This is a genomic window from Chengkuizengella marina, assembly GCF_009910845.1.
GTDB lineage: Bacteria > Bacillota > Bacilli > Paenibacillales > KCTC-33759 > Chengkuizengella > Chengkuizengella marina.
Map to the genome: position 1 here is coordinate 1 of NZ_SIJB01000028.1, position 115,343 is coordinate 115,343.

The following is a 115,343-nucleotide window of genomic DNA, read 5'->3' on the forward strand; positions in this document are numbered from 1 at the left end:
TTTCAGTTTTGAGAGTGCAAGTCGCTCTTTATATTCGTTTGGTGATGATGGCGGAGGGGTACCACGCGTACCCATACCGAACACGACCGTTAAGCCCTCCAGCGCCGATGGTACTTGGACCGCAAGGTCCTGGGAGAGTAGGACGTTGCCAAGCAAATATGAAGTTTAGAGAAAAAGACTTTGGTATTCATTACCAGAGTCTTTTTTTAATTCTTATTAATTATAACAACCTCCTCTGTAATATATAATTTCATAATTTTCATAAGTCCGCGTGTACATTTCACTACTAATTTAGTGTTCTTATATATTCTTTTTAACTCCCCAATCTATTGAATATTCCGATATCCCTGGATCTTTTGTTTTTTTAAATGATGGATTTTTTTTAGATATGATGGAAAAACTTTATCTCCTTTAGAAGATGAATTGACTTTAACTTGGGATAAAAATATTGTAAGGATAAGTAGAGTAAAATCATGACTTACCAGTAAATAAATTGATTACGTTTACATTAGGGAAGTGGAAAAATGGAAAAAAAGTTGACAGCACATATTATATCGCATTCACATTGGGATAGAGAATGGTACATGCCATTTGAAAAACATCGTTATGATTTAGTCAAGCTGATTGATCTTTTGTTGGATTTATTTCAAATTGATTCTCAGTTTAAAAGCTTCCATTTGGATGGACAAACCGTTCTTTTAGAAGATTATTTGGAGGTTCGTCCAGATCGCAAACAGGAGTTAATGCAAGCAATACAAGATAAAAAAATATACATTGGTCCGTGGTATGTGTTACAGGATGCTTTTTTGACAAGTAGTGAAGCGAATGTACGCAATTTATTGTACGGATTACAGGACAGCAAACAATACGGCGTAATGACAAAACTCGGTTACTTCCCAGATACATTTGGAATTTACGGACAGGCCCCTCAACTGTTGAAACAAGCAGGAATTGAGACCGCAGCTTTTGGCAGGGGAGTAAAACCAACGGGATTTAATAATACCGTTGGAGAGATGCAAAGTTATGAATCTCCTTTTTCTGAAATGAACTGGTTATCACCAGATGGATCTTCTGTGCTAGGTATTCTCTTTGCAAATTGGTACTCCAACGGAAATGAAATACCGGCAGATGAAGATGTGAAGTTATTCTGGGACAAAAAATTAAATGCTGCACAAAAATATGCATCAACCCCACATTTGTTGTTTATGAATGGATGTGACCATCAACCCGTTCAAAAAGACATTGGGGAAGCGATAGAAAAAGCAAAAGAACTATATCCGAATATCGAATTTGTACATTCTAACTTTGATGATTACATCAGAGCTATCCATGAGCATCTACCTGAAAATTTGCAATCCATTCATGGAGAATTACGCAACCAGCGAACGGATGGCTGGTCTACACTCGTTAATACAGCTTCATCAAGGATTTACCTAAAACAGATGAATCAAGAGTGTCAATCTTTATTGGAAAAAGCTGCTGAGCCATTATCCGTAATGGCCTATTCACTTGGTTTTGAATATCCACACCATTATTTGCGGTATGCATGGAAAACACTAATGCAAAATCATCCACACGATAGTATTTGTGGTTGTAGCGTAGATGAGGTTCACCGTGAAATGGTAACTCGTTTTGAGAAGGCAAAACAAACGACAGAAATGATTATTGATGATAAAACAGCGGAAATTGTTGCAAATATCCATACAAACCACCTTAATTATGCAGAAAACAGCGTTCCACTTGTCGTTTTTAACGCTTCAGGTAAGAAAAGAAACAAAGTGATTACTAAAGTGATTGAATTTGAAAAAATATATTTTGAAGACATGCCTTATGAGCAAATTCCAGATTATTTGCAAACAAAACCACTGCCAAAATTAAACATAACTGATAGTAATGGCATCGTACAGTTATCTGAAATAAAAGATAAAGGTGTGAAATTTGGCTACGATTTACCTGATGATGGATTTAGAAAAGCGTATTTTGCAAAGATCATTGAAGTACAGTTTATGGCTAAAGAACTTCCTGGATTGGGGTACAGCACTTATTATGTAACAGACGTCAAAATGGACGATCATCATACAACAGAACAAAATATTTTAACCTCGGATCGTGAACTAGAGAACGAATTTGTTCACATCGATATTCATAATAACGGCTCTTATACGTTAACGCACAAAGAAACGGGTAAAGTATTTCATCAACTCGGAATTTACGAAAACACGGGTGATATCGGAAATGAATACATGTTCAAAAAAGCGCAAGATGATTCGCTGACAACTGAACAATTAGTCGCAGACATTACAGTAATAGAAAATAATCCACTTCGTGCTGCTGTAGAAATTGTTCATAACTGGGAAATCCCTAAATGTGCTGCTGAAAGTTTTGAACAAGAAAAATTGAAACTGACATGGCACAAAAATCGGACATCTGGTCGTTCGGATGAAACAACAGTGATTCAAATACGAACTAGACTTACACTCGATAAAAAAGCAAAGGGTCCACATATTAAAGCCTTGATTCATAATTCGGCAAAAGATCATCGTATCCGTGTCTTGTATCCTACGAATCTAGACAGCTCTCAACATTATGCGGATAGTATTTTTGAAGTTGTGAAAAGAAACAACCAACCTGAAATAGATTGGGAAAACCCAAACTTTGATCATCATCAGCAAGCGTTTATCAGTGTGTCAGATGAAAATCAAGGATTAACGATTGGAAATAAGGGTTTAAATGAGTACGAAGTGTTGCCTCAAAAAAATACAATAGCAGTCACAATCCTTCGATCAGTTTCTGAATTAGGTGACTGGGGAGTCTTTCCGACTCCTGAAGCGCAGTGTTTAGGTGAAAATACAGCAGAATGGACCATCATCCCACACATAGGGGATGTGGTTACTTCACAAATCGCACAACAAATGTATGAATACCAATCACCATTGATCGTTGTTCAAACAGATATGCATAATGGAGATTTACCAAAAGAAAAATCTTTCTTGCAATGGCAAGGACAGTCACTCGCCCTGACTTCTGTAAAACTGGCAGAAGAAAGCAATGATATCATGACCCGTTGGTTTAATACGTCTGATAAAAACGTAAACTTAACTGCAACATTTGAAGATACATCATCCCATTTTCATAGCAACATTGTCGAGGAAAAATACAGTGTTCATGAAGGAAATGAAATAAAGAAATCAGTTAAACCGTATGAAATCATTACTTTAGGATGGGGAATGGAAAAAAGACGTGAAAGGTAGAACAAGACCTATTAATCTATCAAAAGGAGATCAGACAGCATGAAAAAAGAAAATATCATTATACCACAATCAATGCGAAATCTAATAGATAAAGTTAAACAGAACTTTCCTGATGATGTAAAACTGCAAAACATGTTTGAGATGTGTTTCGTAAATACTTACCTGACAACATTAAAGCCACAAAATGACGGTACAACCTTCGTCATTACTGGAGATATTCCAGCAATGTGGCTTCGTGATTCAGCTGCACAGGTAAGACCCTATCTAATCCTTGCTGAGGAAGATGAAGAAATGGCTGAACTCATTGAGGGTGTTGTACGCAGACAGTTTCAATACATTAACCATGACCCATATGCCAATGCATTCAATGAAAACTTCAATAGAAATGGGCATCAATCGGATGGAACTGATATGACTCCATGGATATGGGAGCGCAAATATGAGATTGACTCTCTGTGTTATCCGATCCAACTCGCTTATTTGCTATGGAAATCCAGCGACAGGACCACTCATTTCGATGACAACTTTGTGCAAGGTTTAAATAACATTTTAAAAGTATGGAAGACAGAGCAAGATCATGAACAAGATTCTCCATATCGTTTTGAGCGTCATGATGTTCGTCAATCAGATACATTAACTCGTGATGGAAAAGGTGGAGAAGTGAAAAAAACTGGAATGACCTGGAGTGCATTTCGTCCGAGCGATGATGCTTGCCACTATGGATATTTAATTCCTTCTAACATGTTTGCCGTCGTCGTGTTGCAGTATGCTGTTGAGATCTGTGAACAAGTATTGCAAGATTATGATCTTGCTAAACAATGTCTAGTGTTAGCTGCAGAAATTAAAAATGGTATTGAAAACTACAGTACATTTGACCATCCGATTTATGACAAAATCTACAGCTATGAAACGGATGGATTTGGAAATTACAATTTCATGGATGATGCGAATGTACCGAGTCTACTTGCCATGCCTTATTTTGGGTACTGTGAGTTTAATGATTTAACATATATCAATACACGCAACTTTATATTGAGCCGTAACAACCCTTATTATTACGAAGGAAAAAAAGCAAAAGGAATCGGCAGTCCACATACACCTGATCATTATATATGGCATATTGCATTAGCCATTCAGGGGATGACTGCCAATGATGAAAAAGAAAAAAATCATATTCTAGAATTGTTTAAACAAACCGATGGAGGAACTGGATTTATGCATGAAGGATTTGATGCTGATCATCCTGAGAACTTCACAAGAGATTGGTTTTCTTGGGCCAATTCGATGTTTAGTGAGTTTGTTTTAAGTTTACTCAACATTACTGTCAAAGGAAGTCCGCTTTATCAAAGGCTTCAAAATAAATATTAATCCAAAAGGAGTTGTCCAATGATGTCAAAGTCAAAGTTGTTGTTAGGTACATTGTTATGCATGGGACTATTATTTATTATTCCTACCATAAGTTCAGCATTAGAACAACCGCACTCCTCGTATTGGTTCCCAGAGGATCTGATGCAATGGAGTCCGGAAACTGATCCAGATGCAGTATACAACCGGAGCCAGGTCCCCTTAGCAGAGAGGGATACATTGTACGCTGTGAATGACTCAGCACAATCTGATGCAAAACTTGTAGCATTATCGGCTTTAAATCAACAAACAAGCGGTGTACCATCACAAGGTAATAAAGACTTTTACTCAAACACATTTGGTTACTGGCAGTATGTAGATATTATGGTGTATTGGGCTGGTTCAGCAGGTGAGGGGATCATTGTTCCACCAAGTGCAGATGTAATTGATGTCTCCCACAAAAATGGTGTTCCTATCTTAGGTAGCGTTTTCTTTCCACCAGGAGTTTTTGGGGGGCAGTTTGCTTGGATAGAGCAAATGCTTGAGCAGGAAGCAGATGGTTCTTTCCCAGTTGCGGACAAATTAATTGAAGTCGCACAATACTATGGTTTTGATGGGTGGTTTTTTAACCAAGAAACAAATGGTGGGACCAAAGAAACAGCTCAAAAAATGCAGGACTTCCTCGTTTATATCCAAGAGAAGAAACCCGAAGGCATGCATATTATGTGGTATGATTCCATGACTAGAGATGGAAATATATCATGGCAAAATTATTTAACAGATGCAAACAGCTTTTTTGTGCAAGATGGAGAAAAGCGTGTCTCTGACAGCATGTTTTTGAACTTTTGGTGGAGCAATCAACAACAGAGCTATAACAAAGCAAATGACATTGGCAGAAGTCCATATGATTTATTCGCTGGAATTGATACTGAAGCGGCTGGAACTTCAACAAATGTACCATGGAACGGGCTTTTCCCATCTGGCAAAGCATCTTATGCATCTTTAGGTATTTACCGTCCAGATTGGACATATAAAACTTCGGATACAATGCAGCAATTTTACCAAAAAGAGCAAGACTTTTGGGTAGGATTAGATGGTGATCCTGCTAATACAGAAGATCCTGGAAGATGGAAAGGCATGGCGAATTATTTTATAGGCAAAACAGTGATTAATAAATACCCTTTTGTTACTCATTTTAATACGGGCAGCGGTAATCTTTTCACAGTTGATGGAAAGGTGATGATGGAGCAGTCTTGGAACAATCGCAGTCTACAGGACATTTTACCGACTTGGCGCTGGACAGTAGAAGGAGGACAATTGCTTACCCCTGAATTTGATTGGGAAACGGCATATTATGGTGGAAGTTCTTTGAAGATATCAGGGACAGTTGATGCAGATGAACCAACAAATATTAAGTTGTATAAAACGAATTTAACGGTAGATAAGGATACAGAACTATCCATCACTTATCAGACGAATACGAATGAAGCAAATATGAAGGTAGGAATCAGCTTTTTAGATGATCCAGACCAATTTATTTACTTATATAAAGAAGATGATGAAGATCAAGATAACAGTATAAAAGATGAATGGGTAACCCAAGTATTAAAGTTGGAAAAATATGAAGGAAAACAAATTGCAGCTATTTCCTTATATTTTGATAGTGAAGAAGATGTTCAAGATTACACGATGAATATTGGCGAGATAAAGTTGTACAACAAAAAAGAGATATTGAATTTAGATCAACCACAATTATTCCAAGTAAAAGATAGTTCATTCGAAAATGCTGTTTTTGCAAATGTATCACTTACATGGAATGCAGTAACTGACGCAGATCATTACGAGATCTACAGAATAATGGCAGATGGAAGTAAGGAATTTATCGGAGCTACACCTAATCAAATATTCTTTATATCTGAAATGAGACGTGACGGAAAAGAAACGAAAACATCGTTTGAAATCGTAGCTGTAGGTTCGAATTTTGAAAAAAGTGAAGATGCTGAAGTGGAGATGGAGTGGCCCTCATATCCAGTTCCTGTAGCGAATTTTATAGTGGATAAAACAGTGATTGGTCCAGGTGAGGAAATTGAGTTTTTCAATACTTCTTCATCAGTGACAGAATCATTGTACTGGGAGTTTGAAGGTGGAATGCCAGCAACAAGTACAGAAGAAAATCCAATTGTGACGTTTGCAAACGAAGGTCTTTATACGGTAACCCTAACTGCTATTAATAGTGAAGGTGAAAACGTAATAACAAAAGAAGATTTGATCTTTGTTACAAAAGGCGCTGAAAACATGACGAATGTTGCATTGAACAAGTCTGTAGAGGCCGACCATGCATGTGCTCCTTCTGAAGCAGCGGTTTTTGCTGTGGACGGGACAGTAACGAATAAATGGTGTGCATTAGGTGATGCACCTCACTGGTTGAAAATTGACCTGGGAGCGGAGTATTCCATCGCTAAATTTGTGACAAAACATGCTGAAGCTGGTGGTGAAGGTGCAGCTTATAATACAAAAGCCTATTCGATTGAAGTCAGTACAGATGGTGAGAGTTGGACAATTGTTACTGAAGTGACGGAGAACACAAAAGCTATTTCAGAGGATTCAATTGCACTAACTTCAGCAAGATATGTACGTTTATGGGTTAATCAACCGACACAGGGCGGTGATCAAGCAGCTAGAATTTACGAATTTGAAGTTTATGGATTTACTGCTCAGTGATTAGCTTAGTTACGCTTAATGAATTCATTTACTAATTTGATTTTAGTTATTTTATTTCGGGGGAAATGATATTTTTTTCTCCCGAAATGTATTTTTTAAGGAAGAATCCGTTTGGTCCAAATTTAAACATTAAACTAAATGCTCAGAAAGGAAGAAGTGGATTTGTTTTATACAGAAAACAAACTAGAGGCGAGAATTCAAGAGCTGTTAACATTTAGATACCAGGAGAAAAGGGAGATTTACAGTTTCCGTTGTCAGGAGGATGAGGGGGAGATTGGTCAGTATCCACTTGAGTTGACTTCTGATCAAACCATAGACGTTGACGATAACTGGAAAGGAAGGGATAAATATATCTGGCTTCAGGCGGATGTGGACATCCCACAAGAATGGAAAGGGAGAAAAACTGTCGGTTTATTTGATTTTGGAAATACTGGTGGGGGGAATAATTCAGGCTTTGAATCGTTATTGTTCTTTAACGGACGTCCTTATCAAGGTGTTGATTCCAACCATCAGGAAGTCTTTTTTCCAGAAGATGCAGTAGGGAAAACAAATCGTTTGGATTTTCGGTTGTGGTCTGGTCTCGAAGGAGGAGGTCTTCTTAAAGAGCAGGAGCATAAGATCAAAACGGCACAAATTGCTTGGTTGGATGAAAAAGTGGATGATTTGTATTATACTTCGCTTGCTACTTTGCAAACTGTGAAAGAATTGAGCGAAGATCAACCAGAAAAACAACTTCTACTAAATGCCTTGAACCAAACTTACTTAATGATTGATTGGTCTTTACCTGGCAGTGAAAGTTTTTATCAATCTTGTTACGAAGCGCAAGCAAACTTAAATGAGAAGATCACCCAAATTGAAAAACAGCACCCAGTGACAATCCATTGTATAGGTCATACACACATTGATGTTGCTTGGCTGTGGCGTTTAAAACACACGCGTGAAAAAGCGGCTCGTTCGTTTTCGACCGTGCTTCGTTTGATGGAACAGTATCCAGAATATGTTTTTTTACAAACACAGCCGCAACTGTACGAATATATAAAAGAGGACTATCCAGAAATATATGATCAAATGAAAATACGTATTAAAGAAGGTAAGTGGGAGCCCGAAGGAGCAATGTGGCTTGAAGCTGATTGTAATGTCACAAGTGGCGAATCATTAGTACGTCAAATTTTATATGGAAAACGATTTTTCGAAAGAGAATTTGGTGTGACCTGTAAATATTTATGGCTGCCTGATGTATTCGGTTACAGTTGGGCTTTACCGCAAATTTTAAGCAAATCAGGAATTGAAACGTTCATGACTACTAAGATTAGTTGGAATCAATATAATCGCATGCCGCATGATACTTTTCATTGGAAAGGAATCGATGGTAGTGAAATCTTAACTCATTTTATTACTACACCTGAGCCTTGGAATTCAGATGACTCTTGGTTTTATACGTACAATGGACTTGTATCAGCGAAAACGATTAAAGGTCTATGGAAATCGTATCAAAATAAAGATGTAAATCAGGATTTGTTGTTATCCTATGGTTATGGTGACGGCGGAGGTGGTGTTAATCGTCATATGTTAGAGTTAAGAAGAAGATTAGATCGTATGCCGGGTCTTCCTCAAGTGAAACCAACAAAAGCGGGAGAATTTTTTGACAAACTCCATCAAAATGTTGAGAATACGGAAGGTTACGTGCATACATGGGACGGTGAGCTGTATCTTGAGTACCATCGTGGTACATATACAAGCCAAGCACACAATAAAAAAATGAACCGCAAATTGGAATTGGCCTATCGTGAATCAGAATGGTTAAATGTGATGAATGCTCTGACCAGGGGTTGGAATGAGTATCCTCAAGCGGAATTGGCTGAAGGGTGGAAGATCATCCTGCGTAACCAGTTTCATGACATCATTCCAGGTTCTTCAATCAAGGAAGTTTATGAGGATTCCAGAGTGGAGTATGAGCAGTGTTGGGATCTGCATCGAAGTGTATCTAATCAAGCATTGGCTGGGTTAATAGATTCTAGTGTACAGCAGTATACGGTTTTGAACGCTTCACACTGGCAACAAGGAGAGCTGGTGTACGTAACATATGATGAAGTAAATCAACAAGATGGATATTGGCGTGATCAGGAAGGAAACCACTTAGTTTCTCAAAGATCCGAACACGGATGGTATGTGCATGTCTTAGGTCTAAAAGGATTTGCTGGTACAGAATTATTATTTGAACCTCATTCCAACAAGCATCAAACAGAATCAGTGAGTTTATTTGATTATACAGATTTTTCGATTAATACACCTTTTTATAAGATTAAATGGAATAATTCAGGACAGATTGTACAGATGTATGATAAGGTTGCCGAGAGACAAGTGTTTGTAAATGGGGAAAAAGGAAACATACTTCAAGTGTTTGAGGATAAACCGTTGGCGCATGATGCATGGGACATTGATATTTTCTATAAAGAAAAAATGGAGGAAGTAACAGACCTCACCTCTGTGGAGTTGGTTGAATGTGGCCTATTGCGAGCGGTAATTCGTTTTAACTGGACTTACCTGCAATCAACCATAAGTCAAGATATGATTGTCTATGCAAGTTCGAAACGGATTGATTTCAGTACAAACGTAGATTGGCATCAACAAAGGAAATTGTTAAAAGTGGCCTTTCCTGTAGATGTGCGTACAACTGAAGCTACCTATGATATTCAATACGGCAATGTGAAGCGGCCAAACCACCAAAATACGAGCTGGGATATGGCACGTTTTGAAAGTGTCGGTCACATGTGGGCTGATTTATCAGAAACAGGTTATGGAGTCAGCTTGCTTAATGATTGCAAATATGGTTACGACATTATGGACAACACCATGCGACTGACATTGATTAAATCAGCCACTTATCCTGATCCTACAGCAGATCAGGGGGAGCATCAATTCACATATTCACTGTTTCCACATCAAGATGATTGGAGACAAGCCGAAACGGTACGTGAAGCATGGTTTTTAAACCAGCCATTACAGGCAATAAAAGGTAGGTTAACTGCTCCGTTTTCATCATTCTTGAATTTATCTTGCCATCACGTTCATATCGATGCCATTAAAAAAGCAGAGGATGATCATGCGGTTATTGTACGTCTTCACGAATTTGAAGGAAGAAGAACTGAAGCAACAATTTCTTCGGACTGGGGTATTGAAGAATGGCAAGAGGTTGATCTAATGGAACAACCGATATCCGACATTTTTAAGGGGAATTCGATCAATTGTTCCATTAAACCCTATGAAATCAAAACATTCGTCATAAAAATTCCTAAGAAGTAAATACATCTTTTTAGTATATAATAAACTTAGCATCTTTCAGAGATGCTAAGTTTATATGCTTATCCGGACACATTTATTTACAACAGGATCAGGAGGTGTATATTCAACAATGTTCAACAAAATTAAACAATATCGACATAAAGTGTTTTTTCAAATATTGCTAGCCAATTCTTTAATTATTATCATTTTTATGTTTCTACTCTTTGCTGTTCTATGGTCCTACTATACGGAAATAGAGGTACAGAGAAAAATTGACGCTAATACTGCCATTTTAGAACGAATGGAAACTTATTTTAATCATAAACAAGATTTGCTGAAAACAGCGGTTCATGATCTTAGTAATACAAACAAAGAAATAATGGATGAAATTGTCTTTTCATTGGATCATAGTGAACAAGAATTAATTGAATATCGTCTAGATAAATATATGCAAAGCAGCTCCTTTCAAATCGTTAGTAGTTGGTCATTTTTTGAAGACTATTTTGGACAAGAAGAAGATGTGATAGCAGTTACCTTAACAAGTGAAAAATCACTCAGTGAAAAAAAACTATATTCTAGACGGCGCATGGATCAAAAATCTAAAAATACATTTCAAATATCCCATCCTTTGTACTACGGAAATGCTATGGAGCTGTTAGGTATCCTAAATGTACATTATGATTATGCTGGAATCAATAATTTACTAGATTCACAAAAGGAACAGTTAAAAGGAACGGTGTATGTATATACCGAAGAGGGAAAACTTCTATATCCCACAGCAGAGGGGACTCAGTTAAAAAATATCAATGCCCCTAGTTATGAAACGTCTATAAATACGATTCAGATCGATGGAGAAAAGTTTTATGTTAACAAGTTAGTAGATGAACGATCCCAGTTAATGTTTGTTGGTATGATACCAAAAAAAGAAGTTGAACAAGTAACAACAGTTCATGTTGTGATGCTGTTATTGACTGTAGCTTTAGCTTCGACAGCCATCACAATGACATACTGGGCTATGCGAAAATATTCAAAGCGTATTCAGTCTATTGAACAATCAATAAAAAAAGTACAAACCGGGGATTTAAATGTAAGAATTCCGGAAAATAATAAACAAAGGGATGAATTAAGCACGATATCGAATAGTTTTAACAAAATGTTAGAAGAATTAAACCGATATATTGATTTTGTATTTGTGTCTGAAATTAAGCAAAAAGAAGCGGAGATGAGAGCATTGCAATCACAAATTGACCCTCATTTCTTGTACAACACTTTAGAAGCGATTCGGATGAAAGCCGTTGCGGATGGCAACAAGACAACAAGTGAAATGATTGTTCATTTAACGAAAATGTTCCGTTACTCGATGAAAAATCATGATGAAGTGACCGTAGAGGATGAAATTTTACATGTAAAAAGTTATTTGAATTTATTCCAAATTCGTTATCCAAATCGATTAAATGTAGTCTATGAAATTCCAGAGCATATATTAGCTTATCCTATTCCAAAATTTATTCTTCAACCGATTATTGAGAATTATATACTACATGGATTAAGGAAGAATGAATACTCGAATTTACTTACAATTCATATCGAAGAGCAGAAGAAGACACTATGTATTCGAATTCAAGATAATGGAATAGGTATTAAAAAAGAACGCTTAGATAAAATTAGAGCGATGTTGAATGATGAAAGTGAAGTGCTTGATTCTTTAGGTTTGTCGAATGTTCATCAAAGAATTCGTTTGAAATTTGGAGATGGATATGGACTTGAGATTAATAGTGTAGAGCATAAAGGGACCGAGGTTACAATTAACATTCTGGTTCCATTTTGGAACAGAGGCAGGGAAACGCATGTATAGAGTGTTTTTAGTTGATGATGAACCATTTATTGTAGAGGGTATGAAGTCCATTATTCATTGGGAAGATTATGGTCTTCAGGTTATTGGAGTAGCGTATGACGGCAAACAGGCATTACAAGCATTAGAAAATCTGGAATGTGATCTTTTGATCACTGACATTATGATGCCAAATATGAACGGTCTTGATCTAATTAAGGTAATTAAACAGAGAAATCAAGATATGAAGTTTATTGTCGCAACTGGTTATCAAGAATTTCAATACGTGAAAAAAGGGATCTCTTTAGGCATTGAAAATTATTTGCTAAAACCAATAGATGAAGGAGAACTTATATCTACGTTAAGAAATGCTATTGAAAAATTAGATAAAGCCAAACATGATGATGAAGATAGTTATATACTTAGAGATAACAGTATATGGAGATGGCTGAACCAAGACATTAGCAATCAAGAATTTATAGATCGCTTAGAATTGTATGGGATGGCACCATTTATTAATCCATTGGTTGTAGCTATTTTGCAAGTGGAATTTGATCAAACCACCCAAAAAGGATCTTTCTCTGAATTAAGAAGGTGGATTGAATCTTGTTTTTCTTGTATTTGTGTTTTAAGTCCAGAGCAGGAATTTATTTTAATTTGGTCTGGTATAGAAGTGAGTCATGTCCAGCAGCACGTTAAACATTTGCAAGCCGAACTGCGTAAACATAAAAAACTTGTTCAATTTTTTATCGCTCTTGGGTCAGAAGCGAATTCAATAGAAGAAATATTTTCAAGCTTTTATCGGGTTAAAGAATTAAGGACTTATCGCTTTGTTCTACCTGAAAACACGCACGTGATTACGGAAACATTAACTCAAAATTATCTGCAAACATCAAATCTGATGATAGATTACAATTTTCAAGACCTAGTCAATCATGTATTGAACGGTGATTTAGATGGTGCCATGCAGTGGGTTGATCAGGCATTTCAGCGATTTGTCGAAGTGATATCAGTTGATATACCAAAATTATCTAAAGGATTTGCCGTTAAACTATTATCCATTGTTTTAAACGCAATAGAATCTCAAATAGATCTAAACGTCTTTTCAGAAATGGTCACAAGAATTATGCATACAAATACGATTGAAGAGCTCAAACAAGTGATGAACCAGTTTATTATTGAAACCTTTGATAATATTGAGCGGCATAATCAACAAATGAGTCCTATTATTAAAAGTGTCTTGCAATATGTACATGAACATTTGCATAAGGAGCTTTCCCTAAAGACGTTAAGCCAACGTTTCCATGTGAATACCAATTATTTGGGACAGCTTTTCCAAAAGGAAGTGGGTACCGTATTTTCAGATCATATTAACCACCTGCGAATTGAAAAGGCAAAGAAACTGCTGAAACTCCCCCAGTATAAAGTGGGTGAAATTGGAAAGATGGTCGGTTATTCAGATCCTACTTATTTTTACAAACAGTTTAAAAAGAGCATCGGTTTAACCCCAACGGAGTGGCGAAGTAAACAAGTTTAAAAAAATTGATCTATTTTCTCATCTTTACGTAACATAAAGGTGAGTTTTTTTAATGTTAGGAAAGTGTGATTTTACATCATGTAATGACTAAGGAGCTTGATATTGTATTAGCTTTTCAGGTTATGAACATAGTAGATTCTAGGGAAATAAGATTAGTCCAGCAAATCTAATAATTGTTAACTACCGAGTGGGATTGAACGGTTATACAATATAGAAGAGGGAGAGAAATCTAATTGAAAGGATCGGAGGGCTACATGAAATGGTTTAAAAATACTCTAAGAGATTTATATGCTAATCGCATATGGCTAATGTTTGTTTTACCAGCAACCATTTGGTTTATCATTTTTTCGTATTTACCTATGATTGGACATGTTATTGCATTTAAAGATTTTAGAATTCATAGAGATGGCTTTTTCGCCAGCCTATGGCATAGCGAATGGGTTGGATTTAAAAATTTCGAATTTTTATTTAAAACAAATGTGGCTTGGGAGATAACAAGAAACACGATTTTATACAATTTAGTATTTATTTTTTTAGGACTGTTTTTAGCGGTGGCTTTTGCAATTGGCTTAAGTTTACTAGCAAATAAAAAGCTAACAAAAATTTATCAAACGGGCATGCTGTTTCCTCACTTTTTATCTTGGGTTGTTGTAAGTTATTTTGTTATGACCTTTTTAAGCACTGATCGGGGGGCAATTAACAGTCTACTATCTTTCTTTGGAGTGGAAGCGATTTCTTGGTATTACGAGCCAATCTATTGGCCTTTCATTCTCGTTTTTATGGCGATGTGGAAAGGTGTAGGATATCAGATGATTGTGTACTTAGCAGCTATCGTCGGTATTGATCGTTCTTACTATGAAGCGGCAATGATTGATGGAGCATCGAAATGGCAGCAGATCCGCCATATAACGATTCCGATGATTACTCCTTTAATGATGATATTGACCATTATGAATATTGGAAGAATTTTTTACTCTGATTTTGGATTGTTTTATCAAGTTACACAAAATTCAGGTGCATTATATGACGTTACAAATACCATCGATATGTATGTGTATAATGGGCTGACAACATTAGGGGACATGAGTATGACGGCCGCTGCAGGATTTTATCAATCAGTTGTAGGTTTTGCCCTAGTGATTATAACAAATTATGTAGTGAAGAAAGTTGATGAAGATTATGCTTTATTCTAGAAAGGGGAACATGAACATGCCAAAAAAAGCAAATAATTCATCATTAACATTGACAAATGGATATACTCCATATGGCTTAAAAGGGATTTCTAATGTTATCTTGAGCATCATGATGGCAGTTTTTTCGTTCATTTGCCTCTTTCCATTTATTTATGTCATTATTATTTCTTTCACTGCTGAAGAAAGTTTAATACGAAATGGGTTCCAGATTATTCCAGATTCCTGGAGTTTAGAAGGGTATAAATATTTGTGGAAGTCACAGGGACAAATCTTACGTTCGATTGGGGTTACCCTGTTTATTACTGTATTTGGGACGTTGTTAAGTGTAGTAATGATTTCTTTATTTGGATATGCAATATCACGAAAAGAGTTCAAATACCGTAGATTATTTACATTTTTAGCTTTTTTCACGATGTTGTTCGGTGGTGGTTTAGTACCAACTTACATCGTTGTGACACAATTTCTTGGTTTACGAGATAACATTTTGGCATTGATTTTACCTCTTGTTGTCCAAGCATTTTGGATCATCATTATGAGAACCTTTTTTATAAGATCTGTACCGGAAGCGGTGATTGAATCGGCACGTATTGATGGTGCAAGTGAAATTAGAATATTTATGCAAATTGTGCTACCTTTATCTTTACCCGCTATAGCAACAATTGCCTTATTCAGTACACTGACTTATTGGAATGACTGGTTTCAGGCACTTCTTTACATCACTGATCCAGATTTATATCCGCTGCAAGCGTTACTTTCCAAGATTGAAAGCAACATTGAATTTCTAAAGGAAATGAAATTGATATCTGGATTACAGGCGGGTATTACTATACCAGAAGATTCAGCTAAAATGGCTATGGTAGTTATTTCAACATTACCTATCGCACTATCTTATCCGTTTTTCCAAAAATATTTTGTAGAAGGGTTAACGGTAGGAAGTGTTAAGGAATAGATACATTGATATTATAAGGGAGGTTTTATAATGAAGAAGTTTTTATTATTAATATCAGTAGTGTTAAGTTTTAGTTTTGTACTTGTAGGATGTAGTGATAATGATACAACAGAACCTGGCTCAGATACAACGAATACAGAAACAAATTCGGATCCCACGCTTGAGCTGTATGAGATTAAGTGGTACGCAATAGGTGGACCTCCACAAGATCTTGATTTGGTATTGGATGAGCTTAATCCATATTTGAAGGAAAAAATTAATGCTACTCTAGATTTGGAGTTTATCGACTGGGGTGAGTATGACAAAAAAATGACAACAATGATTACTGCTGGTGATAAATTTGATATCGCTTTTACTAGTTCTTGGGCAGCAAATTATATAATAAACGCTCAAAAAGGTGCTTTTCTAGGATTGAATGATCTTATGGATCAGTATGGACAAGATATGAAGGCAGTAATTGATCCAGCATTCTTAGAGGGTGCAAAAATTGATGGGGAATTGTATGCTGTTCCTGTGAACAAAGAAGTTGGGCAACAAAGCGTGTATGTATTCAACAAACGACTCGTTGATAAACACAATATGGATATTTCAACGATTCAATCTTTAGAAGATCTAGAACCGTTTTTAAAAATGATTAAAAATAATGAAGCAGATATAGAAGCACCAATCGCACCATTTTCACCATATTTGCCGTTTGACTATATTTTACAAGAAAAATTACCGTTTGCAGTGAATATGGATGGGGATCAAGCGAAAATAGTGAATTGGTATGAAGAACCAGAAACGATGGAAACGTTAAAAACAATGCATAAGTATTATAATGCAGGTTACATACCTGCTGATGCCGGTACAAATGAAAATGCGACTTATGATTATCAAGTAGAAAATTGGTTCGTTAGAAAAGAAATGTACCAGCCTTATGCAGAACTTTTGTGGCAGCGTTCTGGTAATTATGAGTTAGTCGTTCAACCGATGCATGATCCTATTACGTTTAATAACTCAGTTTTGGGCTCTATGCATGCCATCTCAATTACATCAGACAACCCAGAGCGTGTAATGATGTTTATGAATTTACTGAATACCGATCCTTTTGTCCGTACTACCATTGATAAAGGAGTTGAAGGTGTCCATTATGAAACACTTGATAGTGGAAAAATTAGAGATATTGGTACAGTGCGCTCAGAGCGTTATGCAGTACCTACCTTCGCCTTAGGGAATCATTTCATTCTTCCTCTATATGAGGATGATCCAGAAGATAAGTGGGAATCTTTCCAAACTTTTAATGATTCATCAATTAATGCACCTACGTTAGGATTTGTATTTGACACAGATTCTGTTCGTACTGAAATAGCAGCTATCTCTAACGTAGCGGAGCAGTACAACAAATCGTTAATGAACGGAGCTGTAGATCCAGAAAAATACTTGGCTGAAGCAAATAAAAAGTTTAAGGATGCTGGTATAGATACTGTTATTGAAGAAATGCAAAAGCAATATGATGAGTGGAGAAAAGCACAAGGCAAATAACTCGCTTAGGCATATCTAGAACGATAAACAATTGATTTTAAACAAACTGGTGCGGATGATGAATGGATCATCCGCACTATGTTTATTGAAAGGTGAAATGTATGATACAAACCTATGATGATCATTGTGGAGATTTACAATTTGAGTTTCCTGAACATTTTTGGTGGGGCTCCTCATCATCTGCTACGCAGATGGAAGGAGGAGCATATAAAGATGGGAAAGGAGCAAACATTTGGGATTATTGGTATGAGACAGAACCTGATCGTTTTCATCATGGGATAGGGCCAACTCAAGCTTCGCAATTTTACGAAAAATATCGTGAAGATATTCAACTGATGAAGGCAACAGGGCATAACAGTTTCCGATTCTCGATCTCGTGGTCAAGAATGTTTGCAAAAGGAGTAGGGGAGGTCAACCCAAAGGCTGTTTCGTTTTATAACAATGTGATCAACGAGCTAATTGAACATGGAATAGAACCATTCGTCAATTTATACCATTTTGATATGCCACTAGACATGCAAAAAATAGGGGGATGGGAAAATCGAGATGTTGTCAAGTTTTATGTTAACTATGCAAAAACTTGCTTTGAGCTTTTTGGTGATCGAGTAAAAAAATGGTTTACTCACAATGAACCGATCGTACCGGTAGAATGTGGTTATTTATATGGTCATCACTATCCTGCTCTATGTGATTTTCAAAAAGCGGTTCAAGTAGCTTATCACTCTATGTTGGCCAGTGCAGAAGCGATTAGGGTATACAAACAGCTGTGGCAGGATGGGAAAATCGGTATTATTATCAATTTAACTCCTTCATATGCTCGCTGTGCTCATCCTGAAGATATAAAGGCAGCGAATATTGCCGACTTACTGTTCAATCGTTCTTTTTTAGATCCATCTGTTAAGGGTAGATACCCTGTAGAACTTGTGGAGTTTTTACGAAATCACAACTTTTTACCTTCTTTTGAGCAAGAAGATTTAAAAACGATAAAAGAGAATACCATTGACTTGTTAGGGATCAATTATTATCAACCGAGAAGGATTAAAGCGAAGGAGCATATTCCTAATCCTAACGCCCCTTTCATGCCTGAGCAATTTTTTGATTATTATGAAATGCCAGGACGCAAAATGAATCCTCATCGTGGATGGGAAATATACGAAAAAGGGATTTACGATATTTTGATCAACGTAAAAAACAATTATGGCAATATTGAATGCTTTATTTCTGAAAACGGAATGGGTGTGGAGAATGAGCAGAGATTCATAGATGATGATGGCTGCATACATGATGATTATCGAATTGACTTTATCAAAGGTCACCTTAGGTGGGTCCATAAGGCTATCGAAGAAGGAGTCAACGTGAAAGGTTACCATCTTTGGACGTTCATGGATAATTGGTCTTGGTTAAACGCATATAAAAATCGCTACGGTCTTGTATCTGTTGATTTAAATAGAGATGGTGCTAGAAAGGTTAAAAAAAGCGGACATTGGTTTAGTAAGTTAGCTGAGAATAACGGATTTTAATCTTATTTGTAGGTGAACACAATGGAACGATATGTCATATTTGATATTGGTGGAACAACAGTGAAACATGCAATTATGAATGCGGAAGGTGAAGCGATTGAATCTTTTTCATATCCTACACCAGCGCAAGGAAACGATGAAATTTATGAACTGCTAATACAACTAATCAATGAGAGTAAGAGAAAATACCCTATCAAAGGGGTCGCTTTAAGTATTCCGGGTGCTGTGGATATAAACTCAGGTGAGGTGTATTATGCAGGTTCTGTCATAGATCTTATGCATTCAAATGTCAAAGAAAAGTTAAAAGAAACGGGACTTCCGATTGAGTTAGAAAATGATGCGAATTGTGTGGCTTTAGCCGAAAAATGGAAAGGCAATGCTGTCAATACTGATAACTTTGTCTGCCTTACATTAGGTACAGGTATTGGGGGTTCGATATATTTAAATGGAAACTTATATCGAGGAAAACAAGGCATGGCTGGAGAGATTGGTTTAATGTTACTTCATGCTGATTCAAAAACACCTAAACATCTTCTATTTGAGAAATATTCATTTAGCCGATTAGGATCAACTTGGAACTTGGAAGATAGAATTTCAAAGAAATTAGAGAGACCTTTGACAGGAAGAGAGATATTTACTTTATACGAGCAGAAAGATGAAGGAGTTACAAAAGAGGTAGAATCTTTTTACCATACAATAGCGATAGGAACTTTAAACATCATTCATGTCATGGCACCTGAGAAAATATTGTTCGGTGGTGGAATCAGCTCACAGCATAATTTCATCTCTAAAATTAAACAAAAAATTAGTACCATACTCCCAGAAGCTTTAGAGTTAACAGAACTTGACCATTGTCATTTCTACAATCAGTCTGGACAACTAGGGGCATTGTATCATTTTTTAAAACAAACAAATAAATAATGACAGGGTGTGAAGATATAAATGATTATTGGAGGAATTGAAGCGGGTGGAACAAAATTTGTTTGTGGCATTGGGAATGAAAAAGGAGAAATTACAAATCGTATATCCATTCCTACTACGAATCCGACAGAAACGATGGATCAAGTAAAACATTTTTTTAGAGGGACTCCATTGGATGCAATAGGTGTCGGTTCTTTTGGTCCCATTGATTTAAATCGAAACAGTGGAACATATGGATATATTAAAAACAGTCCGAAGGTGGAATGGAAGGATTTTGATTTTGCTGGAGCGATAAGCTCAATTTGGAACGTGCCTATTGGTTTTGACACAGATGTTAATGCTGCTGCCCTTGCGGAAAGTATATGGGGAGCCGCAGAAGGACTGTCTAGCTGTTTATATATTACAATCGGCACAGGTATTGGAGCAGGTATGATTGTTCAAGGTTCGATGTTAAGTGGAATTTCACATCCAGAAATGGGACATATTCGTGTGAGAAGACATCCTAAAGACCATTATGAAGGCTGTTGTCCGTATCATCATGATTGTTTAGAAGGCCTTGCTGCTGGACCTGCTTTAGAAGAGAGATGGGGGAAAAAAGGCGTTGCCTTGAAAGGTGTAGATCAAGTGTGGGAGTTGGAAGCCTATTATTTATCAGAAGCGCTTGTTAATTTTATTTTAACCCTTTCACCGATGAAAATTGTCCTAGGTGGTGGAGTCATGAAGCAACATCAGTTATTTCCACTTATTCAAAAAATGGTTCAATATAAACTAAATGGTTACCTATCTTTTAATGAGTTGTCACAAGAAAATATTGCTCAATATATTGTTCCACCAGGGTTGGGGGATGATGCCGGACTGAAGGGGGCACTTGCACTAGCGATGAGAGCTTACCAGAGCAAGTTATGATCTATAACAATGATTAATAAATTCAATCTTGAGAGATTTTAGCAAATTAGATTTACAACGTATTCCCAATGTTTATACAACAGGTGTTTATTCTGCATATTCGTATAATCTTTCATTGCTGAGAACTGACTTTTTGAATAAACATTATTAATGAAGGTTTTAAATCTGTTATAGTGTAAACATATGTATTTATTGGGATGTGAGAGATTGGAATGAAAGAAAAAATATCCAGAAGAAGTTTTTTGAATAAAATATGGAAAAGTGGCTTAACTTTAATGGGATTAACAGTATCCATCCCTTCCTATTCTTATTTTGGTGAGAGAAAGTGGCTTCAAACAAATCAGATCAAGTTGAGTTCAAAAAGAATACCTTCACCATTTTCAGGATTAAAGATCGTTCATTTTAGTGATTTGCACCTTGGTTTTCACATGGATGATCAATATTTTGATGATTTAATAAAACAAGTAAATGCTCAACAGCCAGATGTCATTTGTTTTACAGGTGATTTAATAGATGAGGATGCTTCTAATTTAGTAGATTATATTCCTAAATTACAACAGTTTAAAGCTCCTCTTGGTAAATTTGCTGTATTAGGTAATCATGATAAAATAAGATCCGATGCTGTAGCTGGCGTTGCAGAAGCCTTAATGCGTTCTAATTTCAACCTTCTTATTAACAAAAATGTACAAATCAAACGACAGAATGCAGTGATGAATATTAGTGGTGTAGATGATATATTGATTGGCAATCCCAACTTGGATCAAGCATTATTAGAAGCTAATCAAGATACTTACACCATTTTACTTGCACATGAGCCAGATTTTGCTGATATTGTACAAGACTATCCAGTTGATCTTCAGCTCTCTGGCCATAGTCATGGAGGACAGGTTAGATTACCTTTAATTGGACATATCATTACACCTCCTTTGAGTAAAAAATACGTAAATGGTTTATATGAAGTAGGAGATTCGTTAAAGGTATATACAAATAGAGGGATTGGCACAACAATTTATCCTTTTCGATTTTTTTGCAGACCTGAAATTACTGTCATTACGCTAGAAACTGCAATATTATAAATACACGATAATATAGTAGATCATAGACTGAATAAATTTTATTGCAATAAAGAAAAAAAAGTATATAAAAACACCCCCTCTATCACAGTAGAGCGGGTATTTTTCGTTTTTCTAATATCTAAAGATGTATTGCTAAAAATGGAAAATAATTACTTTTATGGATTTGTTTTAAGTTCAGTGTTTTATATATATATATTATTCTTATTGTACTCCATATTATATCTAAAAAAGAGAAATATGTTCATGTTATTTTCTTTTTGAGATGAAACCTGACATTTGACCATTCATTTTATATCCTTCTATTTTACAATTTATCCTTAATTTAAAGCAATTTGTGCTGAGTCATGTGATCTCTCCTTAAGAGATAATAATTCTATTGTGAAAGATAGATTCTCAGTAAAATTAAAATTTATCAAAATATGATTTTGAAAGGTTGAGAAAATATGGGGAGATTGGATGGCAAAGTTGCAATTATTACAGGTTCTGCGAGTGGAATGGGGAAAACAGAAATTCTTCTTTTTGCAAAAGAAGGTGCCAAAGTGGTAGTGACAGATATTTTAGAAGACAAAGTAAATGATCTCGTTTCAGAAGTTAACTCAAATGGGGGAGAGGCTATCGGATTTTATCACGATGTCACATCAGAAAAAGACTGGATTCGAGTTGTAAAGGATACGTTTGGACAATTTGGGAAAATAGATATTTTAGTAAATAATGCAGGAATAGTAAATGCTGCTTCATTACTGGATGATAGTGTAGAACAATGGCAGAAAACTGTTGATGTTAATCTTACAGGTACTTTCTTAGGTATGAAACATGTAATTCCAAAGATGATAGAAAATAATGGAGGTTCTATTATTAATATTTCTTCTATTACTGGATTATCTGGAGGTTTAGGAGGAAATTCTTATTCAGCTTCAAAAGGTGCAATACGCATATTATCAAAGGGTGCAGCCATAGATTATGCCAAACAAAACATTAGAGTGAATTCTGTACACCCTGGTTTCATTCAAACACAGATGTTAGAAAATCTAATAAGCAATAAAGCAATAAAAAAAATGTTTAAGGATCTAACCCCTTTACCTCGATTTGGAAAACCTGATGACGTCGCAAGCAGTGTATTATTTTTAGCTTCTGATGAATCTGCCTATATAACAGGAATTGAATTACCAATAGACGGAGGATATTCTGCCAAATAAATAAACCAGCATAATGACTGGATAGTTAAAATTTTGTTCTTTTAAGAAGCCAGTAGATTCTCATCAAATAAAGGATGATCTACTTGCTTTTTTTTCATCATTATTTCTTCCAAAAATATCTTTTATTTTCATTTAATTGACAATTTCTGCATGATTTCAGGCAATTCTTGCTGAGTCGTGTTGGATATCTCTAAGGGATAATAATGGTAATCATTTGAAAGGAGGTGAATGAGCATGTATTTTTCTAGAGTTAATTTTAGCTGTTCTTTGTATTTACCCTATTTACAACATGAATATTTTTATTTAAATACGAATGAATTTTACAATTTTTATGAATTATGATGAAGGGAATTTTATAACAAAAAAGGTATCGAGGAGGGAGACGTTTTGAATGAAATTCTAGTTTTAATTTATCAGAATGATAATAATAATTTGCTCGAAAAAATTTCAAAAGATTTTAAAGTAGAAGTTATAAATTGTTTAATCAATATTAAAGAAAAACTATTATCTGAAAAATATAAACTACTGGTGTTCATGTCTCCATTCAAAAAAATTCCAAGTCATTTTAAATTAGAAGAACTAGCAGTCCCGGTCATTAGTATGTTGGGAGTGGGAAGGCTTCAAATGGTTTCTTTTCTAAAGACATTAAAATATATCAATTTAGTAAATGATTTAGGCATGAGTTTAAAAGAACAGCCCAACTCTCCATTATTTTATGAGTCTTTAGTTTACATTGAAGAAAATTTGTGCAGAAATGACTTATCCCTTAAAGAAGTAGCAAATACAATGTTTGTTAGCCATGCACATTATTCAAGATTTTTTAGAAGATATATGGGAAAAGGATTTAAACAATACATTACTGAGAAGAGAATTGAGAAGGCAAAATTCTTATTGGAAAGCAAATTACAAGTGACAGATGTTTGTTATGAAATAGGTTATACTGATTTGACACATTTTGCTAGAACTTTCAAAAAGTTAGTAGGTGTTAATCCATCACAATACAAAAAAATAATAAATGAGGACTGATAAAATTTGCATAAAAAAATTGTAATGATATTAGTGGCATTTGTAATTTTAACCATTAGTTATGCTGTTTATGATTTTTTAAAGCCATATGAACTTCCAAATGTGGATGCAGATCTTTCTAAAAATGATTTGAGTTTAAATTTTGAAAATGAACGAACTTCTTATCAAAAATATGCTAATGAAACAAGTGAAAGCCAAAACCTACATAATGAAAAACAATATCAGATGGTAGTAGAAAAGTTAAAACAGCATATAAAAGAAGATCAGGAAAACCTTTTTTATCTCAATGAGTTAAGGATTGTTATGAATAACAATGGTGAGATACAAAAGTACATTGACTATATAAACGAAATGAAATACACCTCCAAAGAAGCCCTCTTACAACTCGCCCTAGCCTACATTGACAAACTACAAGAACTAAACTTAGGAACTGGTTCTCTTGGAAAACTCTCAACTCTTTCAATTCGCGAATTAAATAAAATCATTGAAAATGATGAATACCACTGGTTGGCTCATTATGCTAGAGGATTAAATAATTTGTACTGGCCCCTTGGTTTGAAGAGAATTGATAAAGCAATACAGGATTTATCCTATTGTTTATCTATCGCAAAAAAATATAAAAACTACGAGAATCCACTCTGGCAGGAAATTTATATCGCTTATGGAGATGCATTGATTAAAGGTGGTGAAGTTAGTACTGGATTTCAAGTATGGAAGGATGGTTATAACTTATATCCAGACAATATTGGACTAAAAGAAAGAGTAGAGTCAGGTGAAGAGGGTGCTTATTCAATCGTAAAAAAAGAAAGGGGAATCGATATTTTCCAAAGACCTGACAAAAGGTTAACAGATATCAGTAGACTTTGGGATCAAAAATAGGGTAGTGGAGATGAGAGTATGAATGTTTATATTACTGGAATTGGTGTATGTACATCTGTTGGAACTACGGTAGAGGAAACATGGGAAAATATACTGCTTGGTAAACATGGAACTAAAAAAATAAGCAAGTTTCCAAGTTTAGAACTGAATGCTTGTGAAATACCCAATATTCATGAGCTTCATTGTAATTCTTCCCACATGAATGACATCGGAAATGCAACAAAGTTGTTCTTGAAAACTGCAGAAGAAGCAATACAAGATGCGGATTTAGAGATGAGTGACAACGCCAAAATTGGACTAGCCATCGGTACAACGATGGGGGAAATTGATTGTTTAGAGAATAGATTGTTAAACAAGTCGTTCCATGCAAAATTTCAAGGCGGTCCCGATGCGATAGCTAATCAAAACTATAAGTTATTAAATTTAAATGGACCTTCATGGACGATTACAAATGCTTGTGCAGCAGGGAATATTGCGATTAGTCGAGCTATGGATGAAATTATTTATGGACATGCAGACGTGATGATCGCTGGAGGAGTGGATGTCCTTTCTTGGATCGCTATTCATGGTTTCAGGAGTTTAAAAGCTATGAGTCCGGATTTATGCACACCATTTGATAAGGAACGAAAAGGATTAATTTTAGGCGAAGGAGCTGGCGTTTTAATTCTTGAGAGTGAACGTCATTTAATGAAAAGAAACAAATTGCCACGTGCTAAATTGTTAAGTTGCGGTTTAAGCAGTGATGCTCATCACATTACACAACCGGATCCAAATGGTCATGGAGCGATCAAAGCAATGAATTCAGCGATAAAGATGGCAGAGATCAATGTGAAGGATATTCAATATGTGAGTGCGCATGGCACTGGAACTACGGCAAATGATTTGATGGAAGCAAAGGCAATTAAGGCTGTTTTTAGCCATACGAATCCATATGTAAGTTCCATAAAAAGTCAAATTGGACATACGTTAGGTGGTGCAAGTGCCATTGAGGCTGCATTATGTGTGCAGGCCATTAACACGAATACTTTACCTCCTAATATTCATCTGAGAAATCAGGACCCTGAAATAGAATTAAATGTGATCAAAGAGACTCCAGTCAAAACTCATGTTCATTATTTGATGTCAAATGCTTATGCGTTTGGTGGAGTAAATACTTCAATTATTATAGGGAGGCCATAATGGTGGAAAAAAAGTTAGATCTTATTACATCATGGACAGATTATAAATTTGATCCAAGGAATTTAATTTTGATTTTTTTACTTTCCTTTGTTGTAGCTGGACAAACATACTTAAATTTTAATCAAGGAGTAGATGCGATTCTTGTATCGATTCTTACTACAGTCACTACGGAACTGACTTTAGCAAGGATCATATTAAAAAAATGGATTATTCCTAAAAGTGCTTTTATTACTGCATTAGGTGTCAGTCTTTTAATTAATTCCTACTTACTTTGGCCATATGTGCTGACTGCATTTTTATCCATATGTATTAAGTATATTTTACGGTTTAAGGGAGGACATTTATTTAACCCAAACAATATTGGTGTAGTTATCGTCATATTCACTTTGCCTCAGTTTGCAGTGACAACTCCAAAACAATGGTCAAATGGCTTTGAAGTGATGGCGATCATTTTGCTTCTAGGTTTTGTAGTAGCCTACTTTGCTAAGAGGTTAGATACTGTTATTGCCTTTTTGTCCACATTTACTATGATTGCACTCGTAAGATCTTTTGTTTTTGGTGCCCCGTTATTAGCTGCCTTAGGACCATTGTTAGGAGCATCGATGCAACTATTTACCTTTTTTATGATCACTGATCCCAAAACGACACCAAATACAAGAAAAGGAAGGATTTTATTCGCCATATTCATAGCAGTTGTAGATGGAATTTTAAGAATACAGCGGATTCCAAATGCTCCGTTTTATGCCTTGTTTATTAGCACGATTTTATTTATGATTCCATATCGATTGTATTTAAGTAGAAGGAGTGTTAGTAATGTTTGAAACTTTTATTAAAGGAAGCAGCGTGCTAACCCCTAACAGTATAGGTTTAGAAAAACTACCAGGCAATAGACTTGAGGATTATTTTAAAGAAGAAAAGCAAGAATTGGATTTAAATGTTGATTTGGTTGGAAAACGTTTAGGATTTAGAGGTTTTAAAAGATTACCTAGAGAAACAAAATTAGCTTGTTATGCAATTGAACAAGTTCTAGAAAACAGTGGGAAGCCTATTCCAAAACAAAAATGTAATCAAACTGCTGTTATCATTGCTAGTACTTTCTCAAATTTAAACCCGATCGTAGAGTTATATAAAGATGTTGAAAAATTTGGTGCAGACAAGCTTAATCCAGCTATTTTTCCCAATACAGTTATTAATTCCATAAGTGGTTATGCTTCTATCATGTTTAATATCGCTGGACCAAACATTACCATTTCACAAGGTAAGTATTCTGGTTTAAAAGCACTCGAGTTTAGTTTGGATTTGCTAAAAAAACAAATAGTAGAAAATGTCGTAATATGTGAACTCAATCTACAACCTCCTCAGTTATTTCATGGATTAATTTCTGGTCATATCCAAAAAGAATCCATTGCTTCTTTATTGCTTTCTACACAACCATCTACAAATACAATCGTTATGGACAAAAAACCTAAACTGATGCATATCAAGGCAGAAAATAAAATAAACACATCTTATGCAATTTTGGAACTCCTGTATTTGTTAAAACAAAAAAATCACATTTACTTAAAAAAAAGTTCTGATGCAAATTGTTTTGTTTGTGAGGATGGTGATGATTTTGCAAGCTAATCTTGTAACTGGGACAAGCATATTAAGTGCTGGAGGAATAGGTATTGAGGAAGTGTGGCAGTCCATATTGGAAAAAAGACAAAAGATCACTCAAAGGATAAAAACATTAAAAGATAATGAATGCATTCAATATCCAGTATATGAAATAGAAAACTTTGATTTAAGCAACTGGCTCTCTAAAAAACAGATCGATGTTATGATTGAAAATCATTTAATGGATGATTTGGATTTTAAACTTCTTGTTTTATCTTCCATCTTGGCACTAAAAAATGCGAAGTTACAAGTCAAACCAGACTCCAAAGTATCACTTATTATTGCCCATGAGAATCCCGGAGTTGTAAGTTTAATCGATCGAATGTTTATGGATGATGATTATATAAATAAAGCTAGAAATGTGAGTGAAAAATTTGCACTCCATCAGCAGCAATTTTACAATTTACAGTCGTTTCCGCATCTCTTTTACTTAGCAAAAATTTTAAATATAAGCGGATCAACATTTATCGTGAATAATGCATGTGCTTCAGGAACCTATGCATTGGAATTAGGAAATTTGCTTATCAACAGCAATCAAAGTGATGTTGTACTCGTTGTTTCTTCCGATTATGCCCATTTTACAGAGTATCTTTGGCTACAACAAAGAGGATTTTGCTCTGAATCAGGGATGATTCGTCCATTTGATAAAAACAGAGATGGCACTGTATTAGGTGACAGTGCTTCAGGTATTGTGTTGGAATCAAGTCATCATGCTGCTGCCAGAAATGCACCGGTTAAATGCTGCTATCAGGGTGCAGTATTGCAACAAGACCATTGGAAAATGACGTTGCCTGATGTATCAAAACATACTTATTCCAAAATCATAGAAAAAATTATGGAAGATATAAACATTCATCAATTGGATTTACTAGTTCCACATGCAACAGGCAGTCCCCTATGGGATAAATATGAAGCAAACCAAATTGCTAGGTGTTTCCAAGATAAAACGATGCCTTTAATTACGGCATTTAAACCTTATATCGGTCATTCATTAGGAGCCAGCTCTTTAAGTGAAACGGTATTACTGATTCAATCGCTTGTGACCAATTTGATACCACCCATTTTAAATTATGAAGAGGTAGATCATAAAATACCACTTCCTACTATTGCAACAGAGTTTGAGAATAAAGATCTTCATCACGTCATGAAAACTGTATCTGCATATGGAGGATTTCATTCTGCTTCACTATTTTCAAAAATTTAAAAAGGTGGGGGGTAATAAACAATGAGTGATGTTCAATTTAATTTCAAACATAAAACTGCATTGGTTACAGGGGGAACAAGAGGAATAGGCAAGCAGATTGTTCAAGATTTAGTAAAGTCAGGAGCAAATGTGATTTTTACATATTCTTCACAAGAAGAAGCTGCTCAATCAATCGTTAGGGATTTATCAAGCCATTCTTCTTCAACAATCCAAGGTATTCAAGTAGATTTTAGAAAAACTAATGATATCACAAAATTAACGGAATGTTTAGGAAAAGTTACTAATTTGGACTTTTTGGTGAACAATGCAGGAATGAAAATTGATAAACCAATCTATTTATTAAGCGAGGAAGATTGGAAAGATGTAATGAATGTGAATCTCATGTCCGCCTTTATACTTTCAAAACAATTCGTTCGAAAATTAGCATTAGCTAAAGGTTGTATTGTGAATGTATCTTCTGTATCCGGCTTAGCGGGTACCATGGGTCAAACCAATTACTCAGCTGCTAAAGCAGGTATCATAGGTTTTACTAAATCATTAAGCAAAGAATTAGCGTCTTTCGGAGTTAGGGTAAATTGTGTTGCCCCAGGTTATATTGAAACGGATATGACCCATGAATTGATTGAAGAGAAAGGCATTAATATGACACATGAAATACCCTTGCAAAGACTAGGTAAACCTTGTGAAGTATCTGCAACTGTGATGTTTTTATTATCTCAAGCTTCTTCATATATTACTGGGAAAGTAATTATACCAGATGGTGGCTTGTTATAGATTGAACACGTACTTATAGAAAAGGAGAATGAATTATGTTTAAAGATGTGGTTATTGAATATATAAGTGACCTAATTGAAAGGGAGGTAACTGAACAAGATTTTGATACACCTTTCCCTGATCTAGGAATAGATTCTCTGATGGCACTTGAAGTAGCCGTCCATATTGAAAGAGAGCTATCCATTGTAATTACTGAACAGGAACTAGCAGAACTTACTTGTATAAATGATCTTCTAGGAAAGTTAAAGGTTTAACGATGGTTGCTTTATATATTGTACTACTTATCCTTGGTCTTGTGTTTATTAAATTTTTGATTTTAAAAATAATAAATTTTAGGACGTTTCATCGGTACATCGATAGAAATAAGAAAGATTTTTACAACATTTTTTTTCAAAAAATTCTGTCTAGTTTTCTTTATGGATTGAAATTAGGTTTACAGTGGATCACCATACCAAATTATGTGAAACAAAAAATGATGAAAAAGGTAAAGCCGTATTATCATGGATTTGCATATGAAGGATATAGTATGGGAATTGCTGCGAAATTGACGATTACAGGTCAAAAGAAATATTTTGAAAGGCATGTTAAAAAAGTGGATCCTACAAATATATACCAATATTATGTTGGTTTAGGGTGGTGGTTATATAAGCTTCATATATTTAACCGAGCAAGATATCAAAAATGGATCATTCACTTAGACCCTCGTTTAGCTCCAGTGATTTATGATGGAATTGGATTTTCAGCTGCCTTAGAGCGCTTCGACCATGACAAACACTTCATTGCTAGTTTTCAAGTTTTGAAAGAAAAAGAACAAAGAGTATTATATCAAGGAATTGGACGGTGTTTATGGTTTTTAAAACAATTTGATATAGTGCTTGCTCTCGATAGTTTGGCAGCTTTACCTAATAAATATCATAAAGATTGTGCTTCAGGTTTAGGGTTAGCTGCTGCATATAGTTTTTTTGATCAAATGGATCAAGTTTTTATGGCAACAAATAAAATTCCTACGTTACTAAAGGCAGCTTTTTTGCAAGGAATGGGATTTGGCTTTGAAGCAAGGAGATTGCAAAATCCCTTACTATTTAAAAATATGTTGTTGGCATTAAATGTGAATCAAAGAAAAGAAGTAACCGCCTTACTGGATATCGTGGACGCTGTAAAGCAAGAATTATACGAGAACGATGAAATCAATCAAGGTGAGTTTTATTACTTATGGATTGATTTAGTAAGAGAGTGTGTAGAGAAAAGAGGAGGTAAATTTTATGAAGGTTCGTAACATTTTATATTTATTATTTTCCTGTATTTTAATTTTAGCAGGTTGTAACACTTTTAGTGCAGGAGAAAAAGTGGACTTAAATTTTAATTTTAAAGAGGTAACAGAGGTTGCGAATGTTAAGTTCAATCATGAAATCCCTGTTTTTGATGAAAAGGTGAACAACATTATGCCCTGGTTAGCTTCAACGGGTGCATCAGTTGCAACTGGGGATTACAACAATGATGGGTATATGGATCTTTATTTTACAAACTCCAAAAAAGGAAGTTTAAATATTTTGTTCCAAAACAATGGAGATGGCTCTTACACCAAGGTTGATTCGATTGTATCAGATATCAATCAGGAAGGAATATCCTCAACGGCTTTATTTTTAGACTATGACAATAATGGCACGTCTGACTTATTTGTTGGATTTTGGGGTCAAAGCAAACTTTTCAAAAACAATGGAGACGGAACGTTTACAGAAGTTTCTGAAGAAGCTGGTGTTAATTTATTCTCTTATGCAGCGAAAGCAATCACGTTAGACTATGACAAAGATGGTTTTTTAGATATTTATGTAGGCAACTATTTTAGAAGTGAGAATAACTTGTGGGACCTAAAAACAACAAAAATTATGCATGATGATTTTGAACATGCTAGAAATGGTGGTTTTAATCAGTTATATAAAAATAATGGAGACGGTACTTTTACTGAAATAGCAGAACAAATTAATCTCGATGATACGGGTTGGACACTAGCTACAGGTTCAGCTGATGTTAATCATGATGGTTACCCTGATATATATAATGCAAATGATTTTGGTCCTGATGTACTCTATATAAATGAAAACGGAAAGAAATTCAAAAAAATCATTCAACGTAATGGCATTGGATTAGATACGCATAAAGGCATGAATGCTGATTTTGTAGACATTTTCCATAAAGGAGAACTTGGTATTTATGTGAGCAATGTAAGTAAACCTACTTATATTATTGAAGGGAACGATTTTTGGTACCCAAATGATGAAGGACAATACGAGAATATCGCAGAAGAATTAGGGTTGAATTTTGCTGGGTTTTCATGGGGAGCTAAATTCTTCGACACAAATAATAGTGGGGAGTTTAGTTTAATCGTCACAAATGGATTCATCACAGGAAAAAGTAAAGATAATTATTGGTTTGATTTAGGAACACTTGCTACAACACCAGAGAGTATTGTTGAAGATACGAAAAATTGGCCATCAATTGGAAAGAAAGATTTATCAGGAAACGAAAATAAATTTTTATTTCTGAATCTTATGCAGTCAAACAATGGGTTTGAAAATGTTGCATTACAAGCGGGCATTGATTTCACAGAAGATGGAAGAGGGGTATCTGTCGTAGACCTTGATAATTCTGGTGAATTGGACTTGGTTTTTGCAAACCAAGGAGGGAAGGCAAGAGTTTATAAAAATCAAATAGAAGGAAACAATTGGATAAAACTTAGTTTACAAGGTGTTTATCCTAGTAATCGAGACGCTATTGGTGCAAGGGTAACTATTGTGCAGGGAGATAAAAGAACACTGATTGAAAAAGATGGTGGGAATGGATTTGGTGGTCAAAGTGACCCAAGAATACATTTTGGAATTGGAGAAAGGAAGAAAGTTGATGAAATAATCATAAAATGGCCTAGTGGAAGAATTCAATCTTTGAAAAATATTGAAGCCAATCAAACGCTTCATATTAAAGAGAATAACAACCTGCCTATGGAGGAGGGATCATAATGAGTAGATATTATGTGGTACATCCTTTTACGACTATGCCAAAAAAAAGCAATTTAACAGAGGAAGAGGTCAATAATCGATTCTTTATGGCCAATAAAGGTGAAAGGCATTGGGTATTAAACAAAGATGATCAAGCGTTTTTAAATTTATCCAATGCAGCCTACTCATTAGATCAATCAAATGAAATCATCTTAAAAGCCATTTTTGAACAGTATAACAAGCTTTCAGCCTCTATTATGGTAAATCAGGGGCACTGGATTGCAAATAAATTAGCTGAAAAGCTTTTAAATCTAGCTCCAAAATTTAGTTCAGTATTTTACTCAAATGATGGAACAGGTGCAATGGAATCAGCCTTAAAAGCAACAAGACAATACTTTATTGAAAAAGATATGCCAAATAAACAAAAGTTTATCAGTTTGAATGGTGGTTATCATGGATCAAGCATAGGCGCACTTTCCATTACAAACCTGGGGTTTGAGGGTGTTTTTGGTGATCTTTTACAAGGATGTATAAGCGTCCCCTCACCTGAAGATTTTCGTGAAAAAGAAGATAAGTTAGATGATCGTCATGCGAAACAAGCAGCATATGAATTAGAACAAGCTATTTTAAAAGCTGGACCAGAAACCGTTGCAGCTTTTGTAATAGAACCTGTACAGAGTGTAAATGGCATTCGTGTATTTCCAAATTTATATTTTCAATTAGTGAGGCAAATTACGAGAAGATATAACATTCTAGTAATTGCAGATGAAATCACTACAGGCATTGGTAGAACAGGTGAATGGTTAACCAGTTCCTCACTCAAGTTAGACCCTGATATTATCACAATTTCTAAAGGATTAACCGCTGGATATTTTCCATTAGGAGCCACTTTATTTTCTTCTCAAATTACGGATCATTTGATTGAAAATGGATCTGGGTTTCCACATGGCACCACTTTAAGTGGACATCCTGTTGGTTGTTCCATCGCAATCAAAGTTTTGGAAATTTTTGAAAAAGAAAATCTTCCATTCAGAGCGAAAGAAGCAGGGGAATATATCATGAATGAACTAAGAGAAGGACTAAATAAGGAAAATATCATTAGGGAAGTTCGAGGTAAGGGTCTAATGATTGGAATAGAGCTAAACATAGAATCAGAGGAAGAGATTGAGAGATTTAACACCATCAAGAGCAATATAAAAAAATCAGGGATTTTAGCAACCTTTTCCCATAACGTCATTAGTTTATATCCACCATTAAACATTTCAAAGAGTGATATGGATTATATGATTGATGCGCTAAAATCAAGCATATTATTAATAGATTAGGAGATTAAATCAATGAGTAATAATAATGAATGGAAACATTTTTTTGGTGCAGCCTATCAAAAATTCTCTCAATATATACTTACAGAAGATAGAACAAAAGTTGAAGTAGAAAATATAGAGAAAATTTTAGATTTACAACCAAATTTCAAAATTTTGGATTTGGGATGTGGAAGCGGTAGAATTACAATCCCTCTTGCTCATAAAGGTTATCATCTAACAGGTTTTGATGGATCAAATTATTCACTAAACATCGCCAGAAACAATGCTGGAAATTTACCGATTACTTGGATTGAAAGCCAGATTAAAGATTTGGATAGTGAGCATAAATATGATGCCATTTTAAGTATTGGCACAGCTTTTGGTTATGTTGATGATCATGAAGATAAACAAACAATGGAAAAAATATATCACATGTTAAACCAAGGTGGAAAGTTATTAATTGATACGGAAAATAGAGATTTTATGCTTCATCAATATAGTGAAAATGCATGGAATGAAATGGGTGACCAGATCGTTTGGTCCAAAAGAAAATTCAACCCTTTAAATAGCAGATGGCGTGAAGAGATCAGTTGGAATGAAGATGACAATATAGAAAGCTCTATTCTTAATGTAAGAATTTACTCAGCCCATGAATTAATAAATTTACTAGAAACGATCGGATTTAAAGTACAGAAGTTATATGGAAGTTTGAAATTAGACGATTTCCACATGCGAAGTTCTAGAATCGTTATTGTAGCAGGAAAGGAGTAATGTAAATGAACAAAGATCATATTGTCATTAAAAAAGAAGATCGAGAATGGATAGAAGGTATGTTTCATCATTCAGAATATCAAATGTTATATTCTGAAACAGACGAAGAAAAAGAGACACAGGCTTTTATTGTCAGGTTTGGTCCGGGAGGGTTCATCCCATATCATGATCATCCAGGCAGGGAGTATGCTTATGTTATTGAGGGAACCATGAAGGTTGGCGATGATATTCTAGGTCCCGGAGATTTTTTGACTGCAGGAAAAAATGAAAAACATAGAGTAGAAACCGAGGATGGTGTTACTTTTTTAACGATTATTGAAAAACCAATAGATATTGTTGAGGATAATACGGAAGATGAAACAACTTGTTAATATGTTGCCCCAAAAATGGCCATTCCGCTTTATAGATCATATTACAGCATATAAACAAAGGGAATATATTAGAGGAACGTATTATATTTCACAAACAACATCGATCATAAAAGATCAAATTCAAACCTTCCCAGCTTCTTTCATAACAGAAGGTTTAGCTCAATTAGCTGTTATTTTTATTACTTTAGAGACAAAACCTTTGGAAGAAAATGAGGTCCCGCTGTTGGGTTCTATCAAAATGGAAAGTTTTCAAGATTTACCCTGGCATTTAGAAAAAGTCAAATATGAAATTTCCCCTATTAAAATCTTTGATAGTCAAGCTGTTTTATATGGGGTAGCCTCAGTAGAAAATAAGGTCATTTGTAAGGGAGAATTAAGCGTTGCCAAATCAATTCGTTAGGAGAAATGAATATGGGGCTTTCTACTAATTTATTTACAGAGAAATATTTTACTGCATATCAATATGCTAGTCGTTACACCGCTGAGAAAATATTAGAAGTATTCAATCTACATGGATTGTTTTTACGTGCTGCCAGTACCCATCAACGGCTTGAGATCATAGATAAATTAAAGTGTACAGAAGCATTTATTCCTTCGTTAGATTTTGCGCTAAATTTTTTAGTACAGGAGCTGTATATTGTTCAAGATGTAAAAGATGCTGATTACTATAGCAGAACAGAAAAAACATTGGAGTCATGGATAGATATAAATGTAGAAACAAATATCAAACACTCGTTAAAAATGATAGATTTCGTTGCTGATCATTGGGCATACATTCTATCAGGCAAGAAGTCTCCAATTCATTTATTATTTGGATCTCAAGGTGAACAGATCTGGAAAGATTACTTTCAACATCCCAGTGATTTGTATTACGTTCATAATCAGTGGTTAGCTTTATATTTGAACCCAATAATAGAAGGTGGCCAAAGTTTATTGGAGCTGGGAGCAGGTTATGGATCTGGAACAAGATGTATATTAAATAATCTAAACAATAAGAAAATTCATTATACTGCATCGGATGTAAGTCCTATGATTGTCAGACATTTAGGTAGAGAGTTTTCCCATATAGAAACATCTGTTGTAAATTTTGATAAAGATCTTTTTACTCAGCTGAATGGAAAAAAATATGATTATATTGTTTCGATTAATGGCCTTCATTGTTCTTTTGATATACAAGATGCGCTAGCCAGGATCAAGAAATGCTTAAATCCAGGTGGAAAAGTGATTTTATCAGAATGTATTAGAGATTTAAACCATTCATACTTACATCAAGAATTTATATTTAATTTACTTCCTGGGTACAAAATTTATCAAAACGGGAAATATTTTATAAATGGTTTTCAAAGCAAATTAAAGTGGGAAAATGCGCTCAAAGAAACAGGTTACAAAAATGGTGAGGTTATTTTAAATGAGGGTGACTTACCCTTAGGAGCCATTATTGTTGGTGAACATCATGAATAAAAAATACGATAACCTATCTATTAAAAAACCGATAAATCAAATTGATCAATGTATCACATTAAATGAAAAAGAAATTATTTTTGAGAAGTTTGTGTCAAACGGGGATTTTTTATTAATAGGCCACTTTGAAAATTTGAGTATATTTCCTGGACTATTGCTTACAGAAGCGGTCATTCAAGGAGTGGAAACCATCATAGAAAAACAAAGAAGTGAATTTATACTAAAAAATGTAAATGTTCGATTTTTAGAGATCATTCCTGCAGGGAACATCGTAACCATTCATGTTCAACTTCTAAACCAGTTGATTAAATCGTATGCAGTCATAGAGAATCGAAAAGTAATGACTTATCAATCGGAGGTATATTATGGAACAATTTCAAATGATCGTCTTAGAGTTACTTAGTGAAGAAGGATGCGGAGTGTTGCCAAAAGAAGAAATCATTCTTTCAAATCGTTTTATAGATTTAGGGTTTGATTCTCTTAAATTCGCAGAATTCTTAATTCATCTTGAAAATAGAACTGGAAAAGAAATACCTGATGAAGTATTAAATTTAAGCTTGGAAGAGTCGGTTGAACAGTTTCAAAAAATTATCTTTTCCAAGTATAAAGGTTAAACATATGGATGTTTCAGTAATTATTCCTGTGTATAATCAACCGCATGCCTTAGATTTATGTTTAGAAGGATTTTGTGTACAAACTACGAGTCAAATTCAATTTGAAATTATCATTATTGATGATGGTTCTGAGGATGACATCACCCCTTTCATTAAAAAATGGGAGGGGAAAATAGAGCATCTCATTTATATAAGAACTGAAAATGTCGGTAGAGCAAGTGCCAGAAATATGGGTTTAAAAATCTCACGAGGAAATGTTGTTGTACTTAATGATGCAGATAGAATACCAGATCCCCATTTTATTCAAGCACATCATATACTCCATCGTAACAATAGTAACTTCATTTCAGTTGGTCAAATACGTGAATTGTATTTCTCAAACATTCAACATAATAGGGATGTCATAAAGTCCTGTGTAACGGATGCAAAGTTATATAAAATACCTAGCTACTGTAAAATGGTTTATCAATGTTATGACGAAGCTGGTATGTCAATTTCCAGTATCCCATGGATCAGTACTTTCAGTGGAAACTTGTCGTTTAGAAGATCGATTTTAGAACGAGTTGGAATGTTTGAAGAGACGTTTTTAAAATGGGGATTTGAACATTTTGAGTTGGGATATCGAGCTTTTAAACGAAATTATCAGTTTGTATATAATAAGTCAGCCATAAATTATCATTTGGCACATAAAAGGCCAACTGGATTTTATAAAAAATCGATAGAAGAGAGTTTAGAAATTTTATATAGACTCCATCCCAAAGATGAAATGAAATATTTTAAGCAATTTTTCCTTGGCAGTTTAAGTTTACAGCAATTTGAACAAAAAGTTTCAGGCAAATTGCCAGTATGGAATCACAATCAAGCTTCTTCACATGTACTAGTTTTTAATTCAGATGAAGGATGATGAATGATATGAAAACAATGGTAGATAACTTTGTTAACTCCATCTTTGTTCATTGCAAAACTTGCCTTTGGTCCATAAATCCAAAGGTTACTTACAAGGAACTTGAAAATGTAGTTGAAAACAACATCAACATAATTAAACAAAATAAAATTCATCACGATACTTTAATTATTTTGGATACGAATCTTGGCTGGAGGTTAGTTCCTATTTTACTTGCATTTTTTAAATGTAGGATTACGGTTTTGCCATTTGATTTCAAAGAACTTCCAGAAGAATATGCTTCTTACACGTTAATTTCTCAAGGCCATGTTGACGAACATGGATGTTTAAGCAATGTAGAAGTGAGCAATAAAGGACAAAGTTTAAATGATATCGCTTTAATTCTTTGTACTTCAGGTTCTTTAGGAAAAGCGAAAGCAGTAAAGTTAACATATGACAATATTATGTATAATGTGATTGCTAATGCAAAGGTCATAAATCAATTAGATTCAGAACGCTTTTATATTAGTAGACCTTTATACCATGCGTCAGCTATCGTAGCAGAAGTATTTACGGGTTTAATCTTAAACAAATCTATGTATTTTAGGCAAAAAAATTTTACTCCTAGTTCTTTTTTACAGGATGTGAAAAAGAAGGAGCTAGACACCTTATTTTCTACCCCGACGATCATGTATCAGCTCACAAAAGTAAAAAAAACAGAGAAATTACCTGTGAAAAATATTGTGCTCAGCGGAGAAATACCAAAATATAAACAAATTGAAGAAATATCAAATTATTTTGATCAGTCACAAATCATTAATGCTTATGGTCTGACCGAAGCAAGTCCAAGAGTGTGTATTAATTTAAATGTATCAAAAGAAAACTATAACAATGTAGGAAAGCCATTAGAAAACATACAACTAAAAATCAAAGAGGACGAACTTTATATACAAGGACCGAACATTATGAACGGTTATTGGAACAATGAGGATAAAACAAATGAAGTAAAACACGAAGGTTGGTTAAGAACCAAAGATATTGCGATCCAGGAAAAAGATGGTTCCATTACCATTATGGGGCGTAAAGATGATTTATTAATCCGGGCAGGAGTGAACCTGCATGCACATACGCTTGAAGAGATTATAAACAGCAGTAGCAGCATTAAACAGTCTTTTGTGTATGGCGTAAACAGCAATAAATTAGGGCAAGAAATTGTTTGTTTGCTTGTTGCAAAGTCGGTAGATTTTAAAGTAATAGATTTGTTTCAATATTTAAAGTCAAGAAGTGTGCCTCAAAGGTTTTGGCCTGATAGAGTGAAATTAGTAAAAGAAATTCCTAAAAATAAAATTGGAAAAAGAAAACGTTTAGTTTGGTGGTGTCAAGATTGAGTAGATTTTTACACACAAAGGAAGTCAATTGGAAGTTGCCTTCTAAATTAGGTATCTCACATAAACATCTAAACTGTTTACAGTTATGTGTAAATGAATGGTTGCAGCAAAAAGGTAGAAAGAGTTTGATTGAAGTGTTTATTATTGCTTTAAACTGTGAGTTGGATGGCATAAAAATAAAAAATGAACCGAGTGGTTTTAATAGAGGTATTAAACTTCATAAACGTCATTATAGTTATGATCCTGCTCTAATTAAAGAGTTGATGGATAAAGTTGGACATTGTTTAATAGAATTCGATTCTTCCTATGCACAATTTTCAAGTTATTATAACGATATTTCCATTCCTCACTGGTCTATGATTTTTGATTATGATGATCTATCTTATGATCTGCTGGATGATTCTGGGATTGCTACATATTTTACTTATAACAAAGGAACCGTTCCTAAAAAATTAATACATGATTTAATGAATCCAACCTCTCTAAAAAGCATTTCATACGTGGAAATGACGAAACCAACAGTAAGTTGGGAAGAGGAATTTCATGAAATCGTGCTGCAATCCATATCAAATATGGAGTCGTATGGAATGAATAATTTGCATTGGTTTTTTGATCATTTTGGGAGGAATTATAGTGATTATCCATCGCAAAAAGAATTGGATTATGTCGTTTATTTTTTTCGTAAACCAAGAGAAGTTTTATTTTTGGCTTGGAAAAATGGACTGCTTCCAGAACAATATCAAACGGAATCCTTAGGGTATATTTTAGTTCAATTAACACAAGCTTGGGGAATCGTAGCTGGATATGTTCTGAAATGGGGGGTTTCTAAAGTAAACAACTATAACGATAAAATGAAACAATATTTACAGACCTGCATTCAATTAGAAGAAAAACTATTGTCGTATATGAAGGAGGCGATAAAGTGAATATGGAAAAACTTGTTACCTTTCAAGATAGAGGAAATATATTGGGCGTTTTGCACCTCCCTGACCATTATCAACATGAAAGTACTCCTATCGTTATATATTGTCCAGGTATGAATGGGGAAAGATATGAAGTTCATAGACTCGCTGTAAAATTTGCTAGATACTTATGTGATAGAGGAATTGGATTTTTTAGATTTGATTATTATGGTATTGGTGTAAGTGATGGTCTATATCATGAAATGACGAATACAACAAAGGTTTCAAACGTTCAACATGCGCTGAAATTTCTACAAGAGGAAAATGTAGTTCAAGCAGAAAATGTGATTTTATTAGGGTTTAGTGATGGAGCAAGAATAGCACTTAAAACCGCTAATCATAGTGCAGTAAATAAAGTCATGATGTGGAGTCCAATCATTTGGGATATTGTCGACGATGAGAAACAAATATCAGCAGAAAATAAGTTTATATTTCATCCTCAGTATAAAACGATCATGAAACCCTGGATTGGTCTTTGGTTAGGGATGAATTATTTTCAGGATTATCAAAATTTTCAGTTAGAAAAAGAAGTAGATCATTTTAGTGGTAAACTATTGCAAATATATAGTGATGATGATCCAATCGCAGGATATACATGGTCTAAGTTGCAGAATTATAAACCGTTTATTGAAAAATCAGATATTCATTTTGTAAATAAAGCGGGACATTTATTTACTTCTGTTCCACTTGAAAACATATTGATGGAAAAAACCTATCATTGGATATTAAAACAGTTTAATGAGGAGGTAAGTGAAGATGATCACAACTCAGAAGAAGTATGGGATAGATAAGAAAATTTATGGAGTTGTTTCTCAAAATGATTGTAATCCAGAGGCCATCATTTTATTTTTTCCAGGCTATGGACAAGCAATGAGTGAAAAAAACTATTTATTTTCAACGATTCGTAAAGTGCTAACACCTATATTAACAAATTATAAATTTATTCAATTTGATTATATTGGTCATGGTGACAGCATGGGAGAACTAGGAGAAGTTAGCTTATCTACTATGATTGACAGCGTCATGCAAGTAATAGACGATGAACTCAATCCAGAAGTGACTAAAGTACAATTCATTGCCAACGGTTTGGGATGTGTAATTGCAAATGAAGTACTCAAATTGCTCAACAATAAAATAAAAATCGAACTTCTGTTTATTCATCCTCCAATACAAAAAATAAAAAAAATCGAACAAATTTTTCCCAAACAAATGTTAAATGATTTAAAAAGCAAGGGCAGCATGGACACTCAAGAGTTATGCCCTGGAATGGATTATTATACATTTAGTGATTTTAACATGGAGCAAGTTGATTTTTTTTCTAGATTAGGATCTTACATGTTATACTTACACGGCCAAAAGTGCAGTTATAAACTTATTAATGAAATAGACAATTTAAATTTTGTCAATGAACTGAGACAATTAAATAATATAAAGGTTGTTATAGGTGAAAAAGATGAGGAAAGTATTCAAATGTTAAATCAAAATCTACCTGAAATATCTATCATTAAACTTCCTGACGTTTACTATTTTCATGATCATCCTAAAGCAGTTGATTATATCATTCAAGTTATCCATAAAAGTGAAAAAAATTGAAGGACAACGTAAGCATCAGAACATGAACACAATAAAGCGAAAGGAAGAAAGGAATGAAACATGAGGATTCTGATGACGTCAAAACCTATTTTGGAACATATTCTAGTTTTATATAATATAGGTCAATCTCTTGCCAAACAAGGAGTGGAAATATTTGTTCTAACCGTACCTGCCTTTAAAGAAATACCAATAACGGAGCAATGGAACTTTATAGAAAGTAAATGTAAAGAAATGTCTTTTGGAGATAACGCTTCATTCCAATCTTTAGCACATGAAATTAAAAATGAATTCCAGCAAGAAGAACAACATTTAAAAGAAATGTTAAATGTGATTGAACATCATCATATAGATGCTGTGTTATTAGACTCAAGTCTTGCTGGAGCCTCCTACGCATGTGAAATAAAGAAAATCCCATGGTTTAGTGTTGAACCCGCTAGTTTTACTTTAGAAGTAAAACAGGAAAATGATCCTGAACAGAGCGAAGCAATTATTCTTTTTATGCAGAGATATTTAAATCAATTAAGAAAAAAATATCAGTTGGCACCAATCCCTCGCAGCATGAGATCGAATATTTCATATGTAGGCCTTTCCCCTTATTTGCACATGATCCCAGCTAACAATATCAATCAAGTAAAAACACCCAGTCATTTTTTCTTTATCGGTCCACAGTTGTATATAAACAACAAGCAATACATTAAAAAGATCAAATTTGAAGATTATGTATTAATAGAGACATTAACTTATGATAATCCTCAATTTTTAATCCAGACTGTTCATTTAATTGAAGAATGTATCCGTTCACTGCACGATAAAGAAAACCTCATCATACGCTGTACACCGTCTATGATGGAAAAGATCAAGGTGGAGCAAAAAAATGTGTTATTCATGGACTGTAAAAGACTTCAAATGATGCCTTATTTAAATTGTAAACTAGTTCTAAATCAAGGAAGTTATGGTTCATTTTATAACAGCATTAAAAATCAAATACCACAAATCACCGTTCCACAAGGATGGGATAGTCAATATTTCACTAACTTTGTAGCTAGTGATGGTTTAGGTGAAATTGTTGACCCTTCTGAATGTTCACAAATAAAAATCTTAGAACAATACAACAAAATTATGTCAAATTTTTCATCCTATCGAGATCATATTAAACATTTTAATGATAAATGTAAAACGATAGATCCTACTTTTAAAATAATGAATATATTCAGGTGTTTAAAATGACAAAATTAGCTGATAGTTTATCTGGAAAAACAGAGTCATCAAATAATACATATAGGTAAACTTAAAAATATAAGTAGGTTGTTCAAAAATTCTCTATAAGGTTGTCCTATCCATTACTTATTAGGATAAACTGAACCATTTTGAACACAAATATAATCATGGGAGTGATGTATAAATGGAACAATCAAAATATGATTACAATTTAAGTGAAGCTGAAGTTTCTATTATCGTAAAAAAAAATATTATAAAAATTTTAAAAACAAAGGAGAACATTGAAAATACCGATTACCTTGCTGAGTATGGATTTGATTCCATTGAAATGATTGAATTAATCATTGATCTTGAGGAAAAGTTTCATATTTTATTTGATGATGAAGAGCTTCTGCCAGAAAACTTTCAAACGATAAATCAAATTACAAGGTTATGTATGGAAAAGCTAGAATCGTTTACACATTAATAAAATACTAAAGGAGGAATACAATGAATACGATACCTTCTTTGTTTCAAACGGACTTGAGAAACACTGCACAAATAAAAGAGGTTGAAGTCAAAAAGTTTTGGAAAACATATCAGTTGCAAGAGCATAAAAGCAAAGATATTCTCTTAACCGTCACAGATGATTATAACATTTTAGCCTATAGTTTATATTATGGTTTACATACGAATAAAAAGGTGGAGATTGTCTCTCCAGTATTATTAGAAAAAAAAATCACTTCTCTATTAAAAAGAAAAAGTATAAATACAATCACTTTACTAGGTATTTATCCCGCTATTCAAAACAAACATTTATTAATGGTACAAAAAGTTTTATATCAACATGACTTTAACATTGATTTTGGATTTTTTATACCCAAAAATAGTGAAGAGTTAGTGCACCAATTGGACAAAAGTTTAAAGTGTTTTAATAGCAACAGCACTCAGAATGTTTTAATCTTAAATACAAGCAAAGGGGAATTTCCAAAGTCAGCTCATTTGCAAACATTTTCATCTGAAACATTGAATAATAACGAATTGAAAGAGTTAGTTAGTAATCCATTAAAAACTTTTAATATGATTAGTCATGGTAGAGATAATGAGGTTTTACTTAACGATTCATTGTTATGCGGCAAACATCTAGATACATCTCTAGAGGAATTTGATCATCATAAACTTCCACATTGTGCCCATTTTGGAGAATGTTTTTATTCAGAGGAATTATTAATTAAAGCAACGGAAGTAAAGGCAGACGTTGTTTTTTTAAATACGTGTTTAGGATTTAGGATCGGTGAAGGTAACTTTGATCAAAATTACCTCTTAAGCTCTTCATTTTTAAAGGGTAAAACCTCAGCATTAATAGCCTCCCCTTTTGTTAAAAATGGTCAATCATATGAAAACATATTGTTTCATTATTTACTATCCAGTGGTGAAAGTTTAGGAAAAATTACAAGTCTATTAAATAAAAGTGTGCTAAATAATCAAAACGATTTCCCGCAGTTATTTTTGTATGGAGATCCTATATTAACATTTAAAGAACAGGATGAAAATGTAAGACATTATGCAGAGTTAACTTCATTGGACCATAACATTTTTACATGTGAAGATACGTGTTTCCTTTCCATTGAGATCACAAACGAACGTATTAAAAAGGCGTTATTAAATAAAGAGTTAGATGTTTTTGTAAGCAATCAAAAAAAAGAGGTATATTACAACATTATTAACTTAAAAAATAAGGTTTATATTTACATTTATTCACTATATCCGTTAAAAACGATAGAATTACAATTAAAACCGCCGCTAAACATAACATCGATAGATCAATCCATCCAATTATTTGAAAATTTAAACAACTATAATATTAATATTTTAAAATGTAAATCTCTTCTAAATGAATTAAAATCCTTGAAAAAAAATTTCTTAAATGTATCACAATCTGCAGCTTTTTGCTTTTACTATAAAGAGAAACAGGAATCAACGATTCATAAGTTGAAAGACCTTATTCAAAGATGTAAGGAATTATTACTTGAATATCTCTTAAAAGTGACAAAAAAGCAAAGATTCGGTTTTACTGAATCTTACTGGAATAATATTGATTTGATATGTGACTATAAGACTTCAACTCCATGTCCATATTGCAAAGAACCAAGTTTACTTATTCGTGGTACAGGCAAGGTTGATTATCAGTTTGAAAGAAATGTGATCATGTGTCCTGTCTGTGGCATTGTGAATGACCTCCCTAAAAATAGTTCTATATCAGTGAAAATCATTTCTGAAGAATCCTTATCTGTTCACTCTACACATACCGTATGGGTTCAAGTTATAAATCATATGCCACATTCTTGCACGTATTTAACAGGGTTAGAATTTGTATATGGAAAAGGTGAGGGGGTGGAGGTGTTTGATCGAAAACAGCAAGTTAAATGTAAACCAAAACAAGTGAAAGAAGTCAAATTTCAAGTCAAATTAAGCCCTGATACTCAAATAAATCAACATTGGTTATCTGCTTATGTGATAAGTAATCATGGTATTTATAATGCCCACAAAAATATTTGGATAAATAACTTGAATCAGACCCAAAAAAGTGAAGAGAGATGATATAAATGAAAAAAATTTTTTGGGGATTAAGCGGTGGCTTAGGTCCTATTGTTCGAGCCGAACCTATTGCTAAATTTTTTAAGAAAAAAGGATATGAGATTAGCTTTAATACTTATGGTGCAAATGAAGAAAAATTCATAGTGGATCTTGGTTATCATGTTTTAAGTGATTGGGATCATATTCCCCCTCCGGAGAAAAGATATACTTTTATGCCTACTTCATTATTTTATGATTTAAATACGTATTATGCAAGGTTTGGCTTTATGGATGAACATTTTGTTGAAACTTTAATTATGGAAAGAATCAAGTTGTTGCAAGAATATCAACCAAACTTCGTAATATCTGATCTAAGTCTTCAAACAGCCATTGCTGCTAAATACTTAGATATACCGCATATCACAATAAATCAATCTTGTTTTCATCCTGACGGTTTAAGAATAAGGTGGTGGGAAAACAAACCTGAAAACCTACCTGACATTGTATATGTTGTAAATAAAGTACTAAGTAAGTTAGGTATAAATCAGATTAGCTGTTTGGAAGAGTTAAATCGAGGTGATCTGGATATTATTCCAAGTATCCCGAGTTTTGACCCTATACATGCTGCTGATAATGTGCTCTATACTGGTCCTCTAGTTAATGATTTTTTAATAGAGGAAGAGCTAGTGTCACAATCAGAATTTCATCCTGATATTATAATTTATCCAGGGAGATTAAAGGATGGGGCAGGAAACTCAGGACTATTTGTTTTATATCATTCTTTGCTTACGCTCACCCAAAGTCACTATAAGGTTTTAGTATCCATTGCTAAAGATGAAGAACTTCCTAAAGAAATATCCAACTTGTTAACCACTAATATAAAGATTGTTAGGTGGTTTAATCCTTCAATGATAAAAGACAAGAGACTGTTCATACATCATGGTGGTCATGGCAGTTGTATGGCATCACTGAAATATGAAACTCCTTCAATCATTATACCAACCATATCTGAAAGAGAATTTAACGCGAGACAAGTCAAAAAGTTAGGAATAGGTGAATATGTAGTACCAACATATTTGAATAAGGAAGTGATGCAGAGAGTCATATCGAAGGTGATCCATTCGACCAGCTATAAAATTGAGTTGCAAAAGCTGAATGAGAATATAGATTTTTGTTTAGATCATGTTTTAACTAAAATACTAGATCATTTAACAGGGAGGAATGAATAAAATGATCCAAAAACTAAAAGTGGGAGTGATTGGAACAGGTGCGATTGCTCAGAATAGACACATCCCCGAGTATAAAAAAAATAGATTTGTTGAGCTCGTAGGCGTGGTTGATGCAAATGTAAGCAGGGCTAAAGAAGTAGCACATAAATTTTATATTCAACACTATTATCAGAATGTAAAGGAGCTAATAGAGAACCAAGACTTAGATATAATTTCAATATGTACACCCAATCATACTCATAAAGAGATTGCAGAAGTTTGTTTAAATAAAGGAATACATGTGTTGTGTGAAAAACCGTTATCCACTCATTATAAGGATGCATTAGCTTTGATTAAATTAGCAGAGGAAAAAAATGTGTTTTTGGCAGTTGGTTTAAATCAGCGATTGGTACCGGCACATAACAAAATAAAAGAAATTTTAGATCATGGTGATTTGGGCAAAGTCTATCAAATTAAAGCTTCTTTTGGTCATGGTGGTCCAGAACATTGGAGTGTAGAAGGAGAGAAAAACTGGTTTTTTGATAGAGAAAAAAGTTTTTTTGGGAGTTTAGGTGATTTGGGGATACATAAAATTGATCTTATTCGCTGGTTTTTAAATGAGGAAATCACTGATGTTTCATCACTTAAATCAACGATTGAAAAACCTACATATGTAGATGATAACGCGACCGTTATTATGAAAACGGAAGGGAATACATTATGTACAGTAACAACCAGCTGGACCTACACACCTTGGGTTCAAAATGAACTTATGATTTCTTGCGAATTTGGAACATTATTGTTAGAGCAAAACCCTGACAAACCTGGATTGACGATTTTAAAAAGAGATATGGAAGAAACAGTAGAAGTAGATTGGTTGATAAAAGAAAAAAGCGGGTATCATCATTCAGGTTTAATCCATTATTTTGTGAATTCAGTAATGAGCAAGAAAGAGCCTACTCTTATTTCCGCTAAAACGTTTTTAGGCACATTAAAAGCAATTTTTGCTGCTGAACAATCAGCAAAAATGAAACAAACCATTTGTATCAATGATTAATTATACTTTATTACCATACTTGGACAAAATATGATATTTATGGTATTTTTTAAACAGACATGAAAGTGAAACATTCTATCTTAGAAGGACTTTAATGCACTTCACTTTTGTAGGTTGTTTTATAATGATTTATGGAGGGATTGTGTTATGGAAAAATTATTTGAGAGAGTGGACACGATAATCATTCAAGTGAAGGATTATAAAGAAGCTGGACAGTGGTATATGGATCGACTGGGCTTAGAATCCTCTTTTGAAGATTCAAAAGAAAAGTATATCGTGTTAAAAGTATCAGAAACACCAATTACTTTACATGAAGTTCCAAATGTTACAACGCCTCAGAATAGTTGTTATCCTATTTTATACGTAAAAGATATTGAAAAAGTTCATAAACATTTACAAGAAAAAAATGTGCAGGTAGAGGACATTCAAGCAGATGGCTCTGTATCTTTTTTTGATTTTTATGATTTATACGGTAATAAATTAGAAGTCTGCTCTTTCTAACAAAATATCAAAAATAACAGGAAGCTTTGAAATATATACTGAGAAATACATGTCAGCATCCTTCATAATATAATTAAGTATTTGGCCAAATCTTAATCATATTATGAAGGATGTGTTTTTTATGTTTAAAAGTTTATTAAAAGAAAGTCTATTGAAAAAAATTAAAATGTCTTTACCAACATCTAATAGTTCTACTATTTTAGAACTACCGGATGGCAGATCTGAAAAGTTAGAGTTTACTCAAGTGAAAGCTACTCAATTCACTGTATCTGATTCAGATTTTGAATTAAAAAGTGGAGTAAATGTGGAGTTGGATATTCACAATGTAAATCTTGAAGCAACGTCAAAAGTATTATGGCCAGGTGAAAAAGTCACTGTTAAGGGTGGTTTAGAATCACATGGACAAGCTTTAAAAGGAGTAGTAAATATTCCAATAAATAAAACAATTCATGATGGTGTTAGAGGAGAATCTTGGTTATATTGGAAAATCGAAACACCAGAAGGTGTGTTGATGAATGACAAACCAATCCACATGGTTGGTGAAGTAAAAGGTCTTCCACCACAAGATTCTGAGTTCCGTTCAGAAGATGTTATTACTTTGAACAACGAAAAAGGTGAATTTGCTGGCACAATTTATAACTGCTGCCAATCAAATTAATCTAGCTATTATACTGACAAAAGCATTTTGCTTTTGTCAGTATTTTAAAACAATTCTGGAGGTAATTTATGTGTGTCTCAAAAAAAATTTTAATAGAACGTGAAATTGAAAAAGTATTTTGGTCTATCGCTCACATAGACGGCATAACAAGTTGGTTAGCGGATAGCGGTTATCACGAAAGTAACGACGAATTGCAAGTAAGAGACAAGTTTCATTACCAATATGGAAACATAACCAATACAGGATTTGTTTTTAAAAAGCTTCCTCCTAAAATGATTGAATTAAGAAACATATATAAAATTAGCTTTAACAACGAGAAACGAATTATGCCTTTGAGGACTTTATTTTCTTTAGAATCATTTGATGAGAATAATACATTGTTACAAGTTGATATTTTTGGTTTTCATAGAAATTATGGCAAGAACATAAAAGATATTTTTGACTATACCTATAATAAAGTGTTATTGAACTTAAAATCTGTAAATGAAACCGGAATTGATTGTAGAAAACAGCTTTTTAAAGAAAATAACTTGGGTATCCTGTTTACAGAAAAAAGTACGGATAATCATAAGCAATGCATCACCATTTCACAGATTAAAAAAGGCACACTGGCCGAAAAAATAAACCTTAAACCACATGATATCATTGAGCAGATTAATGGAATGAAAGTGAATAGCTATAAAGAGTTTTCCAGATTAATGGATTGTTCACAGTTTAAACTCAAAGACTTGATAATCAAAAGAGAAAATGAAAGAAAAATTTTATATATGCGTGGTGAACCAATTGAATTATGATGTGATTATCACAGGAGCAAGGTGTGCAGGTGCTTCTTTAGCTATTTTACTAGGAAAATTAGGATACAAAGTATTATTGTTGGATCGTTCTCAATTTCCTAGTAATACTACATCAACACATATTGTAGGTGAGATTGATATTTATAAAGAATTAGGAGTTTTTGAGCAATTACAAGAATCGGGTGCTCCTAGCCTCCATAGAATGCGTATTGATTTGGATGGTACTTTTTTTGAATCAGATATCATTGTTACACAAAGGGCGTTAGGTTTAAGAAGAACAGAATTTGATTACATTTTATTACAAAAAGCTGCTTCATTTTCGAATGTTACGGTAAAACAAAACCATAAAGTGAATAAAGTTCTCAAGGACAATGAGGGTAAAACGATTGGGGTTGAAGTGAAGAGTAAAAATAGTGTATCCAAACAATATGGAACAATAATCGTAGGAGCTGATGGTAGAAATTCTACAATAGCTTCCCAAGTTCATTCCCCATATATCTATGAATCAGAAATGATGAGAGCTGGAATTTATGGCTACTTTAAAGATGTAAATCCTCTAACACATCCCTGTGTAGAATGGTATTTCAATCAAGGTGACATTATTTTTTGCACTCCTACTAACGATGATTTACATACCATTTTAGTTATGCCACATCCCGATCACTATAGGAACATGAAACAAAATGTCAAAGCAACTTTGCTTAACTCTATTATGAAAAACAAAAACTTACGTTTAAGATTAGAAAATGCTTCTCTCATTGATGGGGTAAAAGGCATAGGTCCATTAAAGATGTTTATCAGACATTCATTTGGATCTGGTTGGGCTTTAGTCGGTGATGCGGGAGCATGGGTTCATCCAGTTTCAGGAACAGGTATGGATGATGCAGTTTTATCTGCAAAAGAATTAAGCATTGCCATTGATTTATATTTTAAAGGTATTAAATCGTGGGAAGATGCACTCCATGATTATCAAACCAAAAGAGATCAAATCATCAATATACAAATCAACCGTGCGTTATCTACTCTTCAAAGGGCTGATCAGCCGCTATCAGCTGAAAAACAAGCGTGGTTAAAACTGATTTGTACATTCCCCAGTATTGTATATGACCTCGGTAACAAAGGCAGTGACGTTTTAGATTTTTTACATTTTAAGAATCAAGATGACCTTAAAATGTTAGTGAGTTTGGAAAAAAGAAAAATTATTCATGAAATGAGGAGGAATCATCCATGATCAATTCAGAATTAAACAAAACAATCAATATCATTCACATTGAATCATCCATTGAAAAAGTATGGAGAGGTATAGCTCTACCTGATGGATCAAATGCATACTTAAGCGATAAAGCCCAAACGACAGGAGACCCGCAAAATCCACAGCCAGGTGATGTGTTTCATTTTATATATGGGGACATAGAGAATGAAAGCAAATGTGTTGAATCAGAATTTCCTACAAGGTTTAGATTGTTAGATCAATATCAATCTATGTTACCAGATGGGACCTTGGTTCCTTATAACTTAGACACAACATTTAAATTAAAGCAAATGGATGAAATGGTTGAACTTACTGTAGAAGTTACGGGTTATGGGGAAGAACCACATGATTTATGGATTAGAGAATGCATGGAAACAGGTTGGAGACGTTCATTAATCAACCTTAAATGCGTACTGGAATTAGGCTTGGATTTAAGAAATGAGTTGTTTGGTTATCCAAGAATAGGTGTGAATAATACTGGAGTATCAGACTATTATTCCGCAACCTATAATTTAGAACTAGGCAAAGGGAATTATATATTGGAATGTTTCCCAGGTGGCCCCGCATATGAGGCCGGTATTCGTAAAGGTGATGTGGTTACAACAATATCAGATCAACCTGTTAACAATTATTGTGAGTTTGTGATGGAGCTTTCAAAAAGCTACAGCACCAAAAAAGAAATTCATATCGAATATTTACGAAATGGGCAAATGCACACTGCGATTCTAAACCCAACTTATGATGATCGTTTTACAGGACTAATCGATCCTAATACAAATTCAGAAGATTTAATAGAAATTAGGAAGCAAAGAAAGGAAACAAGACTTAATAAATGATTGGTTAAGAGGTTGTTCCATAAGTTGTTTTTTCCCAGTTGATGAATGAACTTCTGTCAGAATAATAGACCCAGCACAAGGTAGTGCTGATAGGAAGGTAAGGAGTTGTATAATTTGAGTTCATATTTTGACCACGTTGCTAATAAGTATGATGAGACAAGACACATTCCTGAAAGATCATTTCAAAAAATAATAGATTTTATCATAGATATAACTGCACTGGATATCCATCATTCCAAGATTTTAGATATTGGAGTTGGAACAGGAAGAACCGCTCTGCCTTTAGTTGAAATGGGATACGAATATACTGGGGTAGATATATCCAAAAACATGTTATCCCAATTTTTAATTAAACTTGGAGGGCACATTCCCAAAAATTTGACACTTTTACATCAAGATCTATTAGATATTCACTTTTTAGATAAATCTTTTTCCCATATTTTTTCTTACCATGTTCTTTATTTTATTGAAGAGAAATCCCTTTTAATAGAAAAGATTAAACGACTTCTAAAAGATGGGGGGACTTATATACATTGTGATGAAATTTTGCTAAACAACTTTTATATAGATGATCTGACAAAACAGTGGTACATGCTTGCAAGTCAAGGCAATCGCAAATTGGAGGAAATGTTGGCTGAAAGTGATGGAACAATTTCAGATAAAGAAGATGTGGTATATAAACTAAAAAGTACACTTGAGCAACTTCATTTTAAAACAGAAATTATAAAAGGACCTAAATGGATTCAAAAAATGAGCAAAAGTGACTTGATCTCTTATTTTGAAAATAGACGGGATATCTATACAGGGCATTTAACAGAGGCGGAAAGAGAAAGGATATTTATGGAATGGAAAACGATAGTTGATAAAAAATGGGGAAGCACGCCAGAAAAATTCATTAGAAAACAGCTATATGTTCTTAAATTTGTTAAAGAAGGAGAACATACATGTTAAATTTTCATGAATACCTGAAATACTTAAAGAAAAATAAAGTATTTGGCATGATGACTGAGGATGAACTGCAAGCACTGCTTTTATGTGTCATGAACCATGATGTAGATGGTGACATCGTAGAAATCGGTGCTTGGGCCGGGCTATCAACAATATTACTGGCGATGGGTGAAACTCTTTCTCGGTTACATAGAAGGGTGATAACGATAGATCATTTCAAAGGGAGTTTAGAGCATCAAGCAATGTTAAAAGGAAAATCAACGTATTCTATGTTCATGAGAAATATTTCATTGTGTAAAGTGAAAGACAAAATCAAAGTGTTGCAAATGGATTCGCAAGAGGCACATAAATTATTAGATCAACAGATCAGTATTTTGTTTCTTGACGGTTCTCATATGTACCCTCATGTAAAAAAAGAGCTCAAATACTATCCCGAAAAAGTCAAAAAAAATGGTCTAATTCTCATTCACGATTATGAACCACAGTGGCAAACAAAAATTGCAGTAGATGAATGGATACAAGAAAACGAAGAATATGAAAAAGTTGTATTAATAAATACACTTTTAATTGTTAGAAAAAAATGATTCTGATTCCTTTTCATCCTGAACTGCTAATAATGTTGCTAAATCAAGGAGGAGGATTTAATGAAATATCGTCGTTTAGGCAAAACAGGATTAAAAGTAAGTGAGATTGGTTTAGGAAGTTGGTTAATTGATGAACGTACATCAGAAGGTAATAATGCAGAAGCGATTGTTGATCGAGCTTATGAGTTAGGAATTAATTTTTTTGATAGCGCAAACTCTTATTCAAAGGGTACAGCAGAAGTGGTTTTAGGAAAAGCACTGAATAAATATCCTCGACATTCCTATGTATTAGCAACAAAAGTGTTTTTACCAATGGGAGGGGGTCCTAACGACAAGGGATTATCTCGTAAACATATCATGGAACAATGTGATGCAAGTTTAAAAAGACTGGGTGTAGAATACATAGATTTGTATCAGTGTCATCGTTATGATCCAGAAACACCTCTTGAGGAAACATTACGAGCATTAGATGATTTAGTCTCACAAGGAAAGATTTTATATGCTGGGGTAAGTGAATGGAGTGCAGACCAATTATACGATGCTGTCTGTTTGTCTAAAAAATTGAATTTACATCAGATTGCTTCTAATCAGCCTTATTATAATATGTTCCATCGTAATATAGAAAAAGAAATTATTCCTTTATCTGAACAAAAAGGAATAGGTCAGGTTGTTTATTCTCCATTAGCTCAAGGTGTTTTAACAGGTAAATATAAACCAGGAACAGCTTTTCCCAAAGGTTCAAGAGCATCCAATCAAAAAGCCAATATGTATATGGGCTATGTTCTTAAAGAAAAACAGCTGCAAAAGGTTGAGAAACTAAAAGGGATAGCTGAAAGAAATGAAATTAGTGTTGCCCAGCTAGCGCTTGCTTGGATTTTACGTTTACAAAACATCTCAAGCTGTATCATCGGTGCATCTCGAGCTGATCAAGTAAATGAAAATGTAAAGGCATCTGGGGTAAAATTATGTACTGAAGACTTACAAGAAATTAAGTTGATCTTAGATTATTAAAAACTGTGATAAAGCACATCATATATCATTTAATATACTCCCCTTAAGGGGAGTATTTATTATGGCTAAAAGAACAGCTTTCTTTGTAAACAACTAAAGTGCTTACTATACTGATATATAGATTACTTTTGTTTTAGTGCAGCAATACATACTAGCAAAAATCCAATTAAAAAGGAAGTTCCACCTATAGGAGCTAGTGCTCCGAAAATCCCAATATCTGTTAAGCTTAAGATGTATATGCTTCCTGGGAATATGGCGGTCCCAACTACTAACATTCTTCCTGCCCACAATATAGTGCTACCTGGCAGTTTATCCATAAATACTGCAACAATCAGGACAGCAAGAGAACCAAATAAATGATACTGTACTGCGATTTGATAAGTAGAATAGCGTTCTTCCGTTAATGTATCTTGTATAATGTGTGAGCCAAATGCCCCTAACGCTACTGCTAAAAAGGCTAATATACTTCCGGTTACTATATAATTTTTCAAGAAAGAGGACCCCCACTTTAAAATATTTATTTGGTGAAAGTATATTTGAAAAAAATATCTATTTCAACTTTTTCACAAAAATGTTGGAAGTCAGAAAGGAAAAGAAATGCATATGAAATATAAGTACTGCGTACTAACTTTTACAATAGTGTTATTTGTATCTTTATTATCTTCCTGCAGTAAAGTTGAAGTTAATTTACCCAATCAAAAAGAGTACATTCCTGAGAACGCAAATACACAATTAGAGGAAGCAACTGATACAATCACTAGGAAGGTTGATTTTTCTGAGGAGCTTTTGAATGTAGATGAGAAGCTAGTGAAAGAGTCAAAAATAGCTGTCCAAATTGAATCACCTATAACGATTGCAAGATCGCAAGTTTCGACAGGTGGAACCTATTTAGATTTGTACTTATCAATTCAACTTGTAAGGGGAAGATATTCTGAGGATTGGACCCCAGGAGCATTTGAAGGAAGGAATTGGAATGGCGTATTTGTATTTGTTTTATCTAATCGTAGTGGTGAGATCATAAGTGAGACAACCGTAAATTCATTTTATGATAATGCACCTTTAACATTTAATTCTTTTTTTGACTTTCATTTTGATGATTATAACAATGATGGAAATATAGATTTTATAATTCAACAATATGGTTCAAGCAATTATAAAATTACTAAATTATTCACAATTAGAAATAATGTTGTAGAACTATTACCGATAAAGGATTCCAAGGGAATTTTGATCAGTGGGAACCTAGAAAAAGTGGATGAAATCACGTTTAAAAAAACACTTTACAATCATATGGATGGTACTTATAATACAGATTATTATACTTGGGATGGATCGCAATTTATTCTTCGAGAATTCAATTGATCTATCCATGAATAAATATGCTGAATTACAATATTTATTTTGATATTTTCATCTAATTTCCATAATTATATGAATAATTTATGTATTTTTTTTCACTTTAATGTAATGAAAAGCGAACATTCTAAAGATAAATATAATAAATGTTCGTGAATTAGTTGACATGGTGATGTTACACTGTTAAACTAAAAACGAAGAAAAAAACAATTATTATCTTTCATTAAACAAGGATTTAGTTAAAGGATTTTTTATACAAGGATAAATTTAATAAGTAATGGTAACTCATATAATATCGGGGATAAGGCCCGAAAGTTTCTACCCAGAAACCGTAAATTTTTGGACTATGAGCAAAGTAATAAGATAAGAGTAGGGATTTCATTCTCACTACATCGCTGATAGTATCGTTTTTTGTCGATAGGAGAGTCCCGACCAGCTCTTAAATATCTATTACTTTACATAGTAGTTATAAGGGTAGGTTCTTTGAACCTACTTTTCTTTTTTCTTAAAATGTGGAGACGATCAGCACATCTTGTGCAAGTTCGGAGTATATTCTCATAAAAAGGTAGGGATAAAAATGTCAACAAACGCAAAGGTTGGAGTCATCATGGGCAGTCAATCTGATTGGGAGACAATGAAACATGCTTGTGATGTGCTTGATGAGTTAGAAATTGCCTATGAAAAGAAAGTAGTTTCAGCACATCGAACACCAGATCTTATGTTTGAGTATGCTTCATCAGCTATTACAAAAGGTTTAAAAGTGATTATAGCCGGGGCAGGAGGTGCAGCTCATCTACCTGGTATGGTAGCAGCAAAAACAGAACTTCCAGTCATCGGTGTACCTGTAAAGTCTTCAAACTTAAATGGTTTAGATTCTCTATTATCTATTGTTCAAATGCCTGGTGGGATTCCTGTTGCAACCGTCTCAATTGGTAAAGCAGGTGCTACAAACGCTGGGCTTTTAGCTGCGCAAATTTTAGGTGCTTTTGACGAAGATGTACAGATGAGAATTACAAATAGGCGAGAAGACATAAAACATACGGTTTTAGAAAGCAGTGAGAATTTATGAAACAAGGTCAAGTAATTCTCCCAGGTAGTACAATCGGTATTTTAGGTGGGGGACAATTAGGTCGAATGATGACATTAGCAGGTCGTCAAATGGGTTATCGTTTTGTAACATTAGACCCTGTTGAAGATGGTCCATGTGGTCAGGTTGCAGATGAACAAATTGTTGCCAATTATGATGATTTTCAAGCAGGTGAAAAACTAGCTGAGCTTTCAGATGTGATTACTTATGAATTTGAAAACGTGAATGCTTCTGTAGCAGATATGTTATTTAATAAATCTTATGTGCCACAAGGAAGTCAATTATTATATACCACACAACATCGTTTAAGAGAGAAGATAGCCATAGAAGCTGCTAACGTACCTGTAGCTCCATATAAAGAAATAAAAACAGAAGAAGAGTTATCCGAAGCTGTTGAGTGCTTCGGTGTTCCTTGTGTTCTCAAAACCGCTGTTGGTGGCTATGATGGCAAAGGACAATGGGTAATTCGTTCTAAAACTGAGATATCTGAAGCATTTAATACATTAAGTAAGGCAAAGACCAATTTAGTATTAGAGAAATTTATTCATTTTGAAAAAGAGTTATCCGTTGTAGCTGCTAGAAATATAGAAGGACATGTTAGCACTTTTCCAGTATCTGAAAATGTACATGTGGATAACATTTTGCATACTTCCATTGTTCCTGCTAGGATAAACGAAAATATACAGGAAAGAGCAAGACAACTTGCAACAAATATTGCTGAATCCTTAAATGTGGTTGGACTCATCGCTGTAGAGATGTTTTACACAAAAGATGGAGAGTTGTATGTGAATGAACTGGCTCCTCGTCCTCACAATTCAGGGCATTATACAATGGATGCTTGTTATACTTCACAATTTGAGCAGCATATTCGTGCTGTATGTAACTTACCTTTACAATCTACAGAATTAATATGTCCCGTTGTAATGGTAAATATTTTAGGAGAACATGTTGATCCATTATTAAAGTGGATGAAACAGAATAATCAAAGCTCAAACAAAGATTTAATCTTGAAAGTTCATCTATATGGCAAAAAAGAAGCTAAAGTGAAACGAAAAATGGGTCACATTAATGTGTTGACTTCTGATATAAATCAAGCCTTGGAATGGATTGATAAAACAGGAATTTGGGAAAAAAAGTACTTAAGTAAAAAGGAAGGGGTTCTTTTATGATAGAACGTTACAGTAGACCAGAAATGACAGCCATCTGGACAGAAGAAAATAAATTTCAAGCTTGGTTAGAGGTAGAAATTAATGCCTGTGAAGCTTGGTCAGAATTAGGTATTATTCCAAAAGAAGATGTAAAACTTTTAAGAGAAAAGGCAAGTTTTGATATAGATAGAATTTATGAGATTGAAAAAGAAACGAGACATGATGTTATTGCTTTTACTCGTGCCGTTTCAGAAACGGTTGGCCCTGAAAGAAAGTGGGTACATTACGGACTTACTTCAACGGATGTTGTGGATACTGCTAATGGTTATTTAATAAAACAAGCTAATGAAATTCTTGAAAAAGACATCATTCAATTTATATCTATTTTAAAAGAAAAGGCGATTGAGCATAAAGACACGGTCATGATGGGAAGAACACATGGTGTACATGCTGAGCCAACGACATTTGGGTTGAAAATGGCGCTTTGGTACGAAGAAATGAATCGCAATTTAGAACGTTTTAAAAGAGCAGCTGATGGAGTTCAATTTGGTAAAATCTCCGGAGCTGTTGGAACGTATGCAAATATTGATCCTTTTATCGAACAATATGTTTGTGAAAAATTAGGAACAAAAGCAGCCCCCATTTCAACACAAACGTTACAGCGTGATCGTCATGCTGATTATATGGCTACACTTGCATTGATTGCTACTTCTTTAGATAAATTTGCAACAGAAATTCGTGCCTTGCAAAAAAGTGAATTTAGAGAAGTAGAAGAAGCTTTTGCAAAAGGCCAAAAAGGATCATCTGCAATGCCTCATAAACGTAATCCAATTGGAAGCGAGAATATTTCAGGTTTATCTAGAGTGATCAGAGGACATATGGTATCAGCATACGAAAATGTACCATTATGGCATGAAAGAGATATTTCTCATTCCTCTGTTGAACGCGTGATTTTACCAGATGCAACGATTTTATTAAATTATATGTTAAACCGTTTTGGAAACATTGTGAAAAACTTAACGGTATTCCCTGAAAATATGAAAAAGAACATTAAAAGAACGTTTGATGTACCATTCTCAGGCAGAGTGATGACAAAACTTATAGATAAAGGTTTAAGCAGAGAACAAGCTTATGATACAGTTCAACCACGTGCTATGCAGGCTTGGGAACAACAGAAGTCATTCCGAGAAATTGTAGAAAATGAACCAGAAATTAATCAGCATTTATCTGCTGAAGAAATTGAAGATTGCTTTAATCCGAACTGGCATTTAAAACATGTAAATACGATCTTTGAGCGCTTGGGTCTTATTTAAAAAGGATAGGAACATCAATTGTGTATTTAGATTGGCTTAGGGCCCAGCAAAAGTAATAGTCGATCATAAACTACACTTCCATGTGATAATTCCGACACCAGTTCATCCATGAACTGGGGATAAATATTAGATTGCTTCACTTTTGTGGGTAAATAATTAAAGGAGGGCTAACCTTTGAACTCATCGCCTACATTATTAACGGCTGTAGATTTGATTGATGCACCATTAGTTTATAAAGGTAAGGTTCGAGAGCTTTATGACCTAGGAGAACATTATTTAATAGTGGTAACCGATCGTATATCTGCATTTGATTATATTTTAGAACCAGGCATACCTGATAAAGGTAAAGTCTTAAATTTAGTCAGTAAGTTTTGGTTTGATCAAACAGAACATATGATACCCAATCATATGGTACATGCTGATGTGAACTTATTAGCTGATGTAATAAAAAAACCGGAATTACTGAAAGATAGAGTAATGGTGAGTCGTAAAGCAGAACGAATTGATATTGAATGTATAGTCAGAGGCTATATTACTGGCGGTGGATGGAGACAATATCAGAACAATGGTGAAATTAATGGAATTAAGCTACCTGCAGGAATAAGAAAAAATCAAAAGTTAGATGTCCCTATTTTTACCCCTTCTTTAAAAAATGACGTCGGACATGATGAAGACATTCCAGTTCCAAAAATGCAAGAAGTAGTCGGAAAATCATTAACGACAGAGCTGATGGTAAAAAGCTTAGAATTATACCAATTTGCTCATGAGTATTGTGAAAACCGTGGAATTATATTAGCAGACTGTAAGTTTGAATTTGGTTTTGTTGATGGAGAACTTATTTTAATAGATGAAATTTTTACCCCTGATTCTTCCAGATATTGGGCTGAAGAGAAATATGCCTTAGATATAAATATTGATAGTATGGATAAAGAACCTGTTCGTACTTTTTTATCACATACAACATGGGATAAAAATAGTCAGCCAGATCCGTTACCTTTAGAAGTAGTAGAGGAAACATCAACAAGATATAAAGAAATTTTAAATAAATTAGATATCAATAGGTCATAGGAGGACATTAAAAGCAATGATAAAAGCAACTGTTTATGTCACGATTAAACAAAGTGTTTTGGATCCACAAGGAAATACAGTACAAGGTGCTTTACATTCTATGGGTTTTCAAGAAGTAAATGATGTGCGTATTGGTAAATATATGGAGTTAACGTTAGATACAACGGATAAAAACGAAGCAGAGAAAAGAGTAACAGAAATGTGTGAAAAATTGCTAGCGAACACGGTAATCGAAGACTATCGCTTTGAAATCACCCCAAAAAGTGAAGTGTAACATTATAGCATAAACCTAGTACTTTTCGGGGGCCCCATCAGCCAATAATTCGTTTTGAGTCATCTATAAGTATTTTATCTAGAAATTAAGGAGGCAAACATCAAATGAACTTTGCAGTTCTAGTATTTCCAGGATCCAATTGTGATATAGATTGTTATAAGGCAGTCGAGGATACGACTGGGCAATCTGTTGAATATGTATGGCATACAGCAACAGATCTTTCAAAATATGATTGCATTATTTTACCAGGTGGTTTTTCTTATGGAGATTATTTAAGAAGTGGTGCAATTTCTAGATTTGCTCCCGTCATGAATGAAGTAGTTAAAGCAGCAGAGCAAGGCAAATTCATTATTGGTATTTGTAACGGGTTTCAGATTTTATTAGAATCAGGTTTACTGCCAGGAGCAATGAGAAGAAATGATACTGTGAAGTTCCGCTGCCATCAGAGTGACTTGAAAGTACAAAACAATAAAAACCCTTTTACTCATGAATATAAGATAGGGGAAGTGATAGATATCCCGATTGCTCATATGGAAGGAAACTATTATTGTGATGAAACGACGTTAGTTTCTTTAAAGGAGAACAATCAAATCATATTTACGTATGAAGGTGAGAACCCAAATGGTTCAGTAGAAAATATTGCTGGTATTTGTAATAAAAAAGGGAATGTTCTTGGCATGATGCCTCATCCAGAAAGAGCAGTACATGAACTTTTAGGTTCAGCAGATGGTAAAAAAATGTTTACATCAGTTTTAAGTGCATGGAGGGAAAAAAATGGCGTTGCAATCGGTTAAAGAACCAACAGTGGAACAAATTGTAGATCAAAAAATCTATCAACAGTTTGGTGTTACAGATGAAGAATTTAAAAAAATATGTGGTTTTTTAGGCCGTAAACCGAACTATACAGAAATCGGTGTATTCAGTGTGATGTGGTCAGAGCACTGTTCATATAAAACGTCCAAGCCTATTTTAAGAAAATTCCCAACAACAGGTGAACGTGTTCTAATGGGTCCTGGGGAAGGTGCAGGAATTGTAGATATTGGGGATAATCAGGCTGTTGTTTTCAAAATTGAAAGTCATAACCATCCATCTGCTGTAGAACCTTATCAAGGGGCAGCAACTGGAGTTGGTGGGATTATTCGTGATATTTTCTCCATGGGAGCTCGTCCCATTGCATTATTAAACTCTTTGAGATTCGGAAGCTTAAATAATGATCGTGTAAAATATTTATTTGAACATGTGGTTGAAGGTATTGCTGGATATGGGAATTGTATCGGTATTCCTACAGTTGGTGGAGAAGTTATGTTTGATGATAGCTATGAAGGAAACCCGCTAGTCAATGCCATGTGTGTAGGTTTGATTGATCATGATCAAATTCAAAAAGGTGTAGCAGAAGGTGTAGGTAATCCTGTATTTTATGTTGGACCAGCAACAGGACGTGATGGAATACATGGTGCTACATTCTCTTCTGAGGAATTAACAGAAGAAACACAGGCAAAACGCTCTGCAGTGCAAGTTGGTGATCCTTTTATGGAGAAACTTGTGATGGAGGCTTGCCTGGAACTAATTGATTCAGGTATTGTACTAGGGATTCAAGATATGGGTGCAGCAGGTTTAACATGTTCTAGTTCTGAAATGGCAAGTAAAGCAGGAAACGGAATGGAATTGTATTTAGATCAAGTGCCACAACGTGAGGAAGGCATGACAGCTTATGAAATGATGTTGTCTGAATCTCAAGAACGTATGTTATTTGTTATCAAACCTGAACATGAAGAACAAGCTGTTGAAATTTTTAAACGTTGGGGATTAGATTGTCCAAAGGTTGGAAAAGTTACAAATGACGGAAGTTTGAAACTATTCCACCAAGGCGAACTTGTTGCAGATATGCCTGTAACAGCTTTAGTTGATGAATGTCCAGTTTATAATAAACCATCAAGAGTACCAGCTTATTATGAAAGCAATCAAAAACTAGAACTTTCCTATGATGAAGTGAAGGACTTGAATCAAGCATTGAAGGATGTACTTGCTTCTCCAACTGTTGCAAGTAAAGAATGGGTATATAATCAATATGATTATATGGTGCGTACAAGTACAGCAGTACAACCAGGTTCAGACGCTGCTGTAGTGACAATTCGTGGAACACGTAAAGCATTAGCGATGACTACCGATTGTAACAGCCGTTTCGTTTATCTTGATCCAGAGGTTGGAGGGAAGATAGCAACAAGTGAAGCAGCTAGAAATATTGTTTGCTCTGGTGCAGAGCCACTTGCAATCACAGATAATTTGAACTTTGGAAATCCTGATAAACCTGAAATTTTTTGGCAACTAGATCAATCAGCAGAAGGCATTGCTGAAGCGTGTAACGTATTAAATACACCTGTTATAGGTGGAAACGTAAGTTTGTATAATGAAAATAATAAAGGTGCAATTAACCCTACACCTGTTATAGGTATGGTTGGTCTCGTACACGACGTTGATCACATTACTACGCAAGCATTTAAAAATGATGGAGACATCGTTTTCTTATTAGGAGATACAAAAGATGAACTAGGTGGAAGTGAGTTTCAAACAATCATTCAAGGAAAAACTGAAGGAAAACCACCTGTTATAGACTTAGAAAAAGAAAAACTTTTATTAGATACTGTTCTTCAAGCCATTCAAAAAGGTTTAGTTGCTTCTGCACATGATTTGTCTGAGGGTGGGTTGGCTGTTGCTCTAGCAGAATCATGTATTAGTGGGGAAAAAGGAGCAGAAATTAATTTCAAGTCTGATCTACGCCCAGACATTGCTTTATTCAGTGAAAGTCAGTCTAGGATTTTATTATCTACATCTCCTGAACAAGCAGAGAAATTAGAAAAATGGCTTTCAGAGCAAGCAGTACCCTATCAAAAAATAGGAAATGTGACTAACAACTCAGACCTTCAAATCTATGTGAATGATCAGCAAGTCATCCAGTCATCAGTTGAACAACTAGAAAAGGTTTGGAAGGATGCGATTCCATGTCTTATGAAATAAAAGACCCACTTTGGACAGGCAATTACTACAATGAAGGAATGGACCCTGAAGTTTTTGATAAATTAAAAGAGGAGTGTGGAGTCTTTGGTGTGTTTGGACACGCTGAGGCTTCTTTCCTTTCTTATTACGGACTCCATTCTTTACAGCACAGAGGACAAGAAAGTGCAGGTATTTGTACATCAGATGGCTCACAATTTCATTACCATCGAGGGATGGGCTTAGTAAAAGAAACATTTGAGAATGATAAACTTCTGGATTTAGCTGGTTCCATAGGAATAGGACATGTTCGTTACTCTACTTCAGGAGAGAGCGGAATTAATAATGCTCAACCTCTTGTTTTTAAATATAAAGAAGGAGATTTAGCATTAGCAACAAATGGAAATTTAGTGAATGCCCCTGAATTAAGAAAAAAATTAGAACAGCTAGGTTCCATTTTTCAAACTTCTAGTGATACGGAAGTTGTGGCTCATTTAATTGCGAGATCGAAACATGAAAAGCTGGAAGACGCAGTGAAGGAAGCTCTGCAACAAGTAGAGGGAGCGTTTGCATTTTTATTTATGACACAGCATAAATTGATTGCGGCTTTAGATCCTCATGGATTACGTCCTTTTTCAATGGGGAAACTTGGTGATGCATTTTTGTTTACTTCTGAAACATGCGCATTTGATGCTGTAGGAGCTACAGCTATTCGTGATTTGAATCCCGGAGAAATGATTATTATAGATGAAAATGGAATGAGAGAAGATCGTTTTTCTGAACCTAAACAACGAGCTTTATGTTCCATGGAATATATTTATTTTGCAAGGCCAGACAGTGATATAGAAAATAATAATATTCATACCGTTCGCAAACAAATGGGTAGACAATTAGCTACCGAAGCATTTACAGATGCAGATGTAGTTACAGGTGTGCCTGACTCAAGCATTTCCGCTGCAATTGGTTTTGCAGAACAAACTGGAATTCCATACGAATTAGGTTTGATTAAAAATAGATATACAGGGAGAACGTTCATTCAGCCCAATCAAGAATTACGTGAACAAGGTGTAAAAATGAAGCTGAGTGCAGTTGGCAAAGTCGTAGAAGGTAAACGTGTCATCATGATTGATGATTCAATCGTACGTGGAACAACAAGTAAAAGAATTGTTAATTTACTTCGTGAAGCAGGTGCCACAGAAGTACACGTAAGAATTACTTCTCCTCCATTCCAGAATCCTTGTTTTTATGGGATAGATACACCAAGTAGAGAAGAATTAATTGCTTCCGCCAAAAAGGTAGAAGAAATCAGACAAACAATTAATGCGGATTCACTCTACTTTTTAAGTCAAGAAGGATTAGTAAAATCAATAGGCAAAAATGTGGAGACACATGGAATGTGTTTTGCTTGTTTTGATGAGAAATACCCAACGAATGTACCCTCTTGTTAAGTGGGTATTAAAGAATTTATATGGTGAATATAGACCCAGTACTTCCTGTACTGGTAATTAATTTGTTCTTGAGGAGTGAGAGAAAATGTCTGATGCTTATAAACAGGCTGGTGTAGACATTAACGCTGGAAATGAAGCGGTTGAACGGATGAAAAAACACGTAAAAAATACATTTCGTCCAGAGGTATTAACGGATTTAGGGGGATTTGGAGGTTTATTTTCATTAAATAAAGATAAATATGAGGAGCCCATTCTTGTCTCTGGAACGGACGGTGTTGGTACGAAGTTGAAACTTGCTTTTGTAATGGACAAACATGACACTATTGGTGTTGATGCTGTAGCAATGTGCGTTAACGATATTATTGTTCAAGGTGCAGAACCCTTATTTTTCTTAGATTATTTAGCTTGTGATCGAGTCATTCCAGAAAAAATCGAGTCTATTGTCAAAGGCATAGCAGATGGCTGTAAACAATCCGGTTGTGCATTAATCGGTGGGGAAACTGCGGAGATGCCAGGAATGTATGCTGAAGGAGAATATGACATTGCTGGTTTTGTTGTTGGTGTTGTAGACAAAAATAAAATGATCGACGGCTCTTCTATTCAAGAAGGAGATGTTGTGCTTGGATTAGCATCGAGTGGGGTGCATAGCAATGGTTTTTCATTAGTTCGTAAATTATTGCTTGAGGACGCTGGATATCAGTTGGATGATTATGTAGATGAATTGAACGGCAAGCTTGGTGACATACTCTTAACACCAACAAAGTTGTACGTAAAACCTGTATTGTCCATGTTGGATAAAGTTCAGCTTAAAGGACTATCACACATTACGGGAGGCGGATTTATCGAAAATATTCCTCGCGTTTTACCTGAAGGTGTAAATGTAGATATTGAAGATGGTTCTTGGGAAGTGCCAGCAATATTTTCTTTATTGCAAAGTAAAGGTAACATTAGTAAATCAGATATGTTCAGAACATTTAATATGGGAATAGGTATGGTTATCGTTGTATCCACTAACGATGCTGAAGAAGTCATTCGCATTGCAAAGCAACAGGGTGAATCAATTTATCATATTGGTAAAGTAACAAAAGGAAATCAAAAGGTTACTTTTAATGGAGATGAAATAAAATGAGTTCATTTCGTATAGCTGTTTTTGCATCAGGAAGTGGATCAAATTTCCAAGCCATTTTTGATCATATCAATCAACAGAAGCTGGATATTCATATCGAGCTTCTTGTTTGTGACAGACCTGGAGCAAAAGTGATAGAAAGAGCTGAAAAAGCAGGAATTCCTGTATTTGCATTTTGTCCTAAGGATTACCCTTCCAGAGAGGGTTACGAACAAGAGATTGTAAATAAATTGCAAGAAAAACAAATCAATCTTATCGTACTTGCAGGTTATATGCGTCTAGTAACAGATACTTTGGTTAAATCTTACTATGGAAAAATGATTAATATTCACCCATCACTATTACCTTCATTTACAGGATTAGATGCCATTGGGCAAGCTTTTGAATATGGTGTAAAAGTAACAGGAGTTACGGTTCACTTTGTAGATAATGGGATGGATACAGGTCCTATTATTAAACAGGAGCCAGTAAACATTCATGAAACTGATACAATAGAAGAACTAGAACAAAATATTCATAAAGTAGAACATCGTATTTATCCAGAAGTCATTGATTGGATTGCTGGAGGAAGAGTTAAATTAGAAGGTAGGAAAGTTAGACTAACCCCAAAAAAGTGATGAGTATGCTAAGTAGCTTATTCCTAATACTTTTTCGGGGACCCAGAAATTAACCCCAAATAGTGAACAATATTCAATGAAGTATAGCCGAATACTTTCCGGGGACCCCAGATAAAAGCAAAAAAGTGAAGAGAAGCAAAGTAGCTTAATTCATCTAAATACATTTTACAGGGAGGAACAATACGTGAGTATTAAAAGAGCATTGATCAGTGTCTCGGATAAAACAGGAATTGTAGAATTCGCTGATCAGTTATCCAAATTAGGTGTAGAAATCATATCTACTGGAGGAACAAAAAAACTATTAGAAGAAAAAGGAGTATCTGTTATCGGTATTTCAGAGGTGACAGGTTTTCCTGAAGTGTTAGACGGCAGAGTAAAAACACTCCACCCAGCAGTGCATAGTGGTTTACTAGCTGTACGTGATAGTGAAAAGCATCAACAGCAAATGAGTGAATTAGAATTGGATTATATCGATTTAGTTATTGTTAATCTGTATCCATTCCAACAAACCATAGAGAAACCAGACGTGACTTACGAAGATGCGATTGAAAATATTGATATTGGTGGACCAACGATGTTAAGATCCGCTGCTAAAAACCATGCATTTGTTACGGTAGTTGTGGATTCCAATGATTATGCTGAAGTGATTGAACAGATCAAAAAGGATAAAGATACTTCATTAGAGACTAGAAAAAAACTAGCAGCAAAAGTCTTTCGCCATACAGCAGCTTACGATTCTCTTATTTCAAACTATCTATCAGAAAAAATGGATGAGGAATTTCCAGAAAGATATACAGTCACTTATGAAAAGGTACAGGATTTACGTTATGGGGAAAACCCTCATCAAAAGGCGGCATTTTATCGTAAACCTTTAGCAGATGAAGGAAATATTACTACAGCTGAGAAATTACACGGGAAGGAATTATCCTATAATAATATCAACGATGCCAATGCGGCATTACAAATTTTAAAAGAATTTGATGAACCTGCAGTCGTAGCTATAAAACATATGAATCCTTGTGGAGTAGGAATCGGAGAAACCATTGATGCGGCTTATCAAAAAGCGTATGATGCAGATCCTGTTTCCATTTTTGGTGGTATTGTTGCTTTTAACCGTGATATTGGAAAAGCAATAGCATTGAAACTACATGAGATTTTCTTAGAAATTATTATTGCCCCTAGTTATACAGACGAAGCCATTGAAGTTTTAACACAAAAGAAAAACATTCGTTTATTAAAACTAGGTGCAGCGCAACAACCTAACAAACAAAATCGTATTGTTACATCAGTGAACGGTGGTATGTTAATTCAAGATATAGATATGTATCAATTAACGAATGAAGATATTAAAGTTGTAACGGATCGCAAACCTACTGAGCAAGAATTAAAGCAGTTATTATTTGGTTGGAAAGTTGTAAAACATGTGAAGTCTAATGCGATCATATTAGCAAATGATGATATGACAATTGGGGTAGGTGCAGGACAAATGAACCGAGTGGGTGCTGCTAATATTGCAATACAACAAGCAGGTGAAAAAGCTAAAGGATCAATTTTGGCTTCTGATGCGTTTTTCCCAATGGGTGATACATTAGAATTAGCTGCAAAAGCAGGAATAACCGCAGTGATTCAACCAGGTGGATCTATAAAAGATGAAGAATCTATAAAAGTTGCAAATGAACATGGAATTGCCATGGTAGTTACAGGTGTGCGACACTTTAAACATTAAAACCCATAAATAAGTTGTATTTTAATTTGAAAGAGAGGGTAAAAAAATGAAAGTTCTTGTCATAGGTAGAGGTGGAAGAGAACATACAATCATATGGGCATTAAACAAAAGTCCAAATGTAGAGCAGATTTATTGTGCACCTGGGAATGCGGGCATTGCTGAATTGGCTGAATGTGTGGACATCAATGAACATAACTTCGAAGAGTTAGGACAATTTGCAAAAAAGAGAAACATTGATTTCGTTGTAGTCGGACCAGAAGACCCTCTTTTTGCTGGGATTGTAGATTACTTTGAATCCATTCATATTCCTGTATTTGGTCCTAGGAAAAATGCAGCGATTATTGAAGGAAGTAAAGTATTTACGAAAGATTTGATGAAAAAATACAACATACCAACAGCAACATATGAATCTTTTGATGTATATGAAAAGGCACTGAATTATTTACATCAACAAAAACTCCCTATCGTGATAAAAGCCGACGGATTAGCTGCAGGTAAGGGTGTTATTGTTGCTCAGACAATGGAAGAAGCAGAAGCGGCTTTAAAAGACATGATGTTGGACAAGGTGTTTGGTGAAGCGGGTAATCATGTAGTCATCGAAGAGTTTTTACAAGGGCAAGAAATGTCTATCTTAGCGTTTGTGGATGGTGAAGTCGTTCGACCGATGGTTCCTTCACAAGACCATAAACCCATCTTTGATGGAGATAAAGGACCAAACACTGGCGGGATGGGAACATATTCCCCTGTTCCACATATTCCACAAGCTGTTGTGGATGAAGCCATCGAAACCATTCTAGTACCAGCTGCAAAAGCGATGGTAAGTGAAGGAAGGACTTTTAAAGGTATTTTGTATGCTGGTTTGATGATTACCAAGAACGGACCAAAAACGATTGAATTTAACTGTCGTTTCGGTGATCCAGAAACGCAGGTTGTGCTGCCCCAATTACAAACGGATTTATCAGATATTTTTCTGGCGACGATTAATGGTAATCTGAAAGAACTGGAAATCAACTGGAGTGAAGAAACTGCAGTTTGTGTCGTGTTATCTTCAGGAGGTTATCCAGGATCTTATGAAAAAGGGATTCCTATGACTGGTTTAGATCAAGTAGAAAGTTCTGTTGTATTCCATGCAGGAACAGCTTTAAAAGATGGGCAAATCGTAACAAATGGAGGTCGTTTGGTAGGTGTGACTGCAACTGGAGCTAACATTTCAGAAGCGAGACAAAAAGCGTATGCTGATGTTGAAAAGATTCAATATGATGGAAAACATTATCGTACGGATATAGCTCAAAAAGCACTTGTTGCACAACAATAGAAGGTGGAGATATTAAAAGTTTCCCAGAAAATACAACATTCAATTCACGTTAAAAATGCCCTTACTTAAATTAGAGTAAGGGCATTTTTAATTATTAACATGTTCGTAACTTATTGAACAGGTTATCGTTACTCTACTAACAATTTATCCACAAAATGATCACATAACTTAATAAGTTCATCCTCATCTTCACCCATTAGAGCATGTACAATCATTCCAATGCTTAACATATCGAATATTTTTAATAGCTTCTGATCCATATTGTAGTGAGATGTTAACTCTTTGGAAGCTACATTTTCTTCTACAATTCTCTTATTCATTTTTATGAATTCCTGCCTATAGTTAGGATCTTGAAAACATTTACTAATAAACAAAAACATCATGGACAGGTTTTCTGATTTATGTTTTATAGCGCTAATTAATTTTCTAATATATTGTTTTAGGCTTATTTCTAGAGACACTCCATATTCTATTTTCATCTCTTCTAAGCTATTGTTTATTGAAAAAATGAAAGTTTCTTTTATTAGTTCATCAATATTTGAAAAATAATAATAAAACCCGCCTTTACTGACATTTGCTTTGTTTACAACTTTGTTGATACTTAATCTTTCCAATCCTATATCTGCGATTAATTCAATGGTTGATTGTAAAATATGCTCCTTTTTTTTTATCGATTTCTCTGATATTTTGTTCATTATCTATTTTCTTTCCTTTTCACCACATATTCTTTATAGTATGTTTCAAGTTTTATTTTTCCATAAGTAGATGCAACAATATCATTTGTCATCACAGTGCAAAAGAATAAGGCTAATGCATAATAACGTTTATTAAATATTTTTAACATACGGATCAAAGGTTTAACGATCCAAATTGGCACACTCATCACTTTCTCCTTTTGATTTAAAGACTTAAATGCAAGGGTAGCAATCTTTTTATAGCTAAGCACCTCTGGACCGCCAACCTCAAGTTCAACGTTGTCCTTCTCAAAATGATTAACACAGAATTTTGCCAGATCCCTACCATGAATCGGATTCATTTTGTTATTGCCATCTCCTATAAGATAAACCTTTCCTTTTGCAGCCATTTCCAAGTACTCCGTTAAATCAGAAAAATATCCTGTTGGTTTTACGATTAGGTGATTTATAGGGCTTTGTTTTAGTTCTTGAACAAATCTTTTTTTAGCTTGTAACACAGGAACATCTAGATGGTCTCCTAAAACATGGATATACATAAACTTCTTCACGTTACTGGATTCTGCCTCTCTAAGTAGATTTAAATTCCCTTGATAATCTACATCCATATATGTTAATCCATCCTTTTGTTTGGTTATGCCCACAGAAGTGAAAACATAGTCCACACCAGTACACATTCCTTTTAATGTTTTTGGTTTTGTAATATCTCCTTCTATGATTTCATTTATTTTATTTATAACTGCTGGTTCAAAATATTTTCCTTGATGGTTTAAGCTCTTAGGATTTCTTACTAAAACTTTTACTTTGTAACCATGATCACTTAATTCATTTACTATGTAACGTCCTAAGTATCCAGTTGCACCAGCAACCAAAACGGTATCCATTATTACACCCCCATAGATTTTGTATATAGTTCATTTTAGACTAAATAGTCGGTTTTTGAAAGAGGGTATTAAAAATACATAGATGGAAAAGCAAAACATATAGATATATGGTAAAATAGTATTATCTGTTTGATTTTATGATTGAAAGTGAGGAGTTCAGTAATATGGAGTATCAACAAAACCAAACTTTTGCAGGTGAGTATGAGGATACGTATAATCATTCCTTTCACAAGTTAATGAGAATGTTTACATTTTCTCTACTGATCTCATTTGTTGGGACTTTAGTAGGCACACAAGTACCACCAGCATTAATGTTTCCACTTATCATTGTACAATTAGTAATGATTGTTGCCTCTATGTTTGTTCGTCGTAGAGGAAAGCCAATTGGTTATGTATTTACGTATACCTTCTGTTTCATTAGTGGGATTACATTGTATAGTGTCATTGGTGCTTACGCTGCAGCAGGTGCAGGATCATTAGTTACAACAGCATTGTTGTTAACAGTCTTAATTTTTGTTGGGTTATCAGTATATGCTTATAATTCAAAAAGGGATTTTAGCTTTTTAGGCGGATTTCTAATGGTAGGATTATTTGCATTAATTGGCCTAAGTTTAATTGGATTATTTCTTCCAGGCTTGCACACAGGAGCAATGGGACTTGCAATTTCATTCGCTGGGATTTTAATCTTTTCTGGATTTATCCTATATGATATTTCTCGTTATAAAAACGGGGTTGCAGATGAAATGATCCCACTGGCTGTGCTTAGTTTATATTTAAGTTTCATTAATTTGTTTTTGTACTTGTTACAATTTTTAGGGTTATCTAGAGATTAATATTTGAGAATACAATAGGGTGCTATCATGAGATAGCACCCTTTTTATGTTAAAAATAGGGTTAACATTTATTTGTCCTATCATAATATACATCCTTTAATATAAAAACTGATATGACAACAAAGGAAATTTTTAGCTGTAAAATTTATCTAATCTATGGTTTAATAGAATTGCCAAATCTATCAAAAAATTCATAGCAGGTGGTTGATACGTGAGAATGAGAAGTTTAAGGTTATTTATTTTTGTTGTATGTTGTTCCATTTTTTTTGTAGGGTGTACGGGAGAAACCCTTCCAAGTGAAGAAGAAGTCATTGAGTCAGTTGAAGTGATTGAAAAAGAACCGATGATTGAAGAAACTACTGAAGTAATTGAGGAACCAGAGATTAATTATCCTTATGTTTTTCCTTTAACAGGATTAGGAACGGAAGAGGAAGCGGTACAGCGTCCGGTAATAGTTATGGTGGAAAATTCACCATTAGCAAGGCCGCAGAGTGGGTTACATCTAGCTGATGTCGTTTATGAGATTTTAGCTGAGGGTGAAATCACAAGATTTGTAGCTGTTTTTCAAAGTGAATCACCAGAAATCATTGGACCTGTTCGTAGTATTAGACCTTATTTTGTTGAAATTAGCGAAGGGTTAGATGCATTAATTGTACATGCTGGCTGGAGTCAGGAAGCGATGAATATGATTTCTACACGTGGTCTTCCTAACTTTGATGAGGTATATGGTGATGGAGCTTATTACTGGAGAAGTAATGATCGTAGACCTCCACATAATCTCTACACCAATACGGAATTAATTCGTAAAGGTGCAGCAAATAAAGGATATCGTGAAACATGGACTGATGTAGAAATGACATTTGCTGATGTTGAGACCATACTTGATGGAGATCCTGCTAATCAGGTTGAAATTCCCTATTTACTTGGATATAAAGTAAACTATGAATTTAATGAAGAAGAAAATATTTACTATCGTTATATGGCAGGAGAAGCACACAAAGATCGAGAAACAGATGAGCAGTTAATTGCAAATAATATTCTTATTGCTGAAGCAAATCATTATATTTTGGACAATGTTGGACGAAGAGATGTAGATGTGTATGGACCAGGAACAGGTTATATTATTCAAGCAGGAAAAGTAAAATCAATTACTTGGGAATATGTTCATGGGATCATTCGTGCTTTTGATGAAAACCAACAAGAGATTCCTTTATTATCAGGTAAAACATGGATACATATTGTGCCGGTGGGTTCTGAGATTAAAATACAATAGACTTAGAACTATATTAAAATTAATTTTTGTTTTTATAAAAAAGTGGTTAATCATAATACATAATTTTATTTTTAGAGATATTAGAACAGCAATATAGACAGACCAAATCAAACTTTGATTTGGTCTTTTATCAATATTAATAATTAAATAGGTGTTGAAGTTTATTAATTATTGGTTATTTAAAAAAGTGGTTTATTATTTTCAGTACCTTGCAATGTTCACTAGTGTATAGTATTATATACATGTAAAATACAGAAAAAAATTTTTTAAACAACTACTATACATTAATCAATAGTGAATATAGATGAAGGAGGTGGGGGCATGAACGTTCAATTTAAAAAAGGAGTGCTTGAATTATGTGTGTTGGTTCTAATTTCTAAAAAAGATCAATACGGTTATGAGTTAGCTCAAAATATCTCACGAAAAATTGAAGTTGCAGATGGAACGTTATACCCACTTTTAAGAAGATTAACCAAAGAACAATATTTATCTACTTATTTAGCAGAATCATCAGAAGGACCTGCCAGGAAATATTACGCATTAACTGATCATGGCAAAGCATACATGAATTTGTTAGTTGAGGAATGGAATCAATTTTCAAATGCAGTTAATGATTTTATAGAGGAGGTATTAAATTGAATAAAAATGAATTTTTGAATCAATTGGAATTTTTATTAGAAGATGTACATGAATCAGATAGAAATGAAATTTTGTATGATTTTTTGGAACATTTTGATATTGGGTTAGCTAATGGAAAATCTGAAGAAGAGCTTGTTCTAGAACTTGGAGATCCAAAAGTCATTGCAAAGGATTTATTAGCTGATTATAGAGTGACTAAGGCTGAAAAAGATAAATCAATCGGGAATATGTATAAAGCAATATTAGCAACATTCAGTTTAAGTTTCTTCAATATCGTATTTATCGTAGGACCTGTCATCGGAATATTTGGAGTGTATTTAGCATTATGTATTACTTCTGTTGTTCTCACGATTTCTCCTTTGTTGTTAATTCTAAATGTTATGTTTAACGGTTTTGCAAATATTGAATTGAACTTTTTTGCTTCGATTATGTTATGTGGATTAGGGATTTTAATGAGCATTGGTATGATTCATATTGGTAAATTCTTGTATAATGTAACACTTCGTTATATTAAATTTAACATTAGAACAATTAAGGGAGGAAAATAAATTGAGAAAATTTACTTTTTTAGGCATTATTCTAGTCATTGTAGGAGCTGTAGGAGCATTCACTTTTTTAGACGACGCATTTGAAACAGTTGATATATTTGAAGAAAAAAAAGTATCTGGTAATCAATATAAAAATATTGAAATTGATACAAGTTCAGTGGATGTGAATGTTATACCTACAGCAAAGAAAGAGTTAATAGTCACTTTAAGTGGTGAAGTAAGCAAACGGTATGAAGAGGTATATGACTTGGTTTTGGAAGAAAGGGGAGATATGTTACAAATCGAGTTAAAAGAAAAGAATATTTTTTTTAATGTAGGGTTTGTCATTAATAAAGTAGATCTACAAGTAGAAATTCCTCAAAAACTGTATGACTCAGTTAAAGTAGATGTAACTTCAGGAGATATTGATGTTGCACAATTACAAGCAAATGACCTTACATTATCTACGAGCTCAGGAGACGTTACAATTGAAGAATTAAATGCAAGTGATGTTGAGTTAACTGCTACTTCTGGGAATATCTCAGCTAAAAATGGAGTCATATCTTCAAATATGTTAATCGAAACTTCAAGCGGTGACATTGACACAGAAAATATAATCAGCAATATACTAACTTTGGAAGTAACTAGTGGCAATATTGAATTCACGAATAATGAAGTAAAAACATCAACCTTACAAACATCAAGTGGTAATATAACTATATATAATGATGAGCATAAAGGAGATATTAAAGCCAAAACAACTAGTGGCGATATTACAATTGACTTTGAACAAGAAAATGAATCTTTATTGATTGATTTTAAAACCTCTTCAGGAGATGTGGATATTAGAAGAGAAGGTTATTTATTTGAAGAGAAATCTGATTCAAAAGCAATTGGAAAAATTGGCTCTGGAAAATATAACATAGAAGCTAGAGCTTCATCTGGAGATATTACTTTAAAATAATTTAAGCTAAGTACGGTAGGAGGGGCAATGTATGGAGCTACAAATCAAACAACCAAAACAAATTTTAACAAAAGCATCAGGTTATTTAAAAGGGTATACACATACTCTAAATCCTTATGCAGGATGCTCCTTCTCTTGTAAATACTGTTATGTTCGAGAAATGCCAATTGCAAAATTTAAAGGGTTAGAATGGGGAACTTGGGTGGAGGTGAAACAAGGAGCCTCTGATTTACTTAAAAAAGAACTAACGAAAGCTAACCAAAAAGGACCTGTTCATATTTTCATGTCGTCCAGTACAGACCCTTATCAACCAGCAGAAACGAAACATTTCATTACTCGTTCACTTTTAGAAGTTATGGTTGAGATACAACCGGATTTTCTGTTTGTGCAAACTAGAAGCCCTCTAGTGACAAGGGATATACAATATTTTAAGGAATTAAAAGAAAGTGTGCTTATTAGCATGACGATAGAAACAGACTTGGATGAAATGCGTAGAATATTTACGCCAAGTGCACCTCCAATTACAGCAAGGTTTAAAGCTTTGCAAGATTTAAAAGAAGCAGGATTACCAATACAAGCTGCAATATCACCTGTACTGCCGAGTTCAGAAACATTTGCAAAAAAATTATCATCAATTGTAACTCGTGTCTGTGTTGATGATTATTTTATGGGGGATGGAATGCAGGGGAAAAGGACACAAAGATTAGGTATTCAACAAATTTATATAAAGGAGAAATTAGAAGAATGGTATACTCCTTCTGCATATTTACGAGTGAAAAAACAATTAGAGAACTATTTTTCAGACGATCAAATTTTTGTCAGCCAGGAGGGTTTTCTTCCATTAAACAAACTACAAAAATGAAGAGCTTAAATCAAATTCATCTTTGAAATTAGTTCTTAATTGTCGATAGTAATAAAGAAAAGAACGTATAGAATGTTTTTTTATCCATACGTTCTAAGTTCACTTCCATTATCTTATTGCTCTTCTTTTTCTTTTTGTTGATCTTTTTGAACTTGAGCGTTTACCATTAGATGACCTTCTTTTTGAAGATCCTGACTTTCTTCTTTTTCTTCTCTTTCTTCTCCTCCTTCTATCTTCTAAAAGCGCAGCATCAGCAGCAGTAGCAGCTGCCGCTCCTTTTCCAAAAGAACCTAGTAGCAACTTTAACATAGGGGAAAACTGTTGAACTTGTTTCATAAATCCATTCATTTTATTAATTGTATTAAAGATTCCTTCAACTCCACCTAACTTTTCAACCATGGCTTTAATATCACCAATGGGTAAATTAGCTAATGGGTTACTCCCCCCTCCAGTAGTTGTTGACGGAACAGGGAGGTTATGATCTCGTGCCTCATTGAACGGTGCCTGCGCTCCGTTGTTAAAAGGCGTCGGTGCATCATTGAATGGGGTTTGTGCTCCATTGTATGGGACGGCGGGAGGATAATTTGTATTCGCTGGGACTTGACCTGCACCCGTTTCATTTCTAATACCCGCTCTATAATAGCCGTTATTTGGTGGAGTTGCATTTGTCGCTTTACGATATTGATTATGTCTTCTCAATTTGCCCACAATCCTTTTTTATAGGTACCTTAAAATAGAGAATGACAAAGTTTTATTAAGGTTACCTACTTATGATTTTGTTATACAATATGTAGTAGGCATTCGTGATGTATGGACGATTGTCACGGTTATAAAAAAAAAATTTAGAGGAGAGTTAAAAAGTTAATGAGAGTGAGATCTTTGAAGTAAAACAACATCGAATTTTGCTCTCAAATTCTGAAGTCCGGTGCTCATGTAAAAGTCTACATTTTATGTCCTTTTGATATACTATTCCAATCTGTTCAGTAAAGTTTATGCCTTTGAACGTTTGAATGCATTAGTCACTTAAAGTATGATATGATAAAATAGAAGAAAAAGATCTACATAGGGGATGAATTAAAGATGCAATTAAAGAAATTTAATGATAAATCAATAGAACAACTATTTGAAGCGATTCTGTCTTTAGAAGATATTGAAGAATGTTATGTATTTTTTGATGATTTATGTACCGTCAACGAAATTCAATCGTTATCACAACGACTTGAAGTGGCGCGAATGCTGAGAAAAGGGAGTACCTACAATCAGATCGAAGCAGAAACAGGTGCTAGCACAGCTACAATATCCAGAGTGAAAAGATGTTTAAATTACGGAAATGATGGTTACAGAATGGCATTAGAACGTATCAAAAAATAAATAGAGAATGTCCATCAGGAGGAGACATATGAAGTATGGATTACTAGTTATAAGTCACGGCTCTAGAAACAAAAAGTGGGTCCAATTAGTTGACCAAGCTGTTGATGAGGTTCAATTGCCAAATTTCATTCCAAAGGAATCTTCATTTTTAGAACTAGTAGAAAATCGGCTCATTCAAGATGGAATATATCGTTTAGAAGCTAAAGGGGTAACGGATATCATTGTTATTCCTTTATTTGTTTCTTCTGGAAGTACGCATTTGGATGAAATCAGTTATGCTTTGAGAGTAACATCAAAACCAACATTAGAAACTGACCTGGAACCCATGGATATTAATGCAAAAATACATTTAGGTGTACCTGTAGATGATGATCCAATTATTGCTAATATTTTATATGAAAGAATTAGTGATTTATCAAAAAATCCACAGCAGGAAGTGCTTTGTTTAGTTGGACACGGATCAAAGGAAAAAGGATTCTATGCCAGATGGAGAAGTGGATTAGATTCTTTAGCCAAGCGGGTACAAATGATTGGAAATTTTGCTGGATCAGAATCAGCGATGTTATTACCGAATCAAGTGCCATGTAAAATAAAGGTGCTGAATAAAAAATATCCTGAATATAAGGTCATTATTGTTCCTTTATTTTTAAGTGAAGGGTATTTTACAAATGAAGTGATTCCAAGTCGTTTAAGAGGTTTTACATATTTGTACAACGGTAAGCCGATTTTACCTGACAAAAAAATTTCTCAATGGATTAAACAACAAGTTTCTAAACATATTGATAGTAAGGAAGATTTATTATAAAAAGGGCATATTGTCAAAATGTATGAAATTGTTGGTATTTTGACACCTGTTGAGTGTTATGCTTTTTCATGTAATTAAGTTATAATTAGAAAAATAAGTCATAAGTATAGTAGCTCACGCATTAAAAAGTAGGTGGAATTAATGGTTAAGAGAGCAAGACTAATATACAATCCTTCTTCAGGTAGAGAAGAGATGAAAAAAAGGCTGCCGGAAGTTTTGAAAAAATTAGAAAGTGGTGGTTTTGAAACTTCCACACATGAAACAAAAGGAAAAGGTGATGCCGCTAGTGCAGCAGAAGAAGCAGTCAAAAGAGAGTTTGACGTTGTTATTGCTGCAGGAGGAGATGGGACTTTAAATGAGGTTGTTAATGGATTGGCTAATCAACCTTATCGACCAAAGTTAGGTATACTTCCTCTGGGCACTACAAACGATTTTGCAAGAGCATTAGGAATTCCAAAGAACTGGTCAAGAGCGTGTGATATTATTTTAAATGAATACACGAAGTTAATTGATATAGGTAAAGTAAATGACGAATATTTCATAAACATTGCAGGCGGAGGTTCATTAACGGAGTTAACTTATGAGGTTCCGAGTAAGTTAAAAACGATGTTAGGACAATTAGCTTACTATATGAAAGGATTAGAAAAACTTCCTCAATTTCGTCCAATTCATTTAACTCTAAAATCTAAAGAAGTAATGTTAGAGGAAGAAGAGGTCATGATCTTTTTAATTGCAAATAGCAATTCAGTAGGCGGGATAGAAAAAATTGCACCTGCGGCAAGTTTAAGTGATGGTTTATTTGATGTATTTATTTTGAAAAAATGTAATTTAGCAGAATTCATAAGAATTGTAACCTTAACTTTAAAAGGAGCTCATGTAAATGACCCGCATGTTATCCATTTTAAATCAAACCATCTTCAAATTTCATCCTCTGATTATACCCAAATTAATTTAGACGGGGAGTACGGCGGAACATTACCTAAAACCTTTTCTTTAATTCCATCACATATCCCTATATTTATTGATGAGTCAGGCAAGGCGACATATAACGATTAAATTGGAGTGATCCATAAAACATGAGTACAACAAAGAATCCACCTGTTACAAAAAATATGGATGTAACGGTAGAAATTATAGGCATAGGTCATAGTGGAGAAGGGGTAGGCCGAATTAACGGTTATACCCTTTTTATAAAGGGCGCACTTCCTGGAGAAAAGGTAAGAGCAAAGGTGATCAAAGTTAAGAAAAATTACGGTTACGGAAAACTGTTGGATATAGTTGAAAAAAGTGAAAGTAGAACAGAAGCTCCTTGTGATATTTACAATCAGTGTGGCGGTTGTCAGCTACAACATATGGAATATTCTGCACAGCTTGAATGGAAAAGGCAGCGAGTGATTAATAATCTTGAGCGAATTGGGAAGCTGGTGGTAGTGGGGGAGGATGTAAATCTAGAGGGGCATCTTGACGCGGATCAATCAGATCGTGAGAAGCTCAATGAAAATAAAGGTAAGCAATTAAATACTAATCTCCCTCTAAGTAATGGTATTACCGCCCTACCTACTCTTGGAATGGACAACCCATGGAACTATCGCAATAAAGCACAGGTTCCGATTGGTGAACATGAAGGTGGTTTAGTTGGGGGTTTTTACGCACAAGGCAGTCATAGAATTATTGATATGGATATATGTTTGATTCAACATGATCTTAATAATGATGTTATTCGTGAAGTAAAAAACATCGCGCAACAGCTAGAGATATTAGCTTACGATGAAGTATCTCATAAGGGATTACTTCGACACGTTGTGGTCAAAATCGCTTTTCATACGAATGAACTTATGGTTGTATTGGTGACAAATGGAGAACGACTCCCAAAACAAGAACAATTCATAACCAAAATACGTGATAAATTCAGTCAAGTGGTAAGTATATGCCAAAATATCAACACAAAGAAAACAAACGTTATTTTTGGCGATCAAACTAGAACTCTTTGGGGTAAAGAAGTCATCTATGATTATATCGGAGACGTGAAGTTTGCGATATCTGCCCGTTCCTTTTATCAAGTGAATCCAGTTCAAACGAAAATTCTATACGAAAAAGCTTTGGAATATGCAGGACTCACAGGAGAGGAAACGGTGATTGATGCTTATTGCGGTATTGGAACCATTTCATTATTTTTAGCACAGAAAGCTAAAAAGGTTTATGGTGTTGAGATTGTAAAAGAAGCGATAGAAGATGCTAAAATTAATGCTGAGTTGAACGGAATGAGCAATGTTGAATTTGAAGTTGGCAAAGCGGAAGAAGTGATTCCAAAATGGAAAGACCAAGGGATTGAAGCAGATGTGATCGTGGTTGATCCACCTCGTAAGGGGTGTGATGAGACTTTGTTGCAGACGATTATTGCTATGAAACCGAAGCGGGTTGTTTATGTTTCTTGTGATTCTGCTACACTGGCTCGAGATTTGCGTATTTTGGAAGATGGAGGATTTAAAACGGAGCAAGTTCAGCCTGTGGATATGTTTCCACATACAGTGCATGTGGAGTGTGTTGGTTATTTGGTATATCAAGGGATTGACTAATAGTATATTATAGATGGGGACGAATTGGGGACGGAATTTCTAAACACATATAATTTCCAGTGAAAAGGTTCCAATCTAGAACTTTAAATAGATCATGAATTTCTTCAGGAGGGTATACTTTTCTTTCTTGATGCTCAACTTTTGGCTTTTTAACATTTAAAACAGGGTTAGATTTAATGATCTAGCCATTCTACAGCCTTCGTAAGGCTGTTTTTTAAGATCCGATATAATAATAAAAATATTTAATCCTATAGATATTGAAAAAATGCAAGATACTGAAAATCACTGCTGTATCTTTGCAGACTTATTATGATAAGCCTGACAATCTCTTAATGAATGTGAGATCTCATCCAGTTACTAGACAACATCAAGGTCAGACATGGTATGTGCATAATACTTGGATTATAGGTGGATATGCAGATAAATATAAACGTGAGAATGTTGTGAATGATCTAATGGCTGAACTTATCTTTTGTGATGTGTCAAAGGAAGAGTGTCTTAATAGATTAGAAATAGACGTTAATAGAAGATACAGGCAGGATGAATGGCGAGTGTACATTGATAAGTGGTTTGATCAATATGTTGATTGAGATGGGCGTTGAAACAAATGATCTTAAAGAAGTAACAAGGAATAAAGGTAATTGTAAATAAAAAGTATATTTTAATCCGCACCCGTCCAAACCATGTCAACATCTTTGAATAAAATAAAACATAAGCTCAATGTAAAATGGAGGGGAACTGCATGGCTGTATTCAACTTAACACCAGCCAATGACATTCAGGATGTCATAAATAATTTTGTAAATCCAGGAGATACAATTAATTTAGGTGAAGGGACGTATAACCAGTCCATAAATATTGGTATGGATAAAGACTGTATTCGAATTGTAGGAGCGGGCGTTGGAAAAACGATTCTTGATGGAACTGAATTAGGTGTAGTGAACGGCATAGAGATAGATTCATTTATGGTAACAATTGAAAAACTGACGATTCAAAACTTCGGAGATCTAGGGATTTTGATACAAACAAGTGAAAACATCATAAATCAAGTCAAATCACAAAGCAATCAGAATAATGGAATGGAAATTGCTTCAGATGCTGAGAGAAATTTAATTATTGAATCTGAAGCTAATTTTAATGTAAATCCAGAAGTAGATGTAGATGGTATTCAAGTAAATGGAGATCATAATTATATAGTGAAATGCAAATTCATTGGAAATTCAGATGATGGATTGGGCTTGAACAGTTCCAACAATCTTGTGTTCTTAAATTGTGCAAAAGAAAATGGGTTCAATGGATTTAATGCAGTTGATGGTGATGTTGTAGATTGTAATTTATTTATTTGTAATCAGGCGATTAAAAATGGAACTGATGGATTTATCATTAATAATACTAGTTTACTATTATGGAACAAAACATTATGTAACGGTGATGATGGGATAGAAGCAGCTCTTGATAATAACTTGTTATGGAGGAATGAAGTAAAGGGGAATAATGAGGATGGCATTGACGTTAATAGCAATAATAGTAGAATTATCCGAAATAAAGTTGTAAAAAATGGGATTAAACAAAATGATAGAGGCATTGAGATTAATGGAAATACAAATATTTTCGATAATAACTGTGTTGAGAACAATGTGCAAGCAGGAATAATTGCAGATCAATTTTTTGATGGTAATGTGATCCGTTCTAATCGTTTAAGAGGAAATAATCCAGATATTGTGAATGAAGGTATTAATACCGTATTCGACGACAACAAATGTATAACAAGTGATCCAGCGGGCTTATGTCAGAAAAACAATGAAGTGATAGTAAATGAAGGTGAGAGTATTCAAGCTGCCATAAGTGCAGTGACAACAACTGAAGGCTTTACGATTCGAGTTGGTGCAGGGACATTTCCTGAAATCCTTAATATTGGTCTAGGGAAAGATCGCATCCGCATCATCGGTGCTGGACAAGGAAAAACCATCATAGATGGGGTAGGTCTAGGTGGAATAGGAATTAATATTGATGGGTCTTCTTTTGTGACCATAGAAAATTTAACCGTTAAAAATTCTGATAGCTCTGGAATACGAATTAATACTAGTGATAATATACTACATTGTGTAAATGTGTTTGAAAATCAAATCGATGGGATCCTCATAATGGGATTAAGCGAACGAAATATGGTCATGAATTGCGAGTCGAGTGGAAATAATTTTGTGGGAATTTCAGTAGACGGTACTCACAATTATGTCGTTTGTAGCCAGTGCAATAGAAATATGGAAGAGGGTATAAGATTTAATCAGGGTGAGTTTAACCTGGCATTTCATAATTTGTGCGATGGGAATCATGCTGAAGGAATAGAGCCAGGCAGCAATAATAATTTTATTATTAGTAATTGTGTATTGAATAATGCGGATGGTATTGAAGCAGAGCGTGATTTCAATTTATTCCTTTGGAACAAAGCATGTAATAATAACCGTGATGGAATTGATGTAGAAGAGAGTAATAATCTAGTTTGGGGCAATATTTGCAGCAATAATGAACGTGATGGAATCTTTATTCAAGAAGATAACAATAGAATGATACACAATATCATAAAGAACAATGGAGTACGAGGAATAAGAATTGAAGATAGACCTTTTGCTGATTTCAATATCATTGACAACAATACCATAATAAACAATTCACAAGAAGGTATATTGATACTAGGAGATAATAACAAAGTCCGTTCCAATTGTTTAATAGGAAACAACCCAGATATTAATGACCAAGGTACAAACAGTATTATGGATGAAAACAAATGTCAAACGAGTATTCCTGATGGACTTTGTGAAGATTGTTAAATATGAAAGCTATAAGCCGTTGTTCATTCAATGGTTTATTTTAGTTTCTTATTGTTGAGGGTCCCCCCATTTGATTTTAAGACTATACACCTAAATGACCGTACTGTGCACACATTTTACACACAGACCTAAAATTTTGAAAATGACTGGAGGTTTTTTGAATTGATACGAAAAGTGAAATTTATCAAAGAGAACATGAGAAATTAATCGAGATATTTAAAGAGGTAGAAGAGTCTAAAAGAAAGTTAGTGTAAGGGTTAGTAGAATGCTGCTTACCTCAAGGTTGAAAATGCAGTGCTTAAAAAGGTGTTACTAAAAACAGGCATGGTTAAAGTCCATCCTGAACAACCAGAACTACAAAAACCTGTATAAGCTGCTAAACAATACAGGCAAAACATAAATAGATATGCTGTGGCTATTAAAACGTTAAATGGGGTCCTTCAAAAGAATATCGACGATGATGACGATGAAATGGGTGAATATGAAAGAATATGGAGTATCAAGGACTCATTCATACTTACTTGAATATATCCATAAATGCAAGACAGGTGAAATCCTCATTGGTCATGAGCTTATGACTACGTTAGATGTATTGTGTTCACACTTTGATCATCCTGACATTAAAATTGAATTTGATAAAGCTCATATTCTTCGTGCGGATATAGTTTTAACTTTCTTTCAGATGCTTCTTTTTCCTTGTTAAAAAGAAAGGCAAATACAAAATAAAAAATGTAACAAGAGCTATCATCTCTAATGGAATGATATACCAAGGCCACGGACCTAAATAATCTATTATTGAAGGATTGATTGGTTTTCTTGATACATACATATAATTGCTCCCAATCATAATATTAAAAATAAATATAATTAGTGTATAGAGATTTAGATAGAAAAAGGCTCTCCACAAAGATTTCAGAGTAGGTCGAAAACCTTCAACAAATACCATAAAAAAATTAGCCACAACAATTCCACCATGTGCAATAAAAAATTGAATATATCGAAAATGGGGAAAGGTATATAAACTAATATCTGGAGTAATCATAGCTTGAAGTGCACTGCCTACCCCAACAAAATAAGTGAATTCAAAGAGACGATAACTTTTCATCCATAGCAAAAAAGCAGCAAGTAAAAGAGAGATGCTACTCAAGTGAAGGGGTAGCGCATTACGATACCCCCATTCGTCAACCCACCAAAGCCAAGCATGCAGACTTATTTCTGAGACAATGAGAACTGTAATTAAAATACCTCTAGATATAACATTAAGGAGTGTTTGCTTTAAACTGTTTCTATTCCAATAAATAAATAAAATAATGACAATAACACTAAATAAAGAAAAAAGGTGTTCAAAGGAAAAAAGGACAAATTGGTTTTCACCATCAGGCAGAATAAAAGATAGCAAGGTCATTACTCCTTTATTGTTTAAAATTTAATATTACAACTTGAATAGAAGTTAGAAATGTATGATTAAGTTAGAGTGTGTTCAAATTATGTTGAAAATATAATGAATGGCTTTATTGTGGATTGAAAATAAAATGGGGTGGGTTTATATGATTAGTATTTTTTCATGCGTACAAGGCATTTCACGAATTCCTTCATGATACACATAGGTAGATGTGTTCAGCTGTTTTACGGATAGACGCCATGTTCATTCATATAGTGAAGTATCTCCAGTTTATCTTCAATCGAATAAGTTGTATAGCTTTTTCAAAAATCCAAGGTTTGATATCCTTTTTTCGTTCCTTCCAAATATCTTTTGAAGACTTGTAGTTTATTTGTGATGGTAACCATAAATAAACTACACTTCCAATTGTATAATGATGTCTAACAATTGGGGTGCAGTTCATAAAGCCAGTCTACTAATTCCATTTTGTGGGGTTACTATTGATCCACTTCTCCTCGTATATGAATAGGACCATGTACAGTATGCACAACTGCATCTCCTTCAATATACCAGTTTGTATTGAAAGGGTGTGCCATTACAGTATTTTTTGGAACACATATAAATTTGTCTCCTGCTACAATTTTTACATCATCCCCTAATGCTTGAATAAAAGCAACTCTATCACTCTTACGTTCACTCATATTGTCTCTCCTTCTTATAATTTGTTAAATACATATACCATAGAATCATGAAAATAATTTAGTAAGTAATAATTTATTCCTGTGAAATAAAGCCAGTGGTACTAAAAATGATGAAAGTGTTTGTTACTCCATCTTATTACATCAATTAACATGTTGACATAGACAAATGCGGATTTAAGAATAAGGGTGAAAACTCAGTACTTTACCTGTCGTAGTAATTGTGATATATTATAATTACTACGACAGATAAAGTACTACTGATGGAGTAATTTGATCATAATTATAATTTTAAAATCATAACAACAAAAGTATTGAGAGAAAGGAGAATATATTTGATTAGCAGTGATGTTATTAGAGGATATAACGATACGATCATTCTATATATGTTACTTGACAATGATTCTTACGGGTATGAGATATCAAAGAACATTAAAGAATTATCAGACGAAAAGTACATTATAAAGGAAACAACCTTATATTCTGCTTTCAATCGTTTGATGAAAAACGGTTATATTGAATCTTTTTTTAAGAAAGAAACACATGGTAAAAGGCGCACTTATTACAGAATTACCCAATCAGGGATAAACTACTATAAGGAAAAGTGTAATGAATGGGAGTTAACGAAGGAAGTTATTAATCGATTTATTAAGGAGGGTTTTTAAGGTGGAGACAATTATGAATTATTTAGATAATATGTTTGCAACTTTACCAAAAACTGAACAAATTAAAAGCATTAAAGAAGACTTATTATCTAATATGGAAGACAAATACAATGAGCTGAAAAGTAGTGGCAAGTCTGAAAATGAAGCAGTAGGCATTGTAATTTCAGAATTCGGAAATATTGATGAATTGATGAAAGAGTTTGATATTGAGCTTGATGGCGAAAGAGACGAACTTCCCACTCTTACAGAAGATGAAGTGAATAATTATTTGAAAGTAAACAAAAAATGGAGTATATTCTTTGGAACTGGCGTGTTTATATGTTTGTTAGCATTAATTCAATTAATTTTAATTCCTCAAATAATAGAGGATGGCGTTATAACTGATTTATCTGAAAATTTTAATGATGATATACTTCTCATTCCTTTCTTTTTACTTATTGCAATTGCGATCGCTATGTTCACTTATGCTGGAATGGAAATGTCATTTGGTAAGTATAGGGATTTGGAAAAACGTTTTAAACTAACGGTACATTTAAGAAAGTCTATTGAAAACAAAAATGATTCTTTTCATCCAACTTATACACGTTCGATAATTATAGGTGTAGTTATAAGTTTCCTATCTCCTATCACTTTATTTATAGAATCAGCAATCAATGAAGATGTTTCAAGTTATGGAGTAGTTTTTCTATTGCTTATCATCTCCATCGCTACTTCTATCTTTATATATTTTGGTTTTATAAAGATGAGTTACGATACACTATTAAAAATAGAACATTCAAATTCAAACAGAGAGTATAAATAAATTGAATTTGCGCTATGAGACAATTGCCTATGTTATTAGTCAAAAATTTATATACTTTAAAACACTAAAAAATGTATCATAGACCGTTCGTTTTTTCTTTCTTTATTTAATCCCACAGTAAATGATCTAATTATTAAACTCGAATTTAAAGAAGGTGACACTAAATTGTGGCAAATTTATTTCCAATATTAGTCTAACATTCTCATGATATAAGGTTCTTTTCAATTGAAAAAATGTTATACTTTTTATTATTTTGAGAGGAGAGTAAAACTATGCCATATATAAATCTTCAAATAACAAAAGGAGCTACTCGTGATCAAAAAGCTCAGATCGTAAAAGAATTTACGGAAACACTAGTAAATGTACTTGGTAAAAATCCAGAACATACTCATATTGTAATCCAAGAAATTGAGGATGAGAACTGGGGTTTTTCTGGAATTTTAACAGATGACTTTCGAAAAGAGTAATATTTACAAAGTATTCTAGAAATCTTGCTTTTCAAAAAAGCACAAGAAGAATTTAAATAAATTCTCTTGTGCTTAGATAATCGTTTAATTACTAATTTAATTGCTTTATGCTAACTTTTATTTTTAGGAACTTCACAACCATTCTCGTCACAAACCATACCGTCAGCATTTTCTGATGAGAGAGGTTGCAGCGTATTTCCTTCCTTCTCCTCTGCTGCAACTTTATTTAATGCTTCCACAAATGCTTCTGTTGGTTGCGCTCCAGAAATTGCATACTTATTGTTTATTACAAAAAATGGAACTCCTTGAACCCCAAGGTTGTGAGCTTCAGACTCATCCCTTCTAACGTCATCTCTGTAGTCATCACTTTCCAATACAGCTTTTGCCTCTTCTCGGTCAAGTTCGATTTCTTCAACAATTTCAAGTAAGGTTTCATGATCTCCGATATGTTTGCCTTCAGTAAAATAAGCTTTTAACAATCTCTCCGTTAATTCTGCTTCCTTACCTTTAGTTGAGGAATATTTAGCTAAACGATGGGCATCGAAAGTATTAGTAGGAGTCATTTTATCAAAGCGAAAATCTAAACCAACAGCTGCTGCTTGTTTTCCAATTCCTTCATTACTTCTCTCTGCTTGCTCAATAGATATACTATATTTATTTGCTATGATTTCATGAATGGATAAATCTGTGTCTCTTGGTGAGTTTTGATTAAGTTCAAAGCTTTTAAATGTTACTTCAGTTTTTTCTTTGAAGGAAGAGCGTTCTAATGCCTCTTCTAAACGCCTTTTTCCTATATAACAAAATGGACATACAAAATCTGAATATACTTCAATTTTCATGATTACCTCCTGATGTTACAATTGATGATTTAAGAATAACATAGATGACATTGTTATTCATATTTGGATTAGACACTTTGCCTTAACCATTATTTATTATTATTAAACTATTATCGACTACATTATTTATTATTAAAACATCATCAATATCACTGTTTAGTCTTCTGGAAACATTTACAGATGCAGTACTTCCTTGTAATATAATAAACTATTAATAGATGCTAATCGTTCATACAAATTCTTGTCTTATTCAGTTTTTTAAATAAGATATGATTATATCTTAGGGGGTACATAGTTATGGCAGTCGTCCAATTAAGTTCAACGAACCCGAACTTTTCATTTATGATCAAGAAAAATCCAAATTCAGGCATGATGCTTAAATCCATTCGCAAGGGTAAAGCTTATGGCTGGTATTCTGATGAAGCTACATTTAATGTATATTTCAAGGATGCAGACAATGAAGTGTCCTTTAAACAAGATAAAAATGAGAGCTTTGAATATTTGAATGTCTCTCGTTATAACAGTCCTCTATTTCCTTTAGCTGCAATAAATGAGTTTTTTAAAACGCCTCTGAAAACATGGGATAAACGGGATGAAGAAGGATATGAGCATTCATTATTCATTAATATGGTACATATCGATAGAATTAGATATATTGATTTTTTTAGTAAACATATGAAGGGTTTTACGTTTGATGCGAAGCCTCTTACACATAAAAGTTACGCTTTAACGATTTCTACTAAAAAAAGCTTATATCAGTTATTGCATGTTTCAAGTGTGTTGTGTTTGTTTCTTTCTATGTTTGGTAACGAGTATCTCGATATATCTGATAGGTTATTGGAAAAATATATTCAGAGTATCAATGTCATCGATGCACCATTTTATATACGCAGTTTATTCGTTAGAAACTTCTTGTCTTCTAAAAAAAGATTTAATAAGTATAAAGTTGCGCTGGAAAATACAAAACGTTACAACATTCAATTTGATTTTGGAGGCACTGCTTTTCAGCGGAGAAACTACATTGCAAACTCCCTACCTTTTGATAAATCCATATTAGATATTGGATGTGGGGAAGGTTTTTATGCCTTTCCTTTTTCAAAAAAAATTGAAGAAAGCTATTATGCCATTGATATCGATAAAGAATTGCTTCGAGATGTGAATTTGAAAGCAAGATCTAAAGAGATCAACAATATGATTACGTTTCATTCTATTGATCACTTCTTAGAAGGGTATGAAGGAGAGCAAGTAGATATTATCCTAACGGAAGTGATTGAGCATATGAGCGAGGAAGAAGCTAAAGATTTTATCCTGCAAATTGTAAAGCATGTCAACTTTGACAACTTTATTATTACAACGCCGAATTCTGATTTTAACCAGTATTATGAAATCAACAATTTTAGACATGATGATCACAAATGGGAAATGGGCCAGGAACAATTTAGACAATGGTTTATTGATGTGACGAAAGAATTAAACCTAGACTATGAATTTGTAGCTGTAGGTGATGGAGTAAATAACATTCAAACAACGCAAGGTGTCATTTTAAGGAATAAGGGGGCATAACGATGCAGATACAAACAAAAATGCATACGATCTTCATGCTGATCGGTTCAACGGAGTGTGGTAAAACCACTTTTGCTAATGAGGTTTTAATCCCCCAGTTAAAGTTTGAGGATGAATCGAAAAATGTGAATTCCAATATACAATACATTTCATCAGATCGCATTCGACAAGAAGTACTTGGTGTAGATTATGATAAATACGATCAGCTTATGTTGGAGGCAAGTGATCAGGCTTTTCATTTATTGTTTGAAAAACTAAAAATGGTGACTTCATTCCCAGTTAACGCGGAATTCGTAATTGTGGATACAACGGGGTTATCTGAGGATTTTAGAGCAAAAGTTAAAAACGTTGCACATGAAAATAACTATAACTTAGAAGTTATCCTTTTTGATTATAAAAAAAGAGAAGATTATTACGCTTCTGAACGTTCCAAGAAATTAATCTCAAATCACATCAATCGATTAAAAAGAGATGTACTTGGTTCACTGGCAAGAGAAGGATACAGTAAAATTCATAAAGTGCGTGGAAAAAATTTTTACTCAATCACTGAGGGGAAAGCAAATCCAGATTATACCGTTGTGATTGAAGATAAGGATGAATATTTTGAAACGATATTACCTCAGGACCAAAGGGTCATCATTGTTGGGGATGTACATGAATGTGTTCATGAGCTAAAAAGCTTATTGAAGGATCATGGGTACTCCATAAAAGCAAATCAGATTATAGTTCCTGACAAATTAAAAGATACAAAAATCCTTCTAGTCGGTGACTGGATCGACAAAGGAAAACAAACCAAAGAAATCATTGAATTTTTATATGAAAATAAAGTGCACTTTTTGTTTGTATTGGGTAATCATGAAAATTTTGTTTATAAGTATATTCGTGGGGAAATTAAAGGAGTTGATCAAGAGCTTCTTCATACTTACTTTGATTCTACTGATGTTTTGTTTAAAGATGAAATTTTACTAGAAAAGTTTAATGAACTAGTTTCTATATCCAAGCCATTTTATAGGTTCATAGGTGTAAGTGGACCCTCTTTTGTTGTCACACATGCACCTTGCAAAAACAAATACATTGGAAAATTAGATCCGAATTCTGTTCGCCATCAACGTAATTTCAGAATCAATCGGGATGAATCTCTAGAAGAACAATTAACTTTCTTAGAAGATGAAGCGGTAAGCAATTATCCTTATCATGTGTTTGGGCATGTTGCAGCAAAAAAAGCGTTTCGTATTAAAAATAAAATTCATATTGATACAGGAAGTGCACACGGCAATGCACTAACATCTGTAAGTATCTCCTTTAGACCTTTTATAAAATCACATCAATCCAAGCAAGCGGTTCTCAAGGATGATCTTCCAACATTGTTTAAACGTGAAAGAAAAGTATCCATTCAAGATTTAGAAAATGAAGAAGCTCGCAGATTGTTTTACTGTTCTCGCAACAAAATCAACTTTATATCAGGAACGATGTCTCCTGCAGATAAAGATGAAGTGGAGCATAATCTCGAATCGTTAAAATCCGGATTGAATTATTTTGCAGAAAAAGGGATTGAGAAGCTTGTGCTTCAGCCTAAATATATGGGATCAAGATGTAATATCTACTTGCATAAGGTCCTTGAACAGTGTTTCGCAGTGAGCCGTAATGGGTATAAAATTAAACAAATTGACTTAACTGAGGTTTATCAACAGTTGTTAAACAAATTTGGTGGATATATGGAGATGAATAAAATTCAAATGCTCATATTGGATGGAGAATTATTACCGTGGAGAGCACTTGGAGATGGATTGATTGAGAGACAGTTTAAACCCATTGAAAAAGCTTTAGAAACAGAGTTTGATTTTTTAAGAAAAAATGGGTTTGAGGATGCACTTGAGGAATTAACTGAAAATTACAATGAAAGTGGTTTTGAAAAGGATCAATTTCACATTGATAAAAAGGAATTAAATCAAAAATATGGTGCAAGCATCTATCAAAACTATAAAAATTTAAATGAAGTTATGAAATCGTATGTTCCATTAGAAGAGCATGAAGCAGCTTATGTAAATTACAAAGAGCAGCTTGAATTATATGCCCAAGAAGAAGATCTGCAGTATAAACCTTTTGCATTGTTAAAAGTGGTCTACGAAAATGGAAAAGAAGAAATGCCTGATTGGGTCACTTCGGAAATGTATCGTTTCCTATCAGATGATGAGTTCATCACCATTGATTTAACTGAGCCAGAAAGTTACGAAATAGCTAAACAGTTTTTCTCTAAGTTAACTGCCCAAGATGGCCTGGAGGGTGTTGTGATCAAACCTGAAGTAGTCGAAAATAGTGTAGTTCCTTATATGAAAGTTAGAAACCCAAATTACTTATCTATCATTTACGGTTACGATTACCGATTCCCACATAAATATAATAAGTTAATAAAACAGAAGAGGATTAATAAAAAGCTTCGTACTTCTTTTAACGAATATTACCTAGGAAATAAGATGTTGAGTATCGGTTATGATGAAATAAAACAAGACAATGAAACCTACAAGCAAGTTGTGGCAAATCTGTTATTTGAGGTTGCGGGTGAAAAAGAAATTGATCCTAGGTTGTAGATTTGTTAATTTAAAAAAATATTTATTTAACTAGAAGAGGATATCTTCTTCTAGTTTTTATTTATGGAGATTACTTATACATTAGAGGAATTTAAGGTAAAGATGGAAAGCATCAAAATATAAAGTCGTAGATGTAGAACCATTTAATGTGACAGAAAAAGATGCACTTCAACTACGTCGACTATTTAAAAATGGTATAAATTTTATGATTGTCTGGCACGCTTCAATAGGTGGAGAAAAAAGGTGTAGTAGACTATGAAATTATTACAAAAAGAAAAAGTAGCTTAAATAATTTTAAGGACTATCTTAAGGCAGTCCTTTTTTAATAAATATATTCCTATAAAATACTTAAATTTAGTACCTTTGAAAGATTGAAGGATGTAAATTTAGAATAACAATATAGTATTTCTTTTAACTATTACTATAAAAATATTAAAATACATAGCAATATATTAAAATATTACATAATTAGATAATAATTGAAAAATACCATAAATTACGACAAAAGTTCCTAAAAAACTATGCTTTATACTAACAAAATTCGACACAATTTACCTATTTATGATTGTATACTTTATATTACAAGGCCTTAGAAGTGCACTTCGTAAGTAATTTAAGAGGTTTTGTAAAAAAAAGTAGAAAATGAGAGGAGAAAAATAATGAACAAAAAAGTAATTTCTACAATTTCAAAAGCGGTATTATCTATTTCGTTAATTGTTCCAGCATTTTCTGGAGGTCAAGTTTCTGCTGAATCTATCGATGAAAATACTTCAGCTCAAACTATTGAGGTAAATCCCTCAATAAATGGAGACGTTATTGATATTGGTTCTCAATTAAGACTTCAATCAGAAGATCAAGATTTTTTACAAGAGGCTGAGGAAAAAATAAGAGAACAATTGGATATTTTTCCTGAAGAGGAAGAAGATTCTAATTCAGAAGAGGCTTCAGACGGTAATTTTACCTTTGATGGGGGTACTAAATATTTCTTAAATAGAGATTTAAGTTTGAAAGAATTTACATTAAGAAGTGTTGGCGATAATGTAGAAGTATGGGTAGCTGATGATCTTTCATTCCCTGAGGGAGATAGTCGCCCTGCTCATGTGGTTACACAAGAACAAGCGGATCTAATGAGAGATGAGTTTGAACAAACTATTTATCCTAAAGTAGTAGACTTTTTTGGAGAGCCTGATTTGCTTACTGGATCTAATGCAGAACTACCTGCTCTAGTAGATTTCCCAGAAGATTATTATCTATCTGAGGAAGGTAAAAATATTATTTTAGTAGATAATATTATTGATGAGCAATTCGAAGATCCGTCTTATCCGTTTTTCGTTGCTGGATTTTTCTGGACAGCTTATGAACAATATATAGATCGTAATATTATATCTATCGATTCTGCGGATTGGGAGACTAGATTAGAAAGTACATTTTTTGGTACTGTAGCTCATGAATATCAGCATCTTATTCATAGTGATAAAGATAGAGATGAGACGAACTGGATTAATGAAGGTATGTCTGATTTCGCAGAATATATTGTAGGGTATGGTCATCCAATGGGACATGTGAATTACTTCCTAGATCATCCAGAAAACTCTCTAGTAGAATGGGATGAATATTATGATAGCGGGGTTCCTGAAACATTAGCAGATTATGGTCAGGCCTATTTATTACAGCTTTATTTAAGTGAGCAATTTGGTAAAGATTTTGTCCAAGCTTTACTCAATGATGAGGCAAATGGAATTGAAAGTTTAAATAATCAATTAGATGCGTTTAATACAAAGATTGAATTTGGTGAATTATTCAGAAACTTCAGCACGGCTTTAGCTATAGATAGTCCTAGACCTGGAAGAGGAAAATACGAGTTTGAAAGCATTGATTTAAAAATTAACTTTGATTCAGCAGCTGAGTTTCAGAAAGAAGGGGTTCCGGCTTGGGGAGCTGACTATAAAGTGATTGACATTCAAGAAAGAATTCGTACGATTAACTTTGATGGTGTTGACTTCCTTCCTCCAAATTGGTTGCCTGTTGCAGATCCATTAGGTTCAGATAATGTTGTACTATGGGCAAATGAAGGAGATGAGGTTGATGATAGTGTCGTAATCAAAGCTGATCTTTCAGGTGTAGATGAAGCGACATTAACATTCGATAATTATATTGATATTGAAGAGCAATGGGATTTCGGTGTGGTTCAAGTCTCTGTAGATGAAGGGGAAACGTGGACTAGTTTAGAAAATGAGAATACACGCTATGATGTTGTAGACGAAGGTTATCCAACAATTAAAGAAAACCTACCTGGATTTACAGGACATTATGATGATTGGCAAAAAGAAACATTTGACTTATCTGCATACACAGGACAAGAAGTTTGGATAGCATTCCGTTACTTAACAGATTGGGGTTATAATGATTCAGGATGGTTTGTGGATAATATTTCTATACCTGAAATTGGTTATACTCAAGGTGGTAGTTCTTTAGATGAATTATATTCATTAAATGAATTAAAAGAAATATATGTTGAGTATGCAGTAACTTTTATCAACGAACGTAAATATGGGAAAAATGATAGTAAATCGAAATATAGAGTTATTAATGTTGAACCATTTAACGTAACAGACGAAGATGCACTTGAAATTCGTCGATTGTTTAAAAATGGGACGAATTACATGGTGATCTGGTATGCTCCACAAAATGGTGAAAAAGGTGCAGTAGATTTTACTTATGAAATTATTACTAAGGATAAGGGAAAAGGAAAGAAAAAAGGTAAGGGAAAAGATTGATAATATTAGCATTTATGTTAGTATAAAATAATTGTAGGGATTGTCTATAGATTTTAAATCTACAGACAATCCCTCTTTCTATTATAATAGAAGTTAGTAAGTATTAAAAATGAAAGTAGTGACAATAGAGTTATGAAATTCAGTGTTTTCTTGTTTATCCTTGGAATAATAACCATGTTTTTAAGTGTTGTATTTTTAGTTATGTCACTTATATCTTCTGATTCAAATGAATTTATGATTTTGTCATTTTTTGGATTGCTCAATGGAGCAATAGCTGTTGGCATTGCTGAATTACTGCAGAAGAAATAGATACTTTGAAAGGAGTTATATTGATGAGTCAAAGTAATGCTCTAGCTGAAGCATATAAACAGACCAACTATCAACTTAGTGGTCATGGGAGAAGAAATATTCAAATATTAAAAGAGTCTATAAATGATTTGAATGAACTACAAGAAAGTGATATGTATGGAAAGGGGAAAATTATAGAAGATTTTCAAGCTAAGGTGGCGGCTTATTTAGGAAAAGAATCGGCAGTCTTTTTCCCAAGTGGAACGATGGCGCAGCAGATAGCATTAAGAATTTGGTGTGATAAAAAACAACTAAGAAAAGTGGCATATCATCCATTGTCTCATTTAGAGATTCATGAAGAAGATGGATTAAAAAAGTTGCATCACATTGAATCTGTATTGCTGGCTGATAAAACAAGGTTGATTGAAATGGAAGATGTGTTGAACATGCAGGAGGATGTGGCTTGCTTATTACTCGAATTACCTCAACGTGAGATAGGTGGTCAATTACCAGATTTCAAAACAATTGAACAAATATCTAGTTATTGTCGTAATGAAGGCATTATGTTGCATTTAGATGGAGCTAGAATTTTTGAAATATTACCATATTATAAAAAATCAGCAGTTGAAATATGCAATCTATTTGATAGTGTTTATATTTCTTTTTATAAAGGAATAGGTGGGATTGCGGGTGCTATCCTTGCGGGTGACAAAAACTTTACGAATGAATCTAAAGTATGGAAAAGACGACACGGTGGTGATCTAATAAGTCTTTATCCTTATATTGTAAGCTCTGATTATTATTTTGAGCAGAGATTGGATAAGATGAATCAGTACTATGAGTACGCTAAAGAAATAGCTGAATTGTTCAATCAGTGTTTTGCTGTCTCTACCCTTCCTATACAACCAGTTTCTAACATGTTTCATGTACACTTAAGTATTTCTAAAGATAAATTAGAAACTTTACTTACTTCTATTTATAAAAAAACTGAGATTGGTTTTACAAGTTTTGTAAAAGAAAAAAGTGAAGAAAGCTGTTATTTTGAGATAAGTATTGGAGATGCGATTGTTAAGATTCCAAAGGAGAAATTGAAAAAAGCAATTCAGATGTTAAATGAAAGTATGGAAGAAAATCATAATTAACATCCAAAACTATCATTTTTTCAAGCAGGAATATGATCTCTTATATATTAATTTAATATTTAACATAGATTTTATTGAAAGATAACATAAATAGGGTTTTTATTTCATCCCCATTTAATTCATTAGCAGTACATTAAGAAAGGATTGAATAAGTGGGGGAGGAAATAATAAATGATGAATTGGAAGAAAACATTATTATCTGCTAGTTTAGTTAGTTCTTTGGTTGTTAGTAGTTTTGGAGTGATAGCCGGGGGAAGTAGTATATCGGAAGCAGCTCCAAAAAAAGAAAAAGTTAAAAATATTATATTCATGGTTGGAGATGGAATGGGTGTGCCGTATATGACTGCACTTCGATACTGGCATGACGATCCAAATACATCTGAATATGAAAAAACAGCTTTTGATCCTTATTTGGTAGGTTTGCAAACGACATATCCAGAAGATGAAGAACAAAATATTACAGATTCTGCTTCTGCAGCTACAGCGATGTCTGGAGGAGTAAAAACATATAATGGGGCCATTGCTTTAGATAACGATAAAACAACAGAAGTCAAAACAGTACTTGAGCAAGCAAAAGAAAATAGAATGTCAACAGGTTTAGTAGCAACATCACAAATTAACCATGCAACGCCTGCTGCTTATGCTGCACACGATGAATCTCGTAAAAATTATGATCAAATCGCGGATGACTACTATGATGATTTAATAGATGGACAACATAAAATTGATGTTATTCTAGGTGGTGGAACATCATATTTTGTACGTGAAGATCGTAATATTGCTGAGTTATTCGAAGCAGATGGTTATAGTTATGTTACTTCTCGTGATGAACTTTTGAAGGATGATAATGATCAAGTTTTAGGATTATTTGCACCTAAAGGCATGGATAAAATGATTGATCGTACTGAAGATACACCTTCTTTAAGAGATATGACTAAAGCTGCTATTGATAGATTAAGTGAAGATAAAGATGGGTTCTTTTTGATGGTGGAAGGAAGTCAGATCGACTGGGCTGGTCATGATAATGATATAGTTGCAGCAATGAGTGAAATGATAGATTTTGAAGAAGCTTTTAAAGAAGTTATTGATTTTGCAAAAAAAGATGGTGAAACGCTTGTTGTTGTTACTGCAGATCATTCGACAGGTGGATTTTCTATAGGAGCGGATGGAGTATATAACTTCTTCATTGATCCAATTAAAGCTGTAAAAAGAACACCAGATTTTATGGCAGATGAGATTGTGAATGGAGCCGATGTTGAACAAACATTAAACGAATACATTGATTTAGAATTAACAGAAGAAGAGCTTCAATCTGTTAAAGATGCATCAGAAGTGGATGAAGAAGAAAGGGACTCTGCGATTGATAATGCAATAGAAGATATTTTTAATAAACGTTCCTTATCTGGATGGACAACCGGCGGACATACAGGGGAAGAAGTCCCTGTCTATGCTTTCGGTCCTGAAAAAGATCGTTTTGCAGGATTAATTGACAACACTGACAATGCTAAAAAAATATTTGAATTATTGCAAAGAGATAAAATGAAATATAGTGATATTACAGAATCAGATGATGGATATGGAGCAATTAATGACTTAGTAAATAAAGGAATCTTACCAATTGATAGCGAGAATACCTTTAAACCTGAGCAAAAAATATCTCGTGGTGAAGTTGCATTACTTCTACAGCGTGCATTACATTTAGAAACATCTGAGAATAAGTCAGATTTTAAAGATGTAGACACTTTAAGCCCTTATGCAGAAGCAATCATTGCAGTAACAGAAGCAGGTATATTTCAAGGATATGGTAACGGTAAATTTGGTGTTAATGAGAAGTTAACTAATGAGCAATTAGTCGTAATTATTGCAAAAGCATTTCAAACTGATATTTCTAATGATGAATTGAATGCTAAGCTTAACTTAAAAGTATCTCGCGCTGAATTTGCAGTAGCTTTATCTAGTGTTTTAAATAATTAAAACAATTAGACCAATTAAATAAACGCACTGGGCAAAAATAGATCGTTTTTAGCGGTCTATTTTCTTATTTAAATGAATATTACTAATTTTGCATATATAAACCAAATGTCCATATTAAATCATATATTAACCAAAAAATATAAGGTAATAGAATTTTAAAAGAAAAGACATCCATTTTTTTAAGGATAATTGCTAATAAACTAACAATCAAAATAAAAGGGAATAAACTAATAAAGCCTAAAAATATGCTTTCCAGACCAAAAAATAAATAATTCCATAATTCATTTCCAATCAGCATAATTAGGGTAAGGGTTAGTGCGTTTTTTCGAAGTTTTGATTCAGTAAATCTATTAATTTGTCTATATAAAATGATTCCCCCCATTATATAATATAGGATTCCAACGATGATAAAAAACCATAAAGGTACTAAATACCAAGGTTTATTTAGCTGCGCATACCAAACAGTTAGAGCATCCCCTACAAAAATATTTCCTAGTATAGCAAGAGTGAATACTATAGATATACTTAATAGTAAAGACATAATTCTCCCTTTTATCAATCAGTGATGTAATATATTGTTTGCTTTCTTTATCATTATACTAGTCATTTTATTTCAAAGGTTTAATTTTGTTACAATTAATTGTCCCTATTGGCTGCGATGGTTTTACGGATTCAAGATGCTATAAATTTTTAAATATATTGTTCAATATAAAAACATACGTAATAAACCATGTCTAGGTATACACTACGTATTTATAATTCTTTTACTATAACTTCGTTATGTCAGGTTCATAGTTTAAATGTTAAATTGTAATATATTTAACAGATACTATCATTAAGTAAGTATTATAATGAGCACATACAAATAAAGGAGAGATGTTAAATGGAACGAATTCAAACATTAGAGCAATTTAAAGAACAGATCAGCAATGCTAAATTTACTGTAATGAAATTTGATACAACTTGGTGTCCTGATTGTAAGAACCTTGATCGATTCATTGATCCTATTATTGAAGAACATTCAGATAAACAGTTTTTAGCGATTGATGCAGAAAAATTTCAAAACCTATCAGAAGAATATGAAGTTAGAGGCATTCCAAGTTTATTAGTTTACAAAAATGGGGAGAAAATTGCTCATTTACACAGTAAGTTTGCAAAAACTCCTGATCAGATTAGAGAGTACCTTGATGAGTTTAAATAAATATTAGTTTTGTAAAGCCATTAGACATAGTCTGATGGCTTTTTATTTTATCCATTCCCCTCCTGGAATGATGGCTTTGTTAATGGACAATTTTCGATTTTATAAATATCAGGATTATATGCAGCTAATTTGCGTAGGAAATAACATGATTCAGGGAAATGGTGTTCAATGAAACGAAGTGTTGACCTATTTAAAACTTCACTGTCTTTATACATCTCAACTAGTTTTTCTACTAAACGATATAATGAAACAACAGATTCAGATACTTCTTTGGCAAACGCTCTTTGAACTGGGAAACCAGGTGCAGTAAATATTAAATAACCTCTAATTTGACGATTTTTTAGTATATGTGCTAGAAATTTCTTTTCTGATTCTTCAGCCTCTTTTATTAGAAGGGTTTCTACGGGGTCCATGATGTCTATAAATAAATGTGCGTGTCCTAGGTGATCGTCTAACCAAAGTTCCATTAAATCAACTAATGATAAAGGGGGTGGGGTTTCACCTCGCATGCTATAAGATAATATTCTAAGATATTCTCTATTTTCGCTTAGTGTCCCATTTAAGTAAGTTGGCCACATATTTAAATTCACTTTGTTTTGAAGTCTTAAGTGCTGTATATATCCTTCAAATTTATAATATCCTTCTGCAACTGGATAAACTTCAGAAGCAAAATTTTTCATTTCAGGTGAAGAATAAGAGAGTTCTGGATCGATAGAGTCCAGTTTTTTTCTTAAAGAACGGAATGCTTGGATATATTGGGAAGCAATTCCTATCCATTTTTGCTCAGATGGGGCTAAAAAATCGTGAATGAAATGAGCATGGTCTTCTAATACTTCCAGCCAAAATTGATGCTCTTCCCACGCAGTTAGTTGTGTTTCATTGTTCAACTTTAATTCCCCCTTAGTATAATCTCAGTATAATACTATGCTATGCATACATTAGGAGTTTAAGATATATACTTTATAATTTTGGGTATTTAACAACGGGAAATTTTTGCTTCCGTAAGGTATTCATGAATTGAGGTCCTACATGTAAGTTGGTTCGGACAAGTTCATGAGGGGTTAGTGCCATCCATTGATTTAATGAGATGTCTTCAAAACGATGACTTTGGAATATTTCAAGAAACCATAAACTATCTTCTCCAATATTTTGTATATAATGCCCGAAAGCTAAGGGAACGTACCCAACATCACCAGCCCTGACATTAAATGTGCGTGCTGTTCCATTTGCTGCAAAAGCAGTCATTTTCCCAGAACCTGTAAGGTAATATTGCCATTCATCGTTGTTTGGATGCCAATGCATTTCTCTCATTGCACCAGGTTTAATTTCAACTAATGCAGCAGCAATTCTTGTGGAGATAGGAAAATTAGTAGAATCTACTATACGAACCGTACCTCCAGATGTTTGAATAGGTTTTTGTGCGAGTAATTTGTGAGTAAAGCTTTTTGGGACCGTACCATGAGGACTTTTTACTTTTTCACTTTCTAATGAACTAGGTACTTTTGCTTGATACATGTATGTTTGTTTTTTGGGGATGTAAGTAAAGGCGTTTTCTGACACACCAAAATTGGCAGATAAAATGTCTCTTGGGGTATGTGCAAACCAATCTGAAATCGTGAAGGTATCACTTTCTGTAAAGTTTCCATCATCAAATACAAGCAAAAATTCGCAGCCTTCTTCCAACCCTTGAATAGAGTGCGGTATTCCTGGTGGGAAGTACCACAAATCGCCTTCTTCAATATTTGCAATAAAGTTCCTTCCATCTTGATCCATGGCTGTGATTCGTGCTTTTCCTAAAAGCATATAAGCCCACTCTGCTTGTTTATGCCAATGCAATTCACGAACTCCTCCTGGCAACAGTCGCATATTGACTCCTGCAAGTGTTGTTGCAATGGGTAGTTCTCTGGCAGTTACTTCTCTACTCCATCCTCCGTGATATAACTGCATATTTGTATCAGAAAAAGAAAATTTAAGATTTGGGATTCTTCCAGAATCAGTAACAGGAGGTACGAACATATCTGAATTCTCTAAATCACGCATAATATCTCTTGGTCCGAGGTCAGTTGCCCCAGCCCCGTCATCTCTTATTGGTTGAGGTATTATTCCAAATTCATAATGATTTTGAGGTCGTTTATACATAAAAACAGCTCCTCAATCTATAAATTGGATATTAACTATTTTAGTTTATGATGCATTTTAGTTTGTATGTCAGGAGGTTTTAAATCTCATTTTAAATTTCTTTTATTCTTTTTTTGGAAAATATTAAAACGAACACCGCTTTTACTAAATATACTAGATTTAGAACAAATGTTTGTATCCATATTATTTTATGTTATAATTAAGTCTTACTACTCTAATGATAAGATATTTCTAATATAGAACAAATAACGTTCATTTCATATATTTATTCATTTAATCATAATCAATATAATGGAGGGTTCTTCATGGCAGAGATCAAATTTGAAATACTTAAAACGATTGCAACACTTTCAGAATCACCTAAAGGTTGGACAAAGGAATTTAACTTAATTAGTTGGAATGGTCGAGATCCTAAGTATGACATTCGTGACTGGTCTCCTAACCATGAGAAGATGGGAAAAGGTGTAACATTATCAAATGATGAATTGAAACGGTTACAACAAGTTTTAAAAGAAATTGATTTTTAATCAATAAGAACAAATATTGGTAGATTTACTGCTATCTTTAATATGTTTGGTATCTGATTCTAGCTTGAAAAGAGGGTAGATATATGTCTTTTGTAATCAAATTAAAATGGTTTTTTAAACAGCGTTGGAAAAGTTACGTGGTAGCCATTACTATTATGACCATTGTGACTCTCCTTACCATGATTCCACCGATTATGATAGGAAATATTGTAGATCAAATTGGGGAGAATAAGTTAACATCAGAATCTTTAACCAAAACCGTACTTTTACTTCTGTTTTTGGCCATTTTACTTTACATATTAGTTTTTACGTGGATTACAACTTTGTTTCGTAACTCTGCTTTGGTCGAATCTATTTTAAGAAAAAAACTACTAACAAATTTAACGAAGATGACTCCAGGTTTTTTCCAAAGAAATACAACAGGAGACTTAATGGCATTAGCTACGAACGATGTTCTCGCAATCGGACAAACAGCTGGATTTGGTGTTATGACCTTGGTTAACACGATAGTAGGTGTTTCTGTTGTTGTAATTATGATGGTTTCTTTAATTAGTTATAAATTGATGCTGGCTGCTTTCATTCCTCTCCCTTTTCTAGCTTTAGTGATCAACAAACTTGGGAAAAATGTAAGAGTAAATTTTCTGGAAGCACAAGCTTCATTTGGTAAAATGAATGATCAAGCCTTGGAGTCTATATCAGGGATGAGAGTAATCCGTTCCTATGTACAAGAGGAAAATGATATTGCGGCTTTTGATCATGTAACTACAGAAGTGTTAAATAAAAATAGAAAAGTGGCTATATTTAATGCCCTTTTTCAACCTTCAATTTCACTCATTGTTGGTTTAAGTGTTGCTATTGGAATTAGTTACGGTTCGTATTTAGTCATTCAAAATGAAATTTCACTGGGTGATTTAATAACGTTCAATATTTTTTTAGGTATGTTAATATGGCCAATGATTGCTTTTGGTGAGTTTATAAATGTTTTACAGCGTGGAAGTGCTTCTGCAGATCGAATGGATAACATTTTATCTCAACAACCTGATGTAAAGAATGGAGAAGTTACAACAACAGTAAATGCTCCATTAAGTATAGAAATGAAGAACCTTACATTTCATTACCCAGGTTCTACTGCAAATAGTTTGGAACAAGTCTCTTTTCGCTTAGAACGTGGACAGACGTTAGGAATTGTAGGTCGAACTGGAAGTGGAAAGAGTACGCTGTTAAAACAACTGTTGAGGCAATATCCAATCGATAATGAAAAATTATTTATTTCTGATATCCCTGTGGAACAAATTAGTCTAGAACAAATGAAGAGCTGGGTATCCTATGTACCACAGGAGCATATGCTTCTATCTAAAACATTAAAGGAAAATATCAAATTAGGAAAACCTAATGCAACCCAAGAAGAGATTGATCGTGCTATTAAAATGGCTTCTTTCACAAAAGATGTATCTAGAATGGCCGATGGACTTGAAACGGTAATTGGCGAGCAAGGTGTTATGCTGTCTGGTGGCCAGAAACAGCGAGTTGCGATAGCTAGAGCTTTGTTGCTTGATGCTGAAATTCTAATATTAGATGATTCATTATCAGCCGTAGATGCTAAAACGGAAAATATAATCTTACATGAAATCAGAAATGAACGTGCTGGAAAGACTACTTTAATTACTTCGCATCGATTATCAGCCGTGAGTCATGCTGATTGGATTCTTGTTATGAATGAAGGTCGAGTGATTGCAGAAGGAACACATGAAGAGCTCATGTTTCATGGTGGTTGGTATAAAGAGCAGTGGGAGCATCAACAGATGGAAGCAAGTTTAGATGATTAAACAAGAGATTTATTTTGAAAGGAGTGATATTTCATGGAGTCTAAACAAAACGTTTCCAGAAGACTTTTTCAATATGCTCTTCATTATAAATTTAGAATTATAGCCGCACTCCTTATTCTTTGTGGTGCTGTTGGAGCAGAATTAGGAGGACCATTAATTATTCAGATCATTATTGATAATCATCTTTCTAATGAAGTTATAGAAATATCACCTATTTTGAGTTTAATTGGTCTGTATGTAGGTCTCCTAATTACAGCAAGTGTTTTAAATTTTATACAAGGATATGCCTTACAAACGACTGCCTTACGCATTATTAAAAATATGCGGATGGATTTAATGAAACATATTCAACGTATTCCAATACGTTACTTTGATAATACACCTATTGGTCAAGTTGTTTCCAGAATTGCGAATGATACTGAGGCAATACGAGATTTATTTATGAGTTTTATGGCTACTTTTGTAGTAAGTACAGTACAGTTAATAGGTATTTATGTATTTCTATTTATTTTAGATTTTAAATTAGCATTTCTTTGTCTTCTGCTTCTGCCTGTCTTTGCATTGATCATGTATATACACCTTAAATATTCAAAAGTGTTTATTACGATTATGCGTGCTCGTTTAAGTGATATGAATGCGATGATTAATGAATCTATTCATGTAATGCCAATTATTCAAGCATTTAAACGAGAAAGATTAACGGTGGAGGAATTTGAAAAATTAAATCAAGATCGTTATAAAAATCAATTAAAACAGTTTCGTGTTTTTGCCCTTTCATCTCGAAATGCAGTAGGAACGATTGGTAGACTAGTAACAGCAATGGTTATTTGGTACTTTGGGAGTCAATCACTAGAGGGAGCGATTCAATTTGGGGTATTTTACGTATTTATAGATTATTTAGGACGTATATTTCAACCTATCATAGGCATATTTGATCAGCTAACCAATGCACAAAGAGCTTTTGTTTCAGCTGGCAGAGTATTTACCATACTCGACATGGATGGAAAGGAAATTTCAAATGCGGATCAAGCACCTCGTCCAGAGGGACGTGTTAGATTTGATGATGTGACATTTGCCTATAAGTCTGGTGAAAATGTATTAAAAAATATTTCTTTTGAAGCTCAAAAAGGAGAAACGATCGCACTTGTTGGACATACTGGATCAGGAAAAAGCTCCATTATGAATCTTCTATTAGGGTTTTATGAACAAAACGAAGGAAAAATAACGATTGACAATGTAGATGTAACTAAATTGTCCAAACAAGCTTTACGGAAACATATGGGAATTGTATTACAAGATCCATTCCTCTTTGCTGGGGATATAAAGTTTAATGTTAGTTTATATAATGAAGAGATAGATATGAACAAAGTGAAAGATGCGTTGCAAAAAGTAGGGGCTTCCACATTTGTTGAACAGCTTCCTAAAGGGTATGATGAACCAGTTGTTGAACGAGGAAGTACTTTATCTGCAGGGCAGAGACAATTGATTTCATTTGCAAGAGCGCTGGCTTTTGATCCAGCCATTTTAATATTAGATGAAGCCACCGCTAGTATAGATAGTGAAACTGAAGGGTTAATCCAAAAAGCACTTAAGGTCGTAAGTGAAGGAAGAACAACGTTTGTGATTGCACATAGATTGTCTACCATTCGGGATGCAGATCAAATTCTAGTACTTCATAGAGGTGAAATTGTAGAGCGTGGTAATCATGAAGAGTTGATGGAACTAAAAGGTCGGTATCATAAGATGTATCAGCTTCAAAAAGGAGAAAGAACACAAAAATCTACATCTATTTCTTAATCAGTCTCAGCGATTCAGGTACAATATTAAAAAACGTGAATCGCTGGTATACACTATTGATTAGCAATAGGACAGTTTCTACAATGGGTTTGCTCCATTGTTCGGTACTTTAAGCAGCATGTTTTTCTTATACGGTAAGATTCTCCTTTTTGTTCAGGGTGATCTATCATTTTACCATCAATAGATAACGGATTTGTAGAATTTATACCAAACAATTCAGGTTTTGCATTCTGAGTAATATACAAGTAATCTTGTTCAATAAGATTACGAGTTGAATGATCTTCTACCATTTTAAGCCCTTCTTTATACAAATAATCAATGTATACTAATACATTTTCCCATAGAATTAATGTTTTAAGATTTGTCATCTGATTTAATAGAGCAAAAAAGGGCTGTAAATTATTTTTAAATAAAGTAGACAAAGTATTATCTCTATCAGTAAATATATTTTCTGATTTTTCTATCCAGGCTGATGGAACGATATAAATATAAGGAGTATTTTTATTTACGTAATAGATCGTAATATTTTTTAAGTCAGTTGCAATAGGTTTACGATAAAAACTCATGATAAATGGAATAGCACACATCATATGCGCATAGTATTTGCTGAAAATAGACGCAGCAGCAGCCAAATCTTCTGTTTTTATTTGTTCTGCAAATCGGAATAACCACGTTTTTAATCTTTGTTCATCAATTAAGTCTTTACCTAGCAAGGTAGTAGTAGGATGATCCGGTTTTTCAAATACAATATGAAATTTTTCTTTGATAAATTGCTCCTGTTCAAACGATAACATGATTTAGTTCCTTTCTTTCAATTCTTCTACCTTTTCCAGTTGGAATACACATCGGTGTAAAAAAAATGGGATCAAAGACAACTTTACATTTTAGATCAAATACTTGTTGAATCATTTCGGGTGAAATAACATCCTCTGGTTTGCCTTCTACAAATACTTTTTTATCTTTAAGCGCTACAATATGGTGAGCATAACGGCATGCAAGGTTGATGTCATGTAAAACCATAATAATGGTACGATCTTCTTTTTCATTTAATTCAAATAATAAGTCAAGAATTTCAATCTGATGCGTTACATCAAGATAAGTTGTGGGTTCATCTAGAAGGATTGTGTTTGTATCTTGTGCTAAAGTCATGGCAATCCATGCCCTTTGTTTTTGTCCACCAGATAGTGAATCAATAGGTACATCCTTGTATTCTTCCATATGTGTTTCTTGTAAAGCTTGTATTACCTTTTCTTCATCTACCTTTGACCATTGACGCAAAAAGCTTTGATAACAATATCTGCCTTGCTTTACGAGTTCTAGTACAGTAAGTCCTGAGGGAGCGGTTGGGCTTTGTGGCAATATGGCAAGTTGCTTTGCTAATTTTTTGGTTGACATCTGATGAATGTTTTTACCATCTAATACAATTGTTCCAGCTTCAGGGTTTAACAGTCGTGCCATACTTCGTAATAAAGTTGATTTGCCACAACCATTACTTCCTAAGAAAACAGTAATCTTGCCCTCTGGGATCTTAATATTTAATTGGTCAAGAATTAATTTTTCACCGTATTTCATCGTGATTTGACTTGTGGTTAAAGACATGTTTATCCCACCTTAAAAGTTTTATCATAGCTCGCTAATTAGCGAGTTTTTTTTAATAATAAATAAATGAAAAAAGGGGCACCGATAGCGGAAGTAAAAACCCCTACTGGGATGCTAATAGGTTGAAATGCAGTTCTACCTATTAGATCTGATAACATAACAATAATGGACCCAATCAAAGCAGAAGTTGGGAGAACACCACCAAATCCAGGTCCAACTAATTTTCTAGCAATATGAGGCGCCATTAAGCCTACAAACGCAATCGTTCCACCAATAGCTACAGCGGAGCCAGCTAAGGCCACAGCAATGATAAAAAATATAATACGCTGTTTTTGCAATGGACTGCCAACCCCAATAGCAATGTCATCACCGAGTTGTGTCACATTTAAGCTTCGCAGTAAGAGAAACGCTGCAGGGAGGAATACAATAATCCATGGCAGGTATATATATACTTGAGTCCAGCTAGCCCCATAAATACTGCCTGTTAACCAGGTCATAGATTTACTTGCTATATGTGGGGGTCCCATTACTATCATCATCGTAGTCATTGCAGTGGATACGGCTGACATGCCAATGCCAATCAATACTAATCGTATTGGAGAGATGCCACCTTTCCAGGCTAGAAAGTAAATGATCATTCCATTAATGAGAGCACCAACAAAGGCTACTATGGGTAAAAATTGAATACTTGCAGCAGGAAATAGAGTGATGTAACTTATTGCTGCTACTGATGCTCCTCCACTAATCCCTATTACATTTGGTGAAGCTAAAGAATTTTTGATCATACCTTGCAATATTGCACCTGAAACAGCAAGAGCTGAACCAATTAAACATGCTATGATGACTCGTGGCATACGTAGATGAATAATTGACAAGTTGTCTTTCATTGATCCTTGACCTAGAAGGACTTTTAATGATGTTAGTGGATCAAAAGTTTTCCCTAGCGAAAGACTTAACCAAAATAATATAATTTGAATGATCAATAGGTTGATTAAAACGATCATTGTTTTACTCGAAAGTAAAAAAGAAAAGTTAGATGTTTGAATAGTGATCATTTTTTTCATGATTGCATTCTTCCTTTACGAACGATATAAATGAAAAACGGGACACCGATGATAGCGGTAGTTACTCCTACTGGTACTTCTTGTGGCATTGCGATCAAACGAGAGATCATATCTGCTAACAGCAGTAAACTTGCCCCTAATAAACCACTGTAAATGATCACCCAACGTGAGTTTAGACCAACAAAAAATCGAGCCATATGTGGAATGATTAAACCAACAAAAGAAATAGGGCCAGCTATGGCTACAGAACTACCAGCTAATATAATGATCAGCAGTCCCATTGTTAATTTTACCCAGACAGTGTTCTGACCCAAACTTTTGGCGACATCTTCACCAAGTTGTAATGCATCTATTTTTTTTGCAATAAGTATAGAACCTATCCAACCAATCAACATATAAGGAAAAATTTCTATAAGCATTGCCATATTTCTTCCAGCGATAGAACCTGAAATCCAAAACAAAACTTCATCAAGTGCACTAGCATTAATAATTAAAAAAGCATGGCTCAAAGAAGTTGTAAAAGCAGCAACAGCTGCACCAGCCAATGTTAGACGAATGGGAGAATGATCTCCTTTTGTTGTCTGTCCTAAAGCATATACAATGGTTCCAAATATGGCGGCGCCTAAGAAAGCAATCCAAGTAAATTGATTTAATGAACTTATCGAGAATAAAGTTACGGCTAACACGACTAGCAAAGATGCTCCACCATTAATTCCCAATATACCTGTATCTGCAAGAGGATTGCGAGTTAAAGATTGTAATAGTGCTCCAGCTATACCTAAATTAGCCCCTATACAGATAGCAATTAATGCCCTGGGAAAACGTACATCTCGAATAATCACGTGTTCATTCGAATAATCAAAGTGAGTAAACGCATAGAGGATATCCTTCCACTGAGTAGAATACTCCCCAAATTTTATACTAGAAATGAAAAGGATAAATAAAAGATTAAATAATAAGAACAGACCCAACCATCTTTTAGTTGTATGATTAAATACAGAAGTCATTGATATGTAGGTATCCTTCCTGACAATAAAGTATATGAATTTATTTTGATTATGATAATCATTCTCAATAAATTTATAAAAAGTATTGACATTTATGAATTAAACAATTAACATTTTAATCAATATTGATAATCATTCTCAATTGACCATTCTGAATTAATTATACTACAAAAAAAGGGGAATTGTAATCATGAATTTTTTTAGAAAGACAAAAAAAGGGTTTCTTTTTTCAATAATGGCAATTTTTATTGTTGTTTTATCGGCATGTGGAGGTAATGAAGATAAGACAGAAGAAGCCAGTACTGAACCAGTAGAAACAGAAGAAACTTCATATACAGTAAATCATGCAATGGGAGAAACTATCATTCCTGAAACACCAGAACGTATTGTTATCTTAACTAATGAAGGCACAGAAGCTTTATTGGCATTAGGTGTAAAACCAGTTGGGGCTGTTCAGTCTTGGTTAGGTGATCCATGGTATGAACATATTGCAAGTCAGATGGAAGATGTAGTGAATTTAGGTACTGAAATAGAACCATCAATAGAAGAAATTATCGCGTTAGAGCCAGATTTAATTATTGGCACTAAAGTGAGACAGGAACAAGTATATGAACAGTTATCTGCCATTGCTCCTACAATTTTCTCGGAAACTTTAAAGGGAGAATGGCAAGAAAACTTTAATCTTTATGCTGAGGCATTAAATAAAAAAGATGAAGGTCAAGAGGTCATTGCACAGTTTAATCAGCGTACGGAAGTTTTTAAACAAAAAGCAGGGGATCAGTTGGAAAAAGAAGTTTCTGTTGTACGATTCTTACCAGGTACGGCTCGAATTTATCATAAACAATCATTTTCTGGTGTTGTTTTAGATCAGCTTGGAATCAAACGTCCTGCTGTTCAAGATGTCGATGATTTTATGATTGAAGTTTCAAAAGAGAGTATTCCTAATATGGATGGAGATCTTTTATTCTACTTTACATATGACGATGGAAGTGGGTTAGGAACACAAACAAAAGAAGAATGGTTGAATGATCCTCTATGGAATAATTTGGATGTTATAAATGATGGAAATGTTCATGAAGTAAGTGATGCGATTTGGAATACAGCTGGTGGAGTTTTAGCTGCTAATATTATGTTGGATGAATTATTTCAGATTTATGAAATAGAATGATTTGCCGATTAATATTACATCCATTTTTCCTGTATCAACATTCCGATAGACTCCCTCTCTATAAGAGGGAGATAACGGTCTGTTAGAAAATGTATGATATCTAAATAGTCATTTTATTATATTAAAGGAGGTGAGATAGAGTTTTTTTTTGACATTACAATGATAATGATTATCAATTTCAATATAATTTAGGAGTGATTACACTTGCAATGGAATCATGAAACTAATTCAAATAACAAAATGTTATTAAGTCAGCAAATGAAACGAGAATCAAACGCTCGTTCTTATCCTAGACGCATACCGATTGCAATTCGAGAAGCATCAGGAATTTTTATCAAAGATGTAGAAGGGAATTCTTATATTGATTGCCTAGGTGGGGCAGGGACATTGGCTTTAGGGCATAACCATCCCGTTGTAGTAGAAGCGATTCAGTCATTTTTATCAGAGGGTTATCCCTTACATACGTTAGATATTACAACGCCAGTTAAAGAACAGTTTGTAGATGAATTGTTAGCAAGCCTTCCACCCTCATTTGCAAGAAGGGCAAAAATTCAATTTTGCGGTCCTTCAGGAGCTGATGCAGTAGAGGCAGCAATAAAACTAGTAAAAACAGCTACAGGAAATCGAAGTGTATTTTCATTTCATGGTGGATATCACGGCATGACACACGGAGCACTTAGCTTGATGGGGAATACGAGTCCAAAGGAGAAAATTACGGGTTTGATGTCAGATGTTCACTTTCTCCCGTTTCCATATAAATATCGTTGTCCGTTTGGTTTAGGTGGAGATTTAGGAATTTCTACCGGAATTCATTATATTCAAAACGTACTTGATGATCCTGAAAGTGGAATCGTATCCCCGTCTGGAATGATTATGGAGGTGGTACAGGGAGAAGGAGGTGCTATCCCTGCACCAGATGAATGGGTGCGTGAGATTAGACGTTTAACAAAAGAAAGAGATATACCTCTTATCATTGATGAAGTTCAAACAGGCATTGGTAGAACAGGTGCAATGTATGCATTTGAACATGCAGATATTACACCTGATGTAGTGATTCTTTCTAAGGCAATAGGTGGATCTTTACCGCTTTCTGTTGTACTTTATGATGAATCATTGGATCGCTGGGAACCAGGAGCACATGCAGGAACTTTTCGTGGAAATCAAATGGCTATGGCAACGGGAATTGCGACATTACAATATGTGCTAAGAAATAAATTAGATGTACATGCAAAAAAAATGGGTGATTTATTCATGTCCAAATTACTTAAAATCCAAAACGAATACAAAAGTATTGGAGAAGTCCGAGGACGGGGGTTAATGATTGGCGTAGAAATTGTAAATTCTAATGAATCTCCTGACCAACTAGGTGCCTATCCATCAGATCCAGATAAAGCACGTAGTATACAAGCAGAATGCTTTCGTCGTGGTCTGATCGTAGAATTAGGTGGAAGACATGGCAGTGTTGTAAGGTTTTTACCTCCATTAATTGTCAACGAAGATCAAATTGAACAAATCAGTTCTATTTTTTATGACGCCATTGAAGCAGTTGATAAACAAGAGATGAAGTTGATGCAGGAGGTCTAAACCATGGCATCAATTAAAACGTTAGAAAAGTCATCGATTTTTGATCACTATTTTCCAGCTAATAATGAAAATAGTATAGAAATGTTTGATCAAGCGATGTTAATGGTAAAGCATGTGGTACAAACCTTTTTTAAAGAACAATCCAAACCATATAAAGGGGCAAATCCAAATAAATTAAATGATATTTGCAGTGAAGTGATGGATATTCCAAGAATTGGAATGGATTTAAATAAAATTATTGAAAAAACAGGTGCCAAAATACTTGAAAATTCAATTGGAGTTACACATCCGACTTGTGTTGCGCATTTACACACTCCCCCTCTTACTGCTTCTATTGCAGCGGAAGTCATCATGAATGTGATGAATGCTTCAATGGATTCTTGGGATCAGAGTGCGATGGCCACCCATATTGAGCAACAGATGATGAAGTGGTTATGTCAAATTTATGGTTTTCCTTTGCAAGCAGATGGTATTTTTACCAGTGGAGGAACCCAATCAAATTTCATGGGGCTTTTGTTAGCAAGAGATCATTACATTTTTAGAAAGTGGCAATGGAATGTAAAGCAAAAGGGTCTGCCACCTGAAGCAAGCAGAATGAGAATATTATGTTCTAAAGAAGCACATTTTACAGTATCACAATCAGCAGCTTTGCTAGGATTAGGTGAGGATGCAGTGATCACGGTTGATACTGACGAAGATGCCTGTATGTGCCCAGATCTTTTAAAGCAAAAATTAGAAACTTTGAAACATGACGATTACTTTCCGTTTGTCATTGTAGCAACAGCAGGTACAACTGATTTTGGCAGCATTGATCCACTTTCTGAAATAGGTGAACTAGCTGAATCCTATAACATTTGGCTTCATATTGATGCAGCATATGGTGGAGCGATTCAATTCAGTGATCAACATAAACTAAAATTAACAGGAATTGAAAGAGCAGATTCTTGCACGATCGATTTTCATAAATGGTTTTATCAATCTATTAGTTGCGGTGCTTTTTTAGTTAAAAATAGATTGGTGTTTCAATCCTTACACCGCAATGCGGATTATTTAAATTCACTGGAAGATGAGCAAACAGGCATTCCTAATTTGGTTGGGAAATCTATACAAACCACTCGACGTTTTGATGCTTTAAAGCTTTTAATGTCTTTACAGCATGTAGGGCTGGAGAATTTTTCGCAAATGATAGATTACACCATTCATCTAGCGAAACGAACAGCTACTTATATTGATCAGGATCCATCTTATGATCTTATACAACATCCAACGTTAAGCACTGTTGTTTTCCGCTACAGGCCTAAGTTGATTCAAACAATGGATATACAAACTAGAAGTAACAAATTGCATCAGCATATTCGATTGAAATTATTACAAAGTGGCGAAGCAGTAGTTGCAAAAACAAAAATAGACGGTTGGGTTAGCTTGAAATTTACTTTATTAAATCCTCGTACTGAAATGAGTCACATTGAACACATATTGAATCAGATTAAACAAATTGGTGAGTCTTTTGATCAAGAAAGGGTGAGTTAAAAAAGTGTTATCCAGTAAACAAATTGCTGAAAAGGCTACGATGCAAAGTTTTTTTAATTGTTA

General features: G+C 34.1%; 105 protein-coding genes, 1 rRNA gene and 1 riboswitch (1 of these 107 running past the window's edge). Of the genes, 92 read left to right on the plus strand and 14 right to left on the minus strand.

Annotation, left to right across the window (positions count from 1 at the left end):
* Positions 1–37 precede the first annotated feature (37 nt).
* The 50 genes from rrf to ERL59_RS12935 all read left to right on the plus strand — a co-directional run bounded on the left by rrf (position 38) and on the right by ERL59_RS12935 (position 54,932).
* Positions 38–154, plus strand: a 5S ribosomal RNA gene (gene rrf / locus ERL59_RS12690).
* A 370-nt stretch (positions 155–524) separates the two neighbouring features.
* The gene (locus ERL59_RS12695; RefSeq protein ID WP_160646602.1) at positions 525–3,251 is read left to right on the plus strand and encodes an alpha-mannosidase; all 2,727 of its coding nucleotides are present in this window, start codon (positions 525–527) and stop codon (positions 3,249–3,251) included.
* A gap of 39 nt (positions 3,252–3,290) precedes the next feature.
* A complete protein-coding gene (locus ERL59_RS12700) occupies positions 3,291–4,619 on the plus strand; it encodes a glycoside hydrolase family 125 protein (protein ID WP_160646603.1) in 1,329 nt (442 codons plus the stop codon).
* Between the two features lie 21 nt (positions 4,620–4,640).
* Entirely contained in the window at positions 4,641–7,316 is a 2,676-nt protein-coding gene (locus ERL59_RS12705) for an endo-beta-N-acetylglucosaminidase (RefSeq protein WP_201763559.1), read from the plus strand.
* A 162-nt stretch (positions 7,317–7,478) separates the two neighbouring features.
* A complete protein-coding gene (locus ERL59_RS12710) occupies positions 7,479–10,619 on the plus strand; it encodes an alpha-mannosidase (protein WP_160646604.1) in 3,141 nt (1,046 codons plus the stop codon).
* A gap of 109 nt (positions 10,620–10,728) precedes the next feature.
* A complete protein-coding gene (locus ERL59_RS12715) occupies positions 10,729–12,453 on the plus strand; it encodes a sensor histidine kinase (protein ID WP_160646605.1) in 1,725 nt (574 codons plus the stop codon).
* Positions 12,446–13,966 (plus strand): response regulator transcription factor, encoded by a 1,521-nt coding sequence (locus tag ERL59_RS12720; RefSeq protein ID WP_160646606.1) that lies wholly within the window; start codon positions 12,446–12,448, stop codon positions 13,964–13,966. The genes ERL59_RS12715 and ERL59_RS12720 overlap by 8 nt, the downstream gene beginning before the upstream one ends.
* A 254-nt stretch (positions 13,967–14,220) precedes the next feature.
* A complete protein-coding gene (locus ERL59_RS12725) occupies positions 14,221–15,159 on the plus strand; it encodes an ABC transporter permease (RefSeq protein ID WP_160646607.1) in 939 nt (312 codons plus the stop codon).
* Positions 15,160–15,175: 16 nt separating this feature from the next.
* Positions 15,176–16,108 carry a carbohydrate ABC transporter permease gene (locus tag ERL59_RS12730; RefSeq protein ID WP_160646608.1) on the plus strand — a complete coding sequence of 311 codons (933 nt, stop codon included), beginning with the start codon at positions 15,176–15,178 and terminating at the stop codon, positions 16,106–16,108.
* A gap of 30 nt (positions 16,109–16,138) precedes the next feature.
* Positions 16,139–17,632 carry an ABC transporter substrate-binding protein gene (locus ERL59_RS12735; protein WP_160646609.1) on the plus strand — a complete coding sequence of 498 codons (1,494 nt, stop codon included), beginning with the start codon at positions 16,139–16,141 and terminating at the stop codon, positions 17,630–17,632.
* Between the two features lie 101 nt (positions 17,633–17,733).
* Positions 17,734–19,152 (plus strand): glycoside hydrolase family 1 protein, encoded by a 1,419-nt coding sequence (locus ERL59_RS12740; protein WP_160646610.1) that lies wholly within the window; start codon positions 17,734–17,736, stop codon positions 19,150–19,152.
* Positions 19,153–19,173: 21 nt separating this feature from the next.
* Positions 19,174–20,073, plus strand: coding sequence for an ROK family protein (locus ERL59_RS12745; RefSeq protein ID WP_160646611.1), 900 nt, complete (start codon positions 19,174–19,176; stop codon positions 20,071–20,073).
* Positions 20,074–20,094: 21 nt separating this feature from the next.
* A complete protein-coding gene (locus ERL59_RS12750) occupies positions 20,095–20,979 on the plus strand; it encodes an ROK family protein (protein WP_160646612.1) in 885 nt (294 codons plus the stop codon).
* Positions 20,980–21,191: 212 nt separating this feature from the next.
* A complete protein-coding gene (locus ERL59_RS12755) occupies positions 21,192–22,055 on the plus strand; it encodes a metallophosphoesterase (protein WP_160646613.1) in 864 nt (287 codons plus the stop codon).
* Between the two features lie 443 nt (positions 22,056–22,498).
* Positions 22,499–23,251 (plus strand): SDR family NAD(P)-dependent oxidoreductase, encoded by a 753-nt coding sequence (locus ERL59_RS12760; protein ID WP_160646614.1) that lies wholly within the window; start codon positions 22,499–22,501, stop codon positions 23,249–23,251.
* 387 nt (positions 23,252–23,638) lie between these two features.
* Positions 23,639–24,277: a helix-turn-helix domain-containing protein gene (locus tag ERL59_RS12765; RefSeq protein WP_160646615.1), complete on the plus strand. Its 639-nt coding sequence runs from the start codon at positions 23,639–23,641 to the stop codon at positions 24,275–24,277.
* Between the two features lie 6 nt (positions 24,278–24,283).
* The gene (locus ERL59_RS12770; protein ID WP_160646616.1) at positions 24,284–25,156 is read left to right on the plus strand and encodes a hypothetical protein; all 873 of its coding nucleotides are present in this window, start codon (positions 24,284–24,286) and stop codon (positions 25,154–25,156) included.
* Positions 25,157–25,174: 18 nt separating this feature from the next.
* Entirely contained in the window at positions 25,175–26,335 is a 1,161-nt protein-coding gene (locus ERL59_RS12775) for a beta-ketoacyl-[acyl-carrier-protein] synthase family protein (RefSeq protein ID WP_160646617.1), read from the plus strand.
* A gap of 2 nt (positions 26,336–26,337) precedes the next feature.
* Entirely contained in the window at positions 26,338–27,156 is an 819-nt protein-coding gene (locus tag ERL59_RS12780) for an RnfABCDGE type electron transport complex subunit D (RefSeq protein ID WP_328699949.1), read from the plus strand.
* A complete protein-coding gene (locus tag ERL59_RS12785) occupies positions 27,149–27,958 on the plus strand; it encodes a beta-ketoacyl synthase N-terminal-like domain-containing protein (RefSeq protein WP_160646619.1) in 810 nt (269 codons plus the stop codon). Before ERL59_RS12780 ends, ERL59_RS12785 begins: the two co-directional genes overlap by 8 nt.
* Complete coding sequence (locus ERL59_RS12790) at positions 27,942–29,195, plus strand: beta-ketoacyl synthase N-terminal-like domain-containing protein (RefSeq protein ID WP_160646620.1); 1,254 nt, start codon at positions 27,942–27,944, stop codon at positions 29,193–29,195. Before ERL59_RS12785 ends, ERL59_RS12790 begins: the two co-directional genes overlap by 17 nt.
* A 21-nt stretch (positions 29,196–29,216) precedes the next feature.
* Positions 29,217–29,969 carry a 3-oxoacyl-ACP reductase FabG gene (fabG, locus tag ERL59_RS12795; RefSeq protein WP_160646621.1) on the plus strand — a complete coding sequence of 251 codons (753 nt, stop codon included), beginning with the start codon at positions 29,217–29,219 and terminating at the stop codon, positions 29,967–29,969.
* A 35-nt stretch (positions 29,970–30,004) separates the two neighbouring features.
* Positions 30,005–30,223 (plus strand): acyl carrier protein, encoded by a 219-nt coding sequence (locus ERL59_RS12800; protein WP_160646622.1) that lies wholly within the window; start codon positions 30,005–30,007, stop codon positions 30,221–30,223.
* A 2-nt stretch (positions 30,224–30,225) separates the two neighbouring features.
* Positions 30,226–31,245: a DUF1702 family protein gene (locus tag ERL59_RS12805; protein WP_235929887.1), complete on the plus strand. Its 1,020-nt coding sequence runs from the start codon at positions 30,226–30,228 to the stop codon at positions 31,243–31,245.
* Positions 31,232–32,983, plus strand: a complete 1,752-nt coding sequence (locus tag ERL59_RS12810) for a CRTAC1 family protein (protein ID WP_160646624.1) — start codon at positions 31,232–31,234, stop codon at positions 32,981–32,983. Before ERL59_RS12805 ends, ERL59_RS12810 begins: the two co-directional genes overlap by 14 nt.
* Positions 32,983–34,287 carry an aminotransferase family protein gene (locus ERL59_RS12815; RefSeq protein WP_160646625.1) on the plus strand — a complete coding sequence of 435 codons (1,305 nt, stop codon included), beginning with the start codon at positions 32,983–32,985 and terminating at the stop codon, positions 34,285–34,287. Before ERL59_RS12810 ends, ERL59_RS12815 begins: the two co-directional genes overlap by 1 nt.
* A gap of 12 nt (positions 34,288–34,299) precedes the next feature.
* On the plus strand, positions 34,300–35,037 hold the full coding sequence (locus ERL59_RS12820; protein WP_160646626.1) for a class I SAM-dependent methyltransferase: 738 nt from the start codon (positions 34,300–34,302) through the stop codon (positions 35,035–35,037).
* Between the two features lie 5 nt (positions 35,038–35,042).
* Entirely contained in the window at positions 35,043–35,408 is a 366-nt protein-coding gene (locus tag ERL59_RS12825; protein WP_160646627.1) for a cupin domain-containing protein, read from the plus strand.
* Positions 35,392–35,808, plus strand: coding sequence for a hotdog family protein (locus ERL59_RS12830; protein WP_160646628.1), 417 nt, complete (start codon positions 35,392–35,394; stop codon positions 35,806–35,808). Before ERL59_RS12825 ends, ERL59_RS12830 begins: the two co-directional genes overlap by 17 nt.
* An 11-nt stretch (positions 35,809–35,819) precedes the next feature.
* Complete coding sequence (locus ERL59_RS12835) at positions 35,820–36,869, plus strand: class I SAM-dependent methyltransferase (protein ID WP_160646629.1); 1,050 nt, start codon at positions 35,820–35,822, stop codon at positions 36,867–36,869.
* Positions 36,862–37,272: a hotdog family protein gene (locus ERL59_RS12840; RefSeq protein ID WP_160646630.1), complete on the plus strand. Its 411-nt coding sequence runs from the start codon at positions 36,862–36,864 to the stop codon at positions 37,270–37,272. The genes ERL59_RS12835 and ERL59_RS12840 overlap by 8 nt, the downstream gene beginning before the upstream one ends.
* Complete coding sequence (locus tag ERL59_RS12845; RefSeq protein ID WP_160646631.1) at positions 37,235–37,483, plus strand: acyl carrier protein; 249 nt, start codon at positions 37,235–37,237, stop codon at positions 37,481–37,483. The genes ERL59_RS12840 and ERL59_RS12845 overlap by 38 nt, the downstream gene beginning before the upstream one ends.
* On the plus strand, positions 37,440–38,387 hold the full coding sequence (locus tag ERL59_RS12850; RefSeq protein ID WP_160646632.1) for a glycosyltransferase family 2 protein: 948 nt from the start codon (positions 37,440–37,442) through the stop codon (positions 38,385–38,387). Before ERL59_RS12845 ends, ERL59_RS12850 begins: the two co-directional genes overlap by 44 nt.
* Before the next feature lie 8 nt (positions 38,388–38,395).
* A complete protein-coding gene (locus ERL59_RS12855) occupies positions 38,396–39,754 on the plus strand; it encodes a class I adenylate-forming enzyme family protein (protein WP_160646633.1) in 1,359 nt (452 codons plus the stop codon).
* Positions 39,751–40,680: a hypothetical protein gene (locus tag ERL59_RS12860; RefSeq protein ID WP_160646634.1), complete on the plus strand. Its 930-nt coding sequence runs from the start codon at positions 39,751–39,753 to the stop codon at positions 40,678–40,680. Before ERL59_RS12855 ends, ERL59_RS12860 begins: the two co-directional genes overlap by 4 nt.
* A 2-nt stretch (positions 40,681–40,682) precedes the next feature.
* A complete protein-coding gene (locus ERL59_RS12865) occupies positions 40,683–41,507 on the plus strand; it encodes an alpha/beta hydrolase (protein ID WP_235929892.1) in 825 nt (274 codons plus the stop codon).
* Positions 41,473–42,309, plus strand: coding sequence for an alpha/beta fold hydrolase (locus ERL59_RS12870; RefSeq protein WP_160646636.1), 837 nt, complete (start codon positions 41,473–41,475; stop codon positions 42,307–42,309). Before ERL59_RS12865 ends, ERL59_RS12870 begins: the two co-directional genes overlap by 35 nt.
* Positions 42,310–42,381: 72 nt before the next feature.
* Positions 42,382–43,536: a hypothetical protein gene (locus ERL59_RS12875; RefSeq protein ID WP_160646637.1), complete on the plus strand. Its 1,155-nt coding sequence runs from the start codon at positions 42,382–42,384 to the stop codon at positions 43,534–43,536.
* A gap of 175 nt (positions 43,537–43,711) precedes the next feature.
* On the plus strand, positions 43,712–43,993 hold the full coding sequence (locus tag ERL59_RS12880) for an acyl carrier protein (protein ID WP_160646638.1): 282 nt from the start codon (positions 43,712–43,714) through the stop codon (positions 43,991–43,993).
* 23 nt (positions 43,994–44,016) lie between these two features.
* Entirely contained in the window at positions 44,017–46,107 is a 2,091-nt protein-coding gene (locus tag ERL59_RS12885; protein WP_160646639.1) for a hypothetical protein, read from the plus strand.
* 5 nt (positions 46,108–46,112) lie between these two features.
* The gene (locus ERL59_RS12890) at positions 46,113–47,312 is read left to right on the plus strand and encodes a nucleotide disphospho-sugar-binding domain-containing protein (RefSeq protein WP_160646640.1); all 1,200 of its coding nucleotides are present in this window, start codon (positions 46,113–46,115) and stop codon (positions 47,310–47,312) included.
* Position 47,313: 1 nt separating this feature from the next.
* On the plus strand, positions 47,314–48,348 hold the full coding sequence (locus tag ERL59_RS12895) for a Gfo/Idh/MocA family protein (RefSeq protein ID WP_160646641.1): 1,035 nt from the start codon (positions 47,314–47,316) through the stop codon (positions 48,346–48,348).
* A gap of 147 nt (positions 48,349–48,495) precedes the next feature.
* Positions 48,496–48,849: a VOC family protein gene (locus ERL59_RS12900; protein ID WP_160646642.1), complete on the plus strand. Its 354-nt coding sequence runs from the start codon at positions 48,496–48,498 to the stop codon at positions 48,847–48,849.
* Positions 48,850–48,970: 121 nt separating this feature from the next.
* Positions 48,971–49,507: a hypothetical protein gene (locus ERL59_RS12905; RefSeq protein WP_160646643.1), complete on the plus strand. Its 537-nt coding sequence runs from the start codon at positions 48,971–48,973 to the stop codon at positions 49,505–49,507.
* A gap of 68 nt (positions 49,508–49,575) precedes the next feature.
* Entirely contained in the window at positions 49,576–50,301 is a 726-nt protein-coding gene (locus tag ERL59_RS12910) for a PDZ domain-containing protein (protein ID WP_160646644.1), read from the plus strand.
* Complete coding sequence (locus ERL59_RS12915) at positions 50,291–51,532, plus strand: NAD(P)/FAD-dependent oxidoreductase (protein ID WP_160646645.1); 1,242 nt, start codon at positions 50,291–50,293, stop codon at positions 51,530–51,532. The genes ERL59_RS12910 and ERL59_RS12915 overlap by 11 nt, the downstream gene beginning before the upstream one ends.
* On the plus strand, positions 51,529–52,389 hold the full coding sequence (locus tag ERL59_RS12920) for a PDZ domain-containing protein (protein ID WP_160646646.1): 861 nt from the start codon (positions 51,529–51,531) through the stop codon (positions 52,387–52,389). Before ERL59_RS12915 ends, ERL59_RS12920 begins: the two co-directional genes overlap by 4 nt.
* 114 nt (positions 52,390–52,503) lie before the next feature.
* Positions 52,504–53,340, plus strand: a complete 837-nt coding sequence (locus ERL59_RS12925) for a class I SAM-dependent methyltransferase (protein WP_160646647.1) — start codon at positions 52,504–52,506, stop codon at positions 53,338–53,340.
* Positions 53,334–53,921 carry a class I SAM-dependent methyltransferase gene (locus ERL59_RS12930; RefSeq protein ID WP_160646648.1) on the plus strand — a complete coding sequence of 196 codons (588 nt, stop codon included), beginning with the start codon at positions 53,334–53,336 and terminating at the stop codon, positions 53,919–53,921. The genes ERL59_RS12925 and ERL59_RS12930 overlap by 7 nt, the downstream gene beginning before the upstream one ends.
* Before the next feature lie 60 nt (positions 53,922–53,981).
* Complete coding sequence (locus tag ERL59_RS12935) at positions 53,982–54,932, plus strand: aldo/keto reductase family protein (RefSeq protein WP_160646649.1); 951 nt, start codon at positions 53,982–53,984, stop codon at positions 54,930–54,932.
* A gap of 122 nt (positions 54,933–55,054) precedes the next feature.
* On the opposite strand, the gene ERL59_RS12940 is transcribed toward ERL59_RS12935, so the two are convergent.
* Positions 55,055–55,423 carry a DUF423 domain-containing protein gene (locus ERL59_RS12940; RefSeq protein ID WP_160646650.1) on the minus strand — a complete coding sequence of 123 codons (369 nt, stop codon included), beginning with the start codon at positions 55,421–55,423 and terminating at the stop codon, positions 55,055–55,057.
* 112 nt (positions 55,424–55,535) lie between these two features.
* On the opposite strand from ERL59_RS12940, the gene ERL59_RS12945 reads away from it, so the two are divergent.
* The 13 genes from ERL59_RS12945 to purD all read left to right on the plus strand — a co-directional run bounded on the left by ERL59_RS12945 (position 55,536) and on the right by purD (position 70,401).
* Complete coding sequence (locus ERL59_RS12945) at positions 55,536–56,294, plus strand: hypothetical protein (protein WP_160646651.1); 759 nt, start codon at positions 55,536–55,538, stop codon at positions 56,292–56,294.
* Between the two features lie 259 nt (positions 56,295–56,553).
* Positions 56,554–56,655, plus strand: a riboswitch (purine riboswitch).
* 210 nt (positions 56,656–56,865) lie between these two features.
* Positions 56,866–57,357: a 5-(carboxyamino)imidazole ribonucleotide mutase gene (gene purE, locus ERL59_RS12950; protein ID WP_160646652.1), complete on the plus strand. Its 492-nt coding sequence runs from the start codon at positions 56,866–56,868 to the stop codon at positions 57,355–57,357.
* On the plus strand, positions 57,354–58,544 hold the full coding sequence (gene purK, locus ERL59_RS12955; RefSeq protein ID WP_160646653.1) for a 5-(carboxyamino)imidazole ribonucleotide synthase: 1,191 nt from the start codon (positions 57,354–57,356) through the stop codon (positions 58,542–58,544). Before purE ends, purK begins: the two co-directional genes overlap by 4 nt.
* Positions 58,541–59,836 (plus strand): adenylosuccinate lyase, encoded by a 1,296-nt coding sequence (gene purB, locus ERL59_RS12960; RefSeq protein WP_160646654.1) that lies wholly within the window; start codon positions 58,541–58,543, stop codon positions 59,834–59,836. Before purK ends, purB begins: the two co-directional genes overlap by 4 nt.
* A gap of 174 nt (positions 59,837–60,010) precedes the next feature.
* The gene (locus tag ERL59_RS12965) at positions 60,011–60,904 is read left to right on the plus strand and encodes a phosphoribosylaminoimidazolesuccinocarboxamide synthase (protein ID WP_160646655.1); all 894 of its coding nucleotides are present in this window, start codon (positions 60,011–60,013) and stop codon (positions 60,902–60,904) included.
* A gap of 16 nt (positions 60,905–60,920) precedes the next feature.
* Positions 60,921–61,178 carry a phosphoribosylformylglycinamidine synthase subunit PurS gene (gene purS / locus ERL59_RS12970; RefSeq protein WP_160646656.1) on the plus strand — a complete coding sequence of 86 codons (258 nt, stop codon included), beginning with the start codon at positions 60,921–60,923 and terminating at the stop codon, positions 61,176–61,178.
* A 104-nt stretch (positions 61,179–61,282) separates the two neighbouring features.
* Complete coding sequence (gene purQ / locus ERL59_RS12975) at positions 61,283–61,972, plus strand: phosphoribosylformylglycinamidine synthase subunit PurQ (RefSeq protein ID WP_160646657.1); 690 nt, start codon at positions 61,283–61,285, stop codon at positions 61,970–61,972.
* Entirely contained in the window at positions 61,953–64,193 is a 2,241-nt protein-coding gene (gene purL / locus ERL59_RS12980) for a phosphoribosylformylglycinamidine synthase subunit PurL (RefSeq protein WP_160646658.1), read from the plus strand. The genes purQ and purL overlap by 20 nt, the downstream gene beginning before the upstream one ends.
* The gene (gene purF / locus ERL59_RS12985) at positions 64,178–65,617 is read left to right on the plus strand and encodes an amidophosphoribosyltransferase (protein ID WP_160646659.1); all 1,440 of its coding nucleotides are present in this window, start codon (positions 64,178–64,180) and stop codon (positions 65,615–65,617) included. The genes purL and purF overlap by 16 nt, the downstream gene beginning before the upstream one ends.
* Positions 65,618–65,702: 85 nt before the next feature.
* Entirely contained in the window at positions 65,703–66,746 is a 1,044-nt protein-coding gene (purM, locus tag ERL59_RS12990) for a phosphoribosylformylglycinamidine cyclo-ligase (protein WP_160646660.1), read from the plus strand.
* Complete coding sequence (gene purN, locus ERL59_RS12995) at positions 66,743–67,360, plus strand: phosphoribosylglycinamide formyltransferase (protein WP_160646661.1); 618 nt, start codon at positions 66,743–66,745, stop codon at positions 67,358–67,360. Before purM ends, purN begins: the two co-directional genes overlap by 4 nt.
* A 184-nt stretch (positions 67,361–67,544) precedes the next feature.
* Positions 67,545–69,086 (plus strand): bifunctional phosphoribosylaminoimidazolecarboxamide formyltransferase/IMP cyclohydrolase, encoded by a 1,542-nt coding sequence (gene purH / locus ERL59_RS13000; protein ID WP_160646662.1) that lies wholly within the window; start codon positions 67,545–67,547, stop codon positions 69,084–69,086.
* A gap of 46 nt (positions 69,087–69,132) precedes the next feature.
* Positions 69,133–70,401 carry a phosphoribosylamine--glycine ligase gene (gene purD, locus ERL59_RS13005; RefSeq protein WP_160646663.1) on the plus strand — a complete coding sequence of 423 codons (1,269 nt, stop codon included), beginning with the start codon at positions 69,133–69,135 and terminating at the stop codon, positions 70,399–70,401.
* A gap of 128 nt (positions 70,402–70,529) precedes the next feature.
* On the opposite strand, the gene ERL59_RS13010 is transcribed toward purD, so the two are convergent.
* Complete coding sequence (locus ERL59_RS13010; protein ID WP_160646664.1) at positions 70,530–71,096, minus strand: TetR/AcrR family transcriptional regulator; 567 nt, start codon at positions 71,094–71,096, stop codon at positions 70,530–70,532.
* The gene (locus tag ERL59_RS13015; protein WP_160646665.1) at positions 71,096–71,977 is read right to left on the minus strand and encodes an SDR family oxidoreductase; all 882 of its coding nucleotides are present in this window, start codon (positions 71,975–71,977) and stop codon (positions 71,096–71,098) included. Before ERL59_RS13015 ends, ERL59_RS13010 begins: the two co-directional genes overlap by 1 nt.
* 164 nt (positions 71,978–72,141) lie before the next feature.
* On the opposite strand from ERL59_RS13015, the gene ERL59_RS13020 reads away from it, so the two are divergent.
* From ERL59_RS13020 to ERL59_RS13045, 6 genes are all read left to right on the plus strand, one after another.
* Positions 72,142–72,810, plus strand: a complete 669-nt coding sequence (locus ERL59_RS13020; protein ID WP_160646666.1) for a Bax inhibitor-1/YccA family protein — start codon at positions 72,142–72,144, stop codon at positions 72,808–72,810.
* A gap of 217 nt (positions 72,811–73,027) precedes the next feature.
* The gene (locus ERL59_RS13025) at positions 73,028–74,083 is read left to right on the plus strand and encodes a DUF3048 domain-containing protein (RefSeq protein WP_235929893.1); all 1,056 of its coding nucleotides are present in this window, start codon (positions 73,028–73,030) and stop codon (positions 74,081–74,083) included.
* 321 nt (positions 74,084–74,404) lie between these two features.
* Positions 74,405–74,722 carry a PadR family transcriptional regulator gene (locus ERL59_RS13030; RefSeq protein ID WP_160646668.1) on the plus strand — a complete coding sequence of 106 codons (318 nt, stop codon included), beginning with the start codon at positions 74,405–74,407 and terminating at the stop codon, positions 74,720–74,722.
* A complete protein-coding gene (locus ERL59_RS13035) occupies positions 74,719–75,270 on the plus strand; it encodes a DUF1700 domain-containing protein (RefSeq protein WP_160646669.1) in 552 nt (183 codons plus the stop codon). Before ERL59_RS13030 ends, ERL59_RS13035 begins: the two co-directional genes overlap by 4 nt.
* 1 nt (position 75,271) lies before the next feature.
* Positions 75,272–76,213, plus strand: coding sequence for a DUF4097 family beta strand repeat-containing protein (locus ERL59_RS13040; protein ID WP_160646670.1), 942 nt, complete (start codon positions 75,272–75,274; stop codon positions 76,211–76,213).
* Positions 76,214–76,244: 31 nt separating this feature from the next.
* Positions 76,245–77,075, plus strand: a complete 831-nt coding sequence (locus ERL59_RS13045) for an SPL family radical SAM protein (protein WP_160646671.1) — start codon at positions 76,245–76,247, stop codon at positions 77,073–77,075.
* Between the two features lie 108 nt (positions 77,076–77,183).
* Here ERL59_RS13045 and ERL59_RS13050 read toward each other — a convergent pair whose 3' ends face one another.
* On the minus strand, positions 77,184–77,774 hold the full coding sequence (locus ERL59_RS13050; protein ID WP_160646672.1) for a hypothetical protein: 591 nt from the start codon (positions 77,772–77,774) through the stop codon (positions 77,184–77,186).
* Between the two features lie 381 nt (positions 77,775–78,155).
* Between ERL59_RS13050 and ERL59_RS13055 the strand changes: the two genes are divergently transcribed.
* The 6 genes from ERL59_RS13055 (at position 78,156) to ERL59_RS13080 (ending at position 84,654) form a co-directional block, all read left to right on the plus strand.
* Complete coding sequence (locus tag ERL59_RS13055; protein ID WP_160646673.1) at positions 78,156–78,446, plus strand: YerC/YecD family TrpR-related protein; 291 nt, start codon at positions 78,156–78,158, stop codon at positions 78,444–78,446.
* A gap of 28 nt (positions 78,447–78,474) precedes the next feature.
* Positions 78,475–79,251 (plus strand): sirohydrochlorin chelatase, encoded by a 777-nt coding sequence (locus tag ERL59_RS13060; RefSeq protein WP_160646674.1) that lies wholly within the window; start codon positions 78,475–78,477, stop codon positions 79,249–79,251.
* Between the two features lie 141 nt (positions 79,252–79,392).
* Entirely contained in the window at positions 79,393–80,307 is a 915-nt protein-coding gene (locus tag ERL59_RS13065; protein ID WP_160646675.1) for a diacylglycerol kinase, read from the plus strand.
* Positions 80,308–80,327: 20 nt separating this feature from the next.
* Complete coding sequence (rlmD, locus tag ERL59_RS13070; RefSeq protein WP_160646676.1) at positions 80,328–81,827, plus strand: 23S rRNA (uracil(1939)-C(5))-methyltransferase RlmD; 1,500 nt, start codon at positions 80,328–80,330, stop codon at positions 81,825–81,827.
* A gap of 332 nt (positions 81,828–82,159) precedes the next feature.
* A complete protein-coding gene (locus ERL59_RS13075; RefSeq protein WP_160646677.1) occupies positions 82,160–82,417 on the plus strand; it encodes a hypothetical protein in 258 nt (85 codons plus the stop codon).
* Between the two features lie 152 nt (positions 82,418–82,569).
* Positions 82,570–84,654 (plus strand): right-handed parallel beta-helix repeat-containing protein, encoded by a 2,085-nt coding sequence (locus ERL59_RS13080; RefSeq protein ID WP_160646678.1) that lies wholly within the window; start codon positions 82,570–82,572, stop codon positions 84,652–84,654.
* 667 nt (positions 84,655–85,321) lie between these two features.
* Here the strand turns inward: ERL59_RS13080 and ERL59_RS13085 are convergent.
* Entirely contained in the window at positions 85,322–86,053 is a 732-nt protein-coding gene (locus ERL59_RS13085; protein WP_160646679.1) for a YwaF family protein, read from the minus strand.
* 479 nt (positions 86,054–86,532) lie between these two features.
* Positions 86,533–86,736: a hypothetical protein gene (locus tag ERL59_RS13090; RefSeq protein WP_160646680.1), complete on the minus strand. Its 204-nt coding sequence runs from the start codon at positions 86,734–86,736 to the stop codon at positions 86,533–86,535.
* Between the two features lie 332 nt (positions 86,737–87,068).
* Between ERL59_RS13090 and ERL59_RS13095 the strand changes: the two genes are divergently transcribed.
* The 3 genes from ERL59_RS13095 (at position 87,069) to ERL59_RS13105 (ending at position 88,667) form a co-directional block, all read left to right on the plus strand.
* The gene (locus ERL59_RS13095; RefSeq protein WP_160646681.1) at positions 87,069–87,398 is read left to right on the plus strand and encodes a PadR family transcriptional regulator; all 330 of its coding nucleotides are present in this window, start codon (positions 87,069–87,071) and stop codon (positions 87,396–87,398) included.
* Positions 87,399–87,411: 13 nt separating this feature from the next.
* The gene (locus ERL59_RS13100) at positions 87,412–88,200 is read left to right on the plus strand and encodes a permease prefix domain 1-containing protein (RefSeq protein ID WP_160646682.1); all 789 of its coding nucleotides are present in this window, start codon (positions 87,412–87,414) and stop codon (positions 88,198–88,200) included.
* A gap of 272 nt (positions 88,201–88,472) precedes the next feature.
* Positions 88,473–88,667 (plus strand): tautomerase family protein, encoded by a 195-nt coding sequence (locus ERL59_RS13105; RefSeq protein ID WP_160646683.1) that lies wholly within the window; start codon positions 88,473–88,475, stop codon positions 88,665–88,667.
* A 110-nt stretch (positions 88,668–88,777) separates the two neighbouring features.
* On the opposite strand, the gene ERL59_RS13110 is transcribed toward ERL59_RS13105, so the two are convergent.
* Entirely contained in the window at positions 88,778–89,506 is a 729-nt protein-coding gene (locus tag ERL59_RS13110) for a DsbA family oxidoreductase (RefSeq protein ID WP_160646684.1), read from the minus strand.
* A 297-nt stretch (positions 89,507–89,803) separates the two neighbouring features.
* Between ERL59_RS13110 and ERL59_RS13115 the strand changes: the two genes are divergently transcribed.
* The 6 genes from ERL59_RS13115 (at position 89,804) to ERL59_RS13135 (ending at position 99,838) form a co-directional block, all read left to right on the plus strand.
* A complete protein-coding gene (locus ERL59_RS13115) occupies positions 89,804–91,069 on the plus strand; it encodes a class I SAM-dependent methyltransferase (RefSeq protein WP_160646685.1) in 1,266 nt (421 codons plus the stop codon).
* A 2-nt stretch (positions 91,070–91,071) separates the two neighbouring features.
* A complete protein-coding gene (locus ERL59_RS13120) occupies positions 91,072–93,657 on the plus strand; it encodes a metallophosphoesterase (protein ID WP_160646686.1) in 2,586 nt (861 codons plus the stop codon).
* Positions 93,658–94,316: 659 nt separating this feature from the next.
* A complete protein-coding gene (locus tag ERL59_RS13125) occupies positions 94,317–96,434 on the plus strand; it encodes a M6 family metallopeptidase (protein WP_201763560.1) in 2,118 nt (705 codons plus the stop codon).
* A gap of 174 nt (positions 96,435–96,608) precedes the next feature.
* Positions 96,609–96,743, plus strand: a complete 135-nt coding sequence (locus tag ERL59_RS21325; protein ID WP_268894516.1) for a hypothetical protein — start codon at positions 96,609–96,611, stop codon at positions 96,741–96,743.
* Between the two features lie 23 nt (positions 96,744–96,766).
* Entirely contained in the window at positions 96,767–97,864 is a 1,098-nt protein-coding gene (locus ERL59_RS13130) for a threonine aldolase family protein (RefSeq protein ID WP_160646687.1), read from the plus strand.
* A gap of 171 nt (positions 97,865–98,035) precedes the next feature.
* Positions 98,036–99,838, plus strand: coding sequence for an alkaline phosphatase (locus ERL59_RS13135; protein WP_160646688.1), 1,803 nt, complete (start codon positions 98,036–98,038; stop codon positions 99,836–99,838).
* An 82-nt stretch (positions 99,839–99,920) separates the two neighbouring features.
* Here the strand turns inward: ERL59_RS13135 and ERL59_RS13140 are convergent, their stop codons facing one another.
* Positions 99,921–100,379: a TspO/MBR family protein gene (locus ERL59_RS13140; protein WP_160646689.1), complete on the minus strand. Its 459-nt coding sequence runs from the start codon at positions 100,377–100,379 to the stop codon at positions 99,921–99,923.
* A gap of 342 nt (positions 100,380–100,721) precedes the next feature.
* Here ERL59_RS13140 and ERL59_RS13145 point away from each other — a divergent pair, with 342 nt between their 5' ends.
* Positions 100,722–101,039, plus strand: a complete 318-nt coding sequence (locus ERL59_RS13145; protein WP_160646690.1) for a thioredoxin family protein — start codon at positions 100,722–100,724, stop codon at positions 101,037–101,039.
* 47 nt (positions 101,040–101,086) lie between these two features.
* Here ERL59_RS13145 and ERL59_RS13150 read toward each other — a convergent pair whose 3' ends face one another.
* Positions 101,087–101,926: a DUF2935 domain-containing protein gene (locus ERL59_RS13150; RefSeq protein WP_160646691.1), complete on the minus strand. Its 840-nt coding sequence runs from the start codon at positions 101,924–101,926 to the stop codon at positions 101,087–101,089.
* Between the two features lie 73 nt (positions 101,927–101,999).
* Positions 102,000–103,178, minus strand: coding sequence for an oxalate decarboxylase family bicupin (locus ERL59_RS13155; RefSeq protein ID WP_160646692.1), 1,179 nt, complete (start codon positions 103,176–103,178; stop codon positions 102,000–102,002).
* 305 nt (positions 103,179–103,483) lie between these two features.
* Here ERL59_RS13155 and ERL59_RS13160 point away from each other — a divergent pair, with 305 nt between their 5' ends.
* The 3 genes from ERL59_RS13160 to ERL59_RS13170 all read left to right on the plus strand — a co-directional run bounded on the left by ERL59_RS13160 (position 103,484) and on the right by ERL59_RS13170 (position 107,328).
* The gene (locus ERL59_RS13160) at positions 103,484–103,705 is read left to right on the plus strand and encodes a YdbC family protein (protein WP_160646693.1); all 222 of its coding nucleotides are present in this window, start codon (positions 103,484–103,486) and stop codon (positions 103,703–103,705) included.
* An 83-nt stretch (positions 103,706–103,788) separates the two neighbouring features.
* A complete protein-coding gene (locus ERL59_RS13165; RefSeq protein WP_160646694.1) occupies positions 103,789–105,531 on the plus strand; it encodes an ABC transporter ATP-binding protein in 1,743 nt (580 codons plus the stop codon).
* A gap of 33 nt (positions 105,532–105,564) precedes the next feature.
* Positions 105,565–107,328, plus strand: coding sequence for an ABC transporter ATP-binding protein (locus ERL59_RS13170; RefSeq protein WP_160646695.1), 1,764 nt, complete (start codon positions 105,565–105,567; stop codon positions 107,326–107,328).
* Between the two features lie 53 nt (positions 107,329–107,381).
* On the opposite strand, the gene fhuF is transcribed toward ERL59_RS13170, so the two are convergent.
* From fhuF to ERL59_RS13190, 4 genes are read right to left on the minus strand one after another with little or no spacing between them, the layout of a single operon-like run.
* The gene (fhuF, locus tag ERL59_RS13175; RefSeq protein ID WP_160646696.1) at positions 107,382–108,122 is read right to left on the minus strand and encodes a siderophore-iron reductase FhuF; all 741 of its coding nucleotides are present in this window, start codon (positions 108,120–108,122) and stop codon (positions 107,382–107,384) included.
* Positions 108,109–108,927 (minus strand): ABC transporter ATP-binding protein, encoded by an 819-nt coding sequence (locus tag ERL59_RS13180; RefSeq protein WP_160646697.1) that lies wholly within the window; start codon positions 108,925–108,927, stop codon positions 108,109–108,111. The genes fhuF and ERL59_RS13180 overlap by 14 nt, the downstream gene beginning before the upstream one ends.
* A 38-nt stretch (positions 108,928–108,965) precedes the next feature.
* Positions 108,966–109,991, minus strand: coding sequence for a FecCD family ABC transporter permease (locus ERL59_RS13185; protein WP_160646698.1), 1,026 nt, complete (start codon positions 109,989–109,991; stop codon positions 108,966–108,968).
* Entirely contained in the window at positions 109,988–110,998 is a 1,011-nt protein-coding gene (locus ERL59_RS13190) for a FecCD family ABC transporter permease (protein ID WP_160646699.1), read from the minus strand. The genes ERL59_RS13185 and ERL59_RS13190 overlap by 4 nt, the downstream gene beginning before the upstream one ends.
* 190 nt (positions 110,999–111,188) lie before the next feature.
* Here ERL59_RS13190 and ERL59_RS13195 point away from each other — a divergent pair, with 190 nt between their 5' ends.
* The 4 genes from ERL59_RS13195 to ERL59_RS13210 all read left to right on the plus strand — a co-directional run.
* Positions 111,189–112,166, plus strand: a complete 978-nt coding sequence (locus tag ERL59_RS13195; protein WP_160646700.1) for an ABC transporter substrate-binding protein — start codon at positions 111,189–111,191, stop codon at positions 112,164–112,166.
* A 204-nt stretch (positions 112,167–112,370) separates the two neighbouring features.
* Positions 112,371–113,750 carry an aspartate aminotransferase family protein gene (locus tag ERL59_RS13200; RefSeq protein WP_268894517.1) on the plus strand — a complete coding sequence of 460 codons (1,380 nt, stop codon included), beginning with the start codon at positions 112,371–112,373 and terminating at the stop codon, positions 113,748–113,750.
* Between the two features lie 3 nt (positions 113,751–113,753).
* A complete protein-coding gene (locus tag ERL59_RS13205; RefSeq protein WP_160646701.1) occupies positions 113,754–115,280 on the plus strand; it encodes a pyridoxal phosphate-dependent decarboxylase family protein in 1,527 nt (508 codons plus the stop codon).
* Positions 115,281–115,284: 4 nt separating this feature from the next.
* Positions 115,285–115,343: the start of an IucA/IucC family protein gene (locus tag ERL59_RS13210; protein ID WP_160646702.1), read on the plus strand. Its footprint extends 1,729 nt past the window's final position; only the first 59 of its 1,788 coding nucleotides appear in the window; the start codon lies at positions 115,285–115,287; its stop codon lies off the right edge, out of view.

Bases quoted from the DNA above. Each gene is read 5' to 3' on its own strand.
- ERL59_RS12695 (WP_160646602.1), top strand. From the start codon at position 525: ATGGAAAAAAAGTTGACAGCACATATTATATCGCATTCACATTGGGAT.
- ERL59_RS12700 (WP_160646603.1), top strand. From the start codon at position 3,291: ATGAAAAAAGAAAATATCATTATACCACAATCAATGCGAAATCTAATA.
- ERL59_RS12705 (WP_201763559.1), top strand. From the start codon at position 4,641: ATGTCAAAGTCAAAGTTGTTGTTAGGTACATTGTTATGCATGGGACTA.
- ERL59_RS12715 (WP_160646605.1), top strand. From the start codon at position 10,729: ATGTTCAACAAAATTAAACAATATCGACATAAAGTGTTTTTTCAAATA.
- ERL59_RS12720 (WP_160646606.1), top strand. From the start codon at position 12,446: ATGTATAGAGTGTTTTTAGTTGATGATGAACCATTTATTGTAGAGGGT.
- ERL59_RS12725 (WP_160646607.1), top strand. From the start codon at position 14,221: ATGAAATGGTTTAAAAATACTCTAAGAGATTTATATGCTAATCGCATA.
- ERL59_RS12730 (WP_160646608.1), top strand. From the start codon at position 15,176: ATGCCAAAAAAAGCAAATAATTCATCATTAACATTGACAAATGGATAT.
- ERL59_RS12735 (WP_160646609.1), top strand. From the start codon at position 16,139: ATGAAGAAGTTTTTATTATTAATATCAGTAGTGTTAAGTTTTAGTTTT.
- ERL59_RS12740 (WP_160646610.1), top strand. From the start codon at position 17,734: ATGATACAAACCTATGATGATCATTGTGGAGATTTACAATTTGAGTTT.
- ERL59_RS12745 (WP_160646611.1), top strand. From the start codon at position 19,174: ATGGAACGATATGTCATATTTGATATTGGTGGAACAACAGTGAAACAT.
- ERL59_RS12750 (WP_160646612.1), top strand. From the start codon at position 20,095: ATGATTATTGGAGGAATTGAAGCGGGTGGAACAAAATTTGTTTGTGGC.
- ERL59_RS12755 (WP_160646613.1), top strand. From the start codon at position 21,192: ATGAAAGAAAAAATATCCAGAAGAAGTTTTTTGAATAAAATATGGAAA.
- ERL59_RS12760 (WP_160646614.1), top strand. From the start codon at position 22,499: ATGGGGAGATTGGATGGCAAAGTTGCAATTATTACAGGTTCTGCGAGT.
- ERL59_RS12775 (WP_160646617.1), top strand. From the start codon at position 25,175: ATGAATGTTTATATTACTGGAATTGGTGTATGTACATCTGTTGGAACT.
- ERL59_RS12785 (WP_160646619.1), top strand. From the start codon at position 27,149: ATGTTTGAAACTTTTATTAAAGGAAGCAGCGTGCTAACCCCTAACAGT.
- ERL59_RS12790 (WP_160646620.1), top strand. From the start codon at position 27,942: ATGATTTTGCAAGCTAATCTTGTAACTGGGACAAGCATATTAAGTGCT.
- fabG (WP_160646621.1), top strand. From the start codon at position 29,217: ATGAGTGATGTTCAATTTAATTTCAAACATAAAACTGCATTGGTTACA.
- ERL59_RS12800 (WP_160646622.1), top strand. From the start codon at position 30,005: ATGTTTAAAGATGTGGTTATTGAATATATAAGTGACCTAATTGAAAGG.
- ERL59_RS12805 (WP_235929887.1), top strand. From the start codon at position 30,226: ATGGTTGCTTTATATATTGTACTACTTATCCTTGGTCTTGTGTTTATT.
- ERL59_RS12810 (WP_160646624.1), top strand. From the start codon at position 31,232: ATGAAGGTTCGTAACATTTTATATTTATTATTTTCCTGTATTTTAATT.
- ERL59_RS12815 (WP_160646625.1), top strand. From the start codon at position 32,983: ATGAGTAGATATTATGTGGTACATCCTTTTACGACTATGCCAAAAAAA.
- ERL59_RS12820 (WP_160646626.1), top strand. From the start codon at position 34,300: ATGAGTAATAATAATGAATGGAAACATTTTTTTGGTGCAGCCTATCAA.
- ERL59_RS12825 (WP_160646627.1), top strand. From the start codon at position 35,043: ATGAACAAAGATCATATTGTCATTAAAAAAGAAGATCGAGAATGGATA.
- ERL59_RS12830 (WP_160646628.1), top strand. From the start codon at position 35,392: ATGAAACAACTTGTTAATATGTTGCCCCAAAAATGGCCATTCCGCTTT.
- ERL59_RS12835 (WP_160646629.1), top strand. From the start codon at position 35,820: ATGGGGCTTTCTACTAATTTATTTACAGAGAAATATTTTACTGCATAT.
- ERL59_RS12840 (WP_160646630.1), top strand. From the start codon at position 36,862: ATGAATAAAAAATACGATAACCTATCTATTAAAAAACCGATAAATCAA.
- ERL59_RS12845 (WP_160646631.1), top strand. From the start codon at position 37,235: ATGGAACAATTTCAAATGATCGTCTTAGAGTTACTTAGTGAAGAAGGA.
- ERL59_RS12855 (WP_160646633.1), top strand. From the start codon at position 38,396: ATGAAAACAATGGTAGATAACTTTGTTAACTCCATCTTTGTTCATTGC.
- ERL59_RS12865 (WP_235929892.1), top strand. From the start codon at position 40,683: ATGGAAAAACTTGTTACCTTTCAAGATAGAGGAAATATATTGGGCGTT.
- ERL59_RS12870 (WP_160646636.1), top strand. From the start codon at position 41,473: ATGATCACAACTCAGAAGAAGTATGGGATAGATAAGAAAATTTATGGA.
- ERL59_RS12875 (WP_160646637.1), top strand. From the start codon at position 42,382: ATGACGTCAAAACCTATTTTGGAACATATTCTAGTTTTATATAATATA.
- ERL59_RS12880 (WP_160646638.1), top strand. From the start codon at position 43,712: ATGGAACAATCAAAATATGATTACAATTTAAGTGAAGCTGAAGTTTCT.
- ERL59_RS12885 (WP_160646639.1), top strand. From the start codon at position 44,017: ATGAATACGATACCTTCTTTGTTTCAAACGGACTTGAGAAACACTGCA.
- ERL59_RS12890 (WP_160646640.1), top strand. From the start codon at position 46,113: ATGAAAAAAATTTTTTGGGGATTAAGCGGTGGCTTAGGTCCTATTGTT.
- ERL59_RS12895 (WP_160646641.1), top strand. From the start codon at position 47,314: ATGATCCAAAAACTAAAAGTGGGAGTGATTGGAACAGGTGCGATTGCT.
- ERL59_RS12900 (WP_160646642.1), top strand. From the start codon at position 48,496: ATGGAAAAATTATTTGAGAGAGTGGACACGATAATCATTCAAGTGAAG.
- ERL59_RS12905 (WP_160646643.1), top strand. From the start codon at position 48,971: ATGTTTAAAAGTTTATTAAAAGAAAGTCTATTGAAAAAAATTAAAATG.
- ERL59_RS12910 (WP_160646644.1), top strand. From the start codon at position 49,576: ATGTGTGTCTCAAAAAAAATTTTAATAGAACGTGAAATTGAAAAAGTA.
- ERL59_RS12920 (WP_160646646.1), top strand. From the start codon at position 51,529: ATGATCAATTCAGAATTAAACAAAACAATCAATATCATTCACATTGAA.
- ERL59_RS12930 (WP_160646648.1), top strand. From the start codon at position 53,334: ATGTTAAATTTTCATGAATACCTGAAATACTTAAAGAAAAATAAAGTA.
- ERL59_RS12935 (WP_160646649.1), top strand. From the start codon at position 53,982: ATGAAATATCGTCGTTTAGGCAAAACAGGATTAAAAGTAAGTGAGATT.
- ERL59_RS12945 (WP_160646651.1), top strand. From the start codon at position 55,536: ATGAAATATAAGTACTGCGTACTAACTTTTACAATAGTGTTATTTGTA.
- purE (WP_160646652.1), top strand. From the start codon at position 56,866: ATGTCAACAAACGCAAAGGTTGGAGTCATCATGGGCAGTCAATCTGAT.
- purK (WP_160646653.1), top strand. From the start codon at position 57,354: ATGAAACAAGGTCAAGTAATTCTCCCAGGTAGTACAATCGGTATTTTA.
- purB (WP_160646654.1), top strand. From the start codon at position 58,541: ATGATAGAACGTTACAGTAGACCAGAAATGACAGCCATCTGGACAGAA.
- purS (WP_160646656.1), top strand. From the start codon at position 60,921: ATGATAAAAGCAACTGTTTATGTCACGATTAAACAAAGTGTTTTGGAT.
- purQ (WP_160646657.1), top strand. From the start codon at position 61,283: ATGAACTTTGCAGTTCTAGTATTTCCAGGATCCAATTGTGATATAGAT.
- purL (WP_160646658.1), top strand. From the start codon at position 61,953: ATGGCGTTGCAATCGGTTAAAGAACCAACAGTGGAACAAATTGTAGAT.
- purF (WP_160646659.1), top strand. From the start codon at position 64,178: ATGTCTTATGAAATAAAAGACCCACTTTGGACAGGCAATTACTACAAT.
- purM (WP_160646660.1), top strand. From the start codon at position 65,703: ATGTCTGATGCTTATAAACAGGCTGGTGTAGACATTAACGCTGGAAAT.
- purN (WP_160646661.1), top strand. From the start codon at position 66,743: ATGAGTTCATTTCGTATAGCTGTTTTTGCATCAGGAAGTGGATCAAAT.
- purD (WP_160646663.1), top strand. From the start codon at position 69,133: ATGAAAGTTCTTGTCATAGGTAGAGGTGGAAGAGAACATACAATCATA.
- ERL59_RS13010 (WP_160646664.1), bottom strand. From the start codon at position 71,096: ATGAACAAAATATCAGAGAAATCGATAAAAAAAAAGGAGCATATTTTA.
- ERL59_RS13015 (WP_160646665.1), bottom strand. From the start codon at position 71,977: ATGGATACCGTTTTGGTTGCTGGTGCAACTGGATACTTAGGACGTTAC.
- ERL59_RS13020 (WP_160646666.1), top strand. From the start codon at position 72,142: ATGGAGTATCAACAAAACCAAACTTTTGCAGGTGAGTATGAGGATACG.
- ERL59_RS13025 (WP_235929893.1), top strand. From the start codon at position 73,028: ATGAGAAGTTTAAGGTTATTTATTTTTGTTGTATGTTGTTCCATTTTT.
- ERL59_RS13030 (WP_160646668.1), top strand. From the start codon at position 74,405: ATGAACGTTCAATTTAAAAAAGGAGTGCTTGAATTATGTGTGTTGGTT.
- ERL59_RS13045 (WP_160646671.1), top strand. From the start codon at position 76,245: ATGGAGCTACAAATCAAACAACCAAAACAAATTTTAACAAAAGCATCA.
- ERL59_RS13055 (WP_160646673.1), top strand. From the start codon at position 78,156: ATGCAATTAAAGAAATTTAATGATAAATCAATAGAACAACTATTTGAA.
- ERL59_RS13060 (WP_160646674.1), top strand. From the start codon at position 78,475: ATGAAGTATGGATTACTAGTTATAAGTCACGGCTCTAGAAACAAAAAG.
- ERL59_RS13065 (WP_160646675.1), top strand. From the start codon at position 79,393: ATGGTTAAGAGAGCAAGACTAATATACAATCCTTCTTCAGGTAGAGAA.
- rlmD (WP_160646676.1), top strand. From the start codon at position 80,328: ATGAGTACAACAAAGAATCCACCTGTTACAAAAAATATGGATGTAACG.
- ERL59_RS13075 (WP_160646677.1), top strand. From the start codon at position 82,160: ATGAATGTGAGATCTCATCCAGTTACTAGACAACATCAAGGTCAGACA.
- ERL59_RS13080 (WP_160646678.1), top strand. From the start codon at position 82,570: ATGGCTGTATTCAACTTAACACCAGCCAATGACATTCAGGATGTCATA.
- ERL59_RS13090 (WP_160646680.1), bottom strand. From the start codon at position 86,736: ATGAGTGAACGTAAGAGTGATAGAGTTGCTTTTATTCAAGCATTAGGG.
- ERL59_RS13100 (WP_160646682.1), top strand. From the start codon at position 87,412: ATGAATTATTTAGATAATATGTTTGCAACTTTACCAAAAACTGAACAA.
- ERL59_RS13105 (WP_160646683.1), top strand. From the start codon at position 88,473: ATGCCATATATAAATCTTCAAATAACAAAAGGAGCTACTCGTGATCAA.
- ERL59_RS13110 (WP_160646684.1), bottom strand. From the start codon at position 89,506: ATGAAAATTGAAGTATATTCAGATTTTGTATGTCCATTTTGTTATATA.
- ERL59_RS13115 (WP_160646685.1), top strand. From the start codon at position 89,804: ATGGCAGTCGTCCAATTAAGTTCAACGAACCCGAACTTTTCATTTATG.
- ERL59_RS13120 (WP_160646686.1), top strand. From the start codon at position 91,072: ATGCAGATACAAACAAAAATGCATACGATCTTCATGCTGATCGGTTCA.
- ERL59_RS13125 (WP_201763560.1), top strand. From the start codon at position 94,317: ATGAACAAAAAAGTAATTTCTACAATTTCAAAAGCGGTATTATCTATT.
- ERL59_RS21325 (WP_268894516.1), top strand. From the start codon at position 96,609: ATGTTTTTAAGTGTTGTATTTTTAGTTATGTCACTTATATCTTCTGAT.
- ERL59_RS13130 (WP_160646687.1), top strand. From the start codon at position 96,767: ATGAGTCAAAGTAATGCTCTAGCTGAAGCATATAAACAGACCAACTAT.
- ERL59_RS13135 (WP_160646688.1), top strand. From the start codon at position 98,036: ATGATGAATTGGAAGAAAACATTATTATCTGCTAGTTTAGTTAGTTCT.
- ERL59_RS13140 (WP_160646689.1), bottom strand. From the start codon at position 100,379: ATGTCTTTACTATTAAGTATATCTATAGTATTCACTCTTGCTATACTA.
- ERL59_RS13145 (WP_160646690.1), top strand. From the start codon at position 100,722: ATGGAACGAATTCAAACATTAGAGCAATTTAAAGAACAGATCAGCAAT.
- ERL59_RS13155 (WP_160646692.1), bottom strand. From the start codon at position 103,178: ATGTATAAACGACCTCAAAATCATTATGAATTTGGAATAATACCTCAA.
- ERL59_RS13160 (WP_160646693.1), top strand. From the start codon at position 103,484: ATGGCAGAGATCAAATTTGAAATACTTAAAACGATTGCAACACTTTCA.
- ERL59_RS13165 (WP_160646694.1), top strand. From the start codon at position 103,789: ATGTCTTTTGTAATCAAATTAAAATGGTTTTTTAAACAGCGTTGGAAA.
- ERL59_RS13170 (WP_160646695.1), top strand. From the start codon at position 105,565: ATGGAGTCTAAACAAAACGTTTCCAGAAGACTTTTTCAATATGCTCTT.
- fhuF (WP_160646696.1), bottom strand. From the start codon at position 108,122: ATGTTATCGTTTGAACAGGAGCAATTTATCAAAGAAAAATTTCATATT.
- ERL59_RS13180 (WP_160646697.1), bottom strand. From the start codon at position 108,927: ATGTCTTTAACCACAAGTCAAATCACGATGAAATACGGTGAAAAATTA.
- ERL59_RS13185 (WP_160646698.1), bottom strand. From the start codon at position 109,991: ATGAAAAAAATGATCACTATTCAAACATCTAACTTTTCTTTTTTACTT.
- ERL59_RS13190 (WP_160646699.1), bottom strand. From the start codon at position 110,998: ATGACTTCTGTATTTAATCATACAACTAAAAGATGGTTGGGTCTGTTC.
- ERL59_RS13195 (WP_160646700.1), top strand. From the start codon at position 111,189: ATGAATTTTTTTAGAAAGACAAAAAAAGGGTTTCTTTTTTCAATAATG.
- ERL59_RS13205 (WP_160646701.1), top strand. From the start codon at position 113,754: ATGGCATCAATTAAAACGTTAGAAAAGTCATCGATTTTTGATCACTAT.